The sequence below is a fragment of the Streptomyces enissocaesilis genome, from assembly GCF_039533765.1.
Taxonomy (GTDB): Bacteria; Actinomycetota; Actinomycetes; order Streptomycetales; family Streptomycetaceae; genus Streptomyces; species Streptomyces enissocaesilis.
Genome location: NZ_BAAAUD010000056.1, coordinates 57,672 through 171,538, shown reverse-complemented (window position 1 = coordinate 171,538; position 113,867 = coordinate 57,672). Strand labels below are relative to the sequence as shown.

The window sequence follows — 113,867 nt, the reverse complement described above, 5'->3', positions numbered from 1 at the left end:
AAGCCCTCGGAGAAGCCGACGTTCTTGATGCCGACCGCGTAGCCGACACCCCGTACGACACCTTCGCCGTGCGTGGTGTTCGACAGACCGCCGGGCAGGGCGCGTACGTCGGCCTGCTCGCCGGCCGCCAGCCACTGCTGCTCGGGCGGCATCGGCATGGCCTTGACGCGGCGCAGCAGCTCGGCGACGGGCGCCGGGGAGTCGCACGGCTGGCCGGTCGGCAGGAGCGTGCCCTGCTCCATGGCGTTCATCCGGCGGAACTCCACCGGGTCCATGTCCAGCTTCGCCGCGAGCTTGTCCATCTGCGCCTCGTACGCGAAGCACGCCTGCACCGCGCCGAAGCCGCGCATGGCGCCGCAGGGCGGGTTGTTGGTGTAGAGCGCGATCGCCTCGATGTCGACGTCTTCGATGACGTACGGGCCGGCGGAGAGGGACGACGCGTTGCCGACGACCGCCGGGGAGGCCGACGCGTAGGCACCGCCGTCCAGGACGATCCGGCATTTCATGTGCGTGAGCTTGCCGTCCTTGGTCGCGCCGTGCTCGTACCAGAGCTTCGCCGGGTGGCGGTGGACGTGGCCGAAGAAGGACTCGAAGCGGTTGTAGACGATCTTGACCGGCTTGCCCGTACGGAGGGCGAGGAGGCAGGCGTGGATCTGCATCGAGATGTCCTCGCGGCCGCCGAAGGCACCGCCGACGCCGGAGAGTGTCATGCGGACCTTCTCCTCGGGCAGGCCGAGGACGGGGGCGATCTGCTTGAGGTCCGAGTGCAGCCACTGGGTGGCGACGTACAGGTCGACGCCGCCGTCCTCGCCGGGTACGGCCATGCCGGACTCGGGGCCGAGGAACGCCTGGTCCTGCATGCCGAAGACGTACTCGCCGGAGACGATGACGTCCGCGCGCTTGGCGGCCTCGTCGGCGTTGCCGCGGACGATCGGCTGGCGGTGCACGATGTTCGGGTGCGGGACGTGACCGATGTGGTGGTCGTCGCGGCCCTCGTGGATCAGCAGCGCGTCGGGCGCGGTCGCCGACGCCTCGTCGGTGATGACGGGGAGCTCGACGTAGTCGATCTTGATCTTGGCGGCGGCGCGGCGGGCCGTCTCCGGGTGGTCGGCGGCGACGATGGCCACCGGCTCGCCGTGGTGGCGGACCTTGCCGTGGGCGAGGACCGGGGTGTCCTGGATCTCCAGGCCGTAGTTCTTCACCTCGGTGGGCAGGTCGTCGTACGTCAGCACCGCGTAGACGCCGGGCATGGCGAGCGCCTCGGACGTGTCGATCGACCGGATCTCGGCGTGCGCGGTGGTGGAGCGCAGCGTGTGGCCCCAGAGCATGTCCTCGTGCCACATGTCGGAGGAGTACGCGAACTCGCCCGTGACCTTGAGGGTGCCGTCGGGGCGGAGTGTGGACTCGCCGATGCCGCCCTTGGTCTTCGTGCCCTGGTTGATGCTGGTGGGGGTACCTGTGACGCCCATGGATCAGACCCCGCTTTCCTGGCGGTCCTGGCGAGCGGCGGCGAGGCGCACCGCGTCCAGGATCTTCTCGTAACCGGTGCAGCGGCACAGGTTGCCCGAGAGCGCCTCGCGGATGTCCGCGTCGGACGGCTCGGCGTTGCGCTCGAGGAGTTCGTCGGCGGCGACCAGCAGACCCGGGGTGCAGAAACCGCACTGCACGGCGCCGGCGTCGATGAACGCCTGCTGGATCGGAGCGAGCTCCTCGCCCTCACCAGTCTGCGAGTCCGTTCCCTTGGCCTGCCACCGCTGGGCCGCCTGGAGCGACGTACCGCCGCCACCGCAGGCGCCCGTCGCGCAGCCCTCTTCGCGCTGCTTGGCGAAGTCGGCGAGGCCCTCGACCGTGACGACCTCGCGGCCCTCGACCTGGCCGGCGGCGACGAGGCACGCACAGACGGGGACGCCGTCGAGGCGGACCGTACAGGAGCCGCACTCGCCCTGCTCGCACGCGTTCTTGGAGCCCGGCAGGCCCATGCGCTCACGCAGGACGTAGAGCAGGCTCTCGCCCTCCCAGACGTCGTCGGCTTCCTGCTTACGGCCGTTGACCGTGAAATTCACGCGCATTGCTATGCAGCTCCTTCAAGCGTGCGGGCGGTGCCGCGGTACTGCTCCCAGGTCCAGCCCAGCGTGCGGCGGGCCATGATGCCGACCGCGTGGCGGCGGTACTTCGCGGTGCCGCGCACGTCGTCGATCGGGTTGCAGGCGCCGGAGGCCAGCTCCGCGAACTGCTTGGCGACCGACGGGGTGATGATCTTGCCGCTCTCCCAGAAACCGCCCTCTTCGAGCGCGGCGTTCAGGAAGTCCTCGGCGGCGCGGGCCCGCAGCGGGGTGGGGGCGGCCGAACCGATGCCGGTCTTCACCGTGCGGGTCTCGGGGTGCAGCGCGATACCGAACGCGCAGACCGCGATGACCATGGCGTTGCGGGTGCCGACCTTGGAGAACTGCTGCGGCCCGTCGGCCTTCTTGATGTGGACGCGCTTGATCAGCTCGTCCGGCTCCAGCGCGTTGCGCTTCACACCCGTGTAGAACTCCTCGACCGGGATGAGGCGCGTACCGCGCACCGACTCGGCCTCGACCTCGGCGCCCGCCGACAGCAGGGCCGGGTGCGAGTCACCGGCGGGGGAGGCGGCGCCGAGGTTTCCGCCGACCGAGCCGCGGTTGCGGATCTGGGGCGATCCGACGGTGTGAGCGGCGAGCGCGAGGCCCGGCAGTTCCGCCCGCAGGTGGTCCATGATCCGGGTGTACGGGACGGAGGCACCGAGCTGTACGGTCTCCTCGCCCACCTCCCACTCGCGCAGTTCGCCGATGCGGTTCAGGTCCAGGAGGTACTCGGGGCGGCGGTGGTCGAAGTTGATCTCGACCATGACATCGGTGCCGCCCGCGATGGGCACAGCCGTGGGGTGCTCGGCCTTGGCGGCGAGCGCCTCCTCCCAGCTGGCGGGGCGAAGGAAGTCCATGAGGCTCTCTTCTTCTCAATCGGGTGGTTCGCGTATCGCTGGGGCTGGAGACGGCCAACCGCCTGCTGTCGACCTGGTCGCTCTGAGCAGTTCTGGGTCGCTCTGGGGCGTTCATCTGCTGTTCACGTGGCTTGGCCCCAGTACACAAGCCGGGCCTCTGCCTGGTGCAGTCACCGAAACCATGAAGGAGTTGGCTGGTGGCCACTCGCGTCTTGTAGATTCGAACGAAAGGCGGGGACTCGGTGACCCCACGGTTTTCTTCGGGAAACCACAAACCCATCGGCACACCCACCCCCACTGGCAACAACGAGAGACAGATCGGCGGCGACCCATGCGGCTGCGCGCACTGCTGGAGACCGACGCGCTGGGCCTGCGGCTGCTCGGCGGCGAGGACGAACTCGACCGCACCGTGCGCGGTGTGATGACCACGGACCTGCGGGACCCCAGCCGCTACCTGTCCGGCGGCGAGCTGGTGCTCACCGGCCTGGCGTGGCGGCACTCCGCCGAGGACTCCGAGCCCTTCGTACGCATCCTGGCCGGCGCCGGCGTGGTCGGCCTGGCGGCGGGCGAGGCCGAGCTCGGCGCCATCCCGAACGACCTGGTCGAGGCGTGCGTGCGCCACCGGCTGCCGCTCTTCGCGGTCAGCGAGGCCGTCGCCTTCGCCACCGTCACCGAGTACGTGGTGCGCCAGGTGTCCGGAGAGCGGGCCGGTGACCTGGCGGCCGTCGTCGACCGGCACCGCAGGCTGATGACGTCGGGCCCGACGGGCGGCGGCCCCGAGGTGGTGCTCGACCTGCTCACGTCCGACCTGGACCTCCGCGCCTGGGTGCTCTCGCCCACCGGCCGCCAGATCGCGGGCGCCGGCGACCCGCTGCCGCCGGCCGTGGGAGCCGCGCTCGCGGGCGAGCACCTGGCCGCGAGCCGCACCGGACGCCGGGCGCCGCACCGGGCCGCCGTGCGGGGGACGACGTACTCGCTGTTCCCGATCAGGGGCGCCGGGCGCGGCGCCGCCGCTGCCGCCGCCGCTTCCCGCGACGTGCGCGAGAGCGTGCTCTCCGACTGGCTGCTGGCCGTGGAGGCGGACGCGGGCGACTGGCCCGCCGCCCGCCTCGACCTGCTCCAGGGCGTGACCCAGCTGATCGCCGTCGAACGCGACCGGCGCGACGCGGCCCGTACGGTACGGCGCCGCCTCGCCCAGGAGGTCCTGGAACTGGTCCAGACGGGTGCGGCCCCGGCCGAGATCGCGGCGCGCCTGCGGGTCGCCGCACCGGTGCTGCTGCCGGGCCTCGGCTCGGCGCCGCACTGGCAGGTGGTCGTGGCACGGGTCGACTGGCAGGAAGGGGGAGCGGGCGGTGCCGGCGGTCCGGCCGCGGCGATCCAGGCCGGGCCCGTCGCGCAGACGCTGCTGGAGGAGATCCTGGTCGATCCGGCGGTGGCGGGCTCCGACTCCTCGGACCGGATCGCGGTGGCGCACGCGGGCGACGAGGCGATCGCGCTCGTACCGCTGCCGGCGTCCGCGCCGGACGGGGACGACCCGGACAAGGACGGGGCGGGCGGTGAGGGCGCGTCCGGCCCCCGTACGGGTCTGCACGCCGACGTACTCCTCGAGGCGGTGCGCGAGCCGCTCTCGGGCGGCCTCGCCGAGGACGGACGGCTGACACTGGGTGTCAGCGCGGCCGTGCACTCGGCGGAGGGGCTGCGCGGCGCGCTGGAGGAGGCCCGGCACGCCCGCCGGGTCGCTGCGGCGCGCCCCGGCCGAGTCTGCGCGGCGGGCCACCACGAGCTGGCGTCGCACGTGCTGCTGCTGCCGTTCGTGCCCGACGACGTGCGCAGGGCGTTCACGGCGCGGCTGCTGGATCCGCTGCGGGACTACGACCGGCGGCACCGGGCGGAACTGATTCCCACCCTCGAGGCGTTCCTCGACTGCGACGGTTCCTGGACGCGCTGCGCGGCCCGGCTGCATCTGCACGTGAACACCTTGCGCTACCGGGTGGGCCGGATCGAGCAACTGACGGGCCGCGACCTGTCGCGTCTCGAGGACAAGCTCGACTTCTTCCTCGCCCTGAGGATGAGCTAGCGCACGCGCGAGGGGGCTCCGCCGCGAGGGAGCCCCGCCGTGCCGACGAGCCGGGGCGGGCGGCCGGCCCCGGTCGGTGCCGAGGTCGCCGGTACCCCGGTACCCCGAACGGATGAAGCCGGCGACGACCGCGGCTCCCGGTCCACCGGCTGCCCCAAGCGGCAGATTGTGAATTCGTTCACCTGACCCCTTGGCCCGGGGTGCCATTCCGTGCTGAGATTCGCCCACTACCGCACGACCGGTACTCACAGCTCAATGACGTGCTGCTCGGGGAGGGCAATGTGGCGCATACCGCCATGTCTGGTTCCGGAACGACCGCAGAGGACGGAAGCCCGCTCCAGACCGCGGTATGGCGGCTGCGCTCGCGCGGCTGCTGGACCGACGCCGCGGCCCTGCTCGAACCGCATGCGGGCGCCGCCACGACCCCTGCCGCCGCGCTCCAGCGGGCCTCGCTGCTCGTCGAGCGCTGCCTGTTCACCGCGGAGGGCTGGGCGGAGGCGGAGGACGCCCTGCGTACGGCGGAGGCGGTGGCCCGGAGCGACGACGAGCGGGGCGCGGCGGCGTGCGAACGCGGTCACCTCGCGTACGCGTCGACGGTGCTCGGCGTCCGCGACCGCGCCGACGAGGCACGTTCCGCGCTCGGCAGAGCGGCCGCGCTGCTCGCCCCCACGGCGCCGGGGCGCCCCCTGCTGGACTTCCGCCGCGGCCTGATCGCGGAGCACATCTCCGACTCCCCGCAGTCGGCCCGCGCCGCCTACCGCCGCGCCCACGCGGGCGCCACGGAGCACGGCGAGACGCTGCTGCTGTCGTTCACCTGGCGCCACCTGGCCGGACTGTCCCTGCGCGACGGCGAGTTGGCGGACGCCAGGCACGGCTTCGCCGAGTCGCTGCGGATACGGGAGGAACTGGGTTACCTGGTGGGCACGGCCCCGGCCCTGGCGGCCCTGGCAGAAGCGGAACCGGAGCCCGAGGCGACACGCCTGCGGGCGGAGGCGGGCCGCCTGTTCCGGCTGCTGGGCGGCGTACCGACCTGGCTGGCGGCGCAGCTCTCACCACCCGCGGTGGCGTAGGGCGGGCGGCTCCCGGCCCCGGCCCTGCGGTGCGGGCCGGTGGTCACCGTCCCGGGCGCGGCCCGGGAGGGCCCGGCCCTCAGCGGTCCGCGCCCGCGAAGTGCTCGCGGACCAGGGACTGGACCACTGTCAGGTCCTGCGCCGCCAGGGCGTCCAGCAGGGCCAGGTGTTCCGCGGCGTCCGCCAGGAGGTCCGCCCGGCGGCCCAGGGGGTCGCCTGCGAGCAGGGGCCACTGGGAGCGGCGGTGGAGGTCGTCCGCGACGGTGACCAGCTGGCGGTTCCCGGAGAGGGAGAGGACCGCGCGGTGGAAGGCGCGGTCCGACTCGGCGTACGCCGCCCGGTTGCCCGTCGCCGCCGCCGCCGTGGTGGCTTCCGCCAGGGGGCGCAGTTCGCACCAGCGGCCGGCCGGGACCGTGAGGGCCAGGCGGAGCATGACCGGTACTTCGATCAGGGACCGCACTTCCGCCAGCTCGGCCAGTTCCACCGCGCTGCGGACCGTGACGCGGAAGCCGCGGTTCGGGACGACCTCCACCGCGCCCTCCAGCGCCAGCTGCTGCATCGCCTCGCGGACCGGGGTCGCCGAGACGCCGAAACGGGCCCCGAGGGCGGGGCCCGAGTAGACCTCGCCGGGGACCAGCTCACCGGTGACCAGGGCCGCGCGCAGGGCGTCGAGGACCTGGCCGCGGACCGAGTGGCGCCGGACGGGGCGGGGGGCCGGGGGCTCGCTGTGCGTGTGCTCGCCGCGGGCCTGTGCCGGGGCGCGTGCGGCAGGTATCCGCCCGTACGCGGCCTCGCGCGGTCTGGCCTGCTCCATGTGGATCCCTCCGGTGCGTGTCCCGTATGCACGATAAGCGGCCGGGGTGACAGTTCAAATACAGAGAAGATCGGGTAAGGTAAGGCTTACCTGCAAACGATCGCGATTCGGTGGTCCCCTGCATGACCGTCACCACGCTTGTCCCCGGCGTCGCCGCTTCCCCCGTCGCGGTTTCCTACGCCCGTCTCACCGAGGTCTTCTCCGGTCTGCGCGTCACCGAACTGCGCGACGGCGAGCGGGCGCCCCGCGGGGACGGCTGGGTGGGCGCGGCGGAGCTGGCGGCCGGCGGCGACGCCCTCGACACCTTCCTCGCCTGGGACAACGCGCAGGTCCTGCGCGACTACGGTCAGCAGGCCCGCCCCGACGTCATCGCGAGTTTCGGTCTGCACCGGTACGCCTGGCCCGCCTGCCTGCTGGTCACCGTGCCGTGGTTCCTGGACCGCCGGGTGCCCCGCGTGCCCGTCGAGGACGTCGCCTTCCAGCGGTCCCTGGGCCGCATGACCGTACGTGTGCGGGAGTTCGCCTGCCTGCCGGACGATCCGGCCGCCGCCCTGCCCGGCGCCCGCGTCGTACCGGACGAGGAGGCCCTGCGCGGCGAGGTGCGGGAGGCCGTCGCCGAGCACCTCGGCCCGGTGCTCGACGGTTTCGGACCCCGGATGCGGCGCGGGAAGCGCGCGCTGTGGGGCATGGCGACGGACGAGATCGTGGAAGGGCTCTGGTACATCGCGCACCTGCTCGGGGAGGAGCGGCGCGCCATGCGGGAGCTGGAGGAGCTGCTGCCGGGCACGGCCAAGCCGTACGCGGGTACGGCCGGCTTCCGCGAACTGACCGGGCCGGACGACGAACCGCTGCCGACCCGCGACCGGGCGAGCTGCTGCCTCTTCTACACGCTGCGCCCCGAGGACACCTGCGTGACGTGCCCCCGTACGTGCGACGCCGAACGCGTACGGAAGCTGAGCGAGGAAGCCGCGGCGACAGCGGCGTCCGCGGTCGCCACGGCCTGACGGCACGCCACCCGGACGGGTGGCGTAAATCGAACCCAACTGCCCTCACCAGCACGGTGGTTCGACTGAATCGCACCTATTCGCATGCCCTGGCACTCCCATGGCGTTCTCTTGCACCGAAAGCCTCTTCGGGCCACTTCGATTCCGCCAATATGGCGCCCGAGACGCCCTACCGCGATGCAAGGGACACCGCATGAGACTGACCGACATATCGCTGGACTGGCTGCTTCCGGGTGGCGTGATGCTCGTGGGGGTCCTGGCGGCGGTCGCGGTGCTCGCGCGCGGCAAGCGCGCAGGCGGCAAGGCCGCGGCCGACGACTCCTGGGAACGCACCGAGGAACGGCGCAGGCGCAAGGAGGCGGTCTACGGGATCGCTTCGTACCTGTTGCTCTTCTGCTGCGCGGCGGTCGCCGCCGCACTCTCCTTCCACGGCCTGGTCGGCTTCGGCCGGCAGAACCTCAACCTCTCCGGCGGCTGGGAGTACCTCGTCCCCTTCGGCCTCGACGGCGCCGCCATGTTCTGCTCGGTGCTCGCGGTGCGCGAGGCCAGCCACGGTGACGCGGCCCTCGGTTCGCGCCTGCTGGTGTGGACGTTCGCCGGTGCGGCCGCCTGGTTCAACTGGGTCCACGCGCCCCGGGGCCTGGGCCACGCGGGCGCCCCGCAGTTCTTCGCCGGGATGTCGCTGTCGGCCGCGGTGCTGTTCGACCGCGCGCTGAAGCAGACCCGCAGGGCCGCGCTGCGCGAACAGGGCCTGGTGCCGCGCCCGCTGCCGCAGATCCGGATCGTACGGTGGCTGAGGGCGCCCCGGGAGACCTTCGGGGCCTGGTCGCTGATGCTCCTGGAAGGCGTACGCACGCTGGACGAAGCGGTCGAGGAGGTGCGCGAGGACGTACGCGAGAAGGAGCAGAACCGCATCCGCCGGCGCGATCACCAGAAGCTGGAACGCGCCCAGTTGAAGGCCATCAACCGGCAGCACAGGGCCTGGCGCGGCCGTGGTGGCGGCCGGCAGGTCGAGATCCCGGCCCTTGCCCCCACTCCGGGCTCCGCACCGCCGCAGGCCGTCGCGGAGCCTGCCATAGCAGAACCCGGGCAGCTGCCGCTTCGGCCAAGGCCCTCCCTACAGGCCGTGAAGGGCGCTGAGGAGGTGACGACCGTCGACCTCACCGCCGAGGACGACACCCAGGCTCTGCCACGGCTCGACTCCCTTGAACGCAAGCTCAAGGACCTCGAGCAGCAATTCGGCTGAGCCGCGGCGGCGGGCCGGGGCGGTTACACCGGCCCGCCGCCCAGGTCGAGTTCGAACCAGACCACTTTTCCTACGCCGTGCGCCTTCACGCCCCACGCGTCCGCGAGCGCCTGCACCAGGACGAGGCCCCTGCCGTGCGTACCGTCGTCGGCGATCGGTACGTGCAGCTGCGGGTGGCGGGTGGCCAGGTCCCGCACCTCGACCCGGAGCCGGGAGGCGGCGACGGTGACCGTGACCTCCGCGTCCTGTTCCGTGTGGACCAGGGCGTTGGTCACCAGCTCGGTGGTCAGAAGCTCGGCGACGCCCGTACAGTCCCGGCCGTTCCGGTCGCCCCCCTCACCCCGGTCTTCCTGGTCCTCCCGGTGCCGCAGCAGGTCGCGCAGAGCGCGCCGTACCTCCGGCACCGCTGTGAGATCCGCATGCCGCAATCTGCGCCGCAGATGAATGAGTGCCCCCTTTCCCTCCGCCCGTGCTTGCGACGGCCCTCGCGCGGCGGCACCGCGGCCGCCCGCCTGTTGCCCTGTCATAGCCCCCACCCGCACGTCGGATCGGCCCTTTCTCTCGAACAGGTTCACGGGATGCATGCCCCGCTCCCGCGATAGCACTCATGCCCGTTCCATTTGCCGGCCGGGCGGTGGCAGGCATGTGCCGGGGGCCGGATGACGCCGTCACGCCTCCCAGACCGCGACCGCCGTCCGGTCGTCGGCGTACCCCTTCACCCTCAGGCAGGTGTCCATGAGGTACTCGGCGAGGCCGGGGGGTTCGGCGGAGGCCCAGCGCCCGGCGAGTTCCCCGGCGAGGGCGGGCTCGCCGCGCAGGGGACCGGCGAGGCCGTCGGTGCACAGGAGGAGGGTGTCGCCCGGGCGGGCCACCGAGGCCCGGAAGCGGAAGGGCTCGGCGGGCGGGAGTGTGCTCTCGACGTACGGGGACGGGGGTGTCGGAATGCCGAGGTCCAGGGTGAGGCNGGCGGCGGGCTCGGGGGCGGGGGGTTCGATGTCCTGCCAGGCGCCGCCGCGCAGCCGGAACAGACCTCCGCCGCCGATCCCGAAGAAGACCCTGGTGCGGCACCGGGGGTCGGTGGGGAGGAGGAGGCAGCGCAGGCTCGCCGTGTACTCCTCGGGTTCCAGGCCGAGTTCGGACGCGCGGGCGCGCAGCTTGCCGTAGCTGTGGTCGGTGAGGCGGTGCAGGCCGGACTTGAGGTCGCCCCTGCGGGCCGCCCTTATGTCGTCGGCGAGGCGGGTGTGGCTGCGGCCGACTGCCTCGCCGATCCGGCGGCAGGCGTCGGCGGCGGCCAGGTGCGCGCTCTCGGTGGCGCGGGTCCCGCAGGCCACCGCGACCAGGACGAGCCCGTCCTCGCCTCGGCCGAAGCGGGCGGTGAGCAGCGCGTCACGGCGGGGTTCGCCGCGGTAGCGGGCGGAGTCGCCGCGGACGGAGGCGGCGCGCAGGGTGTATGTGCCGTACCGGGCGCCGTCGAGCACGGTGTCCGCGACGAGGGTGTCGAGCGCGTGCGGGTCCGCGGCGGGCAGGGCGGCGGGCGCGGCGTCGTAGGTGGGCGGCCGGTCCCCGACGAAGCCGGCACGGGGGCGGTCCCGGTCCTCCCCGCTGCCGGTCCCGGCGGTCTCGGGCGGCCCTCCGGCGTACGGGGGCGCAGACCGCGGCCCGGTCTCCGGGGAGGTGGGGGGCGTGGGCCGCCGGCCGTCCGGCGGCGCGGCGTTCGCGGACTGCGGCCGGTCCGGCTCCCGTCGGGCCCGCGGTGTCCGGGGTACGTCGGGCGGCTCCCAGGGGGCACGCTGCCGGGATGGGGCGGAAGGCCCGGGCGGGCGGGCGGGAGCGGGCGGCGCCGGTGGTTCCGGCGGCTGCGGTGCGGCTGCGGGGGGAGCGGGTGACGGCGCCGGTGGTGACTCCGGCTGCGGCTGTGATTCCGGTTGCGGCCGGCGTGCCTCGGGCGGGCTCGGGGCCGGTCCCGACGCCGGCGGAAGCGGTGGCTCCGCCGGTGGAGACTGCGAAGGCTGCGGAGGCCGGGGCGGCCCCGGGGGCGGTGCCGGCGGAAGCGGCTGTTCTGCCGCCGGGGCCCGGTGCTGCTCCTCCGCCGCCGCGGTGGCCTGCCCCACCGCCCGCCAGGGCGGCGGCTCCGGGGCCGGTTCGGGTTCCCGTGCCCCCGGCGGGCTCGGAACCGGGTCCCGGGTCGGTGGGGGCGGTGGGAGCGGAGGGCGGTCGTCCGCCGCGGGAGCGGGCTCCGGCCGCCACGAAGGCGGCAGTTCCGGAGGGCGCGGGGCCGGGAGCGACCGCGGCGGTGGGGGCGCGGGCGATGGCGCCACCGTGTCCGCCGCGGAGTCGAAACGGTCGTCCAGGGTGTCGCCCGTGGGCGCGGGGCCCGTGTCCGGGATGGTCTCGTCGCCGTACAGCCGGCTCCACCACTGGTCCTCGTCGGTGGTGCGCCTCTCCCCCTGCTGGCTCATGCCCCTTATTGTCCACCGCTCGGGCCGTACGAAAACGGGGCATCGGGAAAAGAAGTCCGCCGGACGATCCCCCCTCCCCCACGGGAAGGACGCCCGGCGGACAGCTTTCGGCGGACGCGCGTCCACGGCCGCCGTCCGACCGCTCGGCGATCTCGGCCTCGGCCTCGGCCCCGCCGTCTTCGTACGCGTACGACAGCTTCCCTGTGCGATAAGTGCGGCCCGAGGTGGGCGGGCCGTCCTCGGGGAGGGCCAGGCCAGGCCAGGCCAGGTCGGGTCAGGTCAGGTCAGGTCAGGTCAGGTGGCAGACGTACGGGCTGCCGGCGGTGGCCTTCCAGCACAGCGTGACCGGTCCGGCGGCCGGCGCGTCGAGCGGTCCCCGGGCCGCGGACGGCGCGACCACGGTGACAGGGAGGACGGCGGTGGTCGCTGTCCCCAGTGCCGTGTGCGATACCGGGCGCATCGCTTTTCCCTGTCGAATCACTCACAAAAGCACTGTTTCCGGAGGCTGTTGATGCTGCGGTGGCGCCACATTGGCAGAGTGACGGGAGGTGGAGGGATGATGCGTGCGGCGGGTTTACGCCGTGGCCGCTTCCCGCCACGAGCCGTTGGGCAAGAGCGGGGAGACGGTACGGGATCGAAGCGTCCGGGGAGGGGTGCGGAGGAGTGCTGGGAGCCATTGGTCTGGACGAGGCACAGGAGTCGACGTACCGCGCGCTCGTCGCACTCGGCGCCGCGGAGGTCCCCGACCTCGCGCACCGGCTGACGCGTTCCGAGGCGGACACGGAGCGCGCGCTGCGCCGCCTGGAGCGCCGGGGGCTCGCCGCCCAGTCGTCGGCCCGTACGGGGCGCTGGGTGGCGGCGCCGCCCGGGGTCGCGCTGGGCGCGCTGCTCACCCGGCAGCGGCACGAGCTGGAGCAGGCGGAGCTGACGGCGGCGCTGCTCGCGGAGGAGTACCGGGCGGAGGCCGCCGAGCCCGCGGTGCACGATCTGGTCGAGGTGGTGACGGGGGCGAGCGCCGTGGCGCACCGCTGCGTACAGCTCCGGCTCGGCGCGGCCGAGGAGGTGTGCGCGCTGGTGACCGGGGATCCGATCGCGGTCACCGGTACGGACGGCGAGGCGGAGGAGCGGGCGCCGGCGCGCGGCGTGACGTACCGGGTGGTGATCGAGCGCGCGGTACTCACGCTGCCCACCGGGATCGCCGGGCTGTCGGCGGCGCTGGGGCGCGGGGAGCAGGTCCGGGTGGTGGAGGAGGTGCCGACCAAGCTGGTCGTCGCGGACCGCACCACCGCGATGGTGCCGCTGACGGGGCGCGGCGCGGAGCCCGCGGCTCTGGTCGTGCACGCGAGCGGGCTGCTGGAGTCGCTGACCGGGCTCTTCGAAGCGGTGTGGCGGGAGGCGCTGCCGCTGCGGCTCGGGGCGGACGGGGCGGTGTCGGAGCAGGGGCTGCCGGGACCCGATGCCACGGATCTCCAGGTGCTGTCGCTGCTGCTCGCCGGGATGACGGACGCGAGCGTCGCCAAACAGCTGGAACTGGGCCTGCGGACGGTGCAGCGCCGGGTGAAGGGGCTGATGGAACTGGCGGGCGTGACGACCCGGCTGCAGCTGGGCTGGCATGCGTACGAACGGGGCTGGGTGGCCAGGCACCGACCGGTTCGCGGGGGCGTTCTCCCGGGGTGAGCAGGAGCAGCGCGGGCCCTCCGGCCTGCACAGACGGCCCGGGTCCCGCACCCTGGACAGATGGGCGTGTGGCAGCTCCTTCTGGTCGGCCTCGTCATGCTGCTCGGCCTGCTCGGTGTCCTGGCGCCGGGCGTGCCGGGGCAGGCGATCGTCTGGGCGGCCGTGCTGTGGTGGGCGCTGGACGAGAAGACCACGCTCGCCTGGGGCGTACTGATCGGCGCGACCGCGCTGCTCCTGATCGACCAGGCGCTCAAGCCCCTGCTCCCCGCCCGCCGCCCCCGCGAGTCGGGCGCTCCGCCGCGGACGCTCGTGGTGGGCGGGATCGCCGGGATCGCCGGATTCTTCCTGCTGCCGGTGGTGGGCGGGATCGCGGGGTTCGTCGGGGGGATCTACGGGGTGGAGCGGGCGCGGCTCGGCAGCCACGGCGGCGGCTGGGCTTCGACCCGTACGGTCATGCGCGCCGTCGGGTACCCGGTGCTGGTGGAACTGTTCGCGTGCCTGCTGGTGGTCGGCGCCTGGGCGGGCGCGGTGTTCTGGGGGTGAAGGTCTGCCCGGGGTTCTCGCCCTGGGTTCCGTCCCGAGGTCCGTCCGTCCGAAGCCCTGGGCCGGTGTGCCGGTGTGCGGGACGAGGCGCGCGGGGAAGGCCGGCGCCATGACCGCGTTCGGCGAGGCCGAGTCGTCGGGCCGGGCCGCACAAGAGAGTACGGGGGGCGTTACGCCGTCCAGAGATGGCGCATCGCGTACGACCGCCAGGGCCGCCACGCGTCGGACCCCGTTCCGGCCGGGAAGCCCTCGTCCTCCGGCGCCACGTCGGGATCGCCGAGCGCCCTCATCCGGATCAGCGCGGCCGTCCGCGCGCCGACGCCGGGCAGGGCGCGCAGGGCCCGCTCCGCCTCGTCGCGGTCCGCTCCCGGGCCGAGGCGTACGACGCCGTCGGCGAGCGCGGCGGCGAGTCCCCGCAGCGCCGGGTCCCCGGCCCCGGTGAGGGCGCCCGGCTCGGGGAAGACGTGGGTCAGCGCGCCGCACGGCTGGTCCAGGACCTTCCCGTACGCCTCGACGAGCCCGGCGGCGGCCTCCCGGCCCACCAGCGCCCGCACCGCGAACTCGTCGGGATCCGCCGCGCCCGGCGAGCGCAGTCCGGGGCGGGCCGCGACCAGCGGCGCCAGCGCCGGGTCGGCGGCGAGCCGCTCGTCGACGGCGTACGGGTCGGCGTCCAGGTCGAAGAGCCTGCGCAGCCGCTGGACGGCGGTGGTGAGGTCGCGAAGGTCGGTGAGGTGGATCCGGGCCTCCAGCCAGCCGCTGTGCGGCGCCTCGTCGACGGCGGCGATGCCCGTTCCGTACGGCAGGCGCAGGGTGCGCCGGTAGGTGCGGGCGCCGGGCCCGCCGAGCATCTCCTCGACGCGGGGCACGGCCTCTCCGGCGAGCAGGTCGAAGACCTCCCTGGCGGCGTACGCCCCGCGGTGGGCCAGGCGCAGCGGAATCCCGACGGCGAGGACGGGGCCCGCGCCGGAGGAGCCCGCGGCCCTGGCGCCGGACTCCGCGCGCAGGAGGCTGGGGGTGCGGGCGTAGATCTGACGGATCGTGTCGTTGAACTGCCGCACGCTCGCGAAGCCGGAGGCGAAGGCGATCTCCGTGACGGGCAGCCGGGTGGTCTGGAGGAGCACCCGGGCGGTGTGCGCGCGCTGCGCGCGGGCGAGCGCGACGGGCCCGGCGCCCAGCTCGCCGGTCAGCTGCCGCTGGACCTGGCGGGTGCTGTAGCCGAGCCGGCCCGCGAGGCCGGGCACGCCTTCGCGGTCCACGATCCCGTCGCCGATCATCCGCATGGCGCGGCCGACGACGTCGGCGCGCGCGTTCCACTCGGCGGAGCCCGGTACGGCGTCGGGGCGGCAGCGACGGCAGGCCCGGAAGCCGTTGCCCTGGGCGGCGGCCGCGGTCGGGTAGAAGCGCACGTTCTCGCGCTTGGGGGTGACGGCGGGGCAGCTCGGCCGGCAGTAGATGCCGGTGGTCACGACGGCGAAGAAGAACTCCCCGTCGAAACGCGCGTCGCGGCTGGTCACCGCCTCGTACTTGCTGTCCTCGTCCATCATGTCCTCCAGTGTGCGCCGGCCGCGCAGGGCCGGCTGGCGGAATTCGGACGCGGCCCCGAACGGCGGGAAGTGGCCGCGAGCGGCACGGCCGCACCCGTCCGGGGGCCGGGGGCCGGGGTGCGGGGCAGCGCTCCGCGCGGCGGAGCCGCATGCCCCGGCGCCGCCCCGACCACCTGCCGCCTACCGCCTGCCGCCGCCCCGCTTGGCTTCGGAGTTGGCCCGCCCCTGCGCGGACTTCAGCCGCCACTCGCGTCCGAGTTCCGCGCGCAGCCTCGCGTCGGTCTTGGCGACGATGCGCCGGTTCTCCCGCAGCAGTTTGCGGTAGCTCTCCAGCCTGCGCCCGGGCAGTGAACCCTCCTCCAGCGCGGCCCGCACCGCGCAACCCGGCTCCGTCTCGTGCGCGCAGTCGTGGAACCGGCACCGGGCCGCCAGCTCCTCGATCTCGGCGAAGACCTGCCCGACGCCGGTCTCGGCGTCCCACAGCCCCACGCCGCGCAGTCCGGGCGTATCGATGAGCACTCCCCCGCCGGGCAGGGCGAGGAGGTTGCGGGTGGTGGTGGTGTGCCGGCCCTTGCCGTCGATCTCACGGATGGCCCGCACCTCCATCACGTCCTCCCCCAGCAGGGCGTTGGCCAGCGTCGACTTCCCCGCGCCGGACACCCCGAGCAGCACGCTCGTACCGCCCGACACGACGGCGGTGAGCACGTCGATGCCGTCGCCCGTCGCGGAGCTGACGGGCAGCACCTGCACGCCGGGCGCGGTGGTCTCCACGTCCTCGACGAGGTACGAGAGCCCGGTGGCGTCCGGCACCAGGTCGGACTTGGTGAGGACCACCAGCGGCTGGGCGCCCGATTCCCAGGCCAGGGCCAGGAACCGCTCGATCCGCCCGAGGTCGAGTTCGGCGGCGAGCGAGACCGCGATGATCGCGTGGTCGACGTTGGCCGCGAGGATCTGCCCCTCGGACCGGGTGGAGGAGGTGGAGCGTACGAACGCGGTGCGGCGCGGCAGGTACGCCCGTACGAACCGGGGGTCGCCGACGGGGTCGACTGCGGCCCAGTCACCGGTGCAGACGACCCGCAGCGGATCGTGCGGAGTCACATAGGCGGTGTCGGCGCGGACGATGCCGTCGGCGGTGAGGACGTCGCACTGGCCGCGGTCGACCCGTACGACACGGCCGGGCAGCAGGCCCTGCGCGGCGTACGGGGCGAACTCCGCCTCCCACCCCTCGTCCCAGCCGTGGGAGGCAAGGGGGTGACGAGTGTCGGAAGCGGAAGCGGAAGACGTGTGGAACGAAACGTCGGACAAGGGAAACCCTTCACAGGGTGGCCCCGGCAGCGCGCTCGGCGCGTGAGAAGAAGAGTGGGTGTCAGCCGGAGGCCACGGGGGTGGCAACGATGATGAACTCCTGAATGCGGGCCGTGCCCGTCACCGTGACAGTCATCAATGTCCTCACCTCCTGCTTCCTCTTCCTCAACGAACAGCACTGTCCCCTCGGGGAGGGCACACGGCCGCACCCCGGAACGAGCAGAACCATAACCTCGCCCGAGAACGGGGTGCCAGTGATTAACGGCCGGTGAGTTCCCGCGGCTCGGGGCTCGGGGCTCGTCAGGGAGTGACCACGATGTTGCCCACGAAGTTCTTCGCCATGAACTCCTTCTGCGCGCTCACCAGATCGGCCAGGGGGTAGGTGCGTGCCAGCAGCGCTCTGAGCGCGCCGCCCTGGATGAGCGCGACAAGTTCGGTGAAGTCCTCGTGGGAGCCGAAGGAGGAGCCGATGAGCTCGACCTGCTTCAGGTAGAGCCGGCGCAGATCGACCTCGACGACCGGGCCGGCTATGGCGCCCGCGGTGACGTACCGTCCGAGCGGGCGGACGACCTCGCCGAGCAGTTCGCCGAAGAGGCGTCCGCCGACCACGTCGGCCACGACGTCGATCTCCTCGGCGACACCGGCCGGGTCGAAGTGCTCGCGGGTGAGGACGCGGTGCGCGCCGACGCGCGCGACGGCATCGGCCTTCTCCGCCGTGGTGACGGCGACGACCCTGGCGCCGCGCGTGGCACAGAGCTGGACCAGCGCGGAGCCCACTCCCCCGGAGGCTCCGGTGACGAGCACGGTTTCCCCCTCGGTGACGCGGGCCCGGCGCAGCATCCGCAGTGCGGTGAGGTAGGCGGTGGGAAACGTCGCGAGTTCCGCGTCGCCGAGGGGGCTCCCGACCGGGTGCGCGTTGGCCGCCGGGACGGCGACGAACTCGGCGTACCCGCCGTCGGCTTCGCTGCCGAGGTAACGCGGGGTCACCAGTTCGCGTTCGCCGCCCGTGTAGAGCATGGGGTCCACGAGGACGCGCTCCCCCACCCGTGTCTCGGGCACGCCGAAGCCGGTCTCCTCGATGTACCCGGCGACATCGGCCCCCTGGATCCTGGGGAAGTCGAGCGGCTCTCCGCTCCATCCCGCGAGCGCGTCGGCGTCCCCGTCATTGCCGTACGCGCCCTCACGGGTCCAGATGTCGGTGTTGTTGAGGCCCGCGGCTGCCACCCGCACCACCACTTCGCCGGGGCCGGGACGGGGATCGGGAAGGTCGGCGCGGAATTCGAGCTTGTCGAACCCGCCGAACCCTGTCACGACAACGCCTCGCATGGCTCGGTCTCTCCCGGGGGTCGTTCACGGCGCGGGGGTTCCCGCCTGGTGGGGGTCGCGCGCGCCGTCGCCGGGGTCCGGCGTGGACCTGTTCTCGTTGACGGCCCGCCCGGGGCGTAGGAAGGCGCCGAGCACACCGATCCCGGCGCAGGCGTAGAACGCGGCCCGGCCCCCGGCGGCGTCGGTGAGCGCACCGGCCAGCGGCGCCCCCACGGCTTGACCGGCGGCGATCATCAGGAAGGAGACCCCGACACCGAAGGAGGCACGCGCCGAATAGATCCGGGTGCTCCACAGCAGCACCAGCCCGCACAGACAGACGTAGCCCGCCCCGAACAGTCCTCCGGCGGCGTAGACGGCGATCACGGACTCCGGCGCGAGCGCCAGCAGGACCGTCGAGGCCGCCATGACGAGCATGACCACGGTCCAGGACCGTGCCAGTCCGGCGCGCGCCACGAGGTCTCCGCTGAGCGCCCCGACGAAACCGGCGGCGCCCAGCACGGTCCACATCGTGGTCGACACCAGACCTCCGGCTCCGCCCTCGGTGGTGACGAGAGCACGTCCGAAGGTCCATACGGCGACACTGCTCAGGCCCATGAAGAACGCGCCGAGCACCAGCAGCGCGGTGCCCCGGACGAGGCCGCGCTCCTGGGAGTCGGCGCCGCGCTCGGAGGTGGTGAACGGGACGGTCAGCCGGATCCAGAGGGTGACCGCGGCCGCCAGTACCGAGAACACCGCCCAGGCCCAGCGCCACTGGTCCAGCAGCAGGAAGGCGATCGGCCCGGAGATCAGGACCCCGATGCCGGTGCCGGCGTTGACCACGCTCTGCGCGCGGTCCTGTGCGCCGGAGCGGACCCAGCGGCTGACGGCCGCCGCCATCGGTGGCGAGGCCAGTCCGGTGCTGGAGCCGGCGATGAGCACACCGGCCGCCAGAACGGGTGTGGAGGGCGCCAGCGCGACCATCGCGGTCCCCCCGGTCGCCACGAGTCCGGCGGCCGTCGCGATCCGGCGGGCACCGACGCGCTCGGTGAGGAACAGGCTGAGCACGATCGCGAGGCAGTAGCCGATGTAGCTTCCGGAGCCAATGATTCCGGACACGGTGGGGGTGATGGTGAAGGCGTCCTGGAACTCCGGCGCGAACAGCCCGTAGGCGAACCGCGCGAATCCGTAGCAGGTGCCGATGAGTGCGGTGCCCGCACACACCAGGCCCCAGCGGGCACCGGTGGCCTCCCGGTCCGGGGTGAGCATGGCCATCACCGCACTCCCGCCTGGAGAAGAACTGTTCCGAACGCTCCTACCGGTCCTTGCTCAGCACCCAATATTTCGCGGCCTCCTCATCGATGTAGGGCCCGTTCTCCTCGGTCCTGAGCAGGCTGATTTTTCCGGTTTCGGCCAGTTCTCCGAGGTGTTCGGAAAATCCCGACCGGTGCAGATAGCTGAGCCGGGTGCTGATGATCAGCACACCGCCGGGACGGACGACTTCCACGAGGTGGTCGAGCGCACGGGCTTCGACGTGTCCGACAGTGAACACACCGCAGCACACCAGCAGATCATAGGTTTCAGGTTCCACGCATTCCACGGGATGATTCAAGTCAATCCCGCCGGTCAAGTGACGGTAGGTTCCGGTGTCGCGCGCCCGGTCCACCATGGGGTGGCTGAGGTCTATTCCGTCGATGCTGCCGAAACCCGCCCTGGCGAGTTCCACGCCGACCAGGCCCGTACCGCAGCCCGCGTCGAGAACGGTGGTCCGGGAGCGCTCCGCTTCTTCCGGGGTCACGTCGACGGCGAGTGCCGTGGTCATGGCGGGGCCCAGATATCCCTGGTCGGTGACGTCCGCGTCGTAGGATGCGGCCCAGTCGCGGTAGAAGTCGTCGAGATGGCCGGTATCGCCCGACAGGGAGTGCGAGCGCTTGATGACGTCGAAGCTGGTGTCGTCCTTCGCCCTGGAGAGACGGGGCCCGGCGTGAGTGGACATGACGAAATCCCTTTCGGCGGTCGGCACACGAGGTGGGCGGTTCAGGACACGAGCGTGGTGGCAGCGGGCCCCGGCAGGCCGACATGCGTCCTGATCAAGGTCTGGAAAGCATTGATGTTGCGTTCCATGTGGCGCGAGAGCAGAGGGTGCGGGAAGGCCGGGGACTGCATTCCCGCCTGCATCCGCTGGATGATTTCCCAGTCTTCGTCGTTGACCTGTTTCCAGTTCTCCAGTGTCTGGGCGCGGTGCGGTGCGAATTTCTCCGCGTGTGCGCCCTCCTCGCCGACGAAGTAGAAGTGCAGGTGTTCGACGGTCTTGCCGGCGCTCACCGGTTCCAGCACCCAGGCGAAGAGGTGATCGGGCATGACGCCGATCAGGAAGGTGGGGTAGACGCTGAAGTACTCCGCCTTGATGTTCTCCTTGCCGTCCCGCATCGGCCAGCTCGGCAGGCGCTTCCCGTGGAGGGGTTCGGGCTGGTAGCGGCCCTGCCCTATGCCCAGCAGACGGTCGCTCAGCTGGATCTGGTACCGCTCGGAGAAGGGCGAGTAGGTGTTGAGCGTCTGGTGGATGAAAGGAACGTGATAGCTCTCGAGGAAATTCTCGACGATCAGCTTCCAGTTCGCGTCGAAGTCGTACCGCATGGAGCTGCCGTACGTCATCGAGCTCAGATCGTAGTCCGCCCACCGCTGTTCGAGTTCGCTGATCTGTTGCGCGAACGACTCGGGCATGGCCGAGAAGTTAACGAACACGAAGTCGAGCCATTGCGCGACAGCCACTTCCTTGAGGCCCAGCTTGTTCTGCTGCCGGTCCGGGAGATCGGTGGCGTTGACTCCGGCGAAGTGCTTCGTCCAGGACAACTCGCCCTTGAGGTTGTACGTCCAGGCGTGATAGGGACACACGATCGTCTTGCGTTCTTTCTGCATCTCGCACACCAGTTGACTGCCCCGGTGGCTGCAGACGTTGTGGAACGCCTTGAGTGTCCCCTCTTCGTCGCGCACCACGAACAGGGGAACGCCCTGCACCGTGACCGGGACGACGTCCCCGGGCTCGGAGACATGGCGGGCGAACGTGGCGAACATCCAGGACACGCTGAACAAACGCCTGTTCTCGACCTGCAGGTATTCCTCGGTCGTGTACGCGGCCTTGGGCAGCACCGCGAACTCGGTCATCTCACTCGGGTCCGCCTCCGCGGTGACAACGGACCTGGCCAGATTTTCGGTCTCGGTGGGTATCGCATTTCCACCCGCCGAGGTTTCGGACACGTCGGACACGAAGGTCCCTCCAGAATTCAGGACGAAGCCTCCGCCGACTTCCGTCGACGGCCGCTTCGGTCATGGAGTGGTCATCAACCGTGCTGCTCGGCGACGGAGGGTGTCAATGGCGGGACGGCTCCCCGATTCCTCCCCCAAGCCCTTCTCCGGGCCCCGCACACGCCGTAAAGCGCAGGCCACCGAGCATGTACGGCCGGCCGTCAGGCGTGCGGAAATGTCCCGCCGGCGGGACGTCCCGCCGCGTCCGTCTTCACGGCGGTGGCGAGCCGTGTCCCCGTCCGGGCACCCCATTCCCCGGACGCGCCTTCCGGCGCAGTGAAAAACGTTCAACCACTCCGTTTGATCTTCGGGACCGGGGGCAGCCGGTACTTCTGTCATGAGTCCGTCGGGGTGAGGAGTTGCTCATGCGCACTGCCAGGACGACCCGGGACCGCACGGCCGCTCCCCCGGCGCGGTTACCCCCGGCCGGTGTTCCGCACAGAGGCACCGGCCATGCGACCTCGGGCGGCCGGATAGTGACCACACGGGTCGGCCTGCTCATGTCTTCCGATCTCAGCCTCGACGACTGGGCCACGGCCGGGCGCAAACTGGCCCGGATAGCGGATTCGACGTCATGGTGTCTGGGCGACTGGCTCGCCCACGGCCAGCTGCGCTTCAGCGGCCGGTACCAACGCGCGGCCGCGGAGATCGGGCTCGACACCCAGACCCTGCGCAACTACGCCTGGCTGGCCCGCAAATTCGCGCACGAACGACGCCGCCCCGGCCTGAGCCTCCAGCACCACGCCGAGGTGGCCTCGCTGCCCGTACCGGAACAGGACCACTGGCTCGACCTCGCGGAGAGAGAGCGCTGGTCGCGCAACGAGCTGCGACGCCGTATCCGCGAGGCGCGGCGGGCGACCGCGGCCGAGAAGCCGGCCGTCGACACCGCCGATGCCGCCGGACCCTCCTACCTGCCACGACTGCCGGTCGCGCTGGAGGAGCTGGCCCGGTGGCGGGAAGCGGCGGAACAGACGGCCACCGACTTCCACACCTGGGTCGTACGGACCCTGAACGCCGCGGCCCACGGCGAAGCGCACGACGGCGGTGGGCAGCCCCCCGAACAGATCCGACTCGCTCCGACGGAGGAGAACCCGTGAAGATCGTCGTCAATTGGGACCGGTGTCAGGGCATAGGCGTGTGCGAATCGGTCTCTCCCGACAGGTTCGAGGTCGACCAGGACGGCCAGTTGGTCGTCAAGTCCGAGACCGTTTCGGAAGGGCAGGAGAAGGAGGCGCGCGAGGCCGTCGCCTCGTGCCCCAACGAAGCGCTCTCCCTGGAGAGTTGAGGGATCGGCGATGACCGGGACACTGGTCGTGGTCGGAGGTTCACTGGCCGGGCTGCGGGCGGTCGAGGCCGTACGCGGCGACGGATGGCAGGGCTCGGTCGTCCTGGTGGGTGCGGAGGAGCATCTGCCGTACGACCGCCCACCGCTGTCCAAGGGGTATCTCTCGGCTGCCGGGTGCGCCGATCCGACGTACCGCGACGAGCACAGGCTCACCCATGAGCTCGGGGTCGAGCTGATGCTCGGCACTCCGGCCTCCGGGCTCGACGTCGAGGCGCGGACCGTGGCCGTCGGTGAGCGGGAGGTCGGCTACGACGCGCTGGTCCTCGCGACCGGCTCGTACGCCCGTGAGCTGCCCGGGACGGAAGGGCTCGGCGGCGTCTTCACCCTGCGCACCCTGGACGACGCGCGGGCGCTGCGGGCGGCGCTGCGCGAGGGCAGCCCGAGACTGACGGTGGTGGGCGGTGGGTTCATCGGCTCCGAACTGGCCTCCGCCGGACGCGCGCTCGGCCTCGACGTCACCCTCGTCGAGAGGTCCCCGACGCTGCTGGTGCGCGCGATCGGCGTCTCCATGGGCGAGGCCCTCACCCGGCTGCACGAACGCCGTGGCACCCGGGTGCTCACGGGGGTCCACGTCGAGGAGGTGCTGGGCGAGGGCCGCGTGCGGGCCGTGCGCCTGTCCGACGGCAGCGAGATCGGGACCGACGTGCTCGTGGCCGGGGTCGGCGCGGCGCCGTGCACCGGGTGGCTCGAAGGGTCGGGGCTGACCGTCGACGACGGGGTGGTCGCCGACGCGAAGCTCGCCGCCGCGCCGCGCGTCCATGTCGCGGGCGACATCGCCCGGTGGCCCAACGCGCTCTTCGACGACGTGCTCGACGGTCCGATGCGGTTGCAGCACTGGACCACCGCGGCGGAGCAGGGCGCGCGCGCCGCCCGCAACGCGATCGCCCCGGAGCGGGCACAGCCGTACGAGACCGTCCCCTACTTCTGGTCGGACTGGTACTCCAGCCGGATCCAGTTCGTCGGGGTGTGCGGGGCCGGTACGCACGAGGTGCACGTCGAGGTGGTCGCGGGCGATCCCGCCGACGGCGGCCCGTTCACCGCGCTCTACCGCGCGAACGACCGGATCATCGGCGCCCTCGCCGTGGACATGCGGGCCGAGGTGATGAAGTACCGGCGGCTGATCGGGCAGCGCGCCCGCTGGGCCACGGCCGTCGAGTTCGCCGAAACGCGGCGGCGGAAGGCCGGGTAAATGCCTGCCTCGAAACCCCGTCGCCGCTCTACGGGCGGTCCGAGCCCGGCCATACGTACGGCAGGTCGCCCGGCACGCCCGGGAAGCGGGCTTCGTAGAAGTCCGGGTCCTTGCGCACCAGGGCCGACCGGTGGCTGCGGTGGAAGTCCGGGTCGCCCAGCCAGGGCGGCAGGTCGCCGTCCTCGGCGAGCCGGTCCTGGAGGCGCACCGCCGCGCCGGGGCGGTGCGCGGTGAAGTCCGCCACCATGGTGGCCGCGCAGGTGTCGCGGTGTCCCCGCGCCGTCCACAGGCGGCAGATTTCCAGGCCGTACCGCATCAGGGCCTCGTCGTAGCCGGCCCACATCCGTACCGCCGGATGCCGTGCCCAGCCGTACCCGGGGACGGTCAGGCCGCGCAGGACCTGGAGCGCCTCGACCCGTTGCTTGCCGAGCCGTCGCGGGTCGAGCACCGCGGCGGACGCCGAGAAATCGGAGAACGGCAGGAAGGTCTGCACGGGCCTCCTGTTCCGGTCTGTTCTCTGTGCTCCGGACCCGTTCCGGTCCCGTTCCGGTCCACGGCCGGGCGTGGCGTGTCCGCCGTTCCCCAGGATCTCAGAGCGGCCCCCGGAGGGCACACCGGAACGCGGCCGTGCGGGCGGCCCCGCACCGGGCCCGCGGTCCGGGGGCGCACTCAGCCGGCGCGGCCCGCGCTCAGCCACCGCGCGGGCAGGTTCCGCGCGCCGCGCGTGTGCGATCGCCGCGTGGGGGACCTCGATGCCCGCCGCCATCCGGACGTGCGCGGATCACGTACGGTCCGCTTCCTCCCGGAGCGGGGCGAAGAAGCGGGCCACGTCTTCGGCCGTGACCTCCGCGAGGGCGGGCGGTGACCAGCGCGGGGCGCGGTCCTTGTCGATCACCTGGGCCCGGATGCCCTCGACCAGGTCGGGCGAGGACAGCGCCGCGCACGAGACGCGGTACTCCTGCTCCAGGACCTGTTCCAGCGTGGCGAGTTCCCCGGCCCCGCGCAGCGCTGCCAGGGTGACCTTGAGCGCGACGGGCGACCTGGCGAGGATCGTCCCGGCGGTCTCCCTGGCCGCCGGTTCACCGCGGGCGAGGAGCCGGTCCACGATCTCCTCGACCGTCTCTGCCGCGTAGCAGTGGTCGATCCAGTCGCGGTGCGCGGCCAGTCCGGCCTCCGGCGCGTGGCGGGCGTACTCCGACAGCACCTCCCGCGCCGGGTGCGTCGCGAGGTCCGCGAGGAGGGCGGGCAGGTGCTCCGCCGGTACGAAGTGGTCGGCGAGCCCGCACAGCAGCGCGTCCCCCGCACCCACCGCCGCCCCGGTGAGCGCCAGGTGCGTGCCGAGCAGGCCGGGGGCGCGCGACAGCAGCCAGGTGCCGCCGACGTCCGGCACGAAGCCGATGCCGGTCTCGGGCATGGCCACCCGGGAGCGTTCCGTGACGACGCGGACGCTGCCGTGGGCGGAGACTCCGACACCACCGCCCATCACGATGCCGTCCATGATCGCGACGTACGGCTTGGGGAAGCGGGCGATGTACGCGTTGAGCCGGTACTCGTCGCGCCAGAACGCCGCCGAGGCGCCGCCGCCGGTCCGGGCGTCCTCGTAGATCGACCGGATGTCCCCGCCCGCGCACAGGCCGCGCTCCCCCGCCCCGGTGATCACCACGGTCGCGACCTCCGGGTCCCGCTCCCAGGCCGTGAGGGCCCCGGCGATCCGGTTCACCATGGCGTGGTCGAGGGCGTTGATGGCCCTGGGGCGGTTGAGCGTGAGGTACGCGGCGTGCCCTTCCGTGCGCAGGAGCACGGGGTCGTCGGTCACGGTCATCGGGGTTCCTTCCGGGAGGGCGGGACCCGGGACCGGCGGGATCCAAGGGTCACGGACGGTCTTTTCTATACCGGCGCGGTTCCGGTCCGCCGGGCGGGCGGGTGTGCAGGGGGGCGGTCGCGTACCCGCGTGAAGCTGCGCTGTTGGCCCGGTTAAGAAATCCTCGATGGACCGCGGGGCCCCGGGGCGTCAGATTGGTACGCGTCCGCGATCACCCGTACCCGTACCCCGTACCCCGTCCCGCCTGGAGCCGCAGCCATGAAGGCACTTGTCAAGCAGTACGCCGAGCCCGGGCTGTGGCTCATGGACGTGCCGGAGCCGGAGACGGGTCCCGGTGATGTGCTGATCAAGGTGCTCCGTACCGGCATCTGCGGCACGGACCTGCACATCAGGTCCTGGGACGGCTGGGCCCGGCAGGCCGTCTCCACCCCGCTCGTCCTCGGCCACGAGTTCGTGGGCGAGGTCGCGGCCGTCGGCTCCGACGTCGCGGACATCGCGGTCGGCGACCTGGTGAGCGGCGAGGGGCACCTGGTCTGCGGGAAGTGCCGCAACTGCCTCGCGGGCCGCCGGCACCTGTGCCGCTCCACCGTCGGGCTCGGTGTCGGCCGCGACGGCGCCTTCGCCGAGTACGTCGCCCTGCCCGCGTCCAACGTGTGGGTGCACCGCACGAAGGTGGACCTGGACGTGGCCGCGATCTTCGACCCGTTCGGCAACGCCGTGCACACCGCGCTCTCGTTCCCGCTGGTGGGCGAGGACGTACTGATCACCGGTGCGGGCCCGATCGGCATCATGGCGGCGGCCGTCGCCCGGCACGCCGGTGCGCGCAACGTCGTGATCACCGATGTCAGCGAGTCCCGTCTGGAGATCGCCCGCAAGGCCGGCGCGACCCTCGCCCTCAATGTCGCGCGGGCGGACATCGCCGACGCGCAGCGGCAGCTGGGCCTCAAGGAGGGCTTCGACATCGGCCTGGAGATGTCGGGCCGGCCCGAGGCGATGCGCGACATGGTCGCCAACATGACGCACGGCGGGCGGATCGCGATGCTCGGCCTGCCGGCCGAGGAGTTCGCCGTCGACTGGTCGAAGATCGTCACGTCGATGATCACCGTCAAGGGGATCTACGGCCGTGAGATGTACGAGACGTGGTACGCCATGACGGTGCTGCTGGAGGGCGGCCTGGACCTCAGCCCGGTCATCACCGGCAGCTACGGCCACCAGGACTTCGACGCGGCCTTCGACGAGGCGGCGACCGCCCGCAGCGGCAAGATCATCCTCGACTGGACCGGCTGAACCCACCGCGCGGGGCCGCTTCCCCGGCCCGCCCTTCCCGCTGTGACACTTCGCGGCTCCGCCGCGTGAGGGGCTCCGCCCCGCACCCCTCCCCCGGATCCCCCAGGGGCCGGAAGGTCCACCCCACCACCGCACCACCGCCAGGAGAGGCCCACCGCATGTACACCTCCGTCCGCGACGACCTCCGCACCACCCTCGACGAGATCCGCGCCGCCGGCCTCCACAAGCCCGAGCGCGTCATCGGCACCCCCCAGAACGCCTCCGTCTCCGTCCCCTCCGGCGAGGTGCTCAACTTCTGCGCCAACAACTACCTCGGTCTCGCCGACCACCCCGAGGTCGTCGCCGCCGCCAAGGACGCCCTGGACCGCTGGGGTTACGGCATGGCGTCCGTACGCTTCATCTGCGGCACCCAGGAGATCCACAAGGAGCTGGAGCAGCGCCTCTCCGCCTTCCTCGGTCAGGAGGACACGATCCTCTACTCCTCCTGCTTCGACGCCAACGGCGGCGTCTTCGAGACTCTCCTCGGCCCCGAGGACGCCGTCATCTCCGACGCCCTCAACCACGCCTCGATCATCGACGGCATCCGCCTCTCCAAGGCCCGCCGCCACCGCTACGCCAACCGCGACCTCGCCGACCTGGAGCAGCAGCTCAAGGAAGCCGTCGAAGGCGGCGCCCGCCGCCGCCTCGTCGTCACCGACGGCGTCTTCTCGATGGACGGTTACGTCGCCCCGCTCGCCGAGATCTGCGACCTGGCCGACCGTTACGACGCCATGGTCATGGTCGACGACTCGCACGCCGTCGGCTTCGTCGGCCCCGAGGGCCGCGGCACCCCCGAGCTGCACGGCGTGATGGACCGCGTCGACATCGTCACCGGCACCCTCGGCAAGGCGCTCGGCGGCGCATCCGGCGGTTATGTCGCGGCCCGCGCCGAGATCGTGGAGCTGCTGCGCCAGCGTTCGCGCCCGTACCTCTTCTCCAACTCCCTCGCCCCGGTGATCGCCGCCGCGTCGGTCAAGGTCCTCGACCTGCTGGAGTCGGCGGGCGAGCTCCGCGAGCGTCTGACCGCCAACACGAAGCTGTTCCGTACGAAGATGACCGAGGCCGGCTTCGAGATCCTCCCCGGCGACCACGCCATCGCGCCCGTCATGATCGGCGACGCGGCGGAGGCGGGTCGGATGGCCGAACTGCTGCTGGAGCGCGGGGTGTACGTGATCGGCTTCTCGTACCCCGTCGTCCCGATGGGCGCGGCCCGCATCCGGGTCCAGCTCTCCGCCGCGCACTCCACCGCCGACGTCGAGCGGGCGGTGGCCGCCTTCGTCGACGCGCGGGCGACAATGGCGGGGTGATCGACCCCAGGCGACTGCGCATCCTGCGGGCCGTGGCGGACCACCGGACGGTGACCGCCGCGGCCGCCGCGCTGTATCTGACCCCCTCCGCCGTGTCCCAGCAGCTCGCCGCGCTGGAGCAGGAGACCGGCCACACGCTGCTGACCCGCAGCGGCAGGGGCGTACGGCTGACGGCGGCCGGCGACATCCTGCTGGCCCACACCCATGCCGTACTGGCGCAGCTGGAGCGGGCCGAGGCCGAGCTCGCGGCGTACGCGGGCGGGGCGGCCGGCGAGGTGCGGGTGGTGGGCTTCGCGACGGGGATCGCGGAGGTGCTCGCCCCGGCGATCGGCCGTCTCGCGGACCGCCACCCGGGTGTCCGCATACGGGTGCGGGACGCCGAGGGCGACGAGAGCCTGGCGCTGGTGCTGGACGGGGAGGTGGACGTCGCGCTGGCCGTCGAGTACCGGGGCGCGCCGCACGAGGACGACCGGCGCCTCGCGCGCGTGCCGCTCTACGCGGAACCGTTCGACGCCGTGCTGCACGCGTCGCATCCGCTGGGCCAGGCCCCCACGGTCTCGCTCGCGGAGCTGGCCGACAGCGACTGGATCGGCCCGTACCCCGGCAACCCCTGCCACGACGTGATGCTGCTGGCCTGCGAACTCGCCGGTTTCCAGCCGCGCCTCACGCACTCCTCGGACGACTTCCGCGCGGTGGTGGCGCTGGCGGGCGCGGGGGCGGGGGTGGCGCTGGTACCGCGTTCGGCGCTGCGCGGGATGGAGCTGAAGGACACGGTGGTGCGCCCGGTCGCGGGACCGGCGGCGACCCGCCGCGTGTTCGCCGCGGTGCGGCGGGGGGCGGAGCACCACCCTCTGATCAGGCCGGTCCTGGACGCCCTCGCCGCGTCGGCGGCCGGCCTCTCCACCACCGGCTGACGCCCCGATCGGATCGGTCGCCCACCGCCGGCCGCCTAGCCGGCCACCGCGGGCGGCCGCTCGGTCGTCAGGCCCGGCATCTCGTCCGCGAGCGGCAGCCGGGGCTCACGCTGCGTCCGGGGTTCGCCCTGCGCCTCGGACCCGCTCCGCACCCCGGGTTCGGACCGGGCCCGGGGCTGCGTCTCGTCACGCGGCCGCTCCCGCGACGACGGCTCCTGCTGCTGCGCCGCCCGCTCCAGGAACCGGAGCAGCTCCACCGGGAACGGCAGCACCAGCGTCGAGTTCTTCTCGGCCGCGACCGCCACCACGGTCTGCAGCAGCCGCAGTTGCAGCGCCGCCGGCTGCTCGGACATGACCCCCGCCGCCTCCGACAGCTTCTTCGACGCCTGGAGCTCCGCGTCCGCGTTGATGACCCGCGCCCGCCGCTCCCGGTCCGCCTCCGCCTGCCGGGCCATCGACCGCTTCATCGTCTCCGGCAGCGAGACGTCCTTGATCTCCACCCGGTCGATCGACACGCCCCATCCGACCGCCGGGCTGTCGAGCATCAGCTCCAGCCCCTGGTTGAGCTTCTCCCGGTTGGACAGGAGATCGTCCAGTTCGCTCTTGCCGATGATCGACCGCAGCGAGGTCTGCGCCATCTGCGAGACCGCGAACCGGTAGTCCTCCACCCTCACCACGGCCTCGGCGGGGTCCACCACCTTGAAGTAGATCACCGCGTCCACCCGGACCGTGACGTTGTCCCGGGTGATGCCGTCCTGCGCGGGCACCGGCAGGGTCACGATCTGCAGGTTCACTTTCCGCATCCGGTCCACACCAGGAACGATCATGGTGAAGCCGGGGCCGCGGACGTCCTTCCGGAGCCGCCCCAGGCGGAAGACCACACCCCGCTCGTACTGCCGCACCACCCTGGCCGCGGCCATCGTGTACAGCGCACCGGCGGACAGCGCCGCCGCCCCCGCCATCACCAGCTCATCGAGCATCACGACCCCCAAGGGTCCGACCCACGCCGCATCTTGTTGTCACGATACGCCCGCGTTTGCACACCGGTCGAGCCTCCACGGCCAGAACTCCAATTGAACATGGAATCCATTTGCATGTAGCGTTCGGTGACCGCGACCCGCGACCCCGTCCACACCAGGAGGCACCCCATGGCCGTACCCAAGCGGAAGATGTCCCGCAGCAACACCCGTCACCGGCGCGCCCAGTGGAAGGCCACCACCCCGCAGCTCGTCCCCGTCACCGTCGACGGCTCGGTGTACCGCGTGCCGCAGCGGCTGGCCAAGGCGTACGAGCGCGGGCTCCTGCGCCCCGAGGGCTGACCGGCATGACCCTCCCGCCCCTCCCGGACCACCGCCGCCCCGGCCGGCGGTTCGGCGACCGCGACCGTGCCGTCGGCGGGGGTACGGCGGATCGCGTCGACCAGGAGGCCGGCGAGGACCCGGGCCGTCCCGCCTGCGTCCACTTCCAGCGGGAGGGCCTTCGTCGGGTCACCGACGAGGCGCACACCCTGTTCGCGGGCGAACGGGCCGGCGCCCGCAAGGGCCTCGCCGGTCAGGTGGTGGGCCGAGGTGCGCACCGGCGTCAGGGCGAGCGTGCCCGCCTGGATGCGGGAGGGTTCGAAGAGGCCGCCGACCATGGGGGCGAGCCGGGCGGCCCCGGTACGCATCCGGTCCGCCGGTGTCCGATTCCTTCAAGAACGGGGCCCGGCCGTCCGCCTACGTTGGGTCCATGACTCCACGACTCGATGCCGTCGCCATCGTGACCGCCGACATGGCCGCCTCGCTCGCCTTCTACCGTCTCCTCGGTCTGGACGTCCCCACCGGGGCCGACACCGCCCCGCACGCCGAGGCGACGCTGCCCGGCGGCCCGCGCGTGCTGTGGGACACCGAGGAGACCGTCCGCTCCTTCGATCCGGGCTGGACCAGGCCCGAGGAGGGCGGCGAGCGGGTCGGCCTCGCCTTCCTGTGCGACAGCCCGGCCGAGGTCGACGCGGTGTACGGGGCTCTGACCGCCGCCGGACACCGTGGGCACCTCAAGCCCTGGGACGCCGTCTGGGGACAGCGTTACGCGGTGGTGCTGGACCCCGACGGCTGCGGTGTCTCCCTGTTCGCCAACGCCGCGTAGGCGCCCAGCGTCGTCCCGGCCAGGTCGCGCATCTCGCGGGAGAGGTGCGCCTGGTCGGCGCAGCCCGCGGCGACGGCGGCGTCGGCGTACGGCACGCCGCCGCGCACGAGGGTCAGGGCGCGCTGGAGCCGGAGGATCCTGGCCAGCGTCTTGGGGCCGTACCCGAAGGCCGCCAGTGAGCGGCGGTGCAGTTGCCGGGCGCCGATCCCGGCGGCGTCGGCGGCCGCGGCGACGGTGCTGCCCGCGCCCAGCCGGCGGGCGACGGCACGCAGCACCGGATCGGGTGGCTCCGTGTCCGCCGCGTGCCGCAGGACCAGGTCCTCCAGCGCGGACGCCGGGTCGGCCGCACCCGTGGCCCGGCCGGTCAGGGCGCGTACCCGGGCCGCGGGCCACAGGTCGGCCAGGGCCACGCGCCGGTCGCGCAGCTCGTGCGCGGGTACGCCGAGGAACGCGGGTCCGGCGCCGGGTGCGAACCGCACCCCGTCGTAGCGGGCGCCCGCGCCGCCGGGGCCCTCGCCGGGCGCGTGGGCGCGGGTGTCGGGCCCCGCGACGTACAGCTTGCCCCCGGTCCACAGCAGGTCCATGCAGCCGTCCGGCAGGACGGGATACGCGGCGGTGGGACCGGGAGCGGCGGGCATGGTGCGGGTCCAGACGACGGCGCCGTCGAGCCGGGATGCGCGTTCCGCGTACATGCTCCCCAGGTTAGGGAGCCCTCTTCCGCCCTGCCGCCCCCTTCCTGCGAACGGGACGGGCAGAACACCGCCTACGGGCGCGGCTGCCGGCTCTCCTTGGTTTCCCGGGAGTCACAGGAGTCACGAGAGTTACGACAGTCACGGGAGTCACTGGAGTCCCGCTTCTCCTGCGGCGGTTCCTTCGCGTCCTTGTCGCGGCCCGTGTGCAGGCGGGACTTCACGTCGTCCGGCGGCAGGAACCTCGACCAGCGCTCCGGGAATTCCGACGGCATGTCCGGGTCGGGTTCGTCCGTCTCGCCCGCCTCGTCCGCCTCCGCCCGCGCCGCCTCCGCCCGCGCGACGACCGCCGCCGCCTGGGCCGCGCGTACACGGTCGTTGGCCTCGCGGGCCGCGGCCGTGGCGACCGAGGGCCAGACCCGGTCCAGGGCGGCGTTGACCGCCGCGCCCACCAGGACCGCGAAGGCGGAGATGCAGATCCACAGGAGGACGGCGATGGGGGCGGCGAGGGAGCCGTAGATGGTCGGACCCTCGACGGTGCTGGTCAGGTAGATCCGGAGCAGGAAGCTGCCGAGCACGCACATCGCGAGGGCCATCAGCGCGCCGGGGATGTCCTCGACCCACGGCGAACGGACGGGCACGGACACGTGGTAGAGCGTCGTGAGGAAGACGACGGACAGCACGATGACCACGGGCCAGTACAGGACGCTGACGACCTCCGTGCCGAACGGCACCAGGTCCACCACCCGGTCGGGGCCGACCACCATCAGCGGCAGCACCACCGCGCCGATCACCAGCGCGATGACGTACAGCAGGAAGGCGAGCAGCCGGGTCTTCACGATGCCGCGGTGGCCGTCGAGGCCGTACATCACCGTGATCGTGTCGATGAAGACGTTGACCGCGCGCGATCCCGACCAGAGCGCGAGGGCGAAACCGATGGAGATGATGTCGGGCCTGGCGCCCTGGGTGACGTCGTCGATGAGCGGTTTGGCGAAATCGTTGACGCCCCGGTCGGACAGGACCGTTTCGGCGGCGGTCAGGATGTTGCGCTCGATGGACGCGACCGTGTCGGTGTTGGTCCAGTCGTCGACGTAACCGAGCAGGCCGATCATGCCGAGCAGCAGGGGCGGCAGGGACAGCAGGGTGAAGAACGCCGCCTCGGCCGCGAGACCGAGGATGCGGTACTCGATGCACGAGTTGACGGTGTCCTTCAGCAACAGCCAGGCCAGCTTGCGCATGGAGACGTTGCGGTAGAGGACCCTGGCCCGGTGAATCCGGCCGTGGGGCCGTTCCGGTGTTTCTTTTGCTGCCTGCACCTCCTTACCGTAGCGGCATGGCAGCGACCACACACACAGTGACCAACCAGGCTCCGCCGCTGGTGGAGTACGACGTCTTCACCGCCGACCGGGCCCTGTCCGAGAGTGTGGAGCGGCACGTCGCCCCCGGACTCGCGGGGGAGGTACGGGAGGAGCTCTCGTGGCTCGGACGCACCGCCGGTTCCGCCCGGGTCCAGGAATGGGGGGTGCAGGCCAACGAGAATCCGCCGAAGCTGCGGACGCACGACCGCTACGGCCACCGGATCGACGAGGTCGAGTACCACCCGGCCTGGCACCGGCTGCTGGACGAGGCCGTCGCGGCAGGGCTCACGGACGCCTGGGGGCGGCCCGGCGGGCATGTGCGGCGCGCAGCCGGCTTCCTGGTGTGGACGCAGGCGGAGGCGGGCCACGGCTGCCCCCTCTCCATGACGCACGCGGCCGTGCCGGCGCTGCGCACCGACCCGGAACTGGCCGCCGAGTGGGAGCCGCGGCTCACCTCCCATGTGTACGAGGAGGGGTTGCGGGAGCCGTCGCTCAAGGCCGGGGCGCTCTTCGGGATGGGCATGACGGAGAAGCAGGGCGGCAGCGACGTCCGGGCCGGCACGACGAGCGCGCAGCCGCTGGCCGGGGAGGGCGAGTACCTGCTCACCGGGCACAAGTGGTTCTGCTCGGCACCGATGAGTGACGGCTTCCTGGTCCTGGCGCAGGCGCCCGGCGGACTGAGCTGCTTCCTGGTGCCGCGCGTCCTGGCGGACGGGACGCGCAACGTGTTCCGCATCCAGCGCCTGAAGGACAAGCTCGGCAACCGGTCGAACGCGTCGGGCGAGGTCGAGTTCGACGGCACCTGGGCGCGACTGGTGGGGGAGGAGGGGCGCGGGGTGCGCACCATCATCGAGATGGTGGCCGCCACCCGGCTCGACTGCGTGGTCGGCTCGGCGGCGCTGATGCGCCAGTCCGTGGCCCAGGCGACGCACCACGCGGCGTACCGCGGCGCGTTCGGCTCCAAGCTGATCGACAAGCCGCTGATGCGGAACGTACTGGCCGACCTGGCGCTGGAGTCGGAGGCGGCGACGACGCTCGCGATGCGGCTGGCGGCGGCGTACGACAGCGACACCGAGCAGGACCGGGCCTTCCTGCGGCTCGCGGTGCCCGCCGCCAAGTACTGGGTGACGAAGCGGTGCACGCCGGTGGCGGCGGAGGCGCTGGAGTGCCTGGGCGGCAATGGGTACGTCGAGGAGTCCGGCATGCCGCGGCTGCTCCGCGAGGCGCCGCTCAACTCGATCTGGGAGGGCTCGGGGAACGTACAGGCCCTGGACGTCCTGCGGGCGCTCCAGCGCGAGCCGCAGGCGCTCGACGCCTTCCTCACCGAGATCGGGCGGGCGCGCGGCGCCGACCACCGCCTCGACGGGGCGATCAAGGACCTGCTGACCGAATTGGCCGACCTGGAGGGACTGGAGGCGCGGGCGCGCCGCGTCGCGGAGCGGATGGCGCTCGTGCTCCAGGGGTCGCTGCTGGTGCGGTGGGCTCCGCCGGAGGTCGCGGACGCCTTCTGCGCGTCGCGGCTCGGCGGGGACTGGGGCGCGGCGTTCGGCACGCTGCCGCACAGTCTCGGCCTCGCGTCGGTCGTGGAACGGGCGAGGGCGGTGGCATGACCCGGCGAGCCGCCGGGGGAACGACCCGCCGGGAGTTGAGGAGCCGCCGGAGTGGTGCTGCGCCGACACGGCACCACCCCGGCTGAACCCCTCCAGCTTCGTACAGGCAAAGTCCGCGTACGAGAGTTGCAGATCGTTGCAATGTTTGTCCGGACTCGCGGACGCGCCCGCCGGCGGCGCGGCACGATGAGGGGTGTCCGCCTCCACCACCTCACACCCAGTGACCCTCACGTGAGCTACGGGGTACGTCCAGTGAAGACCGAACCTCTCGACCCTCCCGGCCCGTCGCGGCCGAGCGCCCCGCCCACCACCGGTCCGGCGCGGCTGCTGCGCCGGGTACGGGCCGCGGCTCCCGTCGGCGGGGCGCCGCGCGTCGCGCCGCGTCCCGTCATCGACGCGTCCTGGCAGCGCGTGAGGCGCATCGGGATCGATCCCGACCGGGGCACCAGCAGCGCGCTCCTGCCGGCCGGCGAGCTGGAGCACCGGCGCCGGACCACCGCACTCGGCGATCTGCTGCCCTCGCTCAGCCAGGGGCTGGTCTCGGCGGTCCGGGCGTCGCAGCAGATGATGGTGGTGACCGACGAGGAAGGTCTGGTGCTGTGGCGCGACGGCGACCGTGCGGTGATGCGCTCGGCCGCCTCCGTCTGCCTCGAGGAGGGCGCGGCCTGGAGCGAGGACACGGCGGGCACGAACGGCATCGGCACGGCGCTGGAGCTGCGCAGGCCCGTCCAGGTGCACTCCGCCGAGCATTTCGTCCGTACGCTCCACAGCTGGACGTGCGCGGCGGCGCCCGTCCACGATCCGCGGAACGGGCGGCTGCTCGGTGTCGTCGATGTGAGCGGGGCCGATTCCACGTTCCACCCGGCCACGCTCGCCCTCGTGGAGTCCGTGGCCCGGCTCGCCGAGGCGGAGCTGCGCGAGCGGCACCTCAGGTCGGTCGAGCGCCTGCGGTCGGTGGCGGCGCCGGTCCTGTGCCGGGTGGGCGGCCGGGCGCTGGCGGTGGACTCGCACGGCTGGCTCGCGGCGGTGACCGGGATGCCGCCGGTCGACCGGCTTCCCCTGCCCAAGACGTTCCGGGCCGGACGCATGTGGCTGCCCTCGCTGGGGATGTGCGGGGTGGAGCCGTTGCCCGGCGGCTGGCTGGTACGGGTGGAGGAGGCGGCGTCGGGGCCCCAGGAGGGCGCGGTCAGCCGGGTCGTGCTGGACCTGAGCAGCCGGCGGCGCTCCTCGGTGACCGTCTCGGGGGCGGCCGGACGCTGGACGCATGAGCTCAGCCCCCGCCACGCGGAGCTGCTGTACGTGCTGAGTGTGCACCGGCAGGGGCGCAGCGCCGCCGAACTGGCGGCGGACCTGTTCGGCGACCGGACCCGGACGGTGACGGTACGGGCAGAAATGTCGCGATTGCGGCGCCACTTGGCCCAGGTCCTCGCGCACCGCCCGTACCGCTTCGTGGACGAGGTGGAGGTGGAGGTGGTCCACCCGGACCACCCGACGGACCTGCTGACGCACTCCACGGCGCCGGCGATCACGGCGGCGCGGGTGCGGGCCCCGGGGTAGGCACCCTCCGCGGGTGCGTCCCCCGTCGCCGGACGGGCTCGGATGCGGCAGCGCCCGATGTTCCCGGTGCGGCGCGCTCCGGCCCGTCCGGCGTTCGAGGGGCGGGGTCCGGGGCCGGAGCCCCGGCCGCCCGCCCCCCCGGCCGCTAGACCCCCGGGATCTCGCGCGCCCGGAACGCGTCCCGCACCGTGGCCGCCGCCCGCTCGCCGTACATCTTCCGCGCCGTCGCGACCGTCGTCAGCGCCGCGTCCGTGAAGCTCGTGTCCGGCGCGAAGCCGAACTGCGCGTTCACGATGACGCGGTCGGCGGTGCGCGCGCCCAGCTCCGACCTGATGTCGAAGAGCGCGCGGGACCAGATCCGGCCGTCCGCGTGCACCTGGCCGACCCGGTCGCCGTACACCGTGTCGCCGTCGATCCGGCGCAGGCAGTGCGGAGCGGCCGCCGTGTAGGAGACCGCGTCCCAGTCCGCCACGCACGCCAGGTCCGCCTTCAGCGGCCAGCCGTACTTCGCGGCCGCGTGCGCGCCGACCGTGACGGCGAGGTAGTCGCCGAATGCCTCGCCGATCGATCCGGCCTCCACCGACGTCCCGAAGCCGGGCATCTGGGCGTGGTGGACCGCGTGACCGTACTCGTGGACGATCACCTCGGCGTCCTCGGCGTCGTCGACACCGCCCTTGCCGAACCGGATCTCCGCCTTCTTGTCGGTGAAGAAGGAGTTGTCGGAGCCCCACTGGTTGATACGGACCGGCTGGGCGCGGTCGTTGGCGCCGGGCAGCTCGCTGCCGAAGCCGAGGCCCTGGAGGTACTCCTGCGCCTCGTTGACCCAGAAGTAGGCCATGACCTGCTCGAACTGGTCGTCGTGACGGTCGTACGCACCGGCCTGCGCGGTCCTCGCGGAGGCCCCGGTGTCCGATCTCACGTAGGCCCACCTGCCGGACAGGCCGCCGCTCGCGTCGAGGTTGCGCAGCGCGGCCGCGGCGTAGGCGGAGGCGGGGACGGCGTCCGCGGAGTCCTTGTCGTCGGTCAGCCTCTGGTCGTTCGACGACTGCACGGGGTTGACCATGAAGAGGCGGGCCTGCGGACCGGCGGAGGCCCCGGCGGGAGTGGTCAGGGCGGCCAGGGAGGCGAGAGCCGCGGTGAGGGTGGCCGCGGCGAGCAGGCCGCGGTGTGTGCGACGGGGCATGGGACATCCTTCTGCCGAGGGATGCGGGGGGTGGCGCGGCGCGATCATCCCGTAACGGCCCGGCTTTGGCCAGGGCGCGGGTGCGTGGTTCTCTGGGCCGCATGAGCACCGTCACCGTGACCACCTGGTCCCTGGAACAGACCTCGCCCGACGATCTGCGGCCGGCCGCGGCGCCCCCGGGGGACATCCGGATCGTCCGGGCGGAGATCCCCTCCCCCGAGTTCAGCCGCTTCCTCTACACCGCGGTGGGCGGCGACATCAGCTGGTCCGACCGGCTCGGGATGACGTACGAGCAGTGGCGGGCGCTCCTGGACCGGCCCGGGGCCGAGACCTGGGTCGCGTACGAGAAGGGCACGCCGGCCGGGTACGTGGAACTGGACCCGCAGGACGAGGGTGTCGTCGAGATCATGTACTTCGGCCTGGTCCCGGCCTTCCGGGGCCGGCGGATCGGCGGGCACCTGCTGTCGTACGGGGTGGCGCGCGCCTGGGATCTCGCGCAGCGGTGGCCCGACCGGCCGGAGACGAAGCGCGTGTGGCTGCACACGTGCAGCCTGGACGGACCGCACGCCATGGACAACTACCTGCGCCGCGGGTTCCGGCTCTTCGCGACGAAGACCGCGGAGGAGGAGGCGGCGGACATGACCGGCGCATGGGGACGAGGCCGCCCCTGAGCCCTCCAGCCCCCTCCCCCGGAGCCCTCCCGAGGAACCGGGCAGAGTGACCGACGACACACCGTCTCGCATTTCGGGACAGTGTTGTCCACATTGTGGTCAGTGGTGGACTGGCCCGAGATCCGCGTGACACGCTTCCGTCATGTCTACAGCTGGAGTTGCCTTGGTGAGTCGGCGGCACGTCGACCTCGGCCGCATGTCCAGCGCCATCTGTCCGGTGGGCTGACAGCACAGCACCACCGCGTTTTTCAGCCGTCCCCGCCGTCGCGGACGAACCGGCCACCCCGATACGCACGTGAGCTCCGCCCACCCGGCGGCGCGCTCCGCCCTGCCGTGTCCGATCGCGTTTTCGCAGGTCAAAGGGGTACGGTCGGCGCGATCCGCCACTCCTTGAGCCGCCAGAGAAGGACGAACAACCATGGCCGCCACGCCGGAAAAGCCCGCTGCCGTCACGCCCCGCCGCAAGGCCGGACGCCACCGTGGCGAGGGTCAGTGGGCCGTAGGTCACTTCACCCCCCTCAATGGCAATGAGCAGTTCAAGAAGGACGACGACGGTCTCAATGTGCGGACACGCATTGAGACGATCTACTCCAAGCGGGGATTCGACTCCATCGACCCCAACGACCTGCGCGGACGCATGCGTTGGTGGGGCCTCTACACCCAGCGCAAGCCCGGGATCGACGGCGGCAAGACCGCGGTCCTGGAGCCGGAGGAGCTGGACGACGAGTACTTCATGCTGCGCGTGCGCATCGACGGCGGGCGGCTGACCACCGAGCAGCTGCGCGTCATCGGTGAGATCTCGCAGGAGTTCGCGCGCGGGACGGCCGACCTCACCGACCGGCAGAACGTCCAGTACCACTGGATCCGGATCGAGGACGTGCCGGAGATCTGGCGCCGGCTCGAAGAGGTCGGACTGTCGACCACCGAGGCCTGCGGCGACACGCCCCGTGTCATCCTCGGCTCCCCGGTGGCGGGCATCGCCGAGAACGAGATCATCGACGGCTCCCCCGCCATCGACGAGATACAGCGCCGCTTCATCGGCAACCCGGACTTCTCGAACCTGCCCCGCAAGTTCAAGTCCGCGGTGTCCGGCTCCCCGCAGCTCGACGTGGCGCACGAGATCAACGACATCGCCTTCGTCGGGGTCGACCACCCCGAGCACGGCCCCGGCTTCGACCTCTGGGTCGGCGGCGGCCTCTCCACCAACCCCAAGCTCGGTGTCCGGCTCGGCGCCTGGGTGCCGCTCGACGAGGTGCCCGACGTCTACGGCGGCGTCATCGGCATCTTCCGCGACTACGGCTACCGCCGCCTGCGCACCCGCGCCCGCCTGAAGTTCCTCGTCGCCGACTGGGGCCCGGAGAAGTTCCGCCGGATCCTGGAGGACGAGTACCTCGAGCACAAGCTCCTCGACGGCCCCGCGCCCGAGCAGCCCACCGGGACCTGGCGCGACCACCTCGGCGTGCACAGGCAGAAGGACGGCCGCTTCTACGTCGGCTTCGCCCCGCGCGTCGGCCGCGTGGACGGCGCCACGCTGACGAAGATCGCGGACCTGGCCGGCGCGCACGGCTCGGGCCGGCTGCGCACCACCGCCGAGCAGAAGATGATCGTGCTCGACGTCGAAGAGGCGCAGGTCGAGTCGCTGGTCGCCGGGCTGGAGGCGCTGGACCTGCGGGTCACGCCGTCGCCCTTCCGGCGCGGCACGATGGCCTGCACCGGTATCGAGTTCTGCAAGCTGGCGATCGTCGAGACGAAGGCGCGCGGCGCCTCGCTCATCGACGAGCTGGAGCGGCGCATCCCGGGGTTCGACGAGCCCATCACCATCAACATCAACGGCTGCCCGAACGCCTGCGCCCGTATCCAGGTGGCGGACATCGGTCTCAAGGGCCAGCTGGTCCTGGACGACGCCGGCAACCAGGTCGAGGGCTTCCAGGTCCACCTGGGCGGCGCGCTGGGCCTCGAAGCCGGTTTCGGCCGCAAGGTCCGCGGCCTGAAGGTCACCTCGGCCGAGCTGCCCGACTACGTCGAGCGCGTCCTGCTCCGCTTCCAGGAGCAGCGCGAAGACGGCGAGCGCTTCGCGACCTGGGCCGCGCGGGCGAGCGACGGAGACCTGTCGTGAGCGAGCGAGCGGCGCCCTTCTACTGCCCGTACTGCGGCGACGAGGACCTGCGACCGAACGAAACCGGTCACGGCGCGTGGGAATGCGCGGCATGCAACCGCGCATTCCAGTTGAAGTTCCTCGGGCTCCTCGCCCGGGGAGTTCAGCGCGAAGACGTTGGAGGGGACGAGATATGACGACGGCTCAGACGGTTCAGGAAGATCTCAGAGCACTGGCGGAAAAGGCCGGGCGGGACCTCGAAGAGGCCTCCGCCCTGGACATCCTCACCTGGGCCGCCGACACCTTCGGCGACCGCTTCTGCGTCACCTCCTCCATGGAGGACGCCGTCGTCGCCCACCTCGCCTCCCGCGCCAGGCCCGGCGTGGACGTCGTCTTCCTCGACACCGGCTACCACTTCCCGGAGACCATCGGGACGCGGGACGCCGTCGAGGCCGTCATGGACGTCAACGTCATCACCCTCCTGCCCCGGCAGTCCGTCGAGGAGCAGGACGCGGAGTACGGGCCGAAGCTGCACGACCGCGACCCCGACCTGTGCTGCGCCCTGCGCAAGGTCAAGCCCCTCGAAGACGGGCTGAAGGGCTACAGCGCCTGGGCGACCGGCCTGCGCCGCGACGAGTCCCCGACCCGGGCGAACACCCCGGTCGTCGGCTGGGACGAGAAGCGCCGGAAGGTCAAGATCTCGCCGATCGCCCGCTGGACGCAGGAGGACGTCGAGGCGTACGTCGCCGAGCACGGCGTCCTCACCAACCCCCTGCTGACGGACGGTTACGCGTCCGTGGGCTGTGCGCCCTGCACCCGCAGGACCGAGGCGGGCGAGGACGCCCGCGCCGGCCGCTGGGCCGGGCGCAACAAGACCGAGTGCGGGCTGCACGGCTGATGACGAGCAACGATCAGGAGAAAGACGTGACTGGGGCCACCATCTGGCTCACGGGTCTGCCGAGTGCCGGCAAGACCACCATCGCCTACGAGCTGGCCGGACGGCTGAAGGCCGAGGGCCGCCGCGTCCAGGTGCTGGACGGTGACGAGATCCGTGAGTTCCTCTCGGCGGGCCTCGGCTTCAGCCGCGAGGACCGGCACACCAACGTCCAGCGGATCGGTTACGTCGCCGAACTGCTCGCCCGCAACGGCGTGCTGGCCCTGGCACCCGTCATCGCGCCGTACGCGGACAGCCGCGAGGCCGTCCGCAAGCGCCACCGGAGCGAGGGCACCGCGTACCTGGAGGTGCACGTCGCCACGCCGGTGGACGTGTGCTCCGTACGCGATGTGAAGGGTTTGTACGCCAAGCAGGCGGCCGGCGAGATCTCCGGGCTGACCGGGGTCGACGACCCCTACGAGGCGCCCGAGTCGCCCGACCTGCGGATCGAGTCGCACCAGCAGACCGTGCAGGAGTCCGCAGCCGCGCTGCACGCGCTGCTCACCGAAAGGGGTCTGGCATGACGACCGCCGCAACTGCCGCAGAGGGCATCGACAGCCCGTACGCGCTCAGCCACCTGGACGCCCTGGAGTCCGAGGCCGTCCACATCTTCCGCGAGGTGGCGGGCGAGTTCGAGCGGCCGGTGATCCTCTTCTCCGGCGGCAAGGACTCGATCGTCATGCTGCACCTGGCGCTCAAGGCGTTCGCGCCCGCGCCGGTGCCCTTCACGCTGCTGCACGTCGACACCGGGCACAACTTCCCGGAGGTGCTGGAGTACCGCGACCGCACGGTCGCCGAGCACGGGCTGCGGCTGCACGTCGCGTCCGTACAGGAGTACATCGACGCCGGGAAGCTGCGCGAGCGCCCCGACGGCACGCGCAACCCGCTCCAGACCGTGCCGCTGACCGAGGCCATCCAGCAGCACCGCTTCGACGCGGTGTTCGGCGGCGGGCGGCGCGACGAGGAGAAGGCGCGCGCCAAGGAGCGGGTGTTCTCGCTGCGCGACGAGTTCTCCGCGTGGGACCCGCGCCGCCAGCGCCCCGAGCTGTGGCAGCTCTACAACGGCCGCCACGCGCCGGGCGAGCACGTGCGCGTGTTCCCGCTGTCGAACTGGACCGAGCTGGACGTGTGGCAGTACATCGCCCGCGAGAAGATCGAGCTCCCGGCCATCTACTACGCCCACGAGCGCGAGGTCTTCGCCCGCAACGGCATGTGGCTGACGGCGGGCGAGTGGGGCGGCCCCAAGGAGTCGGAGAAGGTCGAGACGCGGCTGATCCGCTACCGCACGGTCGGCGACATGTCCTGCACGGGCGCCGTCGACTCCGACGCCACGACGCTCGAAGCCGTGATCGCCGAGATCGCCGCCTCCCGTCTCACCGAGCGGGGCGCGACCCGCGCCGACGACAAGATGTCCGAGGCCGCGATGGAAGACCGCAAGCGCGAGGGGTACTTCTAAACATGACCGCCATTCCCGGGCTGACCGAGCAGTTGTCGGCCACCACCCTGCTGCGCTTCGCGACGGCCGGCTCCGTCGACGACGGCAAGTCCACCCTCGTCGGGCGCCTGCTGCACGACTCCAAGTCGATCCTCACCGACCAGCTGGAGGCCGTCGAGGCGGCGTCCCTCAAGCGGGGTCAGGAGGCGCCGGACCTGGCGCTGCTGACGGACGGCCTGCGCGCCGAGCGCGAGCAGGGCATCACCATCGACGTCGCGTACCGCTACTTCGCCACCACGCGCCGCCGGTTCATCCTGGCCGACACCCCCGGGCACGTGCAGTACACCCGGAACATGGTGACGGGCGCGTCGACCGCCGAGCTGGCCGTCGTCCTGGTCGACGCCCGCAACGGTGTCGTCGAGCAGACCCGCCGCCACGCGGCCGTCGCCGCCCTGCTGCGCGTCCCGCACGTCGTCCTCGCCGTCAACAAGATGGACCTCGTCGACTACGCCGAGCCCGTCTTCGCCGCCATCGCCGAGGAGTTCACGGCGTACGCCGCCTCGCTGGGCGTCCCGGAGATCACCGCGATCCCGATCTCGGCGCTGGCCGGCGACAACGTGGTGGAACCCTCCGCGAACATGGACTGGTACGGCGGCCCGACCGTGCTGGAGCACCTGGAGACGGTCCCGGTCAGCCACGACCTGGCGAGCTGCAAGGCCCGCTTCCCGGTCCAGTACGTCATCCGCCCGCAGACCGCCGAGCACCCCGACTACCGGGGTTACGCCGGTCAGATCGCGTCCGGCGCGCTGCGCGTGGGCGAGGCCGTGACGGTCCTCCCGTCGGGCCGTACGTCGACGATCACGGGCATCGACGCGCTGGGCGAGCCGGTCGACATCGCGTGGGCCCCGCAGTCGGTGACGGTCACGCTCGCCGACGACCTGGACATCTCGCGCGGCGACCTGATCGCGCCGAGCGGTTCGGCGCCGCGCACCACCCAGGACGTCGAGGCGACGGTCTGCCACGTGGCCGACCAGCCGCTGACCGTCGGCCAGCGGGTACTGATCAAGCACACCACCCGTACGGTCAAGGCGATCGTCAAGGAGATCCCGTCCCGGCTGACGCTGGACGACCTGTCCCAGCATCCGGACCCGGGTCAGCTCGTCGCCAACGACATCGGCCGGGTCAAGGTCCGTACCGCCGAGCCGCTCGCGCTCGACGCGTACCGCGACTCGCGCCGCACCGGATCGTTCCTGCTGATCGATCCGGCGGACGGCACGACGCTGGCGGCCGGCATGGCGGGCGACTCGTTCGCCGCCGTCGAGACCCCGGAGGCCGTGGCCGACGACGAGGGCTGGGACTTCTGACCATGGCCTCCTTCGACATCTACGCGACGTTCGCGAAAGAGGGCGGCCGCATCGGCAGCGGCACCCTCGGCGCGGGAACGGGCGGCGTGGCGCGATGTGCCCGATGACGTACGCGCACCGCTTGCGCGCCCTGCCGCCGTACCGACGAAGACCTGCCGACTTCCCGGACACACCCCGCTCCGCGCGCGAGGTGTGACGCCGGGCCTCCGAGAGGAAAGCCTCCCGTGCATGCCCCCCGTACCCCCCTTCGCCGCAGCCTCGCCGCTGCTGCCGCCCTACCGCTGCTGATCGGCGTGCTGGGCGCCTGCGGTTACGGTTCGAAGGCCGAGAACGACGACAAGGTCGCTCCCGTGGCCAAGGGCGAGAAGATCGGCGGCGTGGGCGAAGTACGCATCGGTTACTTCGCGAACGTCACACACGCGACCGCCCTCGTCGGCCTTCAGAAGGGCCTGTTCCAGAAGGAGCTCGCCGGTACGCAGGTCAAGCCGCAGGTCTTCAACGCCGGCCCCTCCGAGATCGAGGCCCTGAACGCCGGCGCCATCGACATCGGCTGGATCGGCCCCTCCCCCGCGATCAACGGCTTCACCAAGTCCAAGGGCCAGAACCTGAGGATCATTTCGGGCTCGGCCTCCGGCGGTGTCTCCCTCGTCGTCAACCCGGAGAAGATCACGTCCCTGGACGACCTCGGGGGCAAGCGCATCGCGACGCCGCAGCTCGGCAACACCCAGGACGTGGCGCTGCTGAACTACCTGTCGGAGAAGGGGCTGAAGGTCGACCCCGACACCGGCAAGGGCGATGTCTCCGTCGTCCGCCAGGACAACAAGGAGATCCCGGCCTCCTTCGAGTCCGGTGCGCTGGACGGCGCCTGGGTCCCGGAGCCCACCGCGTCGAAGCTGGTCGCGGGCGGCGGCAAGGTGCTGCTCGACGAGAAGGAGCTGTGGAAGGACGGCAAGTTCGTCATCACGAACGTGATCGTCTCCCAGAAGTTCCTCAAGGAGCACCCGGACGTCGTCGAGGCCGTGCTGCGCGGCTCCGTGAAGAGCAACGAGTGGATCAAGGCCAACCCGGACGAGGCGAAGGCCGCGGTCAACGCGAAGCTCAAGGCGGACTCCGGCAAGGAGCTGCCCGCCGAGGTGCTCGACCCCGCGTTCAAGAACGTCGAGACGACCGACGACCCGCTCGCGACGACGCTGCGGGACGAGGCCGACCACGCGGTGAAGGCCGGTCTCCTCAAGGACCCGGTGCTCGACGGCATCTACGACCTGACGCTCCTCAACAAGGTGCTGAAGGCCGAGAAGCAACCCGCCGTCGGGGACGCCGGACTCGGCATCAGGTAACCGGCACCAAGCAACCGCCCTTCCCGCAACCGGAACGCCCTCAGGAGGTGAGGCTCATGGCCACCACACTCGACGTCAAGCAGGCCGCCGCGCCCGTAGACACGGTGCCGTACGCCGCACGGATCGACCACGTGTCGAAGTCGTTCGGCCGGCCCGGCGCGCAGCAGCTCGTACTGGACGACATCAGCATCGATGTGGCGCCGGGTGAGTTCGTGACCCTGCTGGGGGCTTCCGGCTGCGGCAAGTCGACGCTGCTCAACCTGGTCGCCGGGCTCGACCGGCCGTCCGCGGGCACGATCGACGTGCCCGGCGGCCGGCCCGCCCTGATGTTCCAGGAGCACGCGCTCTTCCCCTGGCTGACGGCCGGCAAGAACATCGAACTCGCCCTGAAGATGCGGGGCATGCCCAAGGCCGACCGTCGCGGCGAGGCCGAGCGGCTGCTCCAGCTCGTACGGCTGAACGGGGCGTACGGGAAGCGGGTGCACGAGCTGTCGGGCGGTATGCGCCAGCGCGTCGCCCTGGCGCGTGCGCTCGCCCAGGACAGCAAGCTCCTGCTGATGGACGAGCCGTTCGCGGCACTGGACGCCATCACCCGCGACGTACTGCACGAGGAACTGACCCGGATCTGGTCCGAGACCAGCGTGTCGGTCCTCTTCGTCACCCATAACGTCCGCGAGGCCGTCCGCCTCGCCGAGCGCGTGGTGCTGCTGTCGTCCCGTCCGGGACGCATCGCGCGCGAGTGGAGGGTCGGCATCCCGCAGCCGCGCCGGATCGAGGATTCCGCGGTCGCCGACCTGTCCGTAGAGATCACCGAACAGCTGCGGGGGGAGATCCGCCGACATGGCCAGCACTGACACCAGCCCGAAGAACGACCTCGCCGGTCTCGAAGCCGGCCTGGACGCACTGGAGACCACGCACTCCGCCGAACGGGTCGGCCTCGGCCGGATCCTGCTGTCCAAGGTGGTGCCGCCGCTGGTGGCCATCGCCCTCGTCCTCACGCTGTGGCAGCTCGCCGCGGCCTCGGACCTCAAGCCGGACTACGTCCTGCCCGGCCCGGTCGACGTGTGGAACTCCATCGAGCAGATGTGGCTCGAAGGCACACTGCTCGGCTACATCTGGACGAGCATCTCGCGCGGCGCCCTCGGCTTCGCCGTATCGGTGGCCATCGGCACGCCGCTCGGCCTGCTCGTGGCCCGGGTGAAGGTGGTGCGGGCGGCGATCGGTCCGATCCTGTCCGGACTCCAGTCGCTGCCGTCCGTGGCCTGGGTGCCCGCCGCCATCATCTGGTTCGGGCTGACCGACGCGACGATCTACGCGGTGGTGCTGCTCGGCGCCGTACCGTCGATCGCGAACGGGCTCGTCGCCGGCGTCGACCAGATCCCGCCGCTGTACCTGCGGGCCGGCCGTACCATCGGGGCCACCGGGATCAACGGCATCCGGCACGTCCTGCTGCCGGCCGCGCTGCCGGGCTACCTGGCGGGGCTCAAGCAGGGGTGGGCGTTCTCGTGGCGCTCGCTGATGGCCGCCGAGCTGATCGCCAACTCGCCGGACCTCGGCACGGGTCTGGGACAGCTGATGGAGAACTTCCGCACCTACAGCGACATGTCGGGTGTGCTGGCCACCATCATCCTGATCCTGGTCGTCGGCATCGGCATCGACCTGCTGTTCTTCTCCCCGCTGGAGCGCCGCGTGCTGCGCAGCCGCGGCCTGCTGACCAAGAGCTGATCACCATGTTCCGTCGTCCGGTCCTCCTCGTCACAGCCCACGGCAGCCGCGACCCGCGGCACGCCGCGACCGTGCGGGCGCTGGTGGCGCGCGTGCGGGCGCGGCGGCCCGGGCTGCGCGTGGAGACGGGCTTCCTGGACTTCGACGCCCCGGCGGTGCCGCGGGTGCTGGAGCGCCTGGCCGGGGAGGGCGTACAGGACGTGGTGGTCCTCCCGCTGCTGCTGACCCGCGCGTTCCACGCGAAGGCCGACATCCCCGCCGTACTCCACGAGGCGTCGGCGCGGCTGCCGCGGCTGCGGATCCACCAGGCGGAGGTCCTCGGCCCCTCGCCGCTCCTGCTCACGGCGCTGGAGCGGCGGCTGTACGAAGCCGGGCTCGCCCCCGGCGACAGAGGCTCGACCGGGGTCGTCCTGGCCTCGGCGGGCTCCACAGACCCGGAGGCGATCGCAGTGATCGCTGAAATCGCGCGGGAGCTGCGGCACACCGGTTGGTGCGCCGTGCGGCCTGCGTTCGCCTCCGCATCCCTTCCTCGTACGGAGGACGCGGTCCGGCTGCTGCGGACCGCACCGGGGGTACGCCGTGTCGCCGTCGCCCCGTACGTCGTCGCTCCCGGCTTCCTGCCGGACCGGATCGCGCGGGGGGCGCGGGAAGCCGGCGCGGAGGTGCTGGGCGGGGTGCTGGGCGCGTCCCCGGAACTGGCCCGGCTGCTGCTGACGCGCTACGACGAGGCGCGGGCGCCGGTGCGGCGGCCGGCGGCGGTCGGCGCGTAGGAGGTTGTGTGCCCTGCGGGGCTTTCCCCCTCCTCCCCTTCCCGCACCCGGGGCCCGCTCCCCCGCACGGCGGAGCCGCGAAGTGTCACAGCGGGAAGGGGCGGGGCGGGGTGCGGCGCGCCGGCGACGTCCTGACGACGGGCCGGGTCAGCGCGTGCTTCGGCCACCCCGTGCGGATCGCCCGTACGGACGGCCGGTGGACCGTACGGGCGGAGCGGGTCACGGGGACGGTGGTGTGACGCCGGGGTCGTCCTCCTCTTCGTAGGGCGTGCCCTGGTGGAAGTAGAGGAGCCAGCCGCGGTCCGTCAGACGCCACAGTGAACTCCGGTGGGCGCGGCGCCCGTTGCTCTCGGTGTCGAAGGTCAGCTGGACCACGTCGGGGGCGAGCCGCACGCCCCGCATCCGGGTGGTGGTGATCGGGCGGGCCGTCGTCGCGGCGGACTCGTCGGTGAGGGCCGCGACGATCGAGTCGCGGTCCCAGCGGCGGCCCGACACCCCGAACTCGTGGAAGTCGGGGTGGAACAGCTCGACGAGGAGTTCGGGGGTGTTGCGGACGGCCGGGTCGAGCAGGCGCAGCTCGCCCTCGACGGCGGCCTGGATCGCGTCGTCAGTCACGGGTCATCTCCACGAGTTCGGCGACCGTGTTCCAGTTGCGGGTGGTGGCGGTGACGCCCTTGAGGAGGGCCGGCCTCGCCAGCGCCCCGGCGAGCCCGGAGCGGCCCAGCCCGTCCGGTGCGTAGAGGTAGAGGGCGCGGTCGCCGAGGCGGAACTCCTCGGGGAGGTACGCCGCCGGGTCGACGGGCGCGAACCGCTCGGGGCCGACCTGGTGCGAGAGGTAGGTGACGTGGAGCTGTCCGCCCGCCGGCTCGGCGGCCGGGAAGGGGCAGGCGTCGGCGACGGCCTTCAGGTAGGCGCCGCTGCGGACCAGGCAGTCGACGGTGAACCCGAAGTGCGTCTCCATGGCCTTCTCCAGCTCCGCGGCGAGCGACGCCTCCGCTTCTTCGGCGTCGCAGGCGTCGGTGGCGTCGTAGGCGTCGGTGGTGAAGACCGCGTTGCCGCTCCGGAGGTACGTACGGACCTCCCGGTGGCCCAGTTCGGCCAGCAGTGCCCGGAGCTGGGCCATGGGCACCTTCTTGTGCCCGCTCACATTGATTCCGCGCAGCAGGGCGGCGTACGTCGTGGTCATGCGCCAAACGATAGGCGGCCGCCGTGCCCCGTGGGGGAGGGCACGCCGCCCGCCCGTTCGGTGCCGCGGACGCGTCTCTACTCGACGATCTTCAGCAGTTTGTTCGGCGTGCCGGCGCTCGGGTTGCTGATCTTGTCCAGGGTGGCGCCCCCGGTCAGCGCCGTCGCGACGGCCGCGGGCGTGGCGTCCTGGTGGCCCGCCAGGTAGAGCGCGGCGGCGCCCACGACGTGCGGGGTCGCCATGGAGGTACCGGAGATGGTCTTCGTGCCCTCGTCGCTGTCGTTCCAGGAGGAGGTGATGTCCGAGCCCGGCGCGTAGATGTCCACGACCTGGCCGAAGTTGGAGAAGCCGGACTGCGCGTCGCCCTGGGTGCTGGAGGCTACGGTGACGGCCTCCTTCACGCGGGCCGGGGAGCCCTGTCCGGCGTCACTGGACTCGTTGCCCGCCGCGACACCGTAGGTGACGCCGGAGGCGATGGACTTGCGTACGGCCTCGTCGAGGGCCTCGTCGGCGCCGCCGCCGAGGCTCATGTTGGCGACGGAGGGGCCCCGGTGGTTCTTGGTGACCCAGTCGATGCCGGCGACGACGCCCTCGGTGGTGCCCGAGCCGTTGTCGTCGAGGACGCGGACCGCGACGATCTTCGCCTTCTTGGCGACGCCGTGCGCGGCGCCGGCGATGGTTCCGGCGACGTGCGTGCCGTGGCCGTTGCCGTCGTCGGCGGAGTCGTCGTTGTCCACGGCGTCGAAGCCGTGGGCGGCGCGGCCCTCGAAGTCCTTGTGCGTGATCCGGACGCCGGTGTCGATGACGTACGCCGTGACGCCCTCGCCCGCGCCGTCCGGGTAGGTGTACTTGCCGTCACCGGCGGTGCCGGGCTGGTCGATGCGGTCGATGCCCCAGGACGGCGGGTCGTCCTGCGTCGCGTTGATCGTGAACTTCTTGTTCTGGACGACCTTGGCGACGGACGGGTCGGCGGCCAGGCGCTTGGCCTCGGTCTCCGAAAGGCCGTTGGCGGAGAAGCCGTTGATTGCGGAGCTGTAGGTGCGCCGGAGCTTGCCGCCGTACTCCTCGGCCAGGTCCTGCTTGTCGGTCTTCTCGTCCAGCATCACGATGTAGCTGCCGGCGACGGCGCCCTCGGCGCCGGCTCCGTACACATGCCCCTGGGCGGCGGGAACCGCTCCCGCGAAGGGGGAGTCGAGTACGGTCACGCCGGCCGCGGCCGCCACGGCGGTTATCGCCGCGGTGAACTTCAGCCGGCTGGAACGCTTGTGAAGTGCCATGAAGAGGGGTCTCCTCGTCAAAATGTGGGGGGATTCGCCTCCGGACCGGAAGATCTCCGGGGGTTGGCTCGAAACCCTGACCGATTGACGCGCGCAGATCAAGGGCTTCATGATCCCGTCACTTACTCAACAAGGTTTCACAACAAAAAAACGGGCAGCGGGCTCCAAGTCGGACAGAGTCACGAACTCCCTTCACGAACAAGGGGCTTACGCCCCACCGCCGCCACCGCCCCCCTTCTCCGTACGACCACTGTCAGAGCCCGGCGCTCCTCCCGGGCTCGTGGAAACCGATCACGCCGGCCCCGAGGTCATCGCCGCCCCGCGTGCCGCCTTCGACGTGGACGACGGTGGTGCATCGGCGTCGGGCTGGGACGCCGTGCGCGCCTTCGGGGCCGGGCACGGCATCGCCCTGCCCGAGCCGTACCGGACGTTCGTCGCGGAGACAACCGACGGGTCCTTCTCCGGGCCGCCGGATTACGGCCTCGTGTCACTGGCCGAACTGCCCGGCCGCTGGGGGGCGACGGATCGGATCGGGACGTGGGCCGGCCCTTCCCGCCGACCGCGGCGTGGCCGTGGGAGGACGACCCCAGGCGGTCCGAGGAGACCGGTGCGGTCCGCGGCCAGGTCTTCGACCGCGGACCGGTCGTGCCGGGCACCGACAGGGGCGGCATGTATGAGCGCCTCACACACTGCTCCCCGCCGTGACCGGACCTCATCGAGGACACATCTGGAACATCAGCGGTGAAGGGGCCGCTCCGTTCGGGGCTGACCTCGGATTCACCACGGCCGAAACACGGTTCGCCGGACGGGTCGGGCTCTGGGCGGCCCGCAAGCCGTGGTTCGACACCGGATAAGGCGTCGGGGGTGTCGGGGGCCACGCCGGAGATGACGTCGGGTGGGGTCTCGAGGGTGGCACAGGGGGTGCGGGCCGTGACGTCCCGCTTCCGCCAGGCCGTCCCGACCGGCTTCACCGTGCGGGCAGTTCGGCCTCGATGAGGTCCGCCGCCCGCCCGGTGCCGCCCTCGGACGCCATGCCGGCGCGGATGTCCTCGGCCCTGCGGGCCACCTCCGGGTCGGCCAGCAGGCCGAGGACCGCGGCACGCAGGGCCTCGGCGGTGGCGTCCTCGGTGTCGATCCTGCGGGCGACGCCGAGCGAGACGAGCATGTCGGCGTTGCCGAACTGGTCGACGGCCTGCGGGACCGCGACCATCGGCGTACCGGTGGCGAGGCCCTCCTGGCTGCCGCCGGCGCCCGCGTGGGTGATGAAGGCGTCGGCCTGCCTGAGGACGGCCAGCTGCGGCACCCAGCGGTGCACCTCGATGTTGGCCGGCACCTCACCGAGCTCGGACTCCTCGACGAACTTGCCGATCTGGAGCACCACGTGCCAGCCGGGCAGATCACCGAAGGCCTTGACGCACTCCCGGTAGAACGCCGGCAGCTTGGTGAACGCCGAACCGAGCGACACCAGCAGCACCTTGTCCGCGCCGGCCGGACGCCGCCAGTCGCCCTGGTCCGTGCGGTCGCCCTGGCAGGCGCCGACGAAGGAGTGGACGGATTCGTCGACCCGGTCCGCGTTCGGCTGGAGGACCTTGGGGATCAGGACGATGCTGCGGGACGGGCGGCCCACGAAATGGTCGGGGTCGGCGCCGTTCAGGCCGTTCTCGTCGAGCCAGGCCCGGAAGCGCGCGTAGTACGCCCGGCCGCGCTCGGTCTGCTTGAGCGGGCCGAACAACGGCTCGGCGACCTCCTCCTCGTACCCCTCCCAGGCGACGAGGTTCGGGGAGAGCGACACGGCGGGCACGCCCCAGCGGTGGGCGAGGACGCGCGCCGGGTAGGAGGTGATGTCGTGGAGGACGAGGTCCGGCTCGTCCCCCTCGAACGCCGCGGCCAGCTGGGGCAGGGCCTGGACGGCGTCGCCCAGGAAGGGCTCGATGTTGTCGATCAGCTCGGTGCCCCAGTCCTCCGGGTGGTCCTCGGTGGGGAGCGTCGAGGTGTAGATCACCGGGTCGGCGCCGGTGACGGCGACCTTGCCGGCGAAGGAGGCGGGGATCGCGTACGAGACGCGGTGTCCCCGGGCGACGAGCTCCCGGATCACTTCGATGCTCGGGTTCACGTGCCCGGGGGCGGCGATGGAGAACATGGCGATGTGAGCAGGCTTGGGTGAGGTCATGCCCCGACCCTAGGCGAGACGATACGTCTCGTGCAATGTGAATTCCCTCTTCCCTCGGAGCCCGCGCCGCCGCCACGCTTCAGCGCTGGTAGCGGGCGAGCACCAGGTTTCCGTCCTCGACAAGGCGTTTCTCCAGCTCCTCGGCGTCGATCGCCCCGCTGTAGAACTCCTGGTAGGCCGGTGTCGCCACCTTGTCCTTCCACTCGGGGTAGCCGCGTACGGACTGCGCCGGGGCCGGAACCAGGTGCTCGGCGAGTGCGGTGCCGGTGGCCCAGCCGTCCTTCTCGGCGCGCAGGTCCGGGTCCTTCAGCGCCGCGGCGCCGGTCGGCAGCATCCAGTCGCCCTTGGCGAGACGCGCCATGTTGTCCGGCTGGAGGAAGAAGTCGATGAACTCCATCGCTTCCTTCTTGTACGGACTGTCCTCGGCCACCGACAGCGTCTGGGGACTCACGCCCTGGGCCGGGTTCCCGGCTCCCGCCGGCGGCGGCAGCACCTTCCACTCGAAGCCCTCGGGTGCCTGCTGGACGATCTGCTGGCGGTAGGAGAACCCGAGCGGCACCATGGCGTACTTGCCGCCGAAGAAGCCGGGCAGGGTGTCCGAGCCGCCCATGCCGAGGGTGGCCGCCGATGCGCTCCTGTCGGTGTTGACCTGCTCGCGGATGGTGCGGGGGACCACGGCGTCGCCCTCGGTGAAGCGCACCCGCACCTTGCCGTCGGCGTCGCGGTGGAAGAGCTTTCCGCCCGCCGAAAGCCCCAGGTTGAGGGTGGCGGAGACCGGGTCCTTGAGGGGCCAGGCGACACCGGACTTCTTGCCGTCACCGGCGCTCAGTTCTTTGGTGATCTGCCGGAACTCCGGCCAGCTCCACGGCTTCTCGGGGGTGGGGACGCGCACGCCCGACGCCTTGAGGATCTTCTCGTTGGCGATCAGGACCCTCGGCTCCTGGAGGAACGGCACGCCGTAGACGCCCTTGCCGAAGGTCGTCGCCTGCCAGCTGCGCCGCGGGATGTCGTTCTTGAGCCGGGCGGGCAGCAGCTCGCTCAGGTCGGCGAGGTAGCCGCCGTACGCGAAGTCGGCGAGGTCGTCGGAGGCGTCGTGGATGATGTCCGGGGCCTCGCCGCCCTCGAAGGAGGTCAGCAGCTGGTCGTGGACGCTGTCCCAGCTGCCCTGGACGTACTCGACCCGGACGTCGGGGTGCACGGCGTTCCACTCGTCGACGAGCTCCTTGTTGGCGTCGACGGACTCCTTCTGCCAGGCCAGCGACTGGAAACGGAGCGTGACTTTCCCATCGGCGTCCCGGTCGTCGCCGCCGTCCGAGCAGCCGGTGAGGAGCAGCGACGCGAGCGCGGTGGCGGCGGCTGCGAGCTTCGTGAGCCGGGCGATGCGCATCAGGCCTTCACCGCCCCGGCCGTCATGCCGCCCGTGATCCGCTTCTGGATGAGGGCGAAGACGACGAGGGAGGGGAGGGTCGCGAGGAACGCGGCGGCGGCGAGCGGACCGAGGTCGGCCACGCCCTCCGCACCCAGGAAGTGGGTGAGCACGACCGGCAACGTCTGCTTCTCCGGAGTCTTGAGCAGGACGAGCGCGAAGAAGAACTCGTTCCATGCGGTGATGAACGCGAACAGCGCGGTGGCGACGATGCCGGGGGCCAGCAGTGGGGCGGTGACCGAGACGAGCGTACGGAGCCGGCTCGCTCCGTCGACCGCGGCGGCCTCCTCCAGTTCGTGCGGTACTGCCCTGACGTAACCGACCAGCATCCAGAGCGCGAAGGGCAGCGACCACACGACGTACACCATGATCAGGCCCGCCAGCGAGTTGACCAGGTGGAGGTTCTTGAGGATCAGGAAGAGCGGGATGATCACCAGGACGAAGGGGAACGCCTGGCTGACCACGACCCAGCCGGTGGCGGCGGCGGAGAGCTTGTTGCGGTGGCGGGCCATGACGTAGGCCATCGGGGTCGCGATGACGACCGCGATCAGGGCGGCCGAGAGCGCGGCGATCAGGCTGTTGAGCGCGGCTTCCAGCAGGGGCTGCTCGTCGAAGGCCTGGCGGAAGTTGTCGAGGGTCGGGTTCTCGGGGATCCAGGTGGGGTGCAGGGAACCGAGCTCGCGCGGCGGCTTGAACGCCGTCGAGATCAGCCAGAGGAAGGGGAAGGCGAGAAAGACCAGGTAGACGAGGAGCGCGAGGTACTGGCCGGTGCGCGCGGACCTGCTGGTGCGGAGCGTCACCGGTCGCCGCCTCCCTTCAGGCGGCCCGCGAGGTAGAAGGCGAGCATCACCGAGATCACCGCGACCATGACGCAGCCCATGGCGGCGGCGTAACCGAACTGGCCGTAACGGAAAGCCTGTTCGTAGGCGAAGAGCATGGGGAGGCGGGTGCGGCCCCCGGGTCCGCCGTTCGTCAGGACGTACACCAGGGCGAAGGAGTTGAAGTTCCAAATAAAATTGAGCGCGGTGATGGCGAGGGCGACCGGCTTGATGGCCGGCCAGGTGACGGTACGGAAGCGCCGCCAGGCGCCGGCGCCGTCGAGGGCGGCGGCCTCGTGCAGCTCGTGCGGAGTGTTCTGGAGGCCGGCGAGCAGGGCGACCGTGGTCTGGGGCATGCCCGCCCAGATGCCGACGAGGATCACGGCGGGGAGGGCGGTGGCGAGGCCCGTGAGCCAGTCGCGGCCGTCGCCCAGACCCAGATCGCGGACGGTCTCGTTCAGGATCCCGGCGTCCGGGTTGTAGACGAGGCGCCACATGATGCCGACGACCACTTCGGGCATCGCCCAGGGGATGATCGCGAGCGCCCTGGCCAGCCAGCGGAAGCGGAGGTTCTGGTTGAGCAGCAGGGCGAGACCGAGCGCCAGCAGGAACTGCGGCACGGTCACCCCGACCGCCCAGAGCAGGCCGATCCGGAACGACTCCCAGAACAGCGTGTCGTGCAACAGGTCCTGGAAGTTCAGCAGTCCGATCCACTGGGTGGGCGTGGTGCGACCCGACTGGGAATCGGTGAAGGCGAGCGCGATGCCGTAGAGCAGCGGGCCGACGCTGAGGATCAGGATCGGGACGAGCGCGGGCAGTACCAGGAACCAGGCGCCGGCGCCGGGCTTCCTGCCGCTGCCGGAATCCCGGCCGCTGCCGGGCCCTCTGCCGCTGCCGGGCCTTCTGCCGGACCGCGCCTTCGCGGTCTCCAGTGTCACGGATTCGACTCCTTCGGGCGGCTCGTACGGGACCGGCCGCCCCGGCGGCCCCCGTCATCGTGCTGACGGGCAGTTGGTTCGTCAACCCGGCCTGCACGGATGCGAGAATCGGGCCCATGGACGAGAAACGGGCACGCGAGGTGCTGGCCACCGCCGGACTTCCCGCCGGAGCGGAGCTGCTGGCACTGGGCGAGAACGCGGTGTTCGCGGCCGGGAGTCTCGTGGTCAAGGTCGGCCGCCGCGACGCGGAACTGGTGGCGCGGGCCGAGCGCGAACTGGCCGTCGCGGCCTGGCTCGCCTCGTCGGGCGTCCCCGCCGTACGGGCCGCCGAACCGAAGCCCCGCGTGGTGGACGGCCACCCGGTGACGGTGTGGCACCGGCTGCCCGAGGCCGTACGCCCGGCGGGTCCGCAGGACCTCGCGGAGCTGCTGCGCCTGGTCCACGCCCTGCCCGCCCCCTCGTTCCCACTGCCCCGGCGGGAACTGCTCGGCGGGGTCGAGCGGTGGCTGCGGCTCGCGGGCGACGCGATCGATCCGGCCGACGCGGCGTACCTGCGCGAGCGGCGCGACGGTTTCGCGGCCGCGTCGGCCGCGCTCGTCCCGCATCTGCCGCAGGGGCCGATCCACGGCGACGCGCTCCCCCGCAACGTCCATGCCGGTCCCGACGGTCCGGTCCTGGTCGACCTGGAGACCTTCGCCGCCGACTTCCGCGAGCACGACCTGGTGGTCATGGCCCTCTCGCGCGACCGCTACGGCCTGGCGCCCGAGGCGTACGACGCCTTCACCGCGGCATACGGCTGGGACGTACGCGAATGGGCCGGCTGCGCGGTGCTGCGCGGGGCCCGCGAGACGGCCAGCTGCGCCTGGGTGGCACAGCACGCTCCGTCCAGCCCGGCGGCACTGGCCGAGTTCCGCCGACGGGTGGCGTCCCTGCGTGACGACGACCCCGAGGTCCGCTGGTACCCGTTCTGAACCGTCCCCGCACTCGTCCGCGTGCCCGGGCTCAGCGCCCCGTCGGCACCACCTCGCGCAGGGGCCACCGCGGATCGATGACCGCGTCCGGCGTGCCCTTCCTGCGGAGGAACTCCTGGAAGGAGGTCGCCCAGTCGGCGTACCACTGGATCTGCCTGTCGTGCAGGTCGGCGGGGGTGAGCGCCGCGATCGAGGGGTGCCGCTCGGCTATCGCGCGGGCGACTCCGACCGCGGCGAGGGCGTCCGCCGAGGCTTCGTGGGCGCCGTCCAGGACCACGCCGTACTCGGCGCAGACGGCTTCCAGCGTCCGCTTGCCCCTGCGGTAACGGTCGACGGCGCGGTCGATCGTGTACGGATCGATGACGGGGCCGATACCGGCGCCGCCGAGCCGCTCGTCCAGCGACGGCAGCCCGTGCCGGTGCAGCTCGGCCGCGAGCAGGGTGAGGTCGAACGCCGCGTTGTAGGCGACGACGGGCACGCCCTGCGCCCAGTAGCCGGTGAGCGTCGCGGCGATCTCGTCGGCCACCTCGCGGGCCGGTCTGCCCTCGGCCCCGGCCCGCTCGCTGCTGATGCCGTGGATCGCCGACGCCTGCTCCGGGATGGGCACACCCGGGTCGGCCAGCCAGTCGCGCCGGCGGACCACGGCGCCGCCCTCCACGCCGACGACCGAAGCCGTGACGATCCGGGACTCCAGCGGCTCCGTGCCGGTCGTCTCCAGGTCGAACCCGACCAGTGGTTCCCCGTGCCATCCCATCCTGGGACCTCCTTCGTGATGCTCCCGGATGCTCCCCGGTGGGAACCACCCTCGCACGCACCACTGACAACGCCCTCGGGAGACCGCGGGAGACCGCGGGAGAGCTCGGGAGACGCGGGATGCCTCAGGAAACCGGCCGGGAGTCCGCCCACACCGCTTCGAATTCTTCCCGGTACGTCTCGAAAAGACCGTGCTCGGTGTCGTGGCCGTCCTGCCCGTGCCTGACCACACCGCGCCCGCCGCCCCGCAGCACCAGGACCGGCGCCTCCATGCCGCGCGCCCTGCGCAGGTACGTCTGGACGACGGCGAGCCCGTCCGAGCCGTCCCCGTCCACCAGGTACGCCGTGAAACGGGGCGTCTCGTCGAAGACGTGGATCTCGAACGCCCCCGGGTCGCGCAGCTTCGAGCGCACCCGCCGCGTGTGGAGGATGTTCATCTCCACCGAACGGCTCAGCTCGCCCTTCTTCAGACCGAGTTCGCGCTCGCGCCGCTTGACCGCGCTGCTCGCCGGGTTGATGAAGAGCAGCCGTACGCGGCAACCCGATTCGGCCAGCCGCACCAGCCGCCGGCCGGAGAAGTTCTGGACGAGGAGGTTCAGACCTATGCCGATGGCGTCGAGGCGCCGCGCCCCGCCGAAGAGGTCCTCGGCGGGCAGCTGGCGCTGGAGGCGCACCCGGTCCGGGTGGACGCTGACCACATCGGCGTACCGGTCCCCCACCAGGTCCTCGACCGCGTCGACCCTGAGCCGGCCCGACGACGGCACGCCGGTCCCACTGCCCAGGATCTCCAGGAGCCGCGCGGACGCCCGCTCCGCCTGGGCGAGGACCGCCTCGGACAACGCCCGGTTGCGCGAGACGACGTTGCGGGTGACCTCCAGCTCGTCCAGGGCCAGCTCGACGTCGCGCCGGTCGTCGAAGTACGGCTCGAAGCACGGCCAGTGCTGGACCATGAGCTCGCGCAGCTGCGGCAGCGTGAGGAAGCTGACGACGTTGTCGTCGGCCGGGTCGAGCAGGTACCCCTTCCTGCGGGACACCTCCCGTACCGCGACGGCGCGCTGCACCCACTCCTGGCCCGCCGGCCCCGCGGCCGCGACCACCCAGTCGTCCTCGCCGTGCACCGGCTCGTAGATGGGCCGGAGCACGGCGGCGACGACGGCGCGCAGTCGCTGCTCCACCAGGTTGAGCCAGATGTAGGCCCGCCCCGCCCGCTGGGCGCGCGTGCGCACCTCGCTCCAGGCGTCCGCGCCCCAGTCCAGCTCCGCCCCGATCTCCATCGGCCGCGCAAGCGAGACCGCTCCGGGCGGGACGCCTGTGGAACCCCCCTCGTGACCTGCGTCACCGGGGGGCAGTTCCAGCCCTCCCGAGCTCACCCACGCACCGCCTTCAGCTCCTGCAAGCCCCGTCTCCAACGATCAAGGAAGGGTACTCCGGAGCGGAAGGCGGTGCAGCCGGATCCCCGGGCTCCTTTCTCAACTCCGTTGTTCGTACCGTCCGTTCTGCCCGGCGAGATCGGCCGGAGTGAGCGGATTCATAGCGGTTACGTCCCTGGGGGCCAGCTGGAAACCCTGCCAGTGGACCGGCATGGGCTGCTGGTCCTCGTCCCGGGCGATGTGGTGGAACCCGATGTTGACCCAGGCGATCGGGTTCTTGAGGGTTTCGCCGTTCACCCACTCGTCGACGCTGTCCGGCGCGTTCGCGCTGCCGCAGTCGCGGATGTTGTTGCTCGCGAACTGTTCACACTTGCGGTAGTTGGTGAAGTACAGGTCGTGCTTGGTGAAGCTGCGTCCCGGATGCTTGTTCGAGGCGCCGGGCACGATCTCGTACGAACGCGGGTGCCCGTCCTTGTTCTTGCCGGTCGCGCTGACGACCCGCCACCACCGCATGCTCCTGGCGTCGCCCGCGAGCTCCTTGGCTATGGGGGTACGGGTGGTCCTGGTCGTCGGCTTGCCGTTGCCCTGCGGCGGGGTGACCTTCGAGTCGTACTGCTCGATCCGGTTCTTGGAGCTGCCGTCGAGACCGAAGTTCAGCCGCCAGAAGACGTTGTGGCTGTGGCTGGTGGCGTAGTCGCGCGCGCCCTTGCCGATCGGCCAGCCCCGGCCGTCGGTGGCGTCGTAGTCGCCCGGCGAAAGGCTGCCGGTGGCGCCGACGTTGGCGGAGACGGTGCCGTCGGAGGAGAAGCGCCACTCGGTGATGTACTCGTACCAGGACACCTTGTTGACGGTGTAGACGAGCAGGTCCTTGCCCTGGGCCTGCCAGACCTTGGTCCCCTCGTCGCTGGCGAGGCGGTACGCGTGCCCGCGCGCACGCGTGGTCGTGCACAGGCCCTTGACGTCGCCCGCGTCGCGGACCCGGACCGTCCTGATGGTGCCGCCGGGGCACTCGGTCGGCTTCAGGTCCTGGAGCCCCCAGCCGAAGCCGTAGCCGGTGAGGTCGTCGTACTCCTCCCGGCCGTTGTCGTACGGCACGTGCACCTGTGCGAGCTTGCCGCTCGTCAGGACGCGGATCGGCTCGGGCTCCCCCTTGGGCTGGTACGAGACCTTCTCCAGGACCAGGCCGGCGTCGCTGTCGTAGTTCCAGCACATGCGCCAGGTGGTGCCGCCGTCGAGCTTCTGCTCGATGCGGTACGCCGCGCTGCAGTCGGCCGGGACCGGGGCCGGCGCCCCGGGCGCGCCGGCGGGGGCCGCGGTGGCGGCCGGCCCGCCCGCGGCCGCGAGGCTGCCCATCAGGGCGGTGGCGGCGATGATTGCAGCGGCCCGCTTGCGGGCACCAGAAGTTCTGTTGATGTGCATGAGGATGGACTCCCTCGTACGGAAGTGCGGGAAGGGGCTGAAGAGGATGAGACGGGCGAGAGCGTCAGCCGATGCGGCCGACGGTCCTCGCGCTGAGGTCGACGACGAGATCGCGGGTGTCTATCCACGGTCCGTTCCTGACCTTGGACGTGACGCGGACGCACCGGTGTGTTCCGCACTTCGCGAGCGCCCCGGGCACCCGCTCCTCGCGGTCGACCCGGTAGATCCCGCCGTTCACCCACAGCTGGTCCGCCGAGGTGAGCGGCTTGCCCATGGCGTCCTGATAGTCCTTCTTCAGCCCCTCGCCGAGCGGGCTCGCCAGGATCAGCTCCGTGGCCTCGCGGTTCTCCCGGGGGGTGGGCGACGGCTGTACGCCCTTGAGGACGCCGGTCCGCTCGACCTTGCCGGTGGCGAGGTCGACGGTCTTCGTCACCAGCTCGTCGCTCTTGTAGTCGTAGTACGAGACCTCCGCGCGGCGCGGCGGCGCGGCGTCGTCGACCTCGGACGGCTGTATCTCGCTCAGGTTCGTGGCGAGGTGCTGGAGCCCCCGGTCCCCCTCGACGTCCCGGCCGGCGGCGAACCGCGACGGGGACAGCGCGAGCTTCTCCACCCGCTCCAGCTCGCCGTCCGTCAGCGGGTCCCTGCCGATGCCCTGCTCGCCCTCGGCCGGGGCGCCCTCGACGACTCCGGGCTCCGGAGCCTGCCCCGCGGCGCTCCCGCCGTTCCGGGCGCTCCCGTCGCCCTGGGCGCTTTCGCCGTCCTGGGCGCCGCGGTCTCCCCGCTCGCCCGGGGCCGGCCCCGTGGCTGCCGCGGCCCCCGCCGGTCCGCGCCGCGTGTCGTCGGCGCCCGCCGGATCCGGCAGGGTCACCCCGATCATCACCGCGGTCCCGGTCACCGCGATCGCGGCCCCCGCCAGCACCTTTCCCAGATGACGGCGCACTGTCCTGTTCACATTGCCCCCCTGCTTCTGCCCAGATCCCCTGTCGCCCGCGCGTCACACGCGACAGCAACTGGCATACCGGGTATGCGTGGTCACCCGGTAGGACGGTCCGAAGTCCTAGGTGGTTGCCCCGCTTTCGGGGAAGATCTTGTGCGAAGCACCCCGCAGCACCCGGATCAGAAGTGGAAGAGTCGATCGCATGCAGGTCTGGCCGGGAGAGGCTTACCCACTCGGCGCCACGTACGACGGCGCCGGGACCAATTTCGCTGTCTATTCGGAGGCCGCCGACCGGATCGAGTTGTGCTTGCTGCACGACGACGGTTCGGAGACGGCGGTGGAACTGCGCGAGTCCGACGCGTTCGTACGCCATGCCTTCCTGCCCGGCATCATGCCGGGCCAGCGCTACGGCTACCGGGTCCACGGTCCGTACGCCCCGCAGGAGGGCAAGCGGTGCAACTCCGCCAAGCTGCTGCTGGACCCGTACGCGCGGGCCATCAGCGGGGAGGTCGACTGGGGCGAGGCGGTGTACGGCTACCACTTCGGGAAGCCGGACTCGCGCAACGACCTGGACTCGGCGCCGCACACGATGGCCTCGGTGGTGGTCAACCCGTACTTCGACTGGGGTGACGACCGCCCGCCGCGCACGGACTACCACCGCACGATCCTCTACGAGGCCCATGTGAAGGGCCTCACGATGATGCACCCCGACCTCCCCGAGGAGCTCCGGGGCACGTACGCGGCGCTGGCGCATCCCGCGATCATCTCGCACCTGACGGAACTGGGCGTGACCGCTCTCGAGTTGATGCCGGTGCACCAGTTCGTCAACGACCACCGGCTGGCCGACGCGAACCTGAGCAACTACTGGGGCTACAACACCATCGGTTTCTTCGCCCCGCACAACGCGTACGCCTCGTGGGGCGACCGGGGCCAGCAGGTCCTGGAGTTCAAGACCGCCGTACGGGCGCTGCACCGGGCGGGCATCGAGGTCATCCTCGACGTCGTCTACAACCACACGGCGGAGGGCAACCACCTGGGCCCCACGCTCTCCTTCCGCGGTCTGGACAACGCCTCGTACTACCGTCTCGCCGACGATCCCCGGTACTACATGGACACCACGGGGACCGGGAACTCCCTCCTCATGCGCTCGCCGCACGTACTCCAGCTGATCATGGACTCGCTGCGGTACTGGGTGACGGAGATGCACGTCGACGGCTTCCGCTTCGACCTGGCGGCGACGCTGGCCAGGCAGTTCCACGAGGTGGACCGGCTGTCGTCCTTCTTCGACCTGGTGCAGCAGGACCCGGTGGTCAGTCAGGTGAAGCTGATCGCCGAGCCGTGGGACGTGGGCGAGGGCGGCTACCAGGTGGGGAACTTCCCGCCGCTGTGGACCGAGTGGAACGGGAAGTACCGGGACACCGTGCGGGACCTGTGGCGCGGTGAGCCCCGGACGATCGCGGAGTTCGCGGGGCGGCTGACGGGCTCGTCGGACCTGTACCAGGACGACGGCCGCCGGCCGCTCGCGTCGATCAACTTCACCACCTGCCACGACGGTTTCACGCTGGCCGACCTGGTCTCGTACAACGACAAGCACAACGAGGCCAACGGCGAGGGCAACCGGGACGGCGAGAGCCACAACCGGTCCTGGAACTGCGGGGTGGAGGGTGAGACGGACGATCCCGCGATCCTGGAGCTGCGCGCCCGCCAGATGCGCAACTTCATCGCGACGCTGATGCTGTCGCAGGGCGTGCCGATGCTGTCGCACGGCGACGAGTTCGCGCGGTCGCAGGACGGCAACAACAACGCCTACTGCCAGGACAACGAGCTGTCGTGGGTCCACTGGCCGGAGAAGGGCGACGAGGAGGGCTCGCTCCACGCCTTCACGCGCGCGATGGTGTGGCTGCGGCGGGACCACCCGGTCTTCCGGCGCAGGCGCTTCTTCCACGGACGGCCGGTGGAGGGCACGCACGACGACCTGTCGGACATCGCGTGGTTCACGCCGGACGGCAAGGAGATGGCCCAGCGGGACTGGCAGGCGGCCCACGCCAAGGCGCTGACGGTCTTCCTGAACGGTCACGCCATCTCGGAGCCGGGGCCGCGCGGTGAGCGGATCTCGGACGACTCCTTCCTGCTGATGTTCAACGCGAGCGCCGAGGAGCTGGAGTTCGCCGTTCCGGTCAACCACGGGAAGCAGTGGCAGGTGGTGGTCGACACGGCCCAGCCGGACGGAGTCCCTCCGGGGAGCGGTGCCAAGGTGGGGGCGGGTGAACGGGTCACGTTGATCGGGCGCAGTCTGGTGGTGCTGCAGCGCCCGGCTTAGCGTCTCGGCCCTCCTCCCGGCCGTTGCGGGAGTGATGGGGGCGGTCCACGCCAGTACGGCGCAGAGCGTGGCCGCCACCACCGCGACGGCGAAGACCGCGGGCGCCCGGCCGTCCTCCGCGAGGCGCCCCGAGAGGGCCGGCGCCAGGGCCTGGCCTCCGACTGTGCCGCTCGTCAGGAAGGCCATGGCCTCCGCCGGCCTGTTCCCGGGAACGATCCGTTCGGTCAGCCCGCAGATCGTGATCAGGTGCGGGGCGTACGCGACGCCGAGGACCACGACGACGGCGTACAGCGCCCCAGGGACTCCACGGACAGCAGCGGGACGGAGAGCACGACCAGGGCGGCCGTCGCGGCGCGCCGGCGCGCCGGCGGGCCGTCAGGGTGATCCTGGCCGGTACCGCTGCCACGGCGAGCCCCGCGGCCGCGCTCATGACGCCCATGGCCGCGTAGACGAGCCCGGCCTGCTCCGGCCGGCCGAGCCGCTCGGTGAGCGCGGTGATGCCGGCCTGGGACGCGCCGAACATGGCGCCCTGGAGCACCGTCGCGGTGCGCGGCGCGTACACCGCGCCGGGCAGGCTCGTGCGTACGGTGGATGCCGTGCGGGACGCGGAGCGTACCCGGGACGCCGTCGGATGCCCAGGTACCGCAGACGGCGAGGAGCGCGGCGGCCACGAGCAGCGCGGCGGCGGGGTGCGCGAGGGCCGCCGCGAGACCGACCAGGGCGGGGCCGAGGACGAACGACGCCTCGTCGAGCGTTCCCTCGAACGACAGGACGGCGCCGACGAGCCGTTCGTCGGCACCGCTCCTGCGGGCGAGCGCGACCGATCGCGTACGCGCCATCGGGCCGACCTGGGAAACGCTCGCTCCGGCGAGCGCGCCGACGAGCGCGAGCGGGAGCGTACCGACGCGGCCGAGGGCGGCGATCACGAGAGCGGTGACGGCGACCGCGTCGACGAGGGCGGCGGTCAGGACGACGGTGCGCTGTCCGTGACGGTCCGCCACCCGGCCCAGCAGCGGCCCGCCGGCCGTCCGGCCCGCCGCGAGCGCGCCGCCGACCAGGCTTGCCGTGGTGAGGCTGCCGCTGGTCTCGGCGACCAGCAGGCTGCCGGGCTGACACATGGCGGTCGGCAGCCTGCCGAGGAACGACACGCGGGCAGCACGGGCCCGGTGAGGGAGACGACCTCGCGGTACGTGTGCAGGGTTCCCGGCATCGGACGAACGTAATACCGGGTCATCACACGGACGCATGGGCCGATGACACAGAAGCCCTCAATGCGGGTACGTACGTTCGCATGACGCCCACCGCCACCTATCGTCTGCAGCTCCATTCCGACTTCCCCTTCTCGGCCGCCGAGGAGGCGGTGCCCCATCTGGCCGCACTCGGGGTCTCGCATCTGCACCTGTCCCCCGTGCTCGAAGCCGTGCCGGGCTCCCGGCACGGGTACGACGTCGTCGACCACGCGCGCGTGCGGGCCGAACTCGGCGGCGAACAGGGCCTGCGCGCGCTGTCCCGCACGGCCCGCGCGCACGGCCTGGGGCTGATCCTGGACATCGTGCCGAACCACATGGCCGTACCGGCTCCGGAGAGCCTGAACAGGCCCCTGTGGGAGGTGCTCAAAGAGGGGCCCGCCTCGCCGTACGCCCGGTGGTTCGACATCGACTGGGGAGCGGGCGGGGGCAAGGTCCTCCTGCCCGTGCTGGCGCACCGGATCGGCGACGAGCTGGAGGGGCTGACGGTCGACGGGGACACCCTGCGCTACTACGAGCACGTGCTGCCGCTGCGCGAGGGCACCGCGGGGCTGCCGCTGCCCGAGCTGCTGGACGCCCAGTGGTACCGCCTCTCCTGGTGGCGGCTGGCGCGGACCGAGCTGAACTACCGGCGCTTCTTCACCATCTCGGAGCTGATCGGCGTCCGGGTGGAGGATCCCGAGGTGTTCGCCGCCTCGCACGCGAAGATCCTGGAGCTGGTGCGGGACGGGGTGGTGGAGGGACTGCGGATCGACCATCCGGACGGGCTCGCCGATCCCGAGGCGTACCTGCGGCGTCTGGGTGAGGCGGTCGAGGGCCGCTGGACGGTCGTGGAGAAGATCCTGACCGGTCCCGAGCGGCTGCCGGCCACGTGGCCGGTCGCGGGAACGACGGGTTACGACGCGCTGTACCGGATCGACGGGCTGTTCACCGATCCGGCCGGCGCCGACGAGCTGACCGGTCGCTACCGTGATTTCGCGAACCCCCCCGGGGACCGCGGCGGCTCCTGGGAAGCGACCGTACGACGGTCGGCGTACAAGGTGCTCACCCATGAACTGGCCGCCGAGACCGGTTTCCTCGTCCGTACGGCCGAGCGGATCTGCGCCGCCGATCCCGCCCTGCGCGACTACGCTCCCTGGGCGCTGCGCACAGCCGTACGGGAACTGCTGGTGCGCGTTCCCGTGTACCGCCCTTACGTGACGGCGGGCGGGCCCTGTCCCGAGAGCGCCGAGGCCGCTGTTCCGGTGGAGGCGGTACGGCAGGCGAAAGCGGCGTTCGCGGTGCCGGAGGAGGCGGCGGCCGTCGATCTGGTGCGCGATCTGGCGCTGGGGAAGCTGGGCGGGGGGCCGGACCGCGCCGCGTTCTGCGCGCGGTTCGCCCAGACGGCCTCGGCGCTGCGCGCCAAGTCGGTGGAGGACACGGCCTTCTACCGGTACACGCCGCTGATCTCGGCGAACGAGGTGGGCGGCGATCCGGGGGCGCCCGGAGTGAGCCCGGCGGACTTCCACGCCTTCTGCACGCGTCTGGCGCGCGACTGGCCGGCGACCGGCACCGTGCTGTCCACGCACGACACGAAGCGCAGCGCGGACGTGCGGGCCCGGATCGCGGTGCTCTCCGAGTGTCCGCAGCGGTGGTCCCTGCTGCTGGACCGACTGGCCGGGGCCGGGGTGCTCGCCCCCGACCCGCATCTGGCGTGGACGGCGTGGCAGACGGCCCTCGGCTTCGGGGAGCCCGACGGGGAGCGGCTGGCGGCCGCGCTGCTGAAGTCCGTACGGGAGGCGGGGCTGCACACCAGCTGGACCGAGCAGGACGCGGCGTACGAGCAGGCGGTGGCCGACTTCGTGGCGGCGGGCCCCGCGGGGCCGCCGTTCGAGGCGGTGGCGGAGTTCGCGCGGGAGCTCGGACCGTACGTACGGGCCAATGTGCTCGGGGCCGCGCTGCTGCATCTGACGATGCCGGGGGTGCCGGACCTCTACCAGGGCACGGAGCGGGAGTTCCGCGCCCTGGTGGACCCGGACAACCGGCGTCCTGTCGACTTCACGCCCTCCGCCGCGGACGGCGACGGCCTGTCCGGGCTGTCCGGGCTGTCCGGGCTGTCCGGGCTGTCCGCGGAGAAGTACGCCGTCACGGTGGCCGCGCTGGGGCTGCGCAGCGGGCGCCCCGAGGTCTTCGGCGAGTCGGGTACGTACGCACCGCTCACGGCCGTGGGCCCGGCGGCCGACCACTGTGTGGCGTTCTGCCGTTCGAGTGAGACCGTCACGGCCGTCACCCGGCTGTCGTTGCGGCTCGCGGAGGCGGGCGGCTGGCGGGACACGGAACTGGTACTGCCGGAGGGCCGGTGGACGGATGTGCTGGAGCCGCAGGGGCGGGGGTTCTCGGGAACGGTGCGGATGGCGGAGCTGTTCGCGACGCGTCCCGTGTCGCTGCTGACCCGCACGGGGCGGGAGGAACCGTAGGAGCGGGCGTGTCCGGCGGGGCTTTCCCCCGCCCGACCCTTCCCGGACGGCCCGGGGCGCTGCCCCGGGCCGGCGGATTTCTCGGCGTACGGGACGGGGAGGGCCGGCATCGCCGTACGCCCGTCCTGCGAGGCGCGCGGCTGCGGCGCAGTGGCACCGTCCTGTTCGATCCGCAGGTCCCGGTGCTCGCGCTGGGCGGCCCCGGTCTGTTCCGGCAGCGCGCCGGCGTCCTCCCCGGCGGTCTCCTCGGCGCCGCGCAGGGTGACGGCGACCATGAGCGCGGGGCCGTCCGCCGCGGCCTTCGGCGCGGCGACGGGGACGACCGCGGGGAGGGCCTCCGTCTGCCGCTGTACGGCGCGCGCGGCGTCCTCGGCGGCAGCTGCCGTCCTCGGCACCGAACTTGCCGTTCCCGTGCTCCGCCGTGATCAGCACCCGCTCGACGGGCGCGGGTGTGAGGCCGGTGCCGGCGGCGACGGACTCGGCCCGGCCGGCCTCGGTTCAGCGCGCGGCGAGCCGGAAGAGCATCTGTCCGAAGCTCACCTGGTCCCCCTCCCGCACCAGGACCGTCCCCGTCACCCGGCGCCCGTTGACGGACGTCCCGTTGGTCGAGCCGAGGTCGCGCAGGACCCACATGCCGTCCTGGACGTACAGTTCGGCGTGCACGCGCGAGACCGTGTCGTGGCTGAGCCGCAGTCCGTTCGCGGGATCGCGTCCGATCCTCAGGGGGTACGGTCCCGGCTCGGGGAACAGCAGCTTCGGCAGCCGCTCCGACTGCCACGCCCTGCGCAGCCGCACCGTGAACGCCGACGCCCACTCCACCGCGCGGAACAGCCCCTGCGACCACCGGCCCTCGGTCTCCAGATCGGCGGTGAGCACGGCCAGTTCGTCGGACCTGCGGGCGACGAGGGCGAGTTCCATCCGGCGCATGAAGGTGTCGTGCGACAGCTTGCCCTGCGCCGCGCCCTCCCTGAGCCTCCCGAGAACACTGTCGCGCTCGGCGTCGGAAGGCCGGGCGGGATACGCGGGGAACTCGAAGGAGGACGTCACAGAGGTGATTGTCGGGCCGACCGAGCGCAGGTGTCCAGGAGAACGGTCGTCCCGTACGACCTGACCTGCGCGGACCTGCTCCACAGGGACGCTGCCGAGTCGTCACCGGGCTGCTGCCGGGCGGGCGCCGGGTCATCGCCGGGCCCGGTCCGATGATCATTGTTACTGTCTGCGGACTCACCCACCACATACCGGGGGACGGCTTGACCGCCATACCGCAGGACCAGGGCCAGGGCCAGGGCCAGGAACTGACCGTACGACCGCTCGCGGGACCGGAGGAGCTCGGTCTCTTCCGCGAACTCGCGTACGTCCTCGACCACGAACTCGACGACGACCTCGCCACCGGCCGCCGCCGTCCCGAGTGGATGTGGGTGGCGCTGCGCGGCGGCCGGGTGCTGGCTCGCGCTTCCTGGTGGACCTCCAGGCCCGGCGAACCGCCGTGCGCCCTGGACTTCTTCGACCTGGACGACACGCTGCCCGAGCCCGAGCGCGGCGAGATCGGCCTGCGCCTCCTGGAGACGGCGTCGGCCGCCGTTCTCCCGGCCGGCGCGCCGCGTCCCGAGTACGGCAGGTTCGTTCCGCCCGACTGGCACGACGACGCGGTGGCCCGCGATGTGGTCGAGGCACGGATGAACGTCCTGGAGAGGACCGGCGCGCGGCTGCTCGTCGAGCGCCTGCGTCTCGAATGGCGCCCCGGCACCCCGGTGCCCGAGCCCACCGGCCGGCTGACGTTCCGGCCCGCGGACGACCAGGAGGAGCTCATCGCGCTGATGACGCTGGTCCTGGAGGGCACCCTCGACGCGCACAGCCGGGCCGACCTGGCGTCGGGTCTCGGCGCGCGGGAGGCCGCCGAGCTGCAGTTCGAGGAGGAGTTCGCGGGGTGCGCGTCGCCGCGCGCGTGGTGGCGGATCGCCGGACTCCCCGGCGGCGGCCCCGTCGGATTCGTCATTCCGGCCCGCAACAACTACCACCACACCATCGCGTACATCGGTGTCGTGCCGGCCCACCGCGGCCACGGCCACATCGACGACCTCCTGGCCGAGGGCACGCGCGTTCTCGCCGCCCAGGACGTGCCCCGCATCCGTGCGGCGACGGACCTCGCCAATGTTCCGATGGCCAAGGCGTTCGAGCGCGCCGGGTACGTCAATTTCGAGCGCGCGGTCAACATGACGTGGAGCTGACGACGCGGAGCTGACGATTTACCGGCGGATCATGCCCGTCTGGCGCACCATGGGTGGCGGCATCGTCGACGAGAGGGGCCGCCAGTGCTGTTCGAGGTGTGGGCGCCGAAGGCCGAGCGGGCAGAGCTCCGGCTGGCGGGCGGAACGTACGCCATGGAGCGCGATCCGGCACGCGAAGGATGGTGGACGGCCGAGGCCGACGCGGGCGCGGGCGCGCGCTACGGCTTCTGCCTGGACGGCGGTCCCGTACTGCCCGACCCGCGCTCGCGCCGCCAGCCGGACGGTCCCGACGGCCTCAGCGCCGTCGTGGACCACAACGCCCACGAGTGGCGGACGCCCTGGCCGGGCGGCACTCCGCTGGCGCATGCGGTCCTCTACGAGCTGCACGTCGGTACGTACACCCCCGAGGGCACCTTCGACGCCGCCGCGCGGCGGCTCGGTCATCTGGCGGAGCTGGGCGTCACCCATGTCGAGCTGATGCCCGTCTGCCCGTTCCCCGGAACGCACGGCTGGGGGTACGAGGGGGTGTCGCTGTGGGCCGTGCACGAGCCGTACGGCGGTCCCGAAGGGCTCAAGCGCTTCGTCGACACGGCGCACGGCCTCGGTCTCGGCGTCGTGCTCGACGTCGTCCACAACCACCTCGGCCCCTCCGGCAACTACCTGCCCCACTTCGGCCCGTACTTCACGGACACCCACCACACGCCCTGGGGTTCGGCGGTCAACCTCGACGCGCCCGGGTCCGACGAGGTACGCGCGTACCTGCTCGGCAGCGCGCTCGCCTGGCTGCGCGACTACCGTCTCGACGGGCTGCGGCTCGACGCGGTCCACGCCCTCGCCGACACGCGCGCGCTGACCTTCCTCGAAGAACTGTCCGCGGCCGTCGACACGCTCTCCGCCGAGGTGGGCAGGGCGCTCTTCCTGATCGCCGAGTCCGACCAGGGGGACCCGCGCACGACCGCTCCGCGCGAGTCGTGGGGGCTGGGTCTGCACGCTCAGTGGAACGACGATTTCCACCACGCCCTGCACACCGCTCTGACCGGTGAGTCCCAGGGGTACTACGCCGACTTCGCCCGCGCCCCCCTCGGCGCGCTCGCCAAGACACTGACCCAGGTGTTCTTCCACGACGGTACGTACTCGACGTTCCGGGGACGCGTTCACGGGCGTTCCGTGGACCGCGCGAGAACCGCCGCGCACCGCTTCCTCGGTTACGCCCAGACCCACGACCAGATCGGCAACAGGGCCCTGGGGGACCGGCTTTCCGCCACCCTCTCCCCCGGGCTGCTCGCCTGCGCCGCCACACTGGTCCTCACCGGTCCGTACGTCCCGATGCTCTTCATGGGCGAGGAGTGGGCGGCCCGCACCCCCTGGCAGTTCTTCACCGACCACACCGACCCGCAGCTCGCGCAGGCCGTACGGGAGGGCAGGAGGCGCGAGTTCGCCGCGCACGGGTGGGCGGCGGAGGACATCCCGGACCCGCAGGACCCCCGTACCAGGGAGCGCTCCTGTCTGGACTGGTCCGAGCAGGAGAACGAGCCGCACGCGCGCGTGCTGGCCTGGTACCGCGAGCTGATCGCGCTGCGCCGGGAGCGGCCCGACCTCTGCGACCCCGACCTGGTGGCGGTCAAGGTCGCGTACGACGAGAGCGCGCGCTGGCTGGCGTACCGGCGCGGCGACATCCGCGTCGCGGTGAACCTGTCGAAGGAGCCCGTCACGATCGGCCTCGGCCGCAACGGGCGCAGCGCCGTACTGGCGGCCTGGGAGCCGGCCGACGCGCCGGGCCCCGACGGGCTGCTGCGCCTGCCGCCCGAGTCCTGTGTCGTACTGGGCCCGGACGCCACCTGACCTCCCGCCCGCCGCGGCGCACACGGCCACGCCAGCGGCTGGACACCGACTGGCGCCGGCCGAGCATCTGCCGGAGCCGGCCGGCGGCGGTCTCAGTCGACGACGGCCATCTCGCGCGCGGTGGTGTTGAAACGGCGCCCGCCGTCCTCCGTGACGGTCACGATGTCCTCGATCCGCACGCCGAAGCGTCCGGGGAGGTAGATGCCGGGTTCGACGGAGAAGCACATGCCGGGTACGAGCGGCTGCCGCTCGCCCTCGATCATGTACGGCGGTTCGTGCGTGGTCACGCCGATGCCGTGTCCGGTGCGGTGGATGAACCGCTCGCCGTACCCGGCCCCGGTGATGACCGCGCGCGCCACCCGGTCCACCTCCTGGCAGGCGATCCCGGGCCGCACCGCCTCGAACGCCGCCTGCTGCGCCTGGCGTACGACGTCGTGGACGCGCTGCTCCTCGGCGCTCGGGGCACCGACGTGGACCGTACGGGAGGTGTCGGAGCCGTAACCGTCCTTGAGGCCGCCGAAGTCGAGGACCACCATGTCGCCCTGCTCGATGACGCGCTCGCCCGCCTCGTGGTGCGGACTGGCGCCGTTCGGCCCGCTGCCGACGACCGTGAAGTCCACCTGCTCGTGCCCGGACTCCGTGAGGAGACGAGCCAGTTCCGCGGCCACCTCCGTCTCGCGCCGCCCGGAGAAGCGGACCTTGACGATCTCCTCGTACGCCGCGTCCGCGGCCGCGCCCGCCGCTTCGAGACGGGCCAGCTCGGCCGCGTCCTTGACGGCCCGCAGCATGGGCAGGGCGGCGGTCAGCGACACGTACGAGGTGCCCGGCAGCGTCTGCTGGAGGCCGAGCAGGTGCATCGCCCAGGTGCTGTCGCTGACCGCGAAGCAACCGCCGGCGTCGAGGAACGGGGCGGCGACCGCGTATGGGTCCTTGCCGTCCGTCCAGTCGCACAGGGTGAGCGCGGCGGCTCCCGCGGCCCGTTCGGCGTCCGGCGCCTCCAGGGTGGGCACGACGAGTACCGGGTCCTGTTCCGCGGACAGGACGAGCAGTGTCAGCCGTTCGGTGGCGGCGGTGGGGCGGTAGCCGGTGAGGTGGACCAAGTCGGGCCCGGGGGCGACGAGTACGCCGTCCAGACCGGCGTCGGCGGCCGACCGGGCCGCGCGGGCCATGCGGGCGCGGTAGTCGTCGGCGGTGAAGGGCGCGGGCACGAACGCGGAGGCGGACGAGGCGGCGGAGACGGAGGCGGACGAGGCGGCGGAGGACATGGCCTCATCCTGCCCGGCGCCCGGTGGCCTCGCTACCCGGTTGCGGGGCGGCGCCCGGGGCGAAGGCGACGACCAGGTCGGCGCGGTCTCGGCCGGGAGCGACCAGGCGGGCGTTCGCCTCGTCCGAGGCGTGGACGAAGTGCTCGGCGGCCGGGCGGGGCTTGCCGAACCGTTCGTGCCGGTCGACGAGACGGCGTACCCGCTCGTCTCGGTCGAGTTCCAGGAACCACGCCTCGTCGAGCAGCTCCCGCACGCGCGCCCAGGGCCCCTCGTCGAGCAGCAGGTAGTTGCCCTCGGTGACGACCAGCGGTACGTCCCGCGGGCCCGGCACCGCGATGCTGCCCGCCACGGGCTCCTCGGCCGTCCGGTCGAACGCGGGTGCGTAGACGACGGTGTCCGGCGCCTCGGGAGAGCGCAGCCTGGCCAGCAGGGCGGCGTAACCGGTGGCGTCGAAGGTGTCGGGGGCGCCCTTCCTGTCCGTACGCCCGAGACGTTCCAGCTCGGCTCCGGCGAGGTGGAACCCGTCCATGGGGACGAGTACGGCCAGTCCGCCGAGGCGGTCGACGAGGTGCGCGGCGAGCGTGGACTTGCCGGCCCCCGGCGCCCCGGCGATACCGAGGACGCGGCGGCGGCCGGGGACGGCGAGACGGCGGGCGCGGTCGACGAGGCGGTGCGGTTCCATGCGGGCCATTGTCCCGGTGGAGCCCTCCCGTCCGTCCCGAAACCCGTGTACAGGACCGTCTGCCGCCCGTAGCATCCGGCCACGTGTCCTGCCGCGAACTGCACCACCGCGCCGTAGTCGCCGATGCCCGCAACGACCTGCTCCTGGCGGTCACCGCCCGGCCGCCGCGACGCTGGGCGGGCTTCTTCCGCGAGCGGTGGCTGCCGCGGTTGCGCGAGGGCGGCGTGGACCTCCAGGTCGGGACTCGCCGGAAGACTCCGTGAGCCTGTTGCGGCGGATGCGGGGAGCAGAGGACAAGCAAGGGCCCCCGGCTCGCCCTCTCCCCCGCCGCCTGGGCCGGCTTCGTCCCGTACGCCGCCCGGGCCGACCGGACCTGATACGCCGACGCGCCCCGCACCACCGGATCGTCTCCGGGGCACGGGGCGCGTCGGCGTATCAGGTCCGGTCGGGCGCCGGGCGTCAGGCGTCGGGGGTCAGCCGCAGCGAGATCGAGTTGATGCAGTACCGCTGGTCCGTCGGGGTCGGGTAGCCCTCGCCCTCGAAGACGTGGCCCAGGTGCGAGCCGCACTTCGCGCAGCGGACCTCCGTGCGGACCATGCCGTGGGAGGTGTCCGAGATCAGCTCGACCGCGTCCGTGTCCTTCGGGTCGTAGAACGACGGCCAGCCGCAGTGCGACTCGAACTTCGTGTCCGAGCGGAACAGCTCGGCGCCGCACGCCCGGCAGGAGTAGACGCCGGTCGCCTTGGTGTCCGTGTACTCACCGACGAAGGCGGGCTCCGTGCCGGCCTGACGCAGGACGGCGTACTCGGCGGGGGTCAGTTCCGCTCGCCACTGCTCGTCGGTCTTCTCGACGTCGTACGACATGCTGCGCTCCCTCAGTCAGTTCGACAGGCGGTCGAGGATCTGCGGACCGAGGTCCGTCACGTCGCCCGCGCCCATGGTGAGAACGAGATCGCCCGGCCTCGTCATTCCCGCGATCACGTCCGGGACCGCCGCCTGGTCGGAGACCGGCGTCACGTCGGCGCCCGCCGCACGCGCCGCGTCGATGATGAGCGTGCTGGTGATACCGGGGATCGGGTCCTCGCGCGCCGGGTAGATGTCGAGGACGACCGAGGCGTCCGCGAGGGCCAGGGCCCGGCCCATCTCGGTGCCCAGCTCCTGGGTGCGGGAGAAGAGGTGGGGCTGGAAGACGACCAGGAGACGGGCGTCGGACGCCGCGCCGCGCATGGCTTCCAGGTCGGCGGTCATCTCGGTCGGGTGGTGGGCGTACGAGTCGATGACCTGCACGCCGTTCGCCTCGCCCTTGAGCTGGAGGCGGCGCTTGACCCCGGTGTACTTGCCGAGGGCCGAGGCGAGGTTGTGCGCCGGGATGCCGAGCGCTGCGCCCGCCGCCAGGGCGGCTACCGCGTTGTGGGCGTAGTGGCTGCCGGGGACCGAGACCGTGAAGGTGAGGTAGCGGCCGTCGAGGACGACCGTGACCTCGCTGGTCAGGCCGCGCGGGGTGACCTTGTGGACGCGTACGTCGGCCGACGGGGAGTCGCCGTACGTGACGATCTTCAGGGTGGAGAGGTCGCGGAGGCGGGAGGCCAGTTCCACGGCACCGGGCTGGTCCGCGGAGATGACGAGGGTGCCGCCGGGGACGACCTTGCCGACGAAGGTCTCGAAGGAGTCGTAGATCTCGTCCATCGAGGCGTAGTTCGCGTGGTGGTCCAGCTCGACGTTGAGGACGATCGCGACCTCGGGGTCGTACTTCTGGAAGCTGCGGTCGCTCTCGTCCGCCTCGGCGACGAAGATGTCGCCGGCGCCGTGGCGGGCGTTCGTGCCGGGGCCCTCCAGGTCGCCGCCGATGGCGTACGACGGGTCCAGGCCCAGCTCGGTCAGGGCTACGGCCAGCATCGAGGTGGTCGTCGTCTTGCCGTGCGTGCCCGCGACGGCGATGGCGCGCGCGCCGCCCATCAGCGAGGCCAGCGCGTCGGAGCGGTGCACGACGGGGACGTCCAGCTCGGCGGCGCGGACCAGCTCCGGGTTGTCGGGGCGGATGGCGCTGGAGACGACGACGCAGGTCGCGTCGGGGGCCAGGTGCTCGGCGGCGTGGCCGATGTGGACCGTGGCGCCCAGCGCGCGCAGGGATTCGGCGGTGGCGGACTCGCGTGAGTCGCTGCCCGCGACCCGGGCGCCGCGCTGGGCGAGGATCTTCGCGATCCCCGACATTCCGGCGCCGCCGATGCCGATGAAGTGCGGTCGGTCCATGGCGGTGGGAAGGCCGGGTGCCATACGTATGTCTCCCAAAGTGTGACGTGTGAGCGGTGCCCCAGCCTATTCGTTGTGGGAGAAGAGCTTGAGCACCGGTACGCCGACCTTGTGACGGGCCCGCGAGGCCCAGTCCCGGTGGAAGAACTCCTCGACGTAGTGCGGCGCGGTCAGGACGATCACCTCGTCGGCCCCCGTCTCGGCCACGACCGACTTCAGGAGGTCCAGGGGATGCTCGGCGACGACCTGGCCCACGGCCTCGTGCCCCCGGGCGCGCAGCGTCTCCAGGGTCTTCTCCAGACCGCGCTCCGCGAGGGGCTTCGCCTCCTCGCCTCTGGGCTTGTCGGGCTCGCGGACCGCTTCGTCGACCCTGCCCAGCGCCACGTCGTCGATGGCGCGCAGGAGCACGTCCGCCTGGTCGCCGCGGGGCTGCATCAGGACGACGAAGGAGACGCCTTCGTCACCGTGAAGGGTGCTGACGAATTCCACGTCGACGGACGACAGGGGCTTCTCGATCATCAATACGCTCGTGAACACGACGGGCGCCCTTCTCTTCTTCTTGGGCTCTTCTTCTTGGGACGGCGCTTTCGGGCGGCGCCGTCGGCCCCCTGCGGAAACCATCCTTCCCGGTGCCCGCAAGGGGTCTGCGTAAGCACGCGAGCAGGCACGTGAAGTAAGCATGCCCGGCCGAAACTGGACAGAATGGCACATTCCGCCAATTGTCAGATCCGACGGTACTGGGTGAAAAGGAACCCGGCCTCTTCCAGCACGGACGCCAGTGCGAACCGTTCCGGAACCGCCACCCCCGGCCCGTCCGCGATCCGCTGCGCGCGGCCGGCCGTGAGCACGGGCGAGACGGTGAGGCAGAGCTCGTCGAGCACTCCGGCCGTGATGAACTGCGCGAGCAGCCGCGGCCCGCCCTCGGTCAGCAACCGGGTCAGCCCCCGCTCCGCCAGCGCCTCCACCGCGCGCGGCGGATCCACCGCCGCGCCGTCCCCCGCGACCAGGACCTCGGCCCCGGCCTCCCTGGCCGCGCGGATCCCGTCGAGGGGCGCCGCGGCGCCGGTCAGCACCAGGGTGGGGACGAGGGGCGACGTGAAGAGCGGGAGGGAGAAGTCGAGGTTCAGGCTCGCGCTGACCACCGCGATCGCGGGCGCGGGGCCCTGTCCCGCCGCCGCCCTGCGCGCCGCGAAGGCCTCGCGCGCGCGGGCCGGCCGGTACCCCTCCAGGCGTACCGTTTCCGCGCCGACGACCACCACGTCGGCGAGCGCCCGCAGCGTGCCGAAGATCCGCATGTCGGTGTCGGAGGAGATCGGCTGCGAGCGGCCCTCGTGCTGGGCGGCCCCGTCGAGCGAGGAGACCATGTTGGCCCGCAGCCAGGCTCCCGACGGGCCGCGCTCCTTCGGGTACGCGTAGGCGTCGGCCAGCGCGTCGAGTCCCCACTCGCCTTCGGCGGAGGCGGCGGAGACTGTCTCGTCGGTCACAGGGAACAGGCGTCGCATGTCGTGCAGTGTGGCACGGAGCCTAGACTTGAGCCCCGTGTCGTCCTCCACCGCCGCTCATGGGTCCGCTCCCATAGCCGAAGCGGCCCCCCTGTCCCTGTGCGCACGCGAGCCGCACGTCCCCGCCGACCGCCTGGTCGCCGAGATGGTGCCGCCGCCGCGCTTCGACTCGGTGCGCTTCGATACGTACGTACCGGACCCGGACCAGCCGAGCCAGACCGAGGCGGTCAGGGTGCTGAGCGCCTTCGCGGCCGGTCTCGGCGGGGCCGAGGCGGCCGGCGGGGGCAAGCGGCGCTGGTTCGGTCTCGCGAAGAAGCCCGCCGCGCCCGCCGCGCCGCGCGGCGTCTACCTCGACGGCGGGTACGGCGTCGGCAAGACCCACCTCCTCGCCTCCCTCTGGCACGCCACGCCCGCGCCCCGCGAGCTCAAGGCCTTCGGCACCTTCGTGGAGCTGACGAACCTGGTCGGCGCGCTCGGCTTCCAGCAGACCGTGCGGACGCTGAGCGGGCACCGTCTGCTGTGCATCGACGAATTCGAGCTCGACGACCCGGGCGACACGGTGCTGGTCTCCTCGCTGCTGCGCAGGCTCGTCGAGGCGGGTGTAGCGCTCGCCGCCACCTCCAACACCCTGCCCGGCAAGCTCGGCGAGGGCCGCTTCGCCGCCGTCGACTTCCTGCGCGAGATCCAGGGCCTGTCGGCCCACTTCCGGCCGCTGCGCATCGACGGCGAGGACTACCGCCACCGCGGGCTGCCCGAGGCGCCTTCGCCGTACTCCGACGCGGAGGTCACCAAGGCGGCGTACGCCACCGAGGGAGCCAGCCTCGACCGCTTCCCCCTGCTGCTCGACCACCTCGCCAAGGTCCACCCGAGCCGGTACGGGGCGCTCACGGACGAGGTGCGGGCGGTCTGTCTGACCGACGTGCGTGCGGTGCCCGACCAGTCGACGGCGCTGCGGCTCGTCGTGCTCGCCGACCGGCTGTACGACCGGGAGGTGCCGGTGCTGGCCTCCGGGCTGCCGTTCGACCGGCTGTTCAGTGAAGAGATGCTGAACGGCGGCTACCGGAAGAAGTACTTCCGGGCGATCTCCCGGCTGACCGCGCTGGCGCGCGACGCGAAGGGCCTGATCTCCCAGTAGGTTTGGCCTGGATCTGGATCACCATCCACGAGAAGGGCTTTCGACATGGCTGCAACGCGTCAGGCACACACCGTCTGGGAAGGCGACCTGTTCAAGGGCACGGGCACCGTGACCTTCGATTCGTCGGGCATCGGCGAGTACCCCGTCTCCTGGCCGGCCCGTACCGAGGAGCCGAACGGCAGGACCAGCCCCGAGGAGCTGATCGCCGCCGCGCAGTCCAGCTGCTACAACATGGCGTTCTCCAACGTGCTCGCCAAGGCCGGCACCCCCCCGACCCGCCTCGACACCAAGGCCGAGGTCACCTTCGTGCCGGGCGAGGGCATCACCCGCGTCCACCTCACCGTGCAGGGCGAGGTGCCGGGCATGGACGAGGCCGACTTCGTCAAGGCGGCCGAGGAGGGCAAGGCGAACTGCCCGGTCAGCCAGGCGCTGGCGGGCACGACGATCACGCTGAGCGCGTCGCTCGTCTGATCTGGGGCCGGTGCGGCCGACGGACGCGCCGGTCGAGGTGTTGTGGCCCGCATGGTTCACGCGAGATCACTTGCGTGGTACACACGTGCGGGTCACAACGTTCCTGTCCGCCAGCAGGGAGTTACCTCATGACCTCATCGCCCGCGTCATCCGCGCCCTCCACCCCCTCCGCACCCTCCGCGTCACGCCGTCACGTGCTGGCCCGCACGGGCGCCCTGGGTGTGGGCATCGCCTTCGCCGGGTCGCTTTCGGAGATCTTCGCCGGTACCGCCGCCGCCGGGGAGCTGGGCCGCAGCGGCTACGGACCGCTCGTGCCCGACCCGGCCGGGCTGCTCGATCTGCCCGAGGGCTTCCGCTACAAGGTCCTCTCCCGCGAGGGCGGCCGGCTGCGCTCGGGCGAGGGCAGGGTCCCCTCGAACCACGACGGGATGAGCGCCTTCAGAGGCCACCGCGGCCGCGTCCATCTCGTCCGCAACCACGAGAACCGGCACACCGCCAGGATCGGCGTCCCGACGGTCGAGGGTCTGACCTACGACCCGGCCGCCAAGGGCGGCTGTACGGTCCTCGCCCTGGACGGCCGCAACAACGTCCAGGGCGAGCGTGTCGGCATCGCCGGTACGGCCGTGAACTGCGCGGGCGGGCCCACCCCCTGGAACACCTGGCTCACCTGCGAGGAGAACGAGGACAAGGCCGGCACCAACGGCTACACCAAGGACCACGGCTTCATCTTCGAGGTCGACCCGGCCGACCCGCACCGCACCGGCGCCGTCCCGCTCACCGCGATGGGCCGCTTCCAGCACGAGGCGATCGCCGTCGACCCGAAGAGCGGCATCGTGTACGAGACCGAGGACGCGTTCGACCGGCCCTTCGGCCTCTTCTACCGCTTCCTGCCCGAGAAGCCGCTGGGCGGCACCGGTTCGCTGCGCGCGGGCGGCGCGCTGGAGGCGATGCGCGTTCCGGGCGTAGCCGACCTGTCGGCGGTCCAGGAGACCGGCGCGAGCTTCGGCGGCGTCGAGTGGGTGCCCGTGCCGGATCCGCTGGCGGAGAAGACCCCGATCCGGCTCCAGGACTTCGGCCGGAAGGGCGTCACGCACGCCCAGAAGCTGGAGGGCTGCTACTGGGGCGACAAGGCGGTCTACTTCGTCTCCAGCTTCGCGCGCAGCTCGGAGGGGTCGGCGGCGGACCACTTCGGGCAGGTGTGGAAGTACGAGCCCCACAAGCGGCGCCTCACCCTGGTCGTGGTCTTCGGCCCGAGCACGGACATCCGGCTGCCCGGCGAGTCCCCCGACAACATCTGCCTCGCGCCCCGGGGCGGCCTGATGGTGTGCGAGGACGGCAACGGCGCGCAGCACGTGTACGGGCTGACGAAGCGCGGCGAGGTGTACGCGATGGCGCGCAACCGGCAGGAGATCACATCGGCCGCTGCCGCGGCGGGCGGTACGCCCGAGGAGCCGGAGTGGGGCGAGTTCGCGGGCGTCACCTTCTCGCCGGACTGCTCGACGATGTACGTGAACTGCTACACGCCGGGCACGACGTTCGCCGTGACGGGCCCGTTCGGCGGCTGAGCCGGACGGAGGCAGGGTGCGCGGCGGGCGCCCCGGGCGGCCCACCGGGTGATTCCCGGCCCCAGGACCTGCCGGGGCGGGCCCGGCCCGACGGCCCGCCCTCCGGACAGCACGAGCAGGGTTTCGGTGCGGCTCGCGACCAGGCGCAGGTCGTGGCTGATGAGGACCAGGGCGAGGCCACGGCCTCCTGGCCCGGCCGCTGGGGCTCGACACGCTCGGCATCCGGCTCGGGCTGCTCTCACGGGCCTGGCCACCAGCGCCGTGCTGCTCCTGCGCCGGTACGCCAGTTCTCCCGGCGCCCGATCCGGCACCCGTTCGGCAGTAGCGCCCGTGTAGCAGCCGGAAACCTGACTGATCATCGTATATTTTCCGTCAGTGATCATTTTTGTACGGAGACTGGCCACAGCGGTCGCACTCGGCGCGACTCTCGCCGGGTGCGGCAGCGGCATCGGCAGCAGCGGGACACGGGGCGCGCTCGCCACCCAGCCGCCGCCCTCGGCCCCGGCCTCCGCCTCCGGGCGGCCCGCCCCCGCCCCGTCACCGGAGCGGGCCGCGCCGCCCACCCTCGCGGCGGGCCCCGGCGGTCTCACCCCCGTCTTCGAACGCGCCCTCGACACCCGTACCAAAACCGTCGCGCTGACCTTCGACGCCGACATGACGGCGGGCCAGGGCCCACGGGCCGCGGGCGGCGAGCGCTTCGACAACCCCGCCCTGATCGCCTCGCTGCGCAGACTGAAGGTGCCGGCGACGGTCTTCATGACGGGGCGCTGGGCGGAGGAGTACCCGGACCAGGCACGCTCCATCGGGCGGGACCCGCTCTTCGAGATCGCCAACCACTCGTACAGCCACCACGCCTTCGCCTCCCCCTGCTACGGCCTGCCGACGGTCTCCGCGCGGCAGATGTCCACCGACGTGGAGCGCGCCTTCACCGCGTTCCGCGAGGCGGGAGCGCGCAACGTCGTCCCGTACTTCCGTTTCCCCGGCGGCTGTTACGACGACGGGGCCCTGCGCGCACTGGCCCCGGCGAAGGTGACGGCGGTCCAGTGGGACGTGGTGAGCGGCGACGCGTTCGCGCGCGACGGGGAAGCGGTGGCCGAGCAGGTCCTGGCGGGTGTGCGGCCGGGCTCGGTGGTGGTGATGCACTGCACGCGCAGCGCGGCGCCGGTGACCGAGCAGGCGGTCCTGCGGATCGTGCCGGAGCTGCGCGAGCGCGGCTACCGCTTCGTGAAGGTGTCCGAGCTCATGAAGCGCTGAGGGGGAGGGAGCCGGGAGGACGGGCCGGTGCTTCGTACAGCGTCTCCATGCCGTCCTCCTCGTCCCACAGTTCGCCGACCTCCGTGAAGCCGAAGCCGGCGATGGTGGCCAGGGACGCCACGTTGTCGGGCCGGACCGACGCCCGGACCGTGGTCACGCCCGGCTCGGCGGCGGCCCGGCGCAGCAGTTCGGTGAGGGTGGCCCTGGCGTATCCCCGGCGGCGGAAGGCGGGGTCGACGGCGTAGCCGACCTCGACCATGCCCCGGTCGTCGGGCGGTCCGTGGAATCCGCCGTGCCCGACGACGGCGCCGCCGGGCCCGCACACCGCGAGCCGCCCGCACCAGTGCGCCCGCGCGGGGTCGCCGGCCATCTGCCCGAGGCGGTAGCGCCACAGCCACAACGCGCTGTCGGTCAGGAAGAAGCCGGTCAGGGCGGCCCCGGCCTCGGCGCTCGCGCCGGCCAGGTCACCGTCCAGCAGGGCGGTCATGACCGCCCCGTTCAATTCCACGAAGCTGATCCGCTGGTGCTGCCGGTCTCGATCGGTCACCGTGCGGATGATCCCGGGCACCCGGCGGCCCGTCCACCGGTTTTCACCCCGAGCAGGCCGTGCGCTGCGCCTCCTGCCACTCGCAGACGGGGCAGTGCACGACACCCTCGACCGACTCCGGGTACTCGGTCGGCTTCCGGCACAGCACGCATTCGGCGTACGGCGGGGTCTTCTCGTCCATGCGTACGAGCCTACTCAGCCGCACGGGAACCGGGGGCCGCCGGTGCCGTACCGGCGGCCGCCCCGACAGGTCTCCCGACGGGTCCCGGAGCCGTCAGCCGGACGTCGGCTTCTCGGACTTGAGCTCGCTCGGCCGGACGATGACGAAGCCGTCGCCCTGGAGCATCAGCTGGACCGCCTCGCCCGAGCCGCCCCGGATCATGGAGCCGACCGACTGCGAGCGGTGCAGCGACGTGTTGAGCTGGGCGCTCCAGCCCACCACCGCGTCGGTGTCGACGTACACCGGCTGCTGCTGGGTCACGGGGATCACGATGGGGCTGCCCTCGCAGATCACGGCGAGCTTGCCGTATCCGGTGAAGACGCTGTTGAAGAGGCCGCCGCCGGTCATGCCGGCGCCCTTCACCGTCTTGATCTCGTACGAGAGGGACGCGTCGAAGCACAGCACGTTGCGGCCGTTGACGGTGAGCGCGTCGCCCTGCTCGATGTCGACGACGAAGCAGTTCTGCGCCTCGTGCGCGAACCACGCCTCGCCCTGGCCGCGCACGGCCATCAGCGCCAGGCCCTCGCCGGTCACCGCGCGCTTGAGCATGCCGCCGACGCCCTGGCCCTTGCGCTCGAACTGGAGGTTGCCGCGGAAGGCGATCATCGAACCCTGCCGGGCGTGCATCTCGCCGTTGACGGCGTACTTCACCGACTTGGCGTTCTGGAGGGTCATCCCGGGGACCGTGGCCTGCTGCGCCATGTTCTCTGTGGCAAAAAGATCGCTCTTCATGCCGAGCATCCTCGCCCGGAGCCGTTGGTTCCGCCAAGCTGCCCGGGGAGGAGATGTCCCCCGGCCCGACTGGCAGACTGGGCCGGGTGAGCGACAACGACCTCCCCGAGACCCCCTGCACTCCCCTGCGGCACGAGCGGACGGCGCGCGACGAGGCCCCGCAGTTCGTGCTGCCCCTCGTCGTCCACATCGAGAAGGCCGTCCCGCCGGCCCGTACGGACGCCCTGGAGACCGCGGCCCGCGCGGTACTGGTGATGCTCTCCGACGAGCGGTCGCTGGGCGGGGGCGAATGGGCCGAGGTCATGCGGCTCTGGCAGGACGCCCGGATCCGCAAGGTGGTGCGGCGGGCGCGCGGCGCGGAGTGGCGCAAGGCGTCCGCGCTGCCGGGCATCACGGTCACGGGAAGCGCGGAGGCCGCGGGGAACGCGGCGGAGGTACGGGTCTTCCCTCCCGTGCCGCTGGACGGCTGGCCCAAGGAGCTGGCGAAGCTCCAGGTCTCGGGGACGGACCTGGACGACCCCGAGCCGCCCGCCCCGGCCCCTGCCGACGGCGCGGTGCTGTGGCTGAGTCCGGATCTGGACATGTCGGCGGGCAAGGCGATGGCGCAGGCCGGCCACGGGGCCCAGCTCGCCTGGTGGGAGCTGTCCGAGGTGGAGCGGAAGGCGTGGCAGGCCGCCGGTTTCCCGCTCGCGGTACGCACGTCCGGGGCCGGGCGGTGGCGGGAGCTCACCACGAGCGGGCTGCCGGTCGTGCGGGACGCGGGGTTCACCGAGATCGCGCCCGGCTCCTGCACGGTGGTCGCGGACCATCCGGCGCTGCGCCGGGCGCCGCGTCCCTGAACCGGGTTTCTCCCGTACGGCGGTGGTCGCCGGTGGTCGCCGCTGAACGCGTCGGATGCGTCACACGTACCCACGGATACCTGCAAGCAGATTGTCCGGCCGTCCGGCAGACGGTTGGTTCGACGGTGTCACGCATCGGCCCGGGAGACATCTTGTTGCGACGCATCAACGGAACAGCGCTCGTCATCGCGGCACTTGTCGCCACCATCGGCGCGCTCGCCTTCCCCCTCTGGTCCTACGCGGACCGCTCGGGCACCGGTCAGGCCAACCTGAACGCCTCCACGGTCGCGACCCGGTGGGGCCCGCTCTCCGCCACCGACCGGGATCTGCTGGTCAAGGTGCGGCTGGCGGGCCTGTGGGAGCTGCCCGCCGGACAGCAGGCGATCGAACGTGCCCCGAGCGAGGCGATGAAGGAGGCCGGCGACCACCTGGTCGTCGGCCACACCGACCTCGACAGACGGGTCCGTACGGTGGCCGCACAGCTCGGCGTACCGCTGCCCAACCAGCCCACCGAGCAGCAGCAGGGCTGGCTCAGGGAGCTGTCGGCGGCGAGCGGGCAGGAGTACGAGCGCAAGTTCGCCAACATCCTGCGGAACGCGCACGGCAAGGTCTTCTCCCTGATAGCCCAGGTCCGGCACACCACCCGCAACAGCCTCATCCGGCAGCTGGCGTCCGACTCCAACCAGACCGTCCTCGACCACATCACCATGCTGGAGGCCACCGGCCTGGTCGACTTCGACGCCCTGGCGAACGAGGCCGCGGGCACCGCCACCGCCAGTCCCTCGGGTCCCCCGCCGCCGGACGGCTCGGTCACGGTCCCGTCGGCCCCGCCGGCGGAGCCGACCGGTGACCGGACCTTCACCTCACGGCCCTCCGCGCGGCCGGAGGGCGAGTTCGGCGGCCCGGCGGTCAACACGGACCGCCCCGCCCCGTCGCCGTAACCTCAAATCAACCTCTGAACGTCCCCTCCCGCGGGTTCGGCGCCGCCCGCCGGGGCCATCACCCCTGCACGAAGCGGTGGAGGGGGAACCATGGAACGTCTCGGTACGGGGATCGGCTGGCGGCCGGAGATAGCTGACGCGGTGGAGCGGCTGCCCGGGGTCGACTGGGTCGAGGCGGTCGCGGAGAACCTCTGCCCCGGCCACCTCCCCGACTCCCTCCTCCGGTTGCGCGCACGCGGCACGCGGGTCATTCCGCACGGCGTCTCGCTGGGTCTGGGCGGCGCCGACCGTCCGGACGAGGGCCGGCTGGCGGACCTGGCGGCGACGGCCGAGGCCCTGGGGTCCCCGCTGGTCACCGAGCACATCGCGTTCGTACGGGCGGGCGGGCCCCTCACGGCGAGCCCGCGTCTGGAGGCGGGGCACCTGCTGCCGGTGCCGCGCACCTGGGACGCGCTCGACGTGCTGTGCGAGAACGTCCGGATCGCGCAGGACCGCCTGCCGGTGCCGCTGGCGCTGGAGAACATCGCGGCGCTGGTCAACTGGCCGGACGAGGACATGACGGAGGGTCAGTTCCTGGCGGAGCTGGTGGAACGGACCGGTGTCCGCCTCCTGATCGACGTGGCCAACCTGCACACCAACCACGTGAACCGGGGCGAGGACCCGTCGGCCGCGCTGGACGAGCTCCCGGTGGAGGCGATCGCGTACGTCCACGTGGCGGGCGGCGTCGAGAAGGACGGCGTCTGGCACGACACGCACGCCCATCCGGTGCCCCGGCCGGTCCTCGACATCCTGTCCGACCTCCGTTCGCGCACCGACCCCCCGGGCGTCCTCCTGGAACGTGACGACAACTTCCCGTCCCTGGAGGACCTGGCCGGGGAACTGACCGGGATCCGCACGGCCCTGGCGGCCCCGCGCCGCCTCGTGCCCGAACACCGGGCCCCCGGCCCGCCTGGCGGAGGCCGCGCCGAAGCCCCGGCGCGGCTCCGCCCCGCACGCGCCACCGACGGCGGTCCGGACGGCGACGGACCGAGTGCCGGCGGCCCGGAGTGCACCCCCGTACCCGCCCCCGCCTCCGCTCCCGCCCGCGCCCGTACGCACGTCGCGCTCGCGCAGGCCTCACTGCTCTCCGCGCTCGTGGCCGGGGCCCCGGCCCCCGCGGGGTTCGACGCCGCGCGCCTGCGGGTGCAGAGCCGCGCGCTCGCCGGCAAGCGGGCCGACGTCGTGGCCAAGGTCGCCCCGGAACTGCCGGAGATCCTCGGGCCCGGCTACCGTGCCGCGTTCCTCGCGTACGCCGCGTCCCGCCCCATGGCGTCCGGTTACCGGCGCGACGCGCTGGACTTCGCCGAGCACCTGCTGGCCACCGGCCGGCCCGGGGACGACGCCGCCCGCGGGCACCTGACCCACTGGTGGCAGGACCGGGCGGCCCCGCGCCCGCCTCGCCGTACGACCCGATTCGTCCGTGCGGCGCGTGCCGCACTCCTCAGGAAGTGACACGCCCATGACCCTGGCCGTTCCGGCCCTGCTGATCACGCTCGCCGTGGTCGCGGCCTCCCTCACCCTGTCCCTCGGCGTCCGGTCCCTGCGCCGGTCCTCCGGCGGCGGCCCCGCCCACGTCCACGACCTCATGGAGGTCGCGTTCCTGAACGGCGGCCCCTCCAGGACCGTGGACACCGCACTCGCCACGCTGCACTCCGACGGCCGCCTCGCGATCGGCGGGCCCGGCATCGCGTCGGCGCGGAACACCCTGGCCCGCGACCCGGTGGAGCGGACCGTGTTCGCGGAGCTCGCCGCCGCGCCCAACGGCGCGCTGCACACCCTGCGCCACGCGGTGATGCGCAGCGCGGCGGTGCAGGAGATCGGCGACAGTCTCGCGTTCCGCGGCCTGATGGTGGAGCCGAGGGCGGCCCGCAAGTGGCGCTCCGGCAGCATCGCCCTGCTGGTGGTGTGCGTCCTCGGGCTGCCCGTCTCCCTCGTGGCGACGGTGACGGTGTCGGTCGTGGAGGGATCCTTCGTCCCGTTCGTCTTCATGGTGCTGCCCGCCCTGGTCCTGGGGATGGTGTGCGGCGGGATCAACGCGTCCCGGGCGCGGGCCAGGGTCACCCCGGCGGGCCGCGCGGCGGTCAGGGCGTACCGCGCCGCGCACGCGGACCGGTGCGACGTGGGCCACCTGGTCGCCCTGAACGGCCTGCGGGTGCTGCCCGACCACGCGCTGGGGGAGCAGTTGCGGACGGCGGCGCGGCTGACCCCCGGCATTCCCCGCGCCTCTGCCCGCAGGCCGTCGCCGGACCACGGCAACAACAGCACCGGCTACGCGCCGGCGGCCGTGATCTGGTGCGCCGGTTCCGCCTCCGGCGCTTCGAGCTGCGGCTCCAGCCCGGGCGGTTCGGGCTCCGGGCACGACTCGGGGTCGGGAGGCTCCGGCGGTTCGAGCTGCGGCGGCGGCTCCAGCTGCGGCAGCAGCGGTGGGTCCAGCTGCGGCGGCGGATCGAGCGGCGGCGGATCCAGCTGCGGCGGCGGGTCCTGACGGGCGAACGCCCCCGCTCTCCGCCACCGGCCGGCGGGTGTGCGCCGTCCCCACGGTGCGTCGGGGTCATTGGCCCCGACACCGCCCACCGGTGCTTTACTTCGCCAACGGCCCCGCGAAGTATCCCTTTTGTCATGTAACTGCACGAAGGGAACGCGATGAGAGCACTGGTGACGTACGGGGCCCTGGCATCCCTCGGCTCCCTGGCCCTGACCTCGCTCGTCGCCGCCCCGGCGGGCAGCGCCGAACCCCCCGCCCCCGCCGAAGTCCGCGGTACCGCGCTCGCCGCCCAGCGCGCGGCCGCCGCCGGCATCGCCTTCGGCGCGTGCCCCCGGGCCGAGGGCCTGCCCGCACCGGTCGAGTGCGGCACCTTCAAGGTCCCCCTCGACTACGCCGACCCCGGCGGCCGCCAGATCTCACTGACCGTCAGCCGCGCCCGCGCGACCGGAGAGCGCGCCGCCCGCCAGGGTGCGCTCGTCTACAACCCCGGCGGCCCCGGCGCCTCCGGCATGTCCTTCCCGATGGCGGGCGCGATGCCCGAGTGGAAGCGGACCGGCGCGGCGTACGACCTCGTCGGCTACGCCCCGCGCGGCGTCGGCCGCTCGGCCCCGCTGTCCTGCCAGAACCCCAAGGACTTCGCCGCGGCGCCCAGCCAGGCCCCGACACACCCCTCACAGGCGTACAAGCAGCAGCAGATCGCCCGCGCCACGGCGTACGCCGACGGCTGCGCCCGCAGGGCGGGCAGCGCGCTGCGCCACTACACCTCGCTCAACAACGCCCGCGACCTGGACGTGCTCCGGGCGGCGCTGGGCGAGAAGAAGCTGACCTTCATGGGTGCCTCGTACGGCACCTACTTCGGCGCGCTCTACGCGACGCTCTTCCCCTCCCACGTACGCCGCATGGTCTTCGACTCGCCGGTCAACCCCGACCCCCACCAGATCTGGTACCGCAACAACCTCGACCAGTCGCTCGCCTTCGAGGGGCGCTGGAAGGACTTCCGCACCTGGGTCGCCAAGCACGACCGGACGTACCGTCTGGGCGCCACGCCCGAAGAGGTGCGGCTCAGCTACGAGAAGGCCCGCGCCCGGCTCTCGCGCGAGCCGGCGGGCAACGTGGTGGGCCCCGGCGAGCTCCAGGCGGCGATGCTGAGCGCCGGTTACTACGACGACTACTGGGCGATGCGCGCCACAGCGCTCTCGGAGTACCTGAAGGGCAATCCGAAGCCGCTGATCGAGCAGGCGTCGCCCCGGCCCGGGTCGATGCGGGACGAGGAGAACGGCAACGCCGTCTACACCGCCGTCGAGTGCAACGACGCGCCCTGGCCCACCGACTGGTCGGTGTGGAACCGCGACAACAGCCGGCTCGCGCTGCGCGCGCCCTTCGAGACGTGGGACAACGTGTGGATGAACCTGCCCTGCGCCTACTGGAGTGCGCCGCGGCAGCAGCCCCTGGACGTCGGTACGGGGCCGGGTGAGCTGCCCCCGACGCTGATCCTGGCCGCCGAGCGGGACGCGGCGACGCCGTACCCGGGCGCGCTGGAGCTTCAGCGGCGGCTGGCCGGCTCGGTGCTGGTCACGGAGCGGGACTCCGGCACGCACGGCATCGGCGGCGGCGAGAACGCGTGCGTCAACGGTCACCTGGAGACGTATCTCCTGACCGGCCGGACGCCGGTGCGGCGCGCACAGTGCGCGCCGCACCGGGAGCCGAACCCGGTGTCGCTGGACGAGCGGGCGGTGGCGAAGGAGCCGGTGCCCGCTGTCTGATCTTCCGGGTCAGGGGTGGCGGGCCGCCGCTCAGGCGAGGCCCGCCACCAGGTCTGCGACCGACTTGCGCCGGCCGGTGTAGAAAGGCACCTCTTCGCGCACGTGCATGCGGGCCTCGGAGGCGCGCAGGTGACGCATCAGGTCGACGATGCGGTAGAGCTCGTCGGCCTCGAAGGCCAGCAGCCACTCGTAGTCGCCGAGCGAGAACGACGCGACCGTGTTGGCGCGCACGTCCGGGTAGCCGCGCGCCATCTTGCCGTGGTCGGCGAGCATGCGGCGACGGTCCTCGTCGGGCAGCAGGTACCAGTCGTACGAGCGCACGAACGGGTAGACCGAGACGTAGTCGCGCGGCTTCTCGTCGGCGAGGAACGCCGGGATGTGCGACTTGTTGAACTCGGCGGGGCGGTGCAGCGCCATGTTCGACCAGACCGGCTCCAGCGCGCGGCCCAGCTTCGTGCGGCGGAAGAGGTTGTACGCCTCCTGGAGCTGGTCCGCGGTCTCCGCGTGCCACCAGATCATGACGTCCGCGTCGGCGCGCAGCCCCGACACGTCGTACGTGCCGCGCACGGTGACGTCCTTGGCGGCGAGCTGGTCGAACAGCTCCTGGACCTCGTCGGCGAAGCCGGCCCGGTCCTCGGGGAGCACGTCGCGCAGCTTGAAGACGGACCACAGGGTGTAGCGGACGACGTCGTTGAGGTCCTTGGCCTTCTTGCCGGCGTTCGGGCCTCGGGGGGATGTCACAGTCTCCGGAGCATCAGTCATGTCCCTATTCTCCCGTGCCGTGATCCGTGCCCCGCGCCGGGTCCGGGGTGAGCATGATCTCGTCGGCCGCGCGGGTGCCGCTCGCGACGCACGCGGGGATGCCCACACCGTCGTACGCCGCCCCGCAGACCCGCAGTCCCGGCAGCTTCGCGACCTCGGCGCGCACCCGCGCGACCCGGACGGGGTGGCCGACGGGGTACTGCGGCAGTCCGCCGGTCCACCGGGTCACCCCGGTGTCCACCGGGCGGACGGCGGTGAGGCCGGTCGCCGCGCCCAGGTCCCGCAGGGACATGTCGACGAGCTCGTCGTCCTCGCGGTGCAGGTGCTCCTCCTCGCCGTAGCGGCCGACGGAGGTGCGCAGGACGAACAGGTCGGGGGCCGAGGCGTCCACCCAGCCCCACTTGCGGGTCGAGAAGGTGGCCGCCTTGATGGTCCGCCCGTCCACGGGCGGCACCAGGAACCCGGATCCCTCGGGCATCCCCTCCACGTCCCGGCGCCGGAACGCCATGGTGACCAGGGCCATCGACGCGTACTCGACGGCGGACAGCTCGGCGGCCGCGGCCGGCGACTCGGCGGCGAGCAGCGCGGCGGCGGACCGGGCGGGGGCCGCGAGGACGACGGCGCCGGCCGCGATCACCCGCCCGTCGGTACGCACCTGCCAGCCGTCGGCGTCACGCGTCAGCCCGAGCACGGGCGTGCGCAGGAGGATCTCGCCGCCCCGGGCGCGCACGGCGTCGGCGACGGCGCCGGGCAGCGTGCCGATGCCTCCCTCGATCCCCGTGAAGACGGGCCCGGTCCGCTGCTTCCCGCCCGCCCGCCGCTGGATCTCCCGTACGCCGTCGAGGAGCGAGTCGCAGGTCCGCGCCGCCTCGAAGAGCTGCGGTACGGCGGCGCGCATCGACGTCCGGTACACATCACCGGCGTACACGCCGCCGAGCAGCGGCTCCACCAGCCGGTCGACGACCTCCCGGCCGAGGCGGGCCGCGACGTACGCGCCGATCGCGATGTCGTCGCCGACCTCGGTGCGCGGCAGTTCGTGGTCGCGGCGCATCCGGGCGAGAGCGTCCTCCGAGAGGATGCCGCCGAGCACCGCCGGGTCGCTCGGCACGCCCATCACGTGCCCCTTGGGCATGGGGGTGAGCGTGCCGCGGTTCCACAGCGAGGCGGTGGCGGTGGCGGGCGGCTGGAGCCGGTCGCCGAGTCCCACCGCACGGGCCAGGGCGACCGCCTCGGGGCGCCGGGCGAGCATCGACTCGGCGCCCAGGTCGACGGGCACGCCCGCGATCTCGCCCGCCAGGAGCTTGCCGCCGAGCCGGTCCGTCGCCTCCAGCAGGGTCACGCGCGCACCGGCGCCGACCAGCCGGTGGGCGGCGGCGAGCCCGGAGATTCCGCCGCCGATGACGACGACACGGCCCGTGCGGGATTCAGCGTTCATGGGGTCCACTCTCTCAAACCCGGAACGAGTCCCGACCGTGACCGCTTCGGGACCGGAAAACGGCAACCCCCTCCCCCGTCCCGTACGTCGAACCGGCAACATCCACCACGACGTTCGGGGGGAACCGACATGCGTGCAGCACGTACGTCCGGGCACCGTTCTTCCAAGGTCCTCGCGGCCGCTCTGCTCACCGCTTCGCTGGCGCTCGGCGGATGCGGCGCCTCCGACAGCGGTGCGGACGGCAGCAAGAGCGCGGCCGACGCTCCGGCCGGGGGGCAGGCGGAGAGGGCGCCCGGCGACGGCGTCGCGGCCGACTCGGGAGCGAAGGGGCCCGCCCGGGGGGCCGGGGCGAAGAAGCCGCAGCTCGCCGGGACCCACGTCATCCGTACCGCGACGCTCTCGGTCGAGGTCGCCGACGTGACGAAGGCACTCGCCACGGCCCGTACGGCGGCCGAGAACGCCGGGGGCGTCGTCGGCAGCGAGACCACCGAGCGGCTCGACGACGGCCACGTCCACTCCCGCATCGTCCTGCGGGTCCCGCAGGAGGAGTACGGCGCCGTGCGGAAGCAGCTCGCCGGCACCGGCGAGCTGCTGAACCTCAAGGCCGAGGACAAGGACGTCACCGACCAGGTGGTGGACGTCGACAGCCGCATCAAGTCGATGCGCACCAGCGTCGCGCGCGTACGGGACATGATGGACCGGGCCGACAGGATCAGCGACGTGGTCATGCTCGAAGGGGAGCTGAACACCCGCCAGACCGAGTTGGAGGCCCTCCTCGCCCGGCAGGCGTCGCTCGAGGATCGTACGACCCTGGCGACCCTCACCCTCGAACTCTCCGAGACCGAGGCCGAGCAGAACACCGGGGAGAACGACGGCCCCGGCTTCATGGACGCGCTCGGGGGCGGCTGGGACGCCTTCGTCACCACCCTGAAGTGGGTCGCGATGGCGCTCGGCGCGGTGGCCCCGTTCGCAGCGGCGCTCGCCCTGGTGTACGCCGTGTGGCGGTTGCTGCGGGGCCGTCTGCCGCGGCGGCGGACGGCCGTGCCCGCGACCGTCACCGGCACGGGGGCCGCGGGGACGCCGTTCCCGCCCGCCGGGACCTCCCCCGCCTCCTCCGCGCCCGCCGGGGAGCCGCGGGAAAAGAAGCGGGAGGAGCCGCAGGAGTAGCCCCCGCACGTAGCGTGTCCTTCCGGACGTGGACGTACGGACTGAGAGGACACGCCATGGCAGCGGCGGAGCGACTGGTGGTCATCGGCGGCGATGCGGCGGGCATGTCCGCAGCGTCGCAGGCCCGCAGGCTCAGGGGCCCGGACGAACTGGAGATCGTCGCCTTCGAGCGCGGCCACTTCACGTCGTACTCGGCCTGCGGCATCCCGTACTGGGTCGGCGGAGCCGTCACGGAGCGGGACGAGCTGATCGCCCGTACGCCCGAGGAGCACCGCGCGCGCGACATCGACCTGCGGATCCGCACCGAGGTCACCGCGATCGACATGGCGGGCGGCCGGGTCCGCTCGCGCGACCTCGCATCGGGCGAAGAGTCCTGGACCGGCTTCGACAAACTGGTCGTCGCGACCGGCGCCCGGCCCGTCCGCCCGCCGCTGCCCGGCATCGACGCCCCGGGCGTGCACGGCGTGCAGACCCTCGACGACGGCCAGGCCCTGATGGACTCCCTGGACCGGGCCGGGGGGCGGCGCGCGGTGGTCGTCGGGGCGGGCTACATCGGTGTCGAGATGGCGGAGGCTCTGGTCGGCCGCGGGTACGAGGTGACCGTCCTGAACCGGGGCGAGCAGCCGATGTCCACCCTCGACCCGGACATGGGACGCCTCGTCCACGAGGCGATGAACGGCATGGGCATCACGACCGTCTCCGGCGCCGAGGTCACCAAGATCCTCACCGGCGACGACGGCCGCGTCAGGGCGGTCGCCACGGACGAGGACACCTACCCCGCGGACGTCGTCGTCCTCGGCCTCGGCGTCGAACCGGAGACCGGCCTGGCGCGTGAGGCTGGGCTGCCGGTCGGGTCGTACGGGGGGCTGGTCACCGACCTGTCGATGCGTGTGAGGGGCCACGACAACATCTGGGCGGGCGGCGACTGCGTCGAGGTGCTCGACCTCGTCTCGGGCCGCCACCGCCACATCGCGCTCGGCACGCACGCGAACAAGCACGGCCAGGTGATCGGCTCGAACGTGGGCGGCGGCTACGCGACGTTCCCCGGTGTCGTCGGTACGGCGGTCAGCAAGGTCTGCGACCTGGAGATCGCGCGCACCGGTCTGCGCGAGAAGGACGCGCGCGCGGAGGGGCTTCAGTTCGTGACGGCGACGATCGAGTCCACGAGCCGCGCCGGGTACTACCCCGGCGCGTCGCCGATGACGGTGAAGATGACCGCGGAGCGCCGGACGGGGCGGCTGCTCGGCGTCCAGATCGTCGGCCGCGAGGGGGCGGGCAAGCGCGTCGACATCGCGGCGGTCGCGCTCACCGCCGGCATGACGGTGGACCGGATGACGGCCCTGGACCTGGGCTACGCCCCGCCGTTCTCCCCGGTGTGGGACCCGGTGCTGGTGGCGGCCCGGAAGGCGGCCGCGGCGGTGCGGGCGGCGGGCGCGTAGGGCGCGGTCGCCCGCGGCTGGCTGTTCCCCTGCCCGCCCCTTCCCCGAGCCGGGGGCAAGCCCCCAGGCCCCCGGACGCGCCCCGGTTCGGGAAGGGGCGGGGTGGGGTGGGAAAGAGCCCGCCGCGGGCGCCAGGGGCTAGCGCGCCGTGCGGGTGTGGACGTACTCCGTCAGGCGGGTCAGCGCGTCGGGGTCCGTCGCCGGGAGGACGCCGTGGCCCAGGTTGAAGATGTGGCCCTCCAGCCCCGCCGCCGCATCCAGCACCTCGTCCGTCTTCGCCATGACCGCGTCCGGCGTCGAGAAGAGGACCGCGGGGTCGAGGTTCCCCTGGAGCGCCTTGCCGGGGCCGACGCGGCGCGCGGCCTCGTCCATCGGGACCCGCCAGTCGACGCCGACGACATCCGCGCCGGCCTCGCCCATCAGCCCGAGCAGCTCGCCCGTGCCCACACCGAAGTGGATGCGCGGTACGCCGTACGACGCCACCGCGTCGAAGACCTTCGCGGACGCGGGCCTCACGGAACGCGTGTAGTCGGCGGGGGCGAGCGCCCCGACCCAGGAGTCGAAGAGCTGGACGGCGGACGCGCCCGCCTCGATCTGCACCTTCAGGAAGGCCCCGGTGATCTCCGCGAGCCGGTCGAGGAGGTCCGCCCACAGCTGCGGGTCGCCGTACATCAGGGCCTTGGTGTGCTCGTGGTTGCGCGAGGGGCCGCCCTCCACGAGGTAACTCGCGAGGGTGAAAGGCGCGCCCGCGAATCCGATGAGCGGAGTGGACCCGAGCTCACGCGTGAGCATCCCGATCGCCTCGGTGACGTACGTGACGTCCTCGGGCGTGAGGTCGCGCAGCCGCGCGAGATCGGCCCGCGTACGGATCGGCTCGGCGATCACCGGACCGACGCCGGGCTTGATGTCGAGGTCGATGCCGATGGCCTTGAGCGGCACCACGATGTCGCTGAAGAAGATGGCCGCGTCGACGCCGTGGCGGCGTACGGGCTGCAGCGTGATCTCGGTGACCAGCTCGGGCCGCATGCACGACTCCAGCATCGGGATGCCCTCGCGCACCTTCAGGTACTCCGGCAGCGAGCGTCCCGCCTGCCGCATGAACCAGACCGGCGTGTGCGGCACCGGCTCGCGCCTGCACGCCTTCAGGAAGGTCGAGTCGTACGTCTGGCTCTGCGGGCCACCCGTGGGGCGGCGGTCGTTGGCGCTCACCTCCAAATCTTCGCACGCGGGCCGAAGCGGTTGTCGCGGGGCGGGTGTCCTTCCCTGCGTGAGGCGCGCGTTCCGCCTACTCTTCCCCGCATGGCTCCGGCTCAGGGACGACTTTCGGATGAGGATGAAGCTGACGGCAGGGGCGGTGCGGGGGGCGACTCCGTTCCGCTCGCGTTCCGTCAGGCGGTCGACGCCCTGCGCTCGGCGCGCCTGCGTCCCGAGCTGGAGGTGGAACCGACCCGCCCGCCCCAGCGGCTCGCGCCGTACGCGTACGCGCTGGAGGCGGCGGTCGTCCACGGCGACGAGGATCTGGCGGACGGCCGGCTCGTGCTCCTGCACGACCCGGCGGGCCACGACGCCTGGCACGGAACCTTCCGGCTGGTGACGCTCGTACGGGCGGAACTGGAGCCGGAGATGGCGTCCGATCCGCTGCTTCCCGAGGTGAGCTGGTCCTGGCTGACGGGCGCCCTGGAGGCACGCGGGCTGTCGTACGCGGAGGCGAGCGGCACCGTGACGCGGGCCGGCTCGTACTACTTCGGCGGTCTGGCCGAGCGCAGGCCCGCGACGCAGATCGAGATCAGGGCGTCGTGGTCGCCACGCGAGGGGCGCGGCGGGGTGCCCGACACGGCGGCGCACCTGGCGGCCTGGTGCGACCTGCTGGCGCAGATCGCGGGGCTGCCCCCGGCGGCCGCCCAGGGGCCGGGTTCCGTGGACGCCGGTGTGGTGTCGCTGCCGCAGCGGCGGGGCCCGCAGGTGCCTTAGCAGGCGACGTGGGGGCGCGCCGACAGGGCGCGCCCCTTTTGCGTGCGCCGTACGAGCGATTCTCCACCCGACCGATCACGCATCCGAATTGCCCGAATTGTTACTCACCAAATCGTGATCTTTCCCTAAAGGAGAGCGGCACTGCTGCCGAAGAGGTCAATGACCCTTCAGCACGGTTCCCCGGCTACTTCCCCGAGCCGGCGAGTTCCGCCACTCCCCCAGGAGGCCTGGTGTCCGTTCTCCTCGAGCAGCCCGCAAGCCTGGTCGCCTACCGCCCTAACAAGCCGACGGCCATGGTCGTCGTGGCCGACCCGCGCGTCCGCTCCACCGTCACCCGCCATCTGTGGGCCCTTGGAGTACGTGACGTCATCGAGGCGTCGTCCATCGCGGAGGCACGTCCCCGCGTCGGCAGCCCGCGCGACATCTGCGTTGCCGACGTCCACCTGCCCGACGGTTCCGGGCTGACCCTGCTGTCCGAAACCCGCGCCGCGGGCTGGCCCAACGGGCTCGCCCTCTCCGCCGCCGACGACATCGGCGCCGTACGCAACGCCCTCGCGGGCGGCGTCAAGGGCTACGTCGTCACCGGTACGCGCAACAACATCGGGCACCCCAACCGCCCCGGCGCCGCCCCCATCGGCGCCGTGGCCGCACGCATGCAGCGCCGCCCCCCGGGTGCCCCGAGCCACCCGGGCGGCTACCGCGAGCTCTCCGGCCGCGAGGTCGAGGTGCTCAGACTGGTCGCGGAAGGCCAGTCGAACAAGGCGATCGGCGTCTCGATGGGGCTCTCCGCCCTGACGGTCAAGAGCCACCTCGCCCGTATCGCGCGCAAGCTCGGCACGGGCGACCGTGCCGGGATGGTCGCGGTGGCACTGCGCACCGGCATCATCCACTGATCGATCCGCCTCCCCCGTCACATCCCCCACGCGCCCACCGGCGGAACGTTCCGCCGGTGGGCGCCCCTCATCGCGGCGCCCGGGGAGGGCACTTTCGGGGGACATCGCACCGGGAATGGTTCTCGCAGGTCACCCGCACTTTCATGGACGAGTGCAGGTCAGCCGTTCGCTCGTGCAGATACCCTTTACACGTGACCGACGCCCAAGAGACCGCAGCAGAGCCAGACCTGCGAAACCCCGGGGGCGCCCCCCCGGACGACGTCGAGACGGCGCCGATTCCCCTGTTGGAGCCTCGCGAAGGCATTCCGCCGGTGGTTGCCACCCAGGAGGCGCTCGACGAAGTCGTCGCGGCTTTCGCCCGCGGCACCGGCCCCGTGGCCGTCGACGCCGAGCGGGCGTCCGGATACCGGTACGGGCAGCGGGCCTACCTCGTACAGCTGCGCCGCGAAGGCGCGGGCAGCGCGCTCGTCGACCCGGTCGGCTGTCCCGACCTCTCCGCCCTGGGGGAAGCCCTCGCCGGCAGCGAGTGGATCCTCCACGCCGCCACGCAGGACCTTCCGTGCCTGCGCGAAATAGGCATGGTTCCCACTCGGCTCTTCGACACGGAGCTGGCGGGCCGGCTCGCGGGGTTCCCGCGCGTGGGTCTGGGCGCGATGGTCGAGTCGGTCCTCGGGTACGCCCTGGAGAAGGGCCACTCCGCGGTCGACTGGTCCACCCGCCCGCTCCCCGAGCCCTGGCTGCGCTACGCCGCGCTCGACGTGGAGCTGCTCGTCGACCTGCGGGACGCGCTGGAGAAGGAGCTCGACCGGCAGGGGAAGCTGGAGTGGGCCCGCCAGGAGTTCGACGCCATCGCGTCGGCCCCGCCCGCACCGCCCCGCCAGGACCCGTGGCGCCGTACGTCGGGGATGCACAAGGTGCGCCGCCGGCGGCAGATGGCGATCGTGCGGGAGCTGTGGAACGCCCGGGACCGGATCGCCCAGCGGCGTGACGTCTCGCCCGGCAAGGTGCTCGGCGACACCGCGATCGTCGAGGCGGCGCTGGCCGCGCCGGCGACCGTACAGGCCCTGTCCGCGCTGCCCGGTTTCGGCCACCGCATGGGGCGCCGGCAGCTGGAGCAGTGGCAGGGGATCGTCGACCGCGCCAAGGCGCTGCCCGACTCGGAGCTTCCGCAGCCGGGAGCCTCGGTGACGGGCCCGCCCCCGCCGCGCTCCTGGGCGGACAAGGACCCCACGGCGGCGGCCCGGCTGTCGGCCGCGCGGGCGGCGGTCTCGGCGCTCGCCGAGGAGCTGAAGATGCCTCAGGAGAACGTGATCACCCCGGACACGGTGCGCCGGGTCTGCTGGGAGCCGCCGAAGGACGCGACGCAGGACGCGGTGGCGGCTTCGCTGGCGTCGTACGGCGCGCGCCAGTGGCAGATCGAGCTGGTGGCCCCGCTGCTGACCAAGGCGCTGGCCGCGACGGCGGCCGCCTGACCGCGGGCGCCGGGACCGCTCCGCGCGCAAGCCCCCGACCGCCTGCGGCCGGGGGCTTCTCCGTGTGACCTTCGCCGCTCCCGTCGTGGGGGGTGGGCAGCTTGGTTACCCGCAAGTAGCATGGCGGTACGCAACACGCTCACGCGGCGTGCCGTGTGTGCAGCAGTGCCATCCCGCACCCTGGAGGAGAGCCAATCGTGCCTCGTACCGTCAGGGATGTCGTCTTCGTCGACGGCGTCCGCACCCCGTTCGGCAAGGCGGGCCCGAAGGGCATTTACCACGAGACCCGCGCCGACGATCTCGTCGTGAAGGCGATCCGGGAGCTGCTGCGCCGCAACCCGGCCCTCGACCCCGCGAAGATCGACGAGGTCGCCATCGCCGCGACCACGCAGATCGGCGACCAGGGCCTCACGCTCGGCCGTACCGCCGGCATCCTCGCCGGTCTGCCGCAGTCCGTCCCCGGCTATTCCATCGACCGCATGTGCGCGGGCGCGCTGACCGCCGTGACGGCGACCGCCGGCTCGATCGCCTTCGGCGCGTACGACGCCGTGATCGCCGGTGGCGTCGAGCACATGGGCCGCCACCCGATGGGCGAGGGCGTCGACCCGAACCCGCGGTTCGTGAGCGAGAAGCTGGTCGACGAGTCCGCCCTCTTCATGGGCATGACCGCCGAGAACCTGCACGACCGCTACCCGGACATCACCAAGCGGCGCGCCGACGAGTACGCCGTGCGCTCGCAGGAGAAGGCCGCCAAGGCGTACGCCGACGGCAAAATCCAGGCCGACCTGGTGCCGGTCTCGGTCCGCCGCACGAACGCCGAGGCCGGTGAGACGGGCTGGGGCCTGGTCACCGCCGACGAGCCGATGCGCCCGGGCACGACCCTGGAGTCGCTGGCGAACCTGAAGACGCCGTTCCGCGTCCACGGCAACGTCACCGCCGGTAACGCGGCCGGTCTGAACGACGGCGCCACCGCCTCGATCATCGCCTCCGAGGACTTCGCCCGCGAGAACGGCCTGCCGGTCAAGATGCGCCTGGTCTCGTACGCCTTCGCCGGCGTCGAGCCCGAGGTCATGGGCTACGGCCCGATCCCGGCCACGGAGAAGGCCCTCGCCAAGGCGGGACTGTCCATCGAGGACATCAACCTCTTCGAGATCAACGAGGCCTTCGCGGTCCAGGTCCTCGCGTTCCTGGAGCACTACGGCATCGCCGACGACGACGCGCGCGTCAACCAGTACGGCGGCGCCATCGCCTACGGCCACCCGCTGGCCTCCTCCGGCGTGCGTCTGATGACGCAGCTGGCCCGCCAGTTCGAGGAGCAGCCGGAGGTCCGCTACGGCCTCACCACGATGTGCGTCGGCTTCGGCATGGGCGCCACCGTCATCTGGGAGAACCCGAACCACAAGGACGCCGGAGGCAGCAAGTGAGCACCACCGCTGAGCTTTTGAAGGGTGCGGCCGAGCTGTTCCCGGACGAGGTCGTCACCAACGCCCACGTACGGCACTTCGAGCTGCCGTCGGGCGCGGGCCGGTTCGCGCTGATCACGCTGGACAACGGCTTCGACCACACCAAGCCGACCACCTTCGGCCCGCAGTCGCTGGCGAACCTCAACACCGCCGTCGACCAGGTCGAGAAGGAGGCGGCCGAGGGGACGATCGTCGGCGTCGGCCTCACCGGCAAGCCGTTCGTCTTCGCCGTAGGCGCCGACCTCAAGGGCGTCGAGCTGCTGAAGCGCCACGAGGACGCGCTGGCCATCGGCAAGGGCGGCCACGACGTCTTCCGCCGTCTGTCCGGACTCGCCGTCCCGACCTTCGCGTACTACAACGGCGCGGCGATGGGCGGCGGCGTCGAGGCCGGTCTGCACTGCACCTACCGCACGGTCTCGGCCGCGCTCCCCGCGTTCTCGCTGCCCGAGGTCTTCCTCGGCCTGGTTCCCGGCTGGGGCGGCTGCGCGCTGCTGCCGAACCTGATCGGCGCCGACCGGGCGGTCTCGGTCATCATCGAGAACTCGCTCAACCAGAACAAGCAGCTCAAGGGCGCGCAGGTCTACGAGCTCGGGATCGCCGACGCGATCTTCGAGGGCGCGGACTTCCTGGAGCAGTCGCTGATCTGGACCGCGTCCGTGCTGCGCGGCGAGATCCAGGTCGTACGGCCGGAGATCGACCGCGGCGAGGCATGGGACCAGGCCGTCGCGCGCGGCAGGGCCGTCGCGGACTCCAAGGTGCACGGCGCGGCCCCGGCGGCGTACCGCGCCCTGGAGATCATCGAGGCGGCCAAGGACGGCGACCTGCAGAAGGGCTTCGACGCCGAGGACACCGCGCTCGCCGACCTGATCATGGGCGACGAACTGCGCTCCGGCATCTACGCCTTCAACCTGGTGCAGAAGCGCGCCAAGCGGCCGGCCGGCGCTCCGGACAAGTCGCTGGCCCGTCCGGTCACCAAGGTCGGTGTCGTCGGCGCCGGCCTGATGGCCTCGCAGCTCGCCCTGCTGTTCCTGCGCCGCCTGGAGGTGCCGGTCGTCCTGACCGACATCGACCAGGAGCGTGTCGACAAGGGCGTGGGCTACGTCCACGCCGAGATCGAGAAGCTGCTCGGCAAGGGCCGCGTCAACCAGGACAAGGCCAACCGTCTCAAGGGCCTGGTCTCCGGTGTGCTCGACAAGGCCGAGGGCTTCGCGGACGCGGACTTCATCATCGAGGCCGTGTTCGAGGAGATGTCGGTCAAGCAGAAGGTGTTCGCGGAGGTGGAGGCCGTGGCCCCCGCCCACGCGATCCTGGCGACCAACACCTCGTCGCTGTCCGTCTCCGAGATGGCGTCGAAGCTCCAGCACCCCGAGCGCGTGGTCGGCTTCCACTTCTTCAACCCGGTCGCGATCCTCCCGCTCCTGGAGATCGTGCGCGGCGAGAAGACGGACGACGCGTCGCTGGCCACCGCCTTCGGCGTGGCGAAGAAGCTGAAGAAGACCGCGGTCCTCACCAAGGACGCCCCGGCGTTCGTCGTGAACCGCATCCTGACCCGCTTCATGGGCGAGATCCAGAACGTCATCGACGAGGGCACCCCGGTCGAGACGGCCGAGAAGGCCATCGAGCCGCTCGGTCTGCCGATGTCCCCGCTGGTGCTCCTCGAACTGGTCGGCCCGGCCATCGGCCTGCACGTCTCGGAGACCCTGAACCGCGCCTTCCCCGAGCGCTTCACGGTGTCCCCGAACCTGGCGGCGGTCGTCAAGGCCGGCAAGCGCGGCTTCTACGTCTACTCCGCCGAGAACGGGTTCAAGCCCGAGCTGGACCCCGAGGTCGCCGCTCTCCTCGAGCAGGGCGACACCGTCCTGACGGAGGAGCAGGTCCGCACCCGCGTCATGGAGGCCGTGGCGCAGGAGATCGGGCTGATGCTGGAGGAGGGTGTCGTCGCCGAGGCGCAGGACATCGACCTCTGCCTGATCACGGGCGCCGGCTGGCCCTTCCACCTGGGCGGCATCACGCCGTACCTGGACCGCGAGGGCTACGCGGAGCGCGTGAACGGCAAGAAGTTCCTGCCGCAGGGCGTGGCGAGCGTCCCGGCGTAACCCCGTCCGCTGTACGCGCCCGTGCCCGGCCCGCCAAGAGGTGGGCCGGGCACGGGCGTTGAGGGGCGAGTGAGGTCAGACGCGGGCCCAGGCCGCCAGGGCCAGGCCCTCCTCCGGCTTCTGACGGGCCACGTGCAGCGCGCCGTCCCGGCCGATCACCGCGAGGACGACGCGGCCCGCGCCGTCGACCGCCAGCGCCGGCGCGCCCACGCATTCCCCGCCCGTCGCGGTCCACCACACCCCGTCGCCCTCGGCCTGCGCCAGGCACGCCGCGAGCACGGGCCGGCCGTCGCTGCCGCGGTGGGCCAGGACCGTGCAGTCGTGGCCGCCGATCTCGGCGCGCAGGGCCGCGGGCGGGCTGTCCGCGGGGCTGCCGGACAGGACGACGGGGTCCTCGCCGGGACGGTGGGCGGTGATGCCCTTGGAGCCGGGGTCGTTCCAGTAGTACGTGACGCGGTCGTCGGCGGTCTCCAGGCCGGTGACCGTACGGACCGCAGGGGACAGCGGGACGTCCTCGGCCCGTATCAGCCCGCCCCCGGGCTTCTCCTGCGTCCAGCGCAGCAGCCCGGCCTCCGCCGGGACGAGGACCTCCACCGTGCCGGACGCCGTGGCCACCGCGACCGGACCGTCATGGGCCTTGCTGCCGCGCAGGTCCTTCCAGCCCTCCCACTTGCCGTTCGCGGCCTGACGGCGCATCTGGAGGCCGCGCCCGGCGTTGCGTACGAAGACGTGGACCGAACCCGCCGTGTTGACGGCGGCGGCCGGGCTGCCGATCCTGAGACCGCGTTCGGCGGCCTGGTACGGGTTGCCGAGGGAGTGCCAGGCGGTCAGCGGGCGGCCGGTCTGGTACTGGATGGCGTGCACGATGTCCACCGCCCCGGCCTTCTGGCGCCGGCCGACGAAGTGCACGTAGCCGTCGGGCCCCTGGGCGAGGACGACGTCCTCGATGCCGGGCGCCGGGAAGAACTGCGGGCCCGCCCACCCGGGGCCGCCCGGAGCCGTCTCCGTCCAGCGCAGCAGCCCGCCGTCGGTGGGGGCGTAGGCGGTGAGCCGGCCGTCCCTGCCGCGCAGGAGCCACCGGCTCGTCCCCGGCCCGGTCGCGAGCGGGGGAGGGCCGGGCGGGGAGGAGGGAATCGGCTCGGCCTTACGCGCGCTCCGCGGCCTCATGGCGTCACGCCAACCTTCTGTGCATCGGCTCTTCGGTTCTCCGTGGTATCGAACAAGCATAGCGTTTTGCCTGATGACGCTGGTTCGTCCAGCATGCTCGTGCTAGGAGAACGGTATGAGAACCCTGGTCGTCGTGGACGCTGCCAATGTCGTCGGATCCGTCCCCGACGGCTGGTGGCGCGACCGCCACGGGGCCGCCGAGCGGCTGCGCGACCGCCTCCGGGGCTACGCCGGCGAGGGCCTCCCGGGCCACCCGGGCCCGCTCTCCGTGGTCCTCGTGGTCGAGGGCGCCGCCCGTGGGGTCGCCTCCGTGCCCGGCGTACGGGTCGAGGCGGCGCCCGGCAGCGGCGACGACCGGATCGTCGAGGTGGTCGCGGAGGAGACGGGCAAGGGGGCGGCCGTCCTCGTCGTCACCGCCGACCGGGAGCTCAGGCAGCGCGTGGAGGCGTACGGCGCACGGTGTGCGGGGCCGCGCACCGTGCGGCCCCGGCCGGGCGGCCCGGACGGGCCGTAGGGAGCGGGACGTACGGAACCGGAGCGCACCGGGGACAGAACCTTGCCCGCCGGAGGCAACGGCCCCGTACCCGGTACCCGTACCTAGTACTTGGCGCCGTCGCCGAGGCGGCCGAGGCGGCTGTGGCCGCGGCCGTACGCGAAGTACAGCACGTAGCCCAGCGCCATCCAGATGCCGAACCGCAGCCAGGTCTCGGCCGGCAGATTGAGCATCAGCCACAGGGAGGCGGCCACCGAGAGGATCGGGACCAGCGGCACCAGCGGCGTACGGAAGGCGCGGTGCAGGTCGGGCCGGGTCCGGCGCAGGACGATCACGCCGAGGGCGACGACGACGAACGCGAAGAGCGTGCCGATGTTCACCAGCGTCGCGAGCTCTTCGAGGCTGGTGAACCCCGCGATGACCGCGATGAGCACACCGAGCAGGATGGTCGGGCGGTACGGGGTGCGGAACTTCGGGTGCGTGACGGAGAAGAAGCGCGGGAGCAGCCCGTCGCGGCTCATCGCGAAGAACACCCGGGTCTGGCCGAGCAGCAGGATCATGCAGACCGTGGTGAGACCGACCGCGGCGCCGAAACTGATGACACCGGCGTAGAAGGGGTGCCCGGTGGCCTTGAACGCGTCGGCGAGCGGGGCGCTCACCGACAGTTCGCTGTAGTGCTGCATGCCGGTTACCACGAGGGACACCGCGACGTACAGCACGGTGCAGATGAGGAGCGAGCCGAGGATGCCGCGCGGCATGTCGCGCTGCGGGAGTTTGGTCTCCTCGGCGGCGGTGGCCACGACGTCGAAGCCGATGAAGGCGAAGAAGACGACCGAGGCGGCGGTGAAGATGCCCATGACGCCGAAGTTGGTGGGCGCGTAACCGAAGATCAGCTGGACCAGGGGGGCGTCCATGCCCGACCCGGCGGGCTGCTGCACCGGGTCGGGGACGAAGGGCGAGTAGTTGTCGGCCTCGATGAAGAACGAGCCCGCGACGATCACGATCAGCACCACGGTCACCTTGATGGCGACCACCAGCGCGGTGACCCGGGCGGAGAGTTTCACGCCGACCACCAGGATGACCGTGAGCAGCAGGACCAGGACGAACGCCAGCAGGTCGAAGCCGAACCCGTCCGCCGCTTCGGGCCCGGAGAGCACTTCGGGCATGCTCCAGCCGATGTTGTCCATCAGTGAGCGGACGTAGCCCGACCAGCCGACGGCCACCACCGCCGTGCCCAGGGCGAACTCGAGGACCAGGTCCCAGCCGATGGTCCAGGCGACCAGCTCGCCGAGTGAGGCGTACGAGAAGGTGTACGCGGAACCGGCCACCGGGACGGTGGAGGCGAACTCGGCGTAACAGAGTGCGGCGAGCGCGCAGACGATGCCCGCGGCGACGAAGGCGAGGGCGGTCGCGGGGCCCGCCGTCTCCTTGGCCACCTTGCCCGTGAGGACGAAGATGCCGGTGCCGATGATGACGCCGACTCCGAAGACCGTCAGGTCCAGCGCGGAGAGGGACTTCTTGAGCTCGTGCTCCGGCTCCTCCGTGTCGCGGATCGACTGTTCGACCGTCTTGGTGCGGAACATGCCGCCTTTGACCGGCCCTGGGTCGTGCTGCGTACTCACCGGCGTACCTCCGACTGTCGGCTGTCGCCCAACCTTGAAGTGAGCGAGTTTCAGTCATGATCGTGAGTGAACCGGTCACTCCCCACGAGGACCGCCGCCCTGTTTCACCCGATGGGAGGCACGGACCGGTATGCGTACCGGCCCTGCGAGTTGACCCTTTTGGCCGACCGAAACGCGGGAGACCCGCCCGGAGCTTCTGCTCGGGGCGGGTCTCCTGTCCGTACGGACGCGTACGGGACGCCTGCGGGACGCGTCAGTCGCGCGCGGCCTCGGCCGGCGCGGCCTCCAGGCGGCCGTCCAGCCTGGCCACCAGACCCGTCACCTGGCGGGCGATGTCCGGGGCCGTCAGACCGATCTCGGCCATGACCTCCTTGCGGGAGGCGTGGTCGAGGAAGCGCGGCGGGATGCCGAAGTCGCGCAGCGGCACGTCGACGCCCGCGTCCCGCAGCGCCTGGGCGATCGCGGAGCCGACACCGCCGGCGCGGCTGTTGTCCTCGACGGTGACGACGACGCGGTGCTGCTCGGCGAGCGGCGCGAGCGCCTCGTCGACCGGCTTGACCCAGCGCGGGTCGACGACGGTCGTGGTGATGCCCTGCCGGTCGAGGAGGTCGGCGATCTCCAGGCACATCGGCGCGAGCGCGCCCACGGAGACGAGCAGGACGTCCGCGGCGCCTTCGGCGGGCCTGCGCAGGATGTCCATGGCGCCGGCCTTGCCCACGGCCTTGACCGCGGGGCCGACCGCGCCCTTGGAGAAGCGGACGACGGTGGGCGCGTCGTCGACCTCGACGGCCTCGCGCAGCTGGGCGCGGACCTGGTCGGCGTCGCGCGGGGCGGCGATCCGCAGCGTCGGGACGCACTGGAGGATCGACATGTCCCACATGCCGTTGTGCGAGGCTCCGTCGGTGCCGGTGACGCCCGCCCGGTCCAGGACGAAGGTGACGCCGCACCGGTGCAGGGCGACGTCCATCAGGACCTGGTCGAAGGCCCGGTTGAGGAAGGTCGCGTACACGGCGAAGACGGGGTGCAGGCCGCCGGTGGCCAGGCCCGCCGCGGAGACCGCGCCGTGCTGCTCGGCGATCCCGACGTCGTACACCCGGTCCGGGAACGCCTTGGCGAACTTGTCGAGGCCGACCGGCTGGAGCATCGCGGCGGTGATCGCGACGATGTCCTCGCGCTCCTTGCCGAGCTCGACCATCTCCTCGCCGAACACCGAGGTCCAGTCGACGCCCGAGGAGGCGATCGGCAGGCCCGTGTCGGGGTGGATCTTGCCGACGGCGTGGAAGCGGTCCGCCTCGTCGGCGAGGGCCGGCTGGTAGCCGCGGCCCTTCTCGGTGAGGCAGTGCACGATGACGGGGCCGCCGAAGCGCTTGGCGCGCTGGAGCGCGGACTCCAGGGCCTCGATGTCGTGGCCGTCGATCGGGCCGACGTACTTCAGGCCGAGGTCCTCGAACATGCCCTGCGGGGCGATGAAGTCCTTGAGGCCCTTCTTCGCGCCGTGCAGGGTCTCGTAGAGCGGGCGGCCGACGACCGGGGTGCGCTCCAGGATGTCCTTGCCGCGGGCGAGGAAGCGCTCGTAGCCGTCGGTGGTGCGCAGGGTCGCGAGGTGGTTCGCGAGGCCGCCGATGGTCGGGGCGTACGAACGTTCGTTGTCGTTGACGACGATCACGAGCGGGCGGTCCTTGGCGACGGCGATGTTGTTCAGCGCCTCCCAGGCCATGCCGCCGGTGAGCGCGCCGTCACCGATGACGGCGACGACGCGGTCGTCCTTCTTCAGGACCTCGTTGGCCTTGGCGAGGCCGTCGGCCCAGCCCAGGACGGTCGAGGCGTGCGAGTTCTCGATCACGTCGTGCTCGGACTCGGCGCGCGAGGGGTAGCCGGACAGGCCGCCCTTCATCTTCAGCTTCGAGAAGTCCTGGCGGCCGGTGAGCAGCTTGTGGACGTAACTCTGGTGTCCGGTGTCGAAGAGGATCTTGTCCTTCGGCGACTCGAAGACACGGTGGAGAGCGATCGTCAGCTCGACCACACCGAGGTTGGGCCCCAGGTGTCCGCCGGTCTTCGAGACCTCGTCGACGAGAAATGTCCGGATCTCGGCGGCCAGCCGGTCCAGCTGCTCCGGGGTGAGCCGGTCCAGATCGCGCGGTCCCGTGATGCGGGTCAGCAGCGCCACCCGTGCCTCCTTGCAGTTGAACTGTCTGCTTGCCGGTCTGTCGAGTCTAATGTTCCGCCCGCGACTGTAGTCATCGGGCGGCGGGTTCCGCGCCATGCGCCGGCCGGGGCGGGGACGGGGCCGGGCGTACGCGCAGGCGTGCCCGGCACCGGGGTCCGGTGCCGGGCACGCCTGGGGTGAAGCGGTCAGGCGCGGCCCGCCGTCTTCTGGGTCTTGCGGGTGACGGAGTCGATCACGACGGTCGCCAGCAGGACACCGCCGGTGATCATGTACTGGATCGGGGTGGCGATGCCTTCGAGGGCCAGGCCGTACTGGATCGAGGTGATCACCATGACGCCGAGGAGCGCGTTCCAGGTGCGGCCGCGACCGCCGAAGAGGCTGGTGCCGCCGATGACGGCCGCCGCGATGACGTTCATCAGCAGGTCGCCGGCGCCGGCGCTCTGGTTGGCCGCAGCGATCTTGGAGGCCCAGAACAGGCCGCCGACGGCCGCGAACGTACCGGCGATGGCGAAGACCGAGATCCGGACCGCCGTGACGTTGATGCCGGCCCGCCGGGACGCCTCGACGCTGCCGCCCAGCGCGAAGATCTTGCGGCCGTACGTGGTGCGGCGGAGTACGAAGTCGGACGCCACCAGGACCAGGAGGAAGAGCAGCACCGCGAGCGGCAGGCCCTTGTACTGGTTGAAGGTGGCCGCGGCGGCGAAGGCCAGGACGGCGAGCAGCGCCGTGCGCAGGACGATCTCGCTGAGCGGCCGGGACGGGACGCCCGCGGCCCGGCGGCGGCGGCTGTCGGTGAAGGAGGAGAGGAAGAAGGCGGCGACGGCGACCGCGGCGAGGCCGTAGGCGGCGGCGACGTCCGAGAAGTAGTACGTCGTGAGCCGGCCGACCAGGCCCTCGGAGTCCAGGTTGATCGTGCCGTTGCTGCCGAGCAGCTGGAGCATGAAGCCCTGCCAGAACAGCAGGCCGGACAGGGTGACGGCGAAGGCGGGGGCGCCGATCCGGGCGAAGAAGAAGCCGTGGATCGCGCCGATGAGGGCGCCGCCGACGACCGCGGCGACGATCGCGAGCCATTCGTTGATGCCGTTGGTGACGCTGAGTACGGCGACGATGGCGCCCGAGACACCGCTGACCGAGCCGACGGAGAGGTCGATCTCGCCGAGCAGCAGCACGAAGATGATGCCGACGGCCATCATGCCGGTGGCGACCATGGAGACGGCGATGTTGCTGAGGTTGCCCGCGGACAGGAAGTTCGAGTTCAGGCCCTGGAAGATCGCCCAGATGACGATCAGACCGATGACGACGGGTACGGAGCCCAGGTCGCCGGCGCGCATCTTGCGCTTGAACTCGGAGAGGTAGCCGGCGAAGCCCTGCTCGCGCACGAGCAGGCGCGGGTCGACGGCCGTGACGGCGGCGGGGGCGGGCGCGTCGACCGGCGCCGGCTCTCCGACGGGCGTGGAGGTCTTGTCGGTGCTCACTTCTGGACCTCCGCGTTGCGCGCCGCACGGCGGGTCACGGCGTTCTCCGTGGCACCGGTGATGGCTGAGATGATCTCTTCCTGCGAGGTGGTCGCGACGTCGAAGACGCCGTTGTTGCGGCCCAGCCTCAGGACCGCCACCTTGTCCGCGACGGCCTTGACGTCCGCCATGTTGTGGCTGATGAGGATGACCGCGTGGCCGCGGTCGCGCAGCCGCTCGACGAGGTCGAGGACCTGCGCGGTCTGCTCGACACCGAGGGCCGCGGTCGGCTCGTCGAGGATGACGAGCCTGGGCTCGCCGAGCATGGAGCGGGCGATGGCCACGGTCTGGCGCTGACCGCCGGAGAGCGAGGCGATCGGGATGCGCACGCTCGGGATGCGGATGGACAGCGTGGTGAGGAGCTCGCGGGCGCGGCGCTCCATCTCGACCTCGTCGAGGACGCCGCGCCTGCGGAGCTCCCGGCCGAGGTAGAGGTTGCCCACGACGTCGATGTTGTCGCACAGCGCGAGGTCCTGGTAGACGGTCGCGATGCCGAGGTTCTGGGCGTCGTGGGGCTTGTTGATCTGTACGGCGCCGCCTTCCCACTCGATGACGCCGTCATCGATGGGGTGCACGCCGGCGATCGTCTTGACCAGCGTGGACTTTCCGGCGCCGTTGTCGCCCACCAGGGCGACCACTTCACCGGCGTGGACCTCAAGCTCTACGTCGGTGAGCGCCTGGACGGCACCGAACCGCTTGGAGACCCCTCGCAACGCCAGCACGGGCGTAGCGGACACGTGAACCATCTCCTTCGCCGCCTGACCGGCGCGGAGGTCGAGCAAGAAAGTGGGGGGTGCGGGGTGTTCCGTCCGGCGCCCGGCCCGAGCTGCGGGGCTGTGGAGGGCGGGGCACCGGACAGGCTTCAGCCGCGGGGGAATCCCGTGGGAGCGGGGACCTACTTCAGCCCGAGCTCGTCGCAGGCGGCCTTGTACTTGGGGGTGCAGATCTCGGCGACCGTGTAGACGCCGTCCTTGATGACGGTGTCCTTGATGTTGTCCTTGGTCAGCGAGACGACCGGCACGAGCACGGTGGGGACGCCCTTGACACTGGCGTTGTCCACGGTGTCCTTGGCGATGGAGTCGAGCTTCTCGCCCTTGGCGAGCGCGACGGCCATCTCGGCGGCGGCCGCCGCCTCCGGGGCGTACGGCTTGTAGACGCTCATGAACTGCTCACCGGCGACGATGCGCTGCACACCGGCGAGTTCGGCGTCCTGGCCGGTGACCGGCGGGAGCTTGGAGAGGCCGGCGCCCTTGAGGGCGGTGATGATGCCGCCCGCCATGCCGTCGTTGGCGGAGTAGACGCCGTCGATCTTCTCCTTGCCGAGGGCGGAGAGCGCGCCTTCCATGTTGGCGTTGGCGTTCTCCGGCTTCCACTCCTTGGTGTCGTACGACTTGCCGATCTTGACCTTGCCCTCGAGCTCGGCCAGCGCGCCCTTCTTGAAGAGCTTGGCGTTCGGGTCGGTGATGGCGCCGTTCATCATGACGATCTGGGCGTCCTCGGCCTTGTCGCCCAGCGCCTCGATCAGGGCCTTGCCCTGGACGTGGCCGACCTCTTCGTTGTCGAAGGAGGTGTACGCGTCGATCGGGCCCTCGGCGAGGCGGTCGAAGGCGACGACCGGGATGCCCTGGTCCTTGGCCTTCTTCACGCCGTTGGCGACCGCCTTGGCGTCCACCGCGTCCAGGATCAGCACGTCGACCTTGTTGGTGATCATCGTGTCGATCTGCTGCGTCTGGACGGTGGCGTCCTGCTTGGCGTTGGCGTAGACGACCTCGCCCTTGCCACCGGTCAGCTCGCTGATCTTCTTCTCGATCAGCGGCTTGTCGAACTTCTCGTAACGAGCGGTCTGATTCTCCGGAAGCAGCAGACCTATCTTGAGGGCGTCGGTCTTCTTGCCGCCCTCCGACTCCTTGGCTCCCCCTGTGGCGTTCCCGGACTCCTTGGCGCTGCCACAGGCGGCGAGGGAAACAGCCATAGCGGTGGCGGCCACGGCCACGGCGGCACGACGCATACGCGTGTTCACTTCAGAAACCTCCCTGACGAGGCCGCGTCGTTGCGGCCGAGGTGGCTGGAAGTCAACTCCGCCCCGGTGACAGCGTCAAGGAGTAAATCCTTAACGAGATGACAACGGTGCCATTCGTTATCTAAGTGAAGGCAGGAGCACTCGCGGGCAGGGCGCTGTCCAGAAGGGAAGAATCGCCCATTTCATTGAGTACGAGCGCGAGCGCGCCCAGGACCTCGGACCGTCCGCCGAGCGCCCCCGGAAGCACCGAGAGCTGCCTGGCCGCGCTCGGGATCGCGTAGCGCGAGACCGAGTCGCGGATCGGCCCGAGCACCAGCTCACCGGCTTCCGCGAGGTCCCCGCCCAGGACCACCCGGCTGGGATTGAGCAGGTTGCAGAGGTTGGCGACCCCGCTGCCGATGTGGCGGCCGACGTCCCCGATCACCCGGCGGCAGCCCGGATCGCCCTCGCGCGCGAGCCGGACCACGCGCTCCATGGTCAGGTCGTCGCCGTGGCTGGACTGCAGCAGCGGCAGGACGTACCGGGCGGCCGTGAAGGTCTCCAGGCAGCCGCGGTTGCCGCAGCGGCAGACCGGGCCCGACTCGTCGAGCGTGATGTGTCCGATCTCGCCGGCCGTGCCGCCGGGCCCCCGGTAGATCTGGCCACTGATCACCAGACCGGCGCCGACGCCGCTCGCGACCTTGATGTACGCCAGGTCCTTGACCCCGCGCCCGCTCCCCCAGACCAGCTCGCCGAGCGCGCCGAGGTTGGCGTCGTTGTCGACGTACACGGGCACGCCGAGGCGCCCGGCCAGCTCCTTGCTCGGGTTGATGCCCTTCCAGCCCGGCAGGATAGACGTCGAGCCGAGCGTGCCGGACTCCACGTCGATCGGGCCCGGTACGCCCAGGCCGACGCCGATCACCTTGTCCTGGCTGAGGCCGCTCGCCGCGATCAGCCGCTTGACCAGGTGTTCCGCCCGGTCGAAGCCCTCGGCGGCCGAACCGTCGACATCCAGCGGCTCGGCTTCCTCGGCGAGCACCTGGTGGGCGAGGTTGCCGACGGCGACGCGCAGGTGCGTATGGCCGAAATCGACGCCGATGACGATGCCGGCGTCACCGCTGAGCGAGACGCTGCGCGCCCGGCGGCCGCCCGCGGAGGTCGGGGTGACCTCGACGGTCCCGCCGTCCTTCAGCTCGCGGACGATATTGGACACCGTGGCCGCGGAGAGCCCTGTGCTCCTGGCGATCTCTGCCTGGGTGAGCGAACCCGCCATGCGCACGGCGCGTACGACCCGTTCCAGGTTGGCCCGGTGCAGTGACGTCTGCGACCCCGGAGTCTCCATTGACTCTCCTCTTTCTCCAACATGTGAACTCTAAGATGAGCCTTTCGGGTTGCCCCCCGTCAAGACCTGAGGGCCACGGGGGCCCGGCCGGCCGACGTCCCGCGCGCCGCCGGGGCGGGATCGGACCGCGGGGCCGGGTCGTCGGAGTCGACGGGCCGAGCGGATCGGCCGAGCGGGCCGACGGGCCGGACTGGCGAATTCCTCTGTTTCCCTGCCGCCGGGTGTTCCGGTCCATGGGACCGGCGACGCACCGAAGCACCACGTGTCGTTCCAGTGACCGTAGGAATGAACAAGGGAACTGACGTGAAGACCATGGCATCCGGGCTCAATCCGAAAAAACTCTGCACAGTGGGCGCGTCCACCGTTCCGCTCTCCGCCGCACTCGTCGGCGGGACCGCGACACCGGCCGCGGCGCACACGCTGACCGGGGCGGCCCGTGCGGGCTGCGAATGGCCGTCCGGGACCGTCTCCACCCTGGACTCGAGGACCGTCCTCGACCCGGCGGGTGCCAGGAACGGCACGCTCTACCTGCCGTGGAGCGGGACGTACGGCGAGAACTGCCTGGTCACCCCGACGACGGCCGGGCACGGCATCGACCAGTCCATGTCGGCCCGGCCCGGCATCCGGGGCGCCGGCAGCCACACGGACTCGGGCACCTACTCGCACTTCGCCGCGGTCTCCAGGAACGCCGCCGGGAAGTGCGTCAACTTCGGCGGTTCGATTCCAGGCAGTTCCGCAGGCCGGGACAGCTGCGGGAATTGCGGCTGAGCCGCTGGGGTATCCGCCGAAAACGAATGCCCCGGCAGAAAGCCGCCGGGGCATTCGCCGTGCCGGGAGAACCGGACGGGTCCGTATTGCGTGAGCGCTCCCGCGACTACTTCAGCGCTCCCGCGGTCAGGCCCGAGACGACCTGGCGCTGGAAGACGACGTACGCCGCCAGGACCGGCAGCATCGCGATCACCAGACCGGCGAAGAGGCCGGAGTAGTCGCCCTTGTACCCCTGGCTGGTGGAGAGCTCGACCAGGCCCTGGGCGAGCACGCGCTTGTCCGGGTCGGTGTTGAGCACCGTCGGCAGCATGTACTGGTTCCACTGCCCCAGGAAGTTGAAGATGCCGACACTGATCAGGCCCGGCCTGGCCATCGGCAGCATGACCTGGAAGAACGTCCGGGTGTGCGAGGCCCCGTCGATGATCGCCGCTTCCGCGATGGACGTCGGCAGCGTACGGAAGAACGAGGTGAGGAAGAAGACGGTGAACGGCAGCGAGTACGCGATGTAGACCAGGATCAGGCCGTGCATCGTGTTCAGCAGCCCCATGTTGTCCAGGACGTAGAACAGCGGCACCAGCGCCAGCATGATCGGGAAGCTCATGCCGCCGACGAACAGGAAGTAGATGAAGCGGTTCCCGGGGAACTCGAAGCGCGCGAGCACATAGGCGGCCATCGAACCGAGCACCAGGGTGCCGACGAGCGACCCTCCCACCACCACGACGGTGTTGAGGAAGTACTCACTCATGTGCGCCTGGGTCCAGGCCCTCCCCCAGCTGTCGAAGTTCAGGGAGTCGGGGAGCGACCACGGAGTGTTGAAGATGTCCGCGTCGCTCTTGAAGGAGGACATCACGGCCCACAGCAGGGGCAGGATGACCATGAAGGCCCAGAGGACCAGCATCCCGTGCGAGAAGACGTTGAGGACCTTGCCCTCGCTGCTCTTCGCCGGGGCCGCGCCGGCGGACCGGCCGGTGGTGCGCCGCTCCGG

105 protein-coding genes and 2 pseudogenes (2 of these 107 cut by a window edge) are annotated in these 113,867 nt (G+C 72.1%); 54 read left to right on the top strand and 53 right to left on the bottom strand.

Annotation, left to right across the window (positions count from 1 at the left end):
• The 3 genes in view from ABD374_RS29430 to ABD374_RS29420 are tightly spaced (at most 3 nt apart) and all read right to left on the bottom strand, a layout consistent with a single transcriptional unit that may run on beyond the window.
• Positions 1–1,469, bottom strand: the 5' portion of a protein-coding gene (locus tag ABD374_RS29430; RefSeq protein WP_344499269.1) for a xanthine dehydrogenase family protein molybdopterin-binding subunit. Its footprint begins 916 nt before the window's first position; the window shows 1,469 of its 2,385 coding nt (coding positions 1–1,469); its start codon is at positions 1,467–1,469; the stop codon falls past the left edge of the window.
• Positions 1,470–1,472: 3 nt separating this feature from the next.
• Positions 1,473–2,069 (bottom strand): (2Fe-2S)-binding protein, encoded by a 597-nt coding sequence (locus ABD374_RS29425; protein WP_344499267.1) that lies wholly within the window; start codon positions 2,067–2,069, stop codon positions 1,473–1,475.
• Between the two features lie 2 nt (positions 2,070–2,071).
• On the bottom strand, positions 2,072–2,962 hold the full coding sequence (locus ABD374_RS29420) for an FAD binding domain-containing protein (RefSeq protein ID WP_344499265.1): 891 nt from the start codon (positions 2,960–2,962) through the stop codon (positions 2,072–2,074).
• A gap of 331 nt (positions 2,963–3,293) precedes the next feature.
• On the opposite strand from ABD374_RS29420, the gene ABD374_RS29415 reads away from it, so the two are divergent.
• Both ABD374_RS29415 and ABD374_RS29410 read left to right on the top strand, forming a co-directional pair.
• Positions 3,294–5,039, top strand: a complete 1,746-nt coding sequence (locus tag ABD374_RS29415) for a PucR family transcriptional regulator (protein WP_344499263.1) — start codon at positions 3,294–3,296, stop codon at positions 5,037–5,039.
• A 296-nt stretch (positions 5,040–5,335) separates the two neighbouring features.
• Positions 5,336–6,109: a hypothetical protein gene (locus ABD374_RS29410; protein ID WP_344499261.1), complete on the top strand. Its 774-nt coding sequence runs from the start codon at positions 5,336–5,338 to the stop codon at positions 6,107–6,109.
• A gap of 79 nt (positions 6,110–6,188) precedes the next feature.
• Here ABD374_RS29410 and ABD374_RS29405 read toward each other — a convergent pair whose 3' ends face one another.
• Positions 6,189–6,923 carry a GntR family transcriptional regulator gene (locus ABD374_RS29405; protein WP_344499259.1) on the bottom strand — a complete coding sequence of 245 codons (735 nt, stop codon included), beginning with the start codon at positions 6,921–6,923 and terminating at the stop codon, positions 6,189–6,191.
• A gap of 122 nt (positions 6,924–7,045) precedes the next feature.
• Between ABD374_RS29405 and ABD374_RS29400 the strand changes: the two genes are divergently transcribed.
• A complete protein-coding gene (locus ABD374_RS29400; protein ID WP_344499257.1) occupies positions 7,046–7,927 on the top strand; it encodes a (2Fe-2S)-binding protein in 882 nt (293 codons plus the stop codon).
• A 193-nt stretch (positions 7,928–8,120) separates the two neighbouring features.
• On the top strand, positions 8,121–9,173 hold the full coding sequence (locus ABD374_RS29395) for a DUF2637 domain-containing protein (RefSeq protein ID WP_344499255.1): 1,053 nt from the start codon (positions 8,121–8,123) through the stop codon (positions 9,171–9,173).
• A gap of 23 nt (positions 9,174–9,196) precedes the next feature.
• On the opposite strand, the gene ABD374_RS29390 is transcribed toward ABD374_RS29395, so the two are convergent.
• From ABD374_RS29390 to ABD374_RS29380, 3 genes are all read right to left on the bottom strand, one after another.
• The gene (locus ABD374_RS29390; RefSeq protein ID WP_425577385.1) at positions 9,197–9,700 is read right to left on the bottom strand and encodes an ATP-binding protein; all 504 of its coding nucleotides are present in this window, start codon (positions 9,698–9,700) and stop codon (positions 9,197–9,199) included.
• Positions 9,701–9,841: 141 nt separating this feature from the next.
• A complete protein-coding gene (locus ABD374_RS34750) occupies positions 9,842–11,632 on the bottom strand; it encodes a protein phosphatase 2C domain-containing protein (RefSeq protein WP_425577384.1) in 1,791 nt (596 codons plus the stop codon).
• A 289-nt stretch (positions 11,633–11,921) separates the two neighbouring features.
• Entirely contained in the window at positions 11,922–12,092 is a 171-nt protein-coding gene (locus tag ABD374_RS29380; protein WP_344499251.1) for a hypothetical protein, read from the bottom strand.
• Between the two features lie 203 nt (positions 12,093–12,295).
• Between ABD374_RS29380 and ABD374_RS29375 the strand changes: the two genes are divergently transcribed.
• Positions 12,296–13,309 carry a helix-turn-helix domain-containing protein gene (locus ABD374_RS29375; protein ID WP_344499249.1) on the top strand — a complete coding sequence of 338 codons (1,014 nt, stop codon included), beginning with the start codon at positions 12,296–12,298 and terminating at the stop codon, positions 13,307–13,309.
• 60 nt (positions 13,310–13,369) lie between these two features.
• Complete coding sequence (locus ABD374_RS29370) at positions 13,370–13,852, top strand: DUF456 domain-containing protein (protein WP_344499247.1); 483 nt, start codon at positions 13,370–13,372, stop codon at positions 13,850–13,852.
• 170 nt (positions 13,853–14,022) lie between these two features.
• Here the strand turns inward: ABD374_RS29370 and ABD374_RS29365 are convergent, their stop codons facing one another.
• The 6 genes from ABD374_RS29365 to ABD374_RS29340 all read right to left on the bottom strand — a co-directional run bounded on the left by ABD374_RS29365 (position 14,023) and on the right by ABD374_RS29340 (position 21,270).
• Entirely contained in the window at positions 14,023–15,393 is a 1,371-nt protein-coding gene (locus tag ABD374_RS29365) for a DNA-3-methyladenine glycosylase 2 family protein (protein WP_344499314.1), read from the bottom strand.
• Between the two features lie 183 nt (positions 15,394–15,576).
• On the bottom strand, positions 15,577–16,701 hold the full coding sequence (gene rsgA, locus ABD374_RS29360) for a ribosome small subunit-dependent GTPase A (protein ID WP_344499245.1): 1,125 nt from the start codon (positions 16,699–16,701) through the stop codon (positions 15,577–15,579).
• Positions 16,702–17,001: 300 nt separating this feature from the next.
• On the bottom strand, positions 17,002–18,012 hold the full coding sequence (locus ABD374_RS29355) for an alcohol dehydrogenase catalytic domain-containing protein (protein ID WP_344499243.1): 1,011 nt from the start codon (positions 18,010–18,012) through the stop codon (positions 17,002–17,004).
• A gap of 39 nt (positions 18,013–18,051) precedes the next feature.
• Complete coding sequence (locus ABD374_RS29350; protein ID WP_344499241.1) at positions 18,052–19,278, bottom strand: MFS transporter; 1,227 nt, start codon at positions 19,276–19,278, stop codon at positions 18,052–18,054.
• 40 nt (positions 19,279–19,318) lie between these two features.
• Entirely contained in the window at positions 19,319–19,999 is a 681-nt protein-coding gene (locus ABD374_RS29345) for a class I SAM-dependent DNA methyltransferase (RefSeq protein ID WP_344499239.1), read from the bottom strand.
• 41 nt (positions 20,000–20,040) lie between these two features.
• Positions 20,041–21,270: an aromatic ring-hydroxylating oxygenase subunit alpha gene (locus tag ABD374_RS29340; protein ID WP_344499237.1), complete on the bottom strand. Its 1,230-nt coding sequence runs from the start codon at positions 21,268–21,270 to the stop codon at positions 20,041–20,043.
• A gap of 515 nt (positions 21,271–21,785) precedes the next feature.
• On the opposite strand from ABD374_RS29340, the gene ABD374_RS29335 reads away from it, so the two are divergent.
• Genes ABD374_RS29335 through ABD374_RS29325 form a run of 3 tightly spaced genes read left to right on the top strand, consistent with a single transcriptional unit; the run spans position 21,786 to position 23,843 of the window.
• Positions 21,786–22,406, top strand: coding sequence for an LmbU family transcriptional regulator (locus ABD374_RS29335; RefSeq protein WP_425577387.1), 621 nt, complete (start codon positions 21,786–21,788; stop codon positions 22,404–22,406).
• Positions 22,403–22,594, top strand: a complete 192-nt coding sequence (locus tag ABD374_RS29330; RefSeq protein ID WP_344499233.1) for a ferredoxin — start codon at positions 22,403–22,405, stop codon at positions 22,592–22,594. Before ABD374_RS29335 ends, ABD374_RS29330 begins: the two co-directional genes overlap by 4 nt.
• Positions 22,595–22,604: 10 nt before the next feature.
• Positions 22,605–23,843: an NAD(P)/FAD-dependent oxidoreductase gene (locus tag ABD374_RS29325; protein ID WP_344499231.1), complete on the top strand. Its 1,239-nt coding sequence runs from the start codon at positions 22,605–22,607 to the stop codon at positions 23,841–23,843.
• A 28-nt stretch (positions 23,844–23,871) separates the two neighbouring features.
• Here ABD374_RS29325 and ABD374_RS29320 read toward each other — a convergent pair whose 3' ends face one another.
• Both ABD374_RS29320 and ABD374_RS29315 read right to left on the bottom strand, forming a co-directional pair.
• Entirely contained in the window at positions 23,872–24,336 is a 465-nt protein-coding gene (locus ABD374_RS29320; protein WP_344499229.1) for an MSMEG_6728 family protein, read from the bottom strand.
• Between the two features lie 288 nt (positions 24,337–24,624).
• Positions 24,625–25,659 carry an enoyl-CoA hydratase/isomerase family protein gene (locus ABD374_RS29315; protein WP_344499312.1) on the bottom strand — a complete coding sequence of 345 codons (1,035 nt, stop codon included), beginning with the start codon at positions 25,657–25,659 and terminating at the stop codon, positions 24,625–24,627.
• 264 nt (positions 25,660–25,923) lie between these two features.
• Between ABD374_RS29315 and tdh the strand changes: the two genes are divergently transcribed.
• From tdh to ABD374_RS29300, 3 genes are all read left to right on the top strand, one after another.
• On the top strand, positions 25,924–26,952 hold the full coding sequence (tdh, locus tag ABD374_RS29310) for an L-threonine 3-dehydrogenase (RefSeq protein WP_344499227.1): 1,029 nt from the start codon (positions 25,924–25,926) through the stop codon (positions 26,950–26,952).
• A 158-nt stretch (positions 26,953–27,110) separates the two neighbouring features.
• Positions 27,111–28,298: a glycine C-acetyltransferase gene (locus ABD374_RS29305; protein WP_344499225.1), complete on the top strand. Its 1,188-nt coding sequence runs from the start codon at positions 27,111–27,113 to the stop codon at positions 28,296–28,298.
• Positions 28,295–29,212, top strand: a complete 918-nt coding sequence (locus ABD374_RS29300) for a LysR family transcriptional regulator (RefSeq protein ID WP_344499223.1) — start codon at positions 28,295–28,297, stop codon at positions 29,210–29,212. The genes ABD374_RS29305 and ABD374_RS29300 overlap by 4 nt, the downstream gene beginning before the upstream one ends.
• A gap of 35 nt (positions 29,213–29,247) precedes the next feature.
• Here ABD374_RS29300 and ABD374_RS29295 read toward each other — a convergent pair whose 3' ends face one another.
• Positions 29,248–30,192 (bottom strand): slipin family protein, encoded by a 945-nt coding sequence (locus tag ABD374_RS29295; RefSeq protein WP_344499310.1) that lies wholly within the window; start codon positions 30,190–30,192, stop codon positions 29,248–29,250.
• 168 nt (positions 30,193–30,360) lie between these two features.
• Between ABD374_RS29295 and rpmF the strand changes: the two genes are divergently transcribed.
• Entirely contained in the window at positions 30,361–30,531 is a 171-nt protein-coding gene (rpmF, locus tag ABD374_RS29290; RefSeq protein WP_028814853.1) for a 50S ribosomal protein L32, read from the top strand.
• Positions 30,532–30,940: 409 nt separating this feature from the next.
• Complete coding sequence (locus tag ABD374_RS29280; RefSeq protein WP_344499221.1) at positions 30,941–31,336, top strand: VOC family protein; 396 nt, start codon at positions 30,941–30,943, stop codon at positions 31,334–31,336.
• Here the strand turns inward: ABD374_RS29280 and ABD374_RS29275 are convergent.
• On the bottom strand, positions 31,276–32,028 hold the full coding sequence (locus tag ABD374_RS29275; RefSeq protein WP_344499219.1) for a helix-turn-helix domain-containing protein: 753 nt from the start codon (positions 32,026–32,028) through the stop codon (positions 31,276–31,278). The genes ABD374_RS29280 and ABD374_RS29275 overlap by 61 nt on opposite strands.
• 71 nt (positions 32,029–32,099) lie before the next feature.
• Complete coding sequence (locus ABD374_RS29270; protein WP_344499217.1) at positions 32,100–33,341, bottom strand: YihY/virulence factor BrkB family protein; 1,242 nt, start codon at positions 33,339–33,341, stop codon at positions 32,100–32,102.
• A 17-nt stretch (positions 33,342–33,358) separates the two neighbouring features.
• Between ABD374_RS29270 and ABD374_RS29265 the strand changes: the two genes are divergently transcribed.
• The gene (locus ABD374_RS29265) at positions 33,359–34,993 is read left to right on the top strand and encodes an acyl-CoA dehydrogenase family protein (RefSeq protein ID WP_344499215.1); all 1,635 of its coding nucleotides are present in this window, start codon (positions 33,359–33,361) and stop codon (positions 34,991–34,993) included.
• Positions 34,994–35,245: 252 nt separating this feature from the next.
• Positions 35,246–36,550, top strand: a complete 1,305-nt coding sequence (locus ABD374_RS29260) for a GAF domain-containing protein (RefSeq protein ID WP_344499213.1) — start codon at positions 35,246–35,248, stop codon at positions 36,548–36,550.
• 145 nt (positions 36,551–36,695) lie between these two features.
• Here ABD374_RS29260 and ABD374_RS29255 read toward each other — a convergent pair whose 3' ends face one another.
• Complete coding sequence (locus ABD374_RS29255) at positions 36,696–37,733, bottom strand: M4 family metallopeptidase (protein ID WP_344499211.1); 1,038 nt, start codon at positions 37,731–37,733, stop codon at positions 36,696–36,698.
• A gap of 101 nt (positions 37,734–37,834) precedes the next feature.
• On the opposite strand from ABD374_RS29255, the gene ABD374_RS29250 reads away from it, so the two are divergent.
• The 13 genes from ABD374_RS29250 to ABD374_RS29195 all read left to right on the top strand — a co-directional run bounded on the left by ABD374_RS29250 (position 37,835) and on the right by ABD374_RS29195 (position 48,303).
• Positions 37,835–38,404: a GNAT family N-acetyltransferase gene (locus tag ABD374_RS29250; RefSeq protein ID WP_344499209.1), complete on the top strand. Its 570-nt coding sequence runs from the start codon at positions 37,835–37,837 to the stop codon at positions 38,402–38,404.
• Between the two features lie 142 nt (positions 38,405–38,546).
• Complete coding sequence (locus ABD374_RS34745) at positions 38,547–38,630, top strand: putative leader peptide (protein WP_425577386.1); 84 nt, start codon at positions 38,547–38,549, stop codon at positions 38,628–38,630.
• 192 nt (positions 38,631–38,822) lie between these two features.
• Complete coding sequence (locus ABD374_RS29245; RefSeq protein ID WP_344499207.1) at positions 38,823–40,520, top strand: nitrite/sulfite reductase; 1,698 nt, start codon at positions 38,823–38,825, stop codon at positions 40,518–40,520.
• The gene (locus ABD374_RS29240; RefSeq protein WP_344499205.1) at positions 40,517–40,696 is read left to right on the top strand and encodes a hypothetical protein; all 180 of its coding nucleotides are present in this window, start codon (positions 40,517–40,519) and stop codon (positions 40,694–40,696) included. The genes ABD374_RS29245 and ABD374_RS29240 overlap by 4 nt, the downstream gene beginning before the upstream one ends.
• Positions 40,693–41,397, top strand: coding sequence for a phosphoadenylyl-sulfate reductase (locus ABD374_RS29235; RefSeq protein WP_344499203.1), 705 nt, complete (start codon positions 40,693–40,695; stop codon positions 41,395–41,397). The genes ABD374_RS29240 and ABD374_RS29235 overlap by 4 nt, the downstream gene beginning before the upstream one ends.
• Positions 41,397–41,957 (top strand): adenylyl-sulfate kinase, encoded by a 561-nt coding sequence (gene cysC / locus ABD374_RS29230; protein ID WP_344499201.1) that lies wholly within the window; start codon positions 41,397–41,399, stop codon positions 41,955–41,957. Before ABD374_RS29235 ends, cysC begins: the two co-directional genes overlap by 1 nt.
• Complete coding sequence (cysD, locus tag ABD374_RS29225; protein WP_344499199.1) at positions 41,954–42,889, top strand: sulfate adenylyltransferase subunit CysD; 936 nt, start codon at positions 41,954–41,956, stop codon at positions 42,887–42,889. The genes cysC and cysD overlap by 4 nt, the downstream gene beginning before the upstream one ends.
• A 2-nt stretch (positions 42,890–42,891) precedes the next feature.
• A complete protein-coding gene (locus ABD374_RS29220; protein ID WP_344499197.1) occupies positions 42,892–44,232 on the top strand; it encodes a sulfate adenylyltransferase subunit 1 in 1,341 nt (446 codons plus the stop codon).
• Between the two features lie 224 nt (positions 44,233–44,456).
• The gene (locus tag ABD374_RS29215; RefSeq protein ID WP_344499195.1) at positions 44,457–45,569 is read left to right on the top strand and encodes an aliphatic sulfonate ABC transporter substrate-binding protein; all 1,113 of its coding nucleotides are present in this window, start codon (positions 44,457–44,459) and stop codon (positions 45,567–45,569) included.
• Between the two features lie 56 nt (positions 45,570–45,625).
• A complete protein-coding gene (locus tag ABD374_RS29210; RefSeq protein WP_344499193.1) occupies positions 45,626–46,423 on the top strand; it encodes an ABC transporter ATP-binding protein in 798 nt (265 codons plus the stop codon).
• Positions 46,410–47,294 carry an ABC transporter permease gene (locus tag ABD374_RS29205; RefSeq protein ID WP_344499191.1) on the top strand — a complete coding sequence of 295 codons (885 nt, stop codon included), beginning with the start codon at positions 46,410–46,412 and terminating at the stop codon, positions 47,292–47,294. The genes ABD374_RS29210 and ABD374_RS29205 overlap by 14 nt, the downstream gene beginning before the upstream one ends.
• Positions 47,295–47,299: 5 nt before the next feature.
• Positions 47,300–48,064 (top strand): sirohydrochlorin chelatase, encoded by a 765-nt coding sequence (locus ABD374_RS29200; RefSeq protein WP_344499189.1) that lies wholly within the window; start codon positions 47,300–47,302, stop codon positions 48,062–48,064.
• 8 nt (positions 48,065–48,072) lie between these two features.
• A complete protein-coding gene (locus ABD374_RS29195) occupies positions 48,073–48,303 on the top strand; it encodes a hypothetical protein (protein ID WP_344499187.1) in 231 nt (76 codons plus the stop codon).
• Here ABD374_RS29195 and ABD374_RS29190 read toward each other — a convergent pair.
• The 7 genes from ABD374_RS29190 to ABD374_RS29160 form a co-directional block, all read right to left on the bottom strand.
• Positions 48,284–48,679, bottom strand: coding sequence for a nuclear transport factor 2 family protein (locus ABD374_RS29190; protein ID WP_344499185.1), 396 nt, complete (start codon positions 48,677–48,679; stop codon positions 48,284–48,286). The two genes, ABD374_RS29195 and ABD374_RS29190, sit on opposite strands and share 20 nt — an antisense overlap.
• Positions 48,672–49,250, bottom strand: a complete 579-nt coding sequence (locus ABD374_RS29185; protein WP_344499183.1) for a DUF1697 domain-containing protein — start codon at positions 49,248–49,250, stop codon at positions 48,672–48,674. Before ABD374_RS29185 ends, ABD374_RS29190 begins: the two co-directional genes overlap by 8 nt.
• Positions 49,251–49,327: 77 nt before the next feature.
• Positions 49,328–50,527, bottom strand: a complete 1,200-nt coding sequence (locus ABD374_RS29180) for a S8 family peptidase (RefSeq protein ID WP_344499181.1) — start codon at positions 50,525–50,527, stop codon at positions 49,328–49,330.
• Positions 50,528–51,494: 967 nt separating this feature from the next.
• Entirely contained in the window at positions 51,495–52,697 is a 1,203-nt protein-coding gene (gene mgt / locus ABD374_RS29175; protein WP_344499179.1) for a macrolide-inactivating glycosyltransferase, read from the bottom strand.
• Between the two features lie 79 nt (positions 52,698–52,776).
• A complete protein-coding gene (locus tag ABD374_RS29170; RefSeq protein WP_344499177.1) occupies positions 52,777–54,084 on the bottom strand; it encodes an ABC transporter substrate-binding protein in 1,308 nt (435 codons plus the stop codon).
• A complete protein-coding gene (locus ABD374_RS29165) occupies positions 54,084–54,923 on the bottom strand; it encodes a carbohydrate ABC transporter permease (RefSeq protein ID WP_344499175.1) in 840 nt (279 codons plus the stop codon). Before ABD374_RS29165 ends, ABD374_RS29170 begins: the two co-directional genes overlap by 1 nt.
• Positions 54,920–55,879 (bottom strand): carbohydrate ABC transporter permease, encoded by a 960-nt coding sequence (locus tag ABD374_RS29160; protein WP_344499173.1) that lies wholly within the window; start codon positions 55,877–55,879, stop codon positions 54,920–54,922. Before ABD374_RS29160 ends, ABD374_RS29165 begins: the two co-directional genes overlap by 4 nt.
• Positions 55,880–55,995: 116 nt before the next feature.
• On the opposite strand from ABD374_RS29160, the gene ABD374_RS29155 reads away from it, so the two are divergent.
• On the top strand, positions 55,996–56,850 hold the full coding sequence (locus ABD374_RS29155) for a phosphotransferase enzyme family protein (protein ID WP_344499171.1): 855 nt from the start codon (positions 55,996–55,998) through the stop codon (positions 56,848–56,850).
• Positions 56,851–56,881: 31 nt separating this feature from the next.
• Here the strand turns inward: ABD374_RS29155 and ABD374_RS29150 are convergent, their stop codons facing one another.
• From ABD374_RS29150 to ABD374_RS29135, 4 genes are all read right to left on the bottom strand, one after another.
• Complete coding sequence (locus ABD374_RS29150; protein ID WP_344499169.1) at positions 56,882–57,604, bottom strand: 3'-5' exonuclease; 723 nt, start codon at positions 57,602–57,604, stop codon at positions 56,882–56,884.
• 124 nt (positions 57,605–57,728) lie between these two features.
• Positions 57,729–58,973, bottom strand: a complete 1,245-nt coding sequence (locus ABD374_RS29145; RefSeq protein WP_344499167.1) for an SAV2148 family HEPN domain-containing protein — start codon at positions 58,971–58,973, stop codon at positions 57,729–57,731.
• Positions 58,974–59,072: 99 nt separating this feature from the next.
• Positions 59,073–60,392 (bottom strand): copper amine oxidase, encoded by a 1,320-nt coding sequence (locus ABD374_RS29140; RefSeq protein ID WP_344499165.1) that lies wholly within the window; start codon positions 60,390–60,392, stop codon positions 59,073–59,075.
• Between the two features lie 64 nt (positions 60,393–60,456).
• Entirely contained in the window at positions 60,457–61,344 is an 888-nt protein-coding gene (locus ABD374_RS29135) for a Tat pathway signal sequence domain protein (RefSeq protein WP_344499163.1), read from the bottom strand.
• Between the two features lie 187 nt (positions 61,345–61,531).
• Here ABD374_RS29135 and glgX point away from each other — a divergent pair, with 187 nt between their 5' ends.
• Positions 61,532–63,649 carry a glycogen debranching protein GlgX gene (glgX, locus tag ABD374_RS29130; protein WP_344499161.1) on the top strand — a complete coding sequence of 706 codons (2,118 nt, stop codon included), beginning with the start codon at positions 61,532–61,534 and terminating at the stop codon, positions 63,647–63,649.
• A 63-nt stretch (positions 63,650–63,712) separates the two neighbouring features.
• Here glgX and ABD374_RS29125 read toward each other — a convergent pair.
• Together ABD374_RS29125 and ABD374_RS29120 are read right to left on the bottom strand one after the other, a co-directional pair.
• Positions 63,713–63,925, bottom strand: a pseudogene (locus ABD374_RS29125) (MFS transporter); the annotation flags it as partial.
• Positions 63,892–64,797, bottom strand: a complete 906-nt coding sequence (locus ABD374_RS29120; RefSeq protein ID WP_344499159.1) for an MFS transporter — start codon at positions 64,795–64,797, stop codon at positions 63,892–63,894. The gene ABD374_RS29120 and the pseudogene ABD374_RS29125, both read right to left, overlap by 34 nt.
• Positions 64,798–64,940: 143 nt before the next feature.
• Between ABD374_RS29120 and treY the strand changes: the two genes are divergently transcribed.
• Both treY and ABD374_RS29110 read left to right on the top strand, forming a co-directional pair.
• Positions 64,941–67,352, top strand: a complete 2,412-nt coding sequence (treY, locus tag ABD374_RS29115; protein WP_344499157.1) for a malto-oligosyltrehalose synthase — start codon at positions 64,941–64,943, stop codon at positions 67,350–67,352.
• A gap of 8 nt (positions 67,353–67,360) precedes the next feature.
• Entirely contained in the window at positions 67,361–67,777 is a 417-nt protein-coding gene (locus ABD374_RS29110; protein WP_344499155.1) for a hypothetical protein, read from the top strand.
• 73 nt (positions 67,778–67,850) lie between these two features.
• Here the strand turns inward: ABD374_RS29110 and ABD374_RS29105 are convergent, their stop codons facing one another.
• The gene (locus ABD374_RS29105) at positions 67,851–68,399 is read right to left on the bottom strand and encodes a DUF1707 and FHA domain-containing protein (protein WP_344499153.1); all 549 of its coding nucleotides are present in this window, start codon (positions 68,397–68,399) and stop codon (positions 67,851–67,853) included.
• 203 nt (positions 68,400–68,602) lie between these two features.
• Between ABD374_RS29105 and ABD374_RS29100 the strand changes: the two genes are divergently transcribed.
• Positions 68,603–69,580, top strand: a complete 978-nt coding sequence (locus ABD374_RS29100) for a GNAT family N-acetyltransferase (RefSeq protein ID WP_344499151.1) — start codon at positions 68,603–68,605, stop codon at positions 69,578–69,580.
• A gap of 84 nt (positions 69,581–69,664) precedes the next feature.
• Positions 69,665–71,422 carry a malto-oligosyltrehalose trehalohydrolase gene (treZ, locus tag ABD374_RS29095; protein ID WP_344499149.1) on the top strand — a complete coding sequence of 586 codons (1,758 nt, stop codon included), beginning with the start codon at positions 69,665–69,667 and terminating at the stop codon, positions 71,420–71,422.
• Positions 71,423–71,514: 92 nt separating this feature from the next.
• Here treZ and ABD374_RS29090 read toward each other — a convergent pair whose 3' ends face one another.
• Together ABD374_RS29090 and ABD374_RS29085 are read right to left on the bottom strand one after the other, a co-directional pair.
• Entirely contained in the window at positions 71,515–72,687 is a 1,173-nt protein-coding gene (locus ABD374_RS29090) for a M24 family metallopeptidase (RefSeq protein WP_425577383.1), read from the bottom strand.
• 4 nt (positions 72,688–72,691) lie between these two features.
• Positions 72,692–73,369 (bottom strand): nucleoside/nucleotide kinase family protein, encoded by a 678-nt coding sequence (locus ABD374_RS29085; protein WP_344499147.1) that lies wholly within the window; start codon positions 73,367–73,369, stop codon positions 72,692–72,694.
• Between the two features lie 83 nt (positions 73,370–73,452).
• On the opposite strand from ABD374_RS29085, the pseudogene ABD374_RS29080 reads away from it, so the two are divergent.
• Positions 73,453–73,608 (top strand): annotated as a pseudogene (locus tag ABD374_RS29080) (membrane dipeptidase); the annotation flags it as partial.
• 220 nt (positions 73,609–73,828) lie between these two features.
• On the opposite strand, the gene msrB reads toward ABD374_RS29080, so the two are convergent.
• From msrB to ABD374_RS29060, 4 genes are all read right to left on the bottom strand, one after another.
• Positions 73,829–74,233, bottom strand: coding sequence for a peptide-methionine (R)-S-oxide reductase MsrB (gene msrB / locus ABD374_RS29075; RefSeq protein WP_344499145.1), 405 nt, complete (start codon positions 74,231–74,233; stop codon positions 73,829–73,831).
• Positions 74,234–74,248: 15 nt separating this feature from the next.
• Entirely contained in the window at positions 74,249–75,643 is a 1,395-nt protein-coding gene (gene murC, locus ABD374_RS29070) for a UDP-N-acetylmuramate--L-alanine ligase (protein WP_344499143.1), read from the bottom strand.
• Between the two features lie 42 nt (positions 75,644–75,685).
• Positions 75,686–76,156 carry an indole-3-glycerol phosphate synthase gene (locus tag ABD374_RS29065; protein ID WP_344499141.1) on the bottom strand — a complete coding sequence of 157 codons (471 nt, stop codon included), beginning with the start codon at positions 76,154–76,156 and terminating at the stop codon, positions 75,686–75,688.
• A 185-nt stretch (positions 76,157–76,341) separates the two neighbouring features.
• Positions 76,342–77,121 carry a pyrimidine reductase family protein gene (locus ABD374_RS29060; protein ID WP_344499139.1) on the bottom strand — a complete coding sequence of 260 codons (780 nt, stop codon included), beginning with the start codon at positions 77,119–77,121 and terminating at the stop codon, positions 76,342–76,344.
• Positions 77,122–77,158: 37 nt separating this feature from the next.
• On the opposite strand from ABD374_RS29060, the gene zapE reads away from it, so the two are divergent.
• From zapE to ABD374_RS29040, 4 genes are all read left to right on the top strand, one after another.
• Positions 77,159–78,256, top strand: a complete 1,098-nt coding sequence (gene zapE, locus ABD374_RS29055) for a cell division protein ZapE (RefSeq protein WP_344499137.1) — start codon at positions 77,159–77,161, stop codon at positions 78,254–78,256.
• A 45-nt stretch (positions 78,257–78,301) separates the two neighbouring features.
• On the top strand, positions 78,302–78,727 hold the full coding sequence (locus tag ABD374_RS29050) for an OsmC family protein (RefSeq protein WP_344499135.1): 426 nt from the start codon (positions 78,302–78,304) through the stop codon (positions 78,725–78,727).
• A gap of 128 nt (positions 78,728–78,855) precedes the next feature.
• Complete coding sequence (locus ABD374_RS29045; protein WP_344499133.1) at positions 78,856–80,292, top strand: alkaline phosphatase PhoX; 1,437 nt, start codon at positions 78,856–78,858, stop codon at positions 80,290–80,292.
• A 375-nt stretch (positions 80,293–80,667) separates the two neighbouring features.
• The gene (locus tag ABD374_RS29040; protein WP_344499131.1) at positions 80,668–81,546 is read left to right on the top strand and encodes a polysaccharide deacetylase family protein; all 879 of its coding nucleotides are present in this window, start codon (positions 80,668–80,670) and stop codon (positions 81,544–81,546) included.
• Here the strand turns inward: ABD374_RS29040 and ABD374_RS29035 are convergent.
• The 3 genes from ABD374_RS29035 to ABD374_RS29025 form a co-directional block, all read right to left on the bottom strand.
• On the bottom strand, positions 81,533–82,093 hold the full coding sequence (locus tag ABD374_RS29035) for a GNAT family N-acetyltransferase (RefSeq protein ID WP_344499129.1): 561 nt from the start codon (positions 82,091–82,093) through the stop codon (positions 81,533–81,535). The genes ABD374_RS29040 and ABD374_RS29035 overlap by 14 nt on opposite strands.
• A gap of 43 nt (positions 82,094–82,136) precedes the next feature.
• Positions 82,137–82,274 carry a hypothetical protein gene (locus tag ABD374_RS29030; RefSeq protein ID WP_344499127.1) on the bottom strand — a complete coding sequence of 46 codons (138 nt, stop codon included), beginning with the start codon at positions 82,272–82,274 and terminating at the stop codon, positions 82,137–82,139.
• Between the two features lie 93 nt (positions 82,275–82,367).
• Positions 82,368–83,045, bottom strand: coding sequence for an AIM24 family protein (locus tag ABD374_RS29025; protein WP_344499125.1), 678 nt, complete (start codon positions 83,043–83,045; stop codon positions 82,368–82,370).
• An 86-nt stretch (positions 83,046–83,131) separates the two neighbouring features.
• Here ABD374_RS29025 and ABD374_RS29020 point away from each other — a divergent pair, with 86 nt between their 5' ends.
• From ABD374_RS29020 to ABD374_RS29000, 5 genes are all read left to right on the top strand, one after another.
• Positions 83,132–83,884, top strand: a complete 753-nt coding sequence (locus ABD374_RS29020) for a peptidyl-tRNA hydrolase (RefSeq protein ID WP_344499122.1) — start codon at positions 83,132–83,134, stop codon at positions 83,882–83,884.
• Positions 83,885–84,039: 155 nt separating this feature from the next.
• On the top strand, positions 84,040–84,825 hold the full coding sequence (locus ABD374_RS29015; RefSeq protein WP_344499306.1) for a DUF4142 domain-containing protein: 786 nt from the start codon (positions 84,040–84,042) through the stop codon (positions 84,823–84,825).
• A 90-nt stretch (positions 84,826–84,915) separates the two neighbouring features.
• On the top strand, positions 84,916–86,316 hold the full coding sequence (locus ABD374_RS29010; RefSeq protein ID WP_344499120.1) for an MbnB/TglH/ChrH family RiPP precursor modification enzyme: 1,401 nt from the start codon (positions 84,916–84,918) through the stop codon (positions 86,314–86,316).
• Positions 86,317–86,323: 7 nt separating this feature from the next.
• Entirely contained in the window at positions 86,324–87,349 is a 1,026-nt protein-coding gene (locus ABD374_RS29005; RefSeq protein ID WP_344499118.1) for a TIGR04222 domain-containing membrane protein, read from the top strand.
• A gap of 158 nt (positions 87,350–87,507) precedes the next feature.
• Positions 87,508–89,112 carry an alpha/beta hydrolase gene (locus ABD374_RS29000; RefSeq protein WP_344499116.1) on the top strand — a complete coding sequence of 535 codons (1,605 nt, stop codon included), beginning with the start codon at positions 87,508–87,510 and terminating at the stop codon, positions 89,110–89,112.
• 30 nt (positions 89,113–89,142) lie between these two features.
• On the opposite strand, the gene hemQ is transcribed toward ABD374_RS29000, so the two are convergent.
• Both hemQ and hemG read right to left on the bottom strand, forming a co-directional pair.
• Positions 89,143–89,874, bottom strand: a complete 732-nt coding sequence (gene hemQ / locus ABD374_RS28995; protein WP_344499114.1) for a hydrogen peroxide-dependent heme synthase — start codon at positions 89,872–89,874, stop codon at positions 89,143–89,145.
• Between the two features lie 4 nt (positions 89,875–89,878).
• Positions 89,879–91,309, bottom strand: a complete 1,431-nt coding sequence (hemG, locus tag ABD374_RS28990; RefSeq protein WP_344499111.1) for a protoporphyrinogen oxidase — start codon at positions 91,307–91,309, stop codon at positions 89,879–89,881.
• A gap of 129 nt (positions 91,310–91,438) precedes the next feature.
• Between hemG and ABD374_RS28985 the strand changes: the two genes are divergently transcribed.
• Positions 91,439–92,476 (top strand): DUF4349 domain-containing protein, encoded by a 1,038-nt coding sequence (locus ABD374_RS28985; protein WP_344499109.1) that lies wholly within the window; start codon positions 91,439–91,441, stop codon positions 92,474–92,476.
• A gap of 56 nt (positions 92,477–92,532) precedes the next feature.
• Positions 92,533–93,915, top strand: coding sequence for an FAD-dependent oxidoreductase (locus ABD374_RS28980; RefSeq protein WP_344499107.1), 1,383 nt, complete (start codon positions 92,533–92,535; stop codon positions 93,913–93,915).
• A 138-nt stretch (positions 93,916–94,053) separates the two neighbouring features.
• Here ABD374_RS28980 and hemE read toward each other — a convergent pair whose 3' ends face one another.
• Entirely contained in the window at positions 94,054–95,124 is a 1,071-nt protein-coding gene (hemE, locus tag ABD374_RS28975; protein ID WP_344499105.1) for a uroporphyrinogen decarboxylase, read from the bottom strand.
• 90 nt (positions 95,125–95,214) lie between these two features.
• Here hemE and ABD374_RS28970 point away from each other — a divergent pair, with 90 nt between their 5' ends.
• The 5 genes from ABD374_RS28970 (at position 95,215) to ABD374_RS28950 (ending at position 101,810) form a co-directional block, all read left to right on the top strand.
• Positions 95,215–95,886 (top strand): DUF3000 domain-containing protein, encoded by a 672-nt coding sequence (locus ABD374_RS28970; protein WP_344499103.1) that lies wholly within the window; start codon positions 95,215–95,217, stop codon positions 95,884–95,886.
• 230 nt (positions 95,887–96,116) lie between these two features.
• Positions 96,117–96,779: a helix-turn-helix transcriptional regulator gene (locus ABD374_RS28965; RefSeq protein WP_344499101.1), complete on the top strand. Its 663-nt coding sequence runs from the start codon at positions 96,117–96,119 to the stop codon at positions 96,777–96,779.
• Positions 96,780–96,970: 191 nt separating this feature from the next.
• Positions 96,971–98,251 carry an HRDC domain-containing protein gene (locus tag ABD374_RS28960; RefSeq protein ID WP_344499099.1) on the top strand — a complete coding sequence of 427 codons (1,281 nt, stop codon included), beginning with the start codon at positions 96,971–96,973 and terminating at the stop codon, positions 98,249–98,251.
• A 197-nt stretch (positions 98,252–98,448) separates the two neighbouring features.
• Positions 98,449–99,675 carry a thiolase family protein gene (locus ABD374_RS28955; protein ID WP_344499097.1) on the top strand — a complete coding sequence of 409 codons (1,227 nt, stop codon included), beginning with the start codon at positions 98,449–98,451 and terminating at the stop codon, positions 99,673–99,675.
• The gene (locus tag ABD374_RS28950; protein ID WP_344499095.1) at positions 99,672–101,810 is read left to right on the top strand and encodes a 3-hydroxyacyl-CoA dehydrogenase NAD-binding domain-containing protein; all 2,139 of its coding nucleotides are present in this window, start codon (positions 99,672–99,674) and stop codon (positions 101,808–101,810) included. Before ABD374_RS28955 ends, ABD374_RS28950 begins: the two co-directional genes overlap by 4 nt.
• A 75-nt stretch (positions 101,811–101,885) precedes the next feature.
• On the opposite strand, the gene ABD374_RS28945 is transcribed toward ABD374_RS28950, so the two are convergent.
• Positions 101,886–102,977, bottom strand: coding sequence for a DUF8189 domain-containing protein (locus tag ABD374_RS28945; protein WP_344499093.1), 1,092 nt, complete (start codon positions 102,975–102,977; stop codon positions 101,886–101,888).
• A gap of 115 nt (positions 102,978–103,092) precedes the next feature.
• On the opposite strand from ABD374_RS28945, the gene ABD374_RS28940 reads away from it, so the two are divergent.
• Positions 103,093–103,491 carry an NYN domain-containing protein gene (locus tag ABD374_RS28940; RefSeq protein WP_344499091.1) on the top strand — a complete coding sequence of 133 codons (399 nt, stop codon included), beginning with the start codon at positions 103,093–103,095 and terminating at the stop codon, positions 103,489–103,491.
• Between the two features lie 83 nt (positions 103,492–103,574).
• On the opposite strand, the gene ABD374_RS28935 is transcribed toward ABD374_RS28940, so the two are convergent.
• The 6 genes from ABD374_RS28935 to ABD374_RS28910 all read right to left on the bottom strand — a co-directional run bounded on the left by ABD374_RS28935 (position 103,575) and on the right by ABD374_RS28910 (position 112,114).
• A complete protein-coding gene (locus ABD374_RS28935) occupies positions 103,575–105,053 on the bottom strand; it encodes an amino acid permease (protein ID WP_344499304.1) in 1,479 nt (492 codons plus the stop codon).
• 292 nt (positions 105,054–105,345) lie between these two features.
• Entirely contained in the window at positions 105,346–107,259 is a 1,914-nt protein-coding gene (gene dxs, locus ABD374_RS28930; protein WP_344499089.1) for a 1-deoxy-D-xylulose-5-phosphate synthase, read from the bottom strand.
• Positions 107,260–107,444: 185 nt separating this feature from the next.
• Entirely contained in the window at positions 107,445–108,734 is a 1,290-nt protein-coding gene (locus ABD374_RS28925; RefSeq protein WP_344499087.1) for a sugar ABC transporter permease, read from the bottom strand.
• A complete protein-coding gene (locus ABD374_RS28920) occupies positions 108,731–109,519 on the bottom strand; it encodes an ATP-binding cassette domain-containing protein (RefSeq protein WP_344499085.1) in 789 nt (262 codons plus the stop codon). The genes ABD374_RS28925 and ABD374_RS28920 overlap by 4 nt, the downstream gene beginning before the upstream one ends.
• A 149-nt stretch (positions 109,520–109,668) precedes the next feature.
• Positions 109,669–110,793: a sugar ABC transporter substrate-binding protein gene (locus tag ABD374_RS28915; RefSeq protein ID WP_344499084.1), complete on the bottom strand. Its 1,125-nt coding sequence runs from the start codon at positions 110,791–110,793 to the stop codon at positions 109,669–109,671.
• A 121-nt stretch (positions 110,794–110,914) separates the two neighbouring features.
• Complete coding sequence (locus ABD374_RS28910) at positions 110,915–112,114, bottom strand: ROK family transcriptional regulator (RefSeq protein WP_344499083.1); 1,200 nt, start codon at positions 112,112–112,114, stop codon at positions 110,915–110,917.
• A gap of 303 nt (positions 112,115–112,417) precedes the next feature.
• Here ABD374_RS28910 and ABD374_RS28905 point away from each other — a divergent pair, with 303 nt between their 5' ends.
• On the top strand, positions 112,418–112,882 hold the full coding sequence (locus tag ABD374_RS28905) for a hypothetical protein (RefSeq protein ID WP_344499081.1): 465 nt from the start codon (positions 112,418–112,420) through the stop codon (positions 112,880–112,882).
• A 106-nt stretch (positions 112,883–112,988) separates the two neighbouring features.
• Here ABD374_RS28905 and ABD374_RS28900 read toward each other — a convergent pair whose 3' ends face one another.
• Positions 112,989–113,867, bottom strand: partial view of a carbohydrate ABC transporter permease gene (locus ABD374_RS28900; RefSeq protein WP_344499079.1) — the 3' portion only. Its footprint extends 48 nt past the window's final position; only the last 879 of its 927 coding nucleotides appear in the window; its start codon lies off the right edge, out of view; its stop codon occupies positions 112,989–112,991.

Excerpts from the sequence above, each read along its gene's own strand:
- ABD374_RS29325 (WP_344499231.1), top strand. The coding sequence starts at position 22,605 with ATGACCGGGACACTGGTCGTGGTCGGAGGTTCACTGGCCGGGCTGCGG.
- ABD374_RS28970 (WP_344499103.1), top strand. The coding sequence starts at position 95,215 with ATGGCTCCGGCTCAGGGACGACTTTCGGATGAGGATGAAGCTGACGGC.
- ABD374_RS29265 (WP_344499215.1), top strand. The coding sequence starts at position 33,359 with ATGGCAGCGACCACACACACAGTGACCAACCAGGCTCCGCCGCTGGTG.
- ABD374_RS29420 (WP_344499265.1), bottom strand. The coding sequence starts at position 2,962 with ATGGACTTCCTTCGCCCCGCCAGCTGGGAGGAGGCGCTCGCCGCCAAG.
- cysC (WP_344499201.1), top strand. The coding sequence starts at position 41,397 with ATGACGAGCAACGATCAGGAGAAAGACGTGACTGGGGCCACCATCTGG.
- hemQ (WP_344499114.1), bottom strand. The coding sequence starts at position 89,874 with ATGACTGATGCTCCGGAGACTGTGACATCCCCCCGAGGCCCGAACGCC.
- ABD374_RS29010 (WP_344499120.1), top strand. The coding sequence starts at position 84,916 with ATGGAACGTCTCGGTACGGGGATCGGCTGGCGGCCGGAGATAGCTGAC.
- ABD374_RS29000 (WP_344499116.1), top strand. The coding sequence starts at position 87,508 with ATGAGAGCACTGGTGACGTACGGGGCCCTGGCATCCCTCGGCTCCCTG.
- ABD374_RS29255 (WP_344499211.1), bottom strand. The coding sequence starts at position 37,733 with ATGCCCCGTCGCACACACCGCGGCCTGCTCGCCGCGGCCACCCTCACC.
- ABD374_RS29060 (WP_344499139.1), bottom strand. The coding sequence starts at position 77,121 with ATGCGACGCCTGTTCCCTGTGACCGACGAGACAGTCTCCGCCGCCTCC.
- hemG (WP_344499111.1), bottom strand. The coding sequence starts at position 91,309 with ATGAACGCTGAATCCCGCACGGGCCGTGTCGTCGTCATCGGCGGCGGA.
- ABD374_RS29370 (WP_344499247.1), top strand. The coding sequence starts at position 13,370 with ATGGGCGTGTGGCAGCTCCTTCTGGTCGGCCTCGTCATGCTGCTCGGC.
- ABD374_RS29245 (WP_344499207.1), top strand. The coding sequence starts at position 38,823 with ATGGCCGCCACGCCGGAAAAGCCCGCTGCCGTCACGCCCCGCCGCAAG.
- ABD374_RS28935 (WP_344499304.1), bottom strand. The coding sequence starts at position 105,053 with ATGTTCCGCACCAAGACGGTCGAACAGTCGATCCGCGACACGGAGGAG.
- mgt (WP_344499179.1), bottom strand. The coding sequence starts at position 52,697 with ATGACCTCACCCAAGCCTGCTCACATCGCCATGTTCTCCATCGCCGCC.
- ABD374_RS29345 (WP_344499239.1), bottom strand. The coding sequence starts at position 19,999 with ATGTCCACTCACGCCGGGCCCCGTCTCTCCAGGGCGAAGGACGACACC.
- ABD374_RS28940 (WP_344499091.1), top strand. The coding sequence starts at position 103,093 with ATGAGAACCCTGGTCGTCGTGGACGCTGCCAATGTCGTCGGATCCGTC.
- ABD374_RS29085 (WP_344499147.1), bottom strand. The coding sequence starts at position 73,369 with ATGGAACCGCACCGCCTCGTCGACCGCGCCCGCCGTCTCGCCGTCCCC.
- ABD374_RS28945 (WP_344499093.1), bottom strand. The coding sequence starts at position 102,977 with ATGAGGCCGCGGAGCGCGCGTAAGGCCGAGCCGATTCCCTCCTCCCCG.
- cysD (WP_344499199.1), top strand. The coding sequence starts at position 41,954 with ATGACGACCGCCGCAACTGCCGCAGAGGGCATCGACAGCCCGTACGCG.
- ABD374_RS28985 (WP_344499109.1), top strand. The coding sequence starts at position 91,439 with ATGCGTGCAGCACGTACGTCCGGGCACCGTTCTTCCAAGGTCCTCGCG.
- ABD374_RS29220 (WP_344499197.1), top strand. The coding sequence starts at position 42,892 with ATGACCGCCATTCCCGGGCTGACCGAGCAGTTGTCGGCCACCACCCTG.
- ABD374_RS29280 (WP_344499221.1), top strand. The coding sequence starts at position 30,941 with ATGACTCCACGACTCGATGCCGTCGCCATCGTGACCGCCGACATGGCC.
- ABD374_RS29200 (WP_344499189.1), top strand. The coding sequence starts at position 47,300 with ATGTTCCGTCGTCCGGTCCTCCTCGTCACAGCCCACGGCAGCCGCGAC.
- ABD374_RS29275 (WP_344499219.1), bottom strand. The coding sequence starts at position 32,028 with ATGTACGCGGAACGCGCATCCCGGCTCGACGGCGCCGTCGTCTGGACC.
- tdh (WP_344499227.1), top strand. The coding sequence starts at position 25,924 with ATGAAGGCACTTGTCAAGCAGTACGCCGAGCCCGGGCTGTGGCTCATG.
- ABD374_RS29180 (WP_344499181.1), bottom strand. The coding sequence starts at position 50,527 with ATGGCACTTCACAAGCGTTCCAGCCGGCTGAAGTTCACCGCGGCGATA.
- treY (WP_344499157.1), top strand. The coding sequence starts at position 64,941 with ATGACGCCCACCGCCACCTATCGTCTGCAGCTCCATTCCGACTTCCCC.
- ABD374_RS29090 (WP_425577383.1), bottom strand. The coding sequence starts at position 72,687 with ATGTCCTCCGCCGCCTCGTCCGCCTCCGTCTCCGCCGCCTCGTCCGCC.
- ABD374_RS29170 (WP_344499177.1), bottom strand. The coding sequence starts at position 54,084 with ATGCGCATCGCCCGGCTCACGAAGCTCGCAGCCGCCGCCACCGCGCTC.
- ABD374_RS29405 (WP_344499259.1), bottom strand. The coding sequence starts at position 6,923 with ATGGAGCAGGCCAGACCGCGCGAGGCCGCGTACGGGCGGATACCTGCC.
- ABD374_RS34745 (WP_425577386.1), top strand. The coding sequence starts at position 38,547 with ATGTCTACAGCTGGAGTTGCCTTGGTGAGTCGGCGGCACGTCGACCTC.
- rpmF (WP_028814853.1), top strand. The coding sequence starts at position 30,361 with ATGGCCGTACCCAAGCGGAAGATGTCCCGCAGCAACACCCGTCACCGG.
- ABD374_RS29250 (WP_344499209.1), top strand. The coding sequence starts at position 37,835 with ATGAGCACCGTCACCGTGACCACCTGGTCCCTGGAACAGACCTCGCCC.
- ABD374_RS29295 (WP_344499310.1), bottom strand. The coding sequence starts at position 30,192 with ATGCTCGATGAGCTGGTGATGGCGGGGGCGGCGGCGCTGTCCGCCGGT.
- ABD374_RS29185 (WP_344499183.1), bottom strand. The coding sequence starts at position 49,250 with ATGACCACGACGTACGCCGCCCTGCTGCGCGGAATCAATGTGAGCGGG.
- murC (WP_344499143.1), bottom strand. The coding sequence starts at position 75,643 with ATGGCACCCGGCCTTCCCACCGCCATGGACCGACCGCACTTCATCGGC.
- ABD374_RS29410 (WP_344499261.1), top strand. The coding sequence starts at position 5,336 with ATGTCTGGTTCCGGAACGACCGCAGAGGACGGAAGCCCGCTCCAGACC.
- ABD374_RS29235 (WP_344499203.1), top strand. The coding sequence starts at position 40,693 with ATGACGACGGCTCAGACGGTTCAGGAAGATCTCAGAGCACTGGCGGAA.
- ABD374_RS29425 (WP_344499267.1), bottom strand. The coding sequence starts at position 2,069 with ATGCGCGTGAATTTCACGGTCAACGGCCGTAAGCAGGAAGCCGACGAC.
- ABD374_RS29045 (WP_344499133.1), top strand. The coding sequence starts at position 78,856 with ATGACCTCATCGCCCGCGTCATCCGCGCCCTCCACCCCCTCCGCACCC.
- ABD374_RS29380 (WP_344499251.1), bottom strand. The coding sequence starts at position 12,092 with ATGCGCCCGGTATCGCACACGGCACTGGGGACAGCGACCACCGCCGTC.
- ABD374_RS29050 (WP_344499135.1), top strand. The coding sequence starts at position 78,302 with ATGGCTGCAACGCGTCAGGCACACACCGTCTGGGAAGGCGACCTGTTC.
- ABD374_RS29305 (WP_344499225.1), top strand. The coding sequence starts at position 27,111 with ATGTACACCTCCGTCCGCGACGACCTCCGCACCACCCTCGACGAGATC.
- ABD374_RS29400 (WP_344499257.1), top strand. The coding sequence starts at position 7,046 with ATGACCGTCACCACGCTTGTCCCCGGCGTCGCCGCTTCCCCCGTCGCG.
- ABD374_RS29350 (WP_344499241.1), bottom strand. The coding sequence starts at position 19,278 with ATGGCCATGCTCACCCCGGACCGGGAGGCCACCGGTGCCCGCTGGGGC.
- ABD374_RS29365 (WP_344499314.1), bottom strand. The coding sequence starts at position 15,393 with ATGGACGAGGACAGCAAGTACGAGGCGGTGACCAGCCGCGACGCGCGT.
- ABD374_RS29030 (WP_344499127.1), bottom strand. The coding sequence starts at position 82,274 with ATGGACGAGAAGACCCCGCCGTACGCCGAATGCGTGCTGTGCCGGAAG.
- ABD374_RS29395 (WP_344499255.1), top strand. The coding sequence starts at position 8,121 with ATGAGACTGACCGACATATCGCTGGACTGGCTGCTTCCGGGTGGCGTG.
- ABD374_RS29025 (WP_344499125.1), bottom strand. The coding sequence starts at position 83,045 with ATGAAGAGCGATCTTTTTGCCACAGAGAACATGGCGCAGCAGGCCACG.
- ABD374_RS29210 (WP_344499193.1), top strand. The coding sequence starts at position 45,626 with ATGGCCACCACACTCGACGTCAAGCAGGCCGCCGCGCCCGTAGACACG.
- ABD374_RS29150 (WP_344499169.1), bottom strand. The coding sequence starts at position 57,604 with ATGGGATGGCACGGGGAACCACTGGTCGGGTTCGACCTGGAGACGACC.
- ABD374_RS28910 (WP_344499083.1), bottom strand. The coding sequence starts at position 112,114 with ATGGAGACTCCGGGGTCGCAGACGTCACTGCACCGGGCCAACCTGGAA.
- ABD374_RS29005 (WP_344499118.1), top strand. The coding sequence starts at position 86,324 with ATGACCCTGGCCGTTCCGGCCCTGCTGATCACGCTCGCCGTGGTCGCG.
- ABD374_RS28920 (WP_344499085.1), bottom strand. The coding sequence starts at position 109,519 with ATGGTTCACGTGTCCGCTACGCCCGTGCTGGCGTTGCGAGGGGTCTCC.
- glgX (WP_344499161.1), top strand. The coding sequence starts at position 61,532 with ATGCAGGTCTGGCCGGGAGAGGCTTACCCACTCGGCGCCACGTACGAC.
- ABD374_RS29140 (WP_344499165.1), bottom strand. The coding sequence starts at position 60,392 with ATGCACATCAACAGAACTTCTGGTGCCCGCAAGCGGGCCGCTGCAATC.
- ABD374_RS29155 (WP_344499171.1), top strand. The coding sequence starts at position 55,996 with ATGGACGAGAAACGGGCACGCGAGGTGCTGGCCACCGCCGGACTTCCC.
- ABD374_RS29205 (WP_344499191.1), top strand. The coding sequence starts at position 46,410 with ATGGCCAGCACTGACACCAGCCCGAAGAACGACCTCGCCGGTCTCGAA.
- ABD374_RS29415 (WP_344499263.1), top strand. The coding sequence starts at position 3,294 with ATGCGGCTGCGCGCACTGCTGGAGACCGACGCGCTGGGCCTGCGGCTG.
- ABD374_RS29390 (WP_425577385.1), bottom strand. The coding sequence starts at position 9,700 with ATGACAGGGCAACAGGCGGGCGGCCGCGGTGCCGCCGCGCGAGGGCCG.
- msrB (WP_344499145.1), bottom strand. The coding sequence starts at position 74,233 with ATGTCGTACGACGTCGAGAAGACCGACGAGCAGTGGCGAGCGGAACTG.
- ABD374_RS28980 (WP_344499107.1), top strand. The coding sequence starts at position 92,533 with ATGGCAGCGGCGGAGCGACTGGTGGTCATCGGCGGCGATGCGGCGGGC.